99 protein-coding genes, 6 tRNA genes and 1 other RNA gene are annotated in these 100,662 nt (G+C 72.0%); 38 read left to right on the top strand and 68 right to left on the bottom strand.

The annotated features are described in order from the left end of the window. Positions 1-432 precede the first annotated feature (432 nt). The gene (locus tag AB0I91_RS28880; protein ID WP_499639727.1) at positions 433-900 is read right to left on the bottom strand and encodes a GatB/YqeY domain-containing protein; all 468 of its coding nucleotides are present in this window, start codon (positions 898-900) and stop codon (positions 433-435) included. A 64-nt stretch (positions 901-964) separates the two neighbouring features. Here AB0I91_RS28880 and AB0I91_RS28875 point away from each other — a divergent pair, with 64 nt between their 5' ends. Beyond that, a complete protein-coding gene (locus tag AB0I91_RS28875) occupies positions 965-1,924 on the top strand; it encodes a metallophosphoesterase (RefSeq protein WP_230570038.1) in 960 nt (319 codons plus the stop codon). Between the two features lie 24 nt (positions 1,925-1,948). Next, positions 1,949-2,022: transfer RNA gene (locus AB0I91_RS28870), tRNA-Pro, on the top strand. Between the two features lie 322 nt (positions 2,023-2,344). Here AB0I91_RS28870 and AB0I91_RS28865 read toward each other — a convergent pair. From AB0I91_RS28865 to AB0I91_RS28855, 3 genes are all read right to left on the bottom strand, one after another. Continuing rightward, positions 2,345-2,704 carry a helix-turn-helix domain-containing protein gene (locus tag AB0I91_RS28865; RefSeq protein ID WP_230570040.1) on the bottom strand — a complete coding sequence of 120 codons (360 nt, stop codon included), beginning with the start codon at positions 2,702-2,704 and terminating at the stop codon, positions 2,345-2,347. 609 nt (positions 2,705-3,313) lie between these two features. Continuing rightward, positions 3,314-4,075, bottom strand: a complete 762-nt coding sequence (locus AB0I91_RS28860; protein WP_498779200.1) for a class I SAM-dependent methyltransferase — start codon at positions 4,073-4,075, stop codon at positions 3,314-3,316. A 102-nt stretch (positions 4,076-4,177) separates the two neighbouring features. Next, a complete protein-coding gene (locus AB0I91_RS28855; RefSeq protein ID WP_073897285.1) occupies positions 4,178-4,378 on the bottom strand; it encodes a hypothetical protein in 201 nt (66 codons plus the stop codon). 252 nt (positions 4,379-4,630) lie between these two features. Between AB0I91_RS28855 and AB0I91_RS28850 the strand changes: the two genes are divergently transcribed. Then, positions 4,631-4,843 (top strand): hypothetical protein, encoded by a 213-nt coding sequence (locus tag AB0I91_RS28850; RefSeq protein WP_499639725.1) that lies wholly within the window; start codon positions 4,631-4,633, stop codon positions 4,841-4,843. Here the strand turns inward: AB0I91_RS28850 and AB0I91_RS28845 are convergent. Next, a complete protein-coding gene (locus tag AB0I91_RS28845) occupies positions 4,840-5,346 on the bottom strand; it encodes a DUF3291 domain-containing protein (RefSeq protein ID WP_498779196.1) in 507 nt (168 codons plus the stop codon). The two genes, AB0I91_RS28850 and AB0I91_RS28845, sit on opposite strands and share 4 nt — an antisense overlap. Positions 5,347-5,375: 29 nt before the next feature. Here AB0I91_RS28845 and AB0I91_RS28840 point away from each other — a divergent pair, with 29 nt between their 5' ends. Continuing rightward, positions 5,376-6,170 (top strand): class I SAM-dependent methyltransferase, encoded by a 795-nt coding sequence (locus tag AB0I91_RS28840; RefSeq protein WP_499639723.1) that lies wholly within the window; start codon positions 5,376-5,378, stop codon positions 6,168-6,170. After that, on the top strand, positions 6,167-7,975 hold the full coding sequence (locus AB0I91_RS28835; RefSeq protein ID WP_498779192.1) for a prolyl oligopeptidase family serine peptidase: 1,809 nt from the start codon (positions 6,167-6,169) through the stop codon (positions 7,973-7,975). Before AB0I91_RS28840 ends, AB0I91_RS28835 begins: the two co-directional genes overlap by 4 nt. Positions 7,976-8,138: 163 nt before the next feature. On the opposite strand, the gene AB0I91_RS28830 is transcribed toward AB0I91_RS28835, so the two are convergent. From AB0I91_RS28830 to AB0I91_RS28820, 3 genes are all read right to left on the bottom strand, one after another. After that, complete coding sequence (locus tag AB0I91_RS28830; protein ID WP_498779190.1) at positions 8,139-8,624, bottom strand: Dps family protein; 486 nt, start codon at positions 8,622-8,624, stop codon at positions 8,139-8,141. Between the two features lie 15 nt (positions 8,625-8,639). Beyond that, positions 8,640-9,062, bottom strand: coding sequence for an organic hydroperoxide resistance protein (locus AB0I91_RS28825; RefSeq protein ID WP_498779188.1), 423 nt, complete (start codon positions 9,060-9,062; stop codon positions 8,640-8,642). A gap of 113 nt (positions 9,063-9,175) precedes the next feature. After that, the gene (locus tag AB0I91_RS28820; protein WP_498779187.1) at positions 9,176-9,736 is read right to left on the bottom strand and encodes an NADPH-dependent FMN reductase; all 561 of its coding nucleotides are present in this window, start codon (positions 9,734-9,736) and stop codon (positions 9,176-9,178) included. An 80-nt stretch (positions 9,737-9,816) separates the two neighbouring features. Between AB0I91_RS28820 and AB0I91_RS28815 the strand changes: the two genes are divergently transcribed. After that, on the top strand, positions 9,817-10,884 hold the full coding sequence (locus AB0I91_RS28815; protein WP_498779185.1) for an alpha/beta hydrolase: 1,068 nt from the start codon (positions 9,817-9,819) through the stop codon (positions 10,882-10,884). A gap of 43 nt (positions 10,885-10,927) precedes the next feature. On the opposite strand, the gene AB0I91_RS28810 is transcribed toward AB0I91_RS28815, so the two are convergent. From AB0I91_RS28810 to AB0I91_RS28800, 3 genes are read right to left on the bottom strand one after another with little or no spacing between them, the layout of a single operon-like run. Continuing rightward, positions 10,928-11,671: a hypothetical protein gene (locus AB0I91_RS28810; RefSeq protein ID WP_498779184.1), complete on the bottom strand. Its 744-nt coding sequence runs from the start codon at positions 11,669-11,671 to the stop codon at positions 10,928-10,930. After that, positions 11,668-11,988, bottom strand: coding sequence for a DUF2563 family protein (locus AB0I91_RS28805; protein ID WP_498779182.1), 321 nt, complete (start codon positions 11,986-11,988; stop codon positions 11,668-11,670). Before AB0I91_RS28805 ends, AB0I91_RS28810 begins: the two co-directional genes overlap by 4 nt. A gap of 24 nt (positions 11,989-12,012) precedes the next feature. Continuing rightward, entirely contained in the window at positions 12,013-12,315 is a 303-nt protein-coding gene (locus AB0I91_RS28800) for a YbaB/EbfC family nucleoid-associated protein (RefSeq protein ID WP_498779181.1), read from the bottom strand. A gap of 92 nt (positions 12,316-12,407) precedes the next feature. Between AB0I91_RS28800 and AB0I91_RS28795 the strand changes: the two genes are divergently transcribed. Next, entirely contained in the window at positions 12,408-12,650 is a 243-nt protein-coding gene (locus AB0I91_RS28795; protein WP_499639720.1) for a hypothetical protein, read from the top strand. Positions 12,651-12,758: 108 nt separating this feature from the next. Here the strand turns inward: AB0I91_RS28795 and AB0I91_RS28790 are convergent, their stop codons facing one another. Continuing rightward, positions 12,759-14,207, bottom strand: a complete 1,449-nt coding sequence (locus tag AB0I91_RS28790; protein ID WP_498779175.1) for a catalase — start codon at positions 14,205-14,207, stop codon at positions 12,759-12,761. Continuing rightward, on the bottom strand, positions 14,204-14,638 hold the full coding sequence (locus AB0I91_RS28785; protein WP_498779173.1) for a Fur family transcriptional regulator: 435 nt from the start codon (positions 14,636-14,638) through the stop codon (positions 14,204-14,206). Before AB0I91_RS28785 ends, AB0I91_RS28790 begins: the two co-directional genes overlap by 4 nt. Positions 14,639-14,723: 85 nt before the next feature. On the opposite strand from AB0I91_RS28785, the gene AB0I91_RS28780 reads away from it, so the two are divergent. Continuing rightward, positions 14,724-15,896, top strand: coding sequence for an MFS transporter (locus tag AB0I91_RS28780; protein ID WP_499639718.1), 1,173 nt, complete (start codon positions 14,724-14,726; stop codon positions 15,894-15,896). Here the strand turns inward: AB0I91_RS28780 and AB0I91_RS28775 are convergent. Genes AB0I91_RS28775 through AB0I91_RS28765 form a run of 3 tightly spaced genes read right to left on the bottom strand, consistent with a single transcriptional unit; the run spans position 15,879 to position 19,643 of the window. Continuing rightward, positions 15,879-17,306 carry a gluconokinase gene (locus AB0I91_RS28775; RefSeq protein ID WP_499639717.1) on the bottom strand — a complete coding sequence of 476 codons (1,428 nt, stop codon included), beginning with the start codon at positions 17,304-17,306 and terminating at the stop codon, positions 15,879-15,881. The two genes, AB0I91_RS28780 and AB0I91_RS28775, sit on opposite strands and share 18 nt — an antisense overlap. Positions 17,307-17,316: 10 nt before the next feature. Beyond that, positions 17,317-18,381, bottom strand: a complete 1,065-nt coding sequence (locus tag AB0I91_RS28770) for an aspartate-semialdehyde dehydrogenase (RefSeq protein ID WP_498779167.1) — start codon at positions 18,379-18,381, stop codon at positions 17,317-17,319. Next, positions 18,378-19,643 (bottom strand): aspartate kinase, encoded by a 1,266-nt coding sequence (locus tag AB0I91_RS28765; protein ID WP_498779166.1) that lies wholly within the window; start codon positions 19,641-19,643, stop codon positions 18,378-18,380. Before AB0I91_RS28765 ends, AB0I91_RS28770 begins: the two co-directional genes overlap by 4 nt. A 101-nt stretch (positions 19,644-19,744) precedes the next feature. Between AB0I91_RS28765 and AB0I91_RS28760 the strand changes: the two genes are divergently transcribed. From AB0I91_RS28760 to AB0I91_RS28750, 3 genes are all read left to right on the top strand, one after another. After that, the gene (locus AB0I91_RS28760; RefSeq protein WP_499639715.1) at positions 19,745-20,944 is read left to right on the top strand and encodes a hypothetical protein; all 1,200 of its coding nucleotides are present in this window, start codon (positions 19,745-19,747) and stop codon (positions 20,942-20,944) included. A 37-nt stretch (positions 20,945-20,981) separates the two neighbouring features. Continuing rightward, a complete protein-coding gene (locus tag AB0I91_RS28755; protein WP_499639729.1) occupies positions 20,982-21,557 on the top strand; it encodes a nitroreductase family protein in 576 nt (191 codons plus the stop codon). Between the two features lie 137 nt (positions 21,558-21,694). Beyond that, entirely contained in the window at positions 21,695-22,084 is a 390-nt protein-coding gene (locus AB0I91_RS28750) for a hypothetical protein (RefSeq protein ID WP_499639713.1), read from the top strand. A 164-nt stretch (positions 22,085-22,248) separates the two neighbouring features. On the opposite strand, the gene AB0I91_RS28745 is transcribed toward AB0I91_RS28750, so the two are convergent. After that, positions 22,249-22,548 carry a hypothetical protein gene (locus AB0I91_RS28745; RefSeq protein WP_230570061.1) on the bottom strand — a complete coding sequence of 100 codons (300 nt, stop codon included), beginning with the start codon at positions 22,546-22,548 and terminating at the stop codon, positions 22,249-22,251. 228 nt (positions 22,549-22,776) lie between these two features. Here AB0I91_RS28745 and leuA point away from each other — a divergent pair, with 228 nt between their 5' ends. Continuing rightward, positions 22,777-24,567: a 2-isopropylmalate synthase gene (leuA, locus tag AB0I91_RS28740; protein ID WP_498779162.1), complete on the top strand. Its 1,791-nt coding sequence runs from the start codon at positions 22,777-22,779 to the stop codon at positions 24,565-24,567. A 48-nt stretch (positions 24,568-24,615) separates the two neighbouring features. Here the strand turns inward: leuA and AB0I91_RS28735 are convergent, their stop codons facing one another. Beyond that, positions 24,616-25,743: an epoxide hydrolase family protein gene (locus AB0I91_RS28735; protein ID WP_499639711.1), complete on the bottom strand. Its 1,128-nt coding sequence runs from the start codon at positions 25,741-25,743 to the stop codon at positions 24,616-24,618. A 63-nt stretch (positions 25,744-25,806) separates the two neighbouring features. Here AB0I91_RS28735 and AB0I91_RS28730 point away from each other — a divergent pair, with 63 nt between their 5' ends. Next, the gene (locus AB0I91_RS28730; protein ID WP_499639709.1) at positions 25,807-26,766 is read left to right on the top strand and encodes a helix-turn-helix transcriptional regulator; all 960 of its coding nucleotides are present in this window, start codon (positions 25,807-25,809) and stop codon (positions 26,764-26,766) included. Here AB0I91_RS28730 and AB0I91_RS28725 read toward each other — a convergent pair. Both AB0I91_RS28725 and AB0I91_RS28720 read right to left on the bottom strand, forming a co-directional pair. Beyond that, the gene (locus tag AB0I91_RS28725; RefSeq protein ID WP_499639707.1) at positions 26,753-26,926 is read right to left on the bottom strand and encodes a DUF397 domain-containing protein; all 174 of its coding nucleotides are present in this window, start codon (positions 26,924-26,926) and stop codon (positions 26,753-26,755) included. The genes AB0I91_RS28730 and AB0I91_RS28725 overlap by 14 nt on opposite strands. 15 nt (positions 26,927-26,941) lie before the next feature. Next, positions 26,942-27,787: a helix-turn-helix domain-containing protein gene (locus AB0I91_RS28720; RefSeq protein WP_499639705.1), complete on the bottom strand. Its 846-nt coding sequence runs from the start codon at positions 27,785-27,787 to the stop codon at positions 26,942-26,944. Positions 27,788-27,895: 108 nt separating this feature from the next. Here AB0I91_RS28720 and AB0I91_RS28715 point away from each other — a divergent pair, with 108 nt between their 5' ends. The 3 genes from AB0I91_RS28715 (at position 27,896) to AB0I91_RS28705 (ending at position 29,274) form a co-directional block, all read left to right on the top strand. Further along, positions 27,896-28,183: a hypothetical protein gene (locus tag AB0I91_RS28715; protein ID WP_499639703.1), complete on the top strand. Its 288-nt coding sequence runs from the start codon at positions 27,896-27,898 to the stop codon at positions 28,181-28,183. Further along, entirely contained in the window at positions 28,183-28,653 is a 471-nt protein-coding gene (locus tag AB0I91_RS28710; RefSeq protein WP_499639701.1) for a helix-turn-helix domain-containing protein, read from the top strand. The genes AB0I91_RS28715 and AB0I91_RS28710 overlap by 1 nt, the downstream gene beginning before the upstream one ends. A 72-nt stretch (positions 28,654-28,725) precedes the next feature. After that, entirely contained in the window at positions 28,726-29,274 is a 549-nt protein-coding gene (locus AB0I91_RS28705) for a DedA family protein (RefSeq protein ID WP_499608267.1), read from the top strand. On the opposite strand, the gene AB0I91_RS28700 is transcribed toward AB0I91_RS28705, so the two are convergent. Continuing rightward, positions 29,250-29,846, bottom strand: a complete 597-nt coding sequence (locus AB0I91_RS28700) for a TetR/AcrR family transcriptional regulator (RefSeq protein WP_498779146.1) — start codon at positions 29,844-29,846, stop codon at positions 29,250-29,252. The two genes, AB0I91_RS28705 and AB0I91_RS28700, sit on opposite strands and share 25 nt — an antisense overlap. Positions 29,847-29,924: 78 nt before the next feature. Between AB0I91_RS28700 and AB0I91_RS28695 the strand changes: the two genes are divergently transcribed. Next, the gene (locus AB0I91_RS28695; RefSeq protein WP_498779145.1) at positions 29,925-30,488 is read left to right on the top strand and encodes a TIGR03086 family metal-binding protein; all 564 of its coding nucleotides are present in this window, start codon (positions 29,925-29,927) and stop codon (positions 30,486-30,488) included. 125 nt (positions 30,489-30,613) lie between these two features. Further along, complete coding sequence (locus AB0I91_RS28690) at positions 30,614-30,901, top strand: hypothetical protein (protein ID WP_499639699.1); 288 nt, start codon at positions 30,614-30,616, stop codon at positions 30,899-30,901. Here the strand turns inward: AB0I91_RS28690 and AB0I91_RS28685 are convergent. Continuing rightward, positions 30,898-31,326 carry a winged helix-turn-helix transcriptional regulator gene (locus AB0I91_RS28685; RefSeq protein ID WP_499608263.1) on the bottom strand — a complete coding sequence of 143 codons (429 nt, stop codon included), beginning with the start codon at positions 31,324-31,326 and terminating at the stop codon, positions 30,898-30,900. The two genes, AB0I91_RS28690 and AB0I91_RS28685, sit on opposite strands and share 4 nt — an antisense overlap. Before the next feature lie 81 nt (positions 31,327-31,407). Here AB0I91_RS28685 and AB0I91_RS28680 point away from each other — a divergent pair, with 81 nt between their 5' ends. After that, on the top strand, positions 31,408-32,109 hold the full coding sequence (locus AB0I91_RS28680; protein ID WP_498781683.1) for an SDR family oxidoreductase: 702 nt from the start codon (positions 31,408-31,410) through the stop codon (positions 32,107-32,109). Between the two features lie 43 nt (positions 32,110-32,152). Here the strand turns inward: AB0I91_RS28680 and AB0I91_RS28675 are convergent, their stop codons facing one another. The 5 genes from AB0I91_RS28675 to AB0I91_RS28655 form a co-directional block, all read right to left on the bottom strand. Then, positions 32,153-33,295: an ABC transporter ATP-binding protein gene (locus tag AB0I91_RS28675; RefSeq protein ID WP_499639697.1), complete on the bottom strand. Its 1,143-nt coding sequence runs from the start codon at positions 33,293-33,295 to the stop codon at positions 32,153-32,155. Continuing rightward, positions 33,292-34,290, bottom strand: coding sequence for an ABC transporter ATP-binding protein (locus AB0I91_RS28670; RefSeq protein WP_498781680.1), 999 nt, complete (start codon positions 34,288-34,290; stop codon positions 33,292-33,294). The genes AB0I91_RS28675 and AB0I91_RS28670 overlap by 4 nt, the downstream gene beginning before the upstream one ends. 6 nt (positions 34,291-34,296) lie before the next feature. Beyond that, positions 34,297-35,223, bottom strand: a complete 927-nt coding sequence (locus AB0I91_RS28665; protein ID WP_230570077.1) for an ABC transporter permease — start codon at positions 35,221-35,223, stop codon at positions 34,297-34,299. Continuing rightward, entirely contained in the window at positions 35,220-36,224 is a 1,005-nt protein-coding gene (locus AB0I91_RS28660; protein WP_498781675.1) for an ABC transporter permease, read from the bottom strand. Before AB0I91_RS28660 ends, AB0I91_RS28665 begins: the two co-directional genes overlap by 4 nt. Before the next feature lie 72 nt (positions 36,225-36,296). Next, a complete protein-coding gene (locus AB0I91_RS28655; protein WP_498781673.1) occupies positions 36,297-37,976 on the bottom strand; it encodes an ABC transporter substrate-binding protein in 1,680 nt (559 codons plus the stop codon). Between the two features lie 231 nt (positions 37,977-38,207). Here AB0I91_RS28655 and AB0I91_RS28650 point away from each other — a divergent pair, with 231 nt between their 5' ends. Then, on the top strand, positions 38,208-41,468 hold the full coding sequence (locus AB0I91_RS28650) for an AfsR/SARP family transcriptional regulator (protein WP_499639695.1): 3,261 nt from the start codon (positions 38,208-38,210) through the stop codon (positions 41,466-41,468). Between the two features lie 171 nt (positions 41,469-41,639). Here the strand turns inward: AB0I91_RS28650 and AB0I91_RS28645 are convergent, their stop codons facing one another. The 5 genes from AB0I91_RS28645 to ffs form a co-directional block, all read right to left on the bottom strand. After that, the gene (locus AB0I91_RS28645) at positions 41,640-42,110 is read right to left on the bottom strand and encodes a uridine kinase family protein (protein ID WP_498781669.1); all 471 of its coding nucleotides are present in this window, start codon (positions 42,108-42,110) and stop codon (positions 41,640-41,642) included. 11 nt (positions 42,111-42,121) lie between these two features. After that, entirely contained in the window at positions 42,122-42,715 is a 594-nt protein-coding gene (gene recR / locus AB0I91_RS28640) for a recombination mediator RecR (RefSeq protein WP_123744628.1), read from the bottom strand. Further along, complete coding sequence (locus AB0I91_RS28635) at positions 42,715-43,041, bottom strand: YbaB/EbfC family nucleoid-associated protein (RefSeq protein WP_053715665.1); 327 nt, start codon at positions 43,039-43,041, stop codon at positions 42,715-42,717. Before AB0I91_RS28635 ends, recR begins: the two co-directional genes overlap by 1 nt. A gap of 74 nt (positions 43,042-43,115) precedes the next feature. After that, positions 43,116-45,362, bottom strand: coding sequence for a DNA polymerase III subunit gamma and tau (locus tag AB0I91_RS28630; RefSeq protein ID WP_499639693.1), 2,247 nt, complete (start codon positions 45,360-45,362; stop codon positions 43,116-43,118). 31 nt (positions 45,363-45,393) lie between these two features. Then, positions 45,394-45,488, bottom strand: an RNA gene (gene ffs / locus AB0I91_RS28625) — signal recognition particle sRNA small type. 99 nt (positions 45,489-45,587) lie between these two features. Between ffs and AB0I91_RS28620 the strand changes: the two genes are divergently transcribed. Both AB0I91_RS28620 and AB0I91_RS28615 read left to right on the top strand, forming a co-directional pair. After that, a complete protein-coding gene (locus AB0I91_RS28620) occupies positions 45,588-45,884 on the top strand; it encodes a hypothetical protein (RefSeq protein WP_498781666.1) in 297 nt (98 codons plus the stop codon). Beyond that, on the top strand, positions 45,881-46,153 hold the full coding sequence (locus AB0I91_RS28615; RefSeq protein WP_499639690.1) for a hypothetical protein: 273 nt from the start codon (positions 45,881-45,883) through the stop codon (positions 46,151-46,153). Before AB0I91_RS28620 ends, AB0I91_RS28615 begins: the two co-directional genes overlap by 4 nt. Here AB0I91_RS28615 and AB0I91_RS28610 read toward each other — a convergent pair. After that, entirely contained in the window at positions 46,150-47,067 is a 918-nt protein-coding gene (locus AB0I91_RS28610) for an iron-siderophore ABC transporter substrate-binding protein (RefSeq protein ID WP_499639688.1), read from the bottom strand. The genes AB0I91_RS28615 and AB0I91_RS28610 overlap by 4 nt on opposite strands. A gap of 88 nt (positions 47,068-47,155) precedes the next feature. On the opposite strand from AB0I91_RS28610, the gene AB0I91_RS28605 reads away from it, so the two are divergent. Together AB0I91_RS28605 and AB0I91_RS28600 are read left to right on the top strand one after the other, a co-directional pair. Beyond that, a tRNA-Ser gene (locus AB0I91_RS28605) sits at positions 47,156-47,240 on the top strand. Between the two features lie 406 nt (positions 47,241-47,646). Beyond that, positions 47,647-47,793 (top strand): hypothetical protein, encoded by a 147-nt coding sequence (locus tag AB0I91_RS28600; protein WP_499639686.1) that lies wholly within the window; start codon positions 47,647-47,649, stop codon positions 47,791-47,793. A 281-nt stretch (positions 47,794-48,074) separates the two neighbouring features. On the opposite strand, the gene AB0I91_RS28595 is transcribed toward AB0I91_RS28600, so the two are convergent. Beyond that, on the bottom strand, positions 48,075-48,425 hold the full coding sequence (locus AB0I91_RS28595) for a tyrosine-type recombinase/integrase (protein ID WP_499639684.1): 351 nt from the start codon (positions 48,423-48,425) through the stop codon (positions 48,075-48,077). Positions 48,426-48,482: 57 nt separating this feature from the next. On the opposite strand from AB0I91_RS28595, the gene AB0I91_RS28590 reads away from it, so the two are divergent. Next, on the top strand, positions 48,483-49,103 hold the full coding sequence (locus AB0I91_RS28590; RefSeq protein ID WP_499639683.1) for a hypothetical protein: 621 nt from the start codon (positions 48,483-48,485) through the stop codon (positions 49,101-49,103). 67 nt (positions 49,104-49,170) lie between these two features. Here AB0I91_RS28590 and AB0I91_RS28585 read toward each other — a convergent pair whose 3' ends face one another. The 5 genes from AB0I91_RS28585 to AB0I91_RS28565 all read right to left on the bottom strand — a co-directional run bounded on the left by AB0I91_RS28585 (position 49,171) and on the right by AB0I91_RS28565 (position 53,702). Next, on the bottom strand, positions 49,171-51,621 hold the full coding sequence (locus AB0I91_RS28585) for a DUF8508 domain-containing protein (protein WP_499639681.1): 2,451 nt from the start codon (positions 51,619-51,621) through the stop codon (positions 49,171-49,173). A 270-nt stretch (positions 51,622-51,891) separates the two neighbouring features. Then, a complete protein-coding gene (locus tag AB0I91_RS28580) occupies positions 51,892-52,428 on the bottom strand; it encodes a hypothetical protein (protein ID WP_499639679.1) in 537 nt (178 codons plus the stop codon). Positions 52,429-52,580: 152 nt separating this feature from the next. After that, positions 52,581-52,665 (bottom strand) — tRNA-Ser (locus tag AB0I91_RS28575). Between the two features lie 82 nt (positions 52,666-52,747). Further along, complete coding sequence (locus AB0I91_RS28570) at positions 52,748-53,182, bottom strand: nucleoside deaminase (RefSeq protein WP_230570133.1); 435 nt, start codon at positions 53,180-53,182, stop codon at positions 52,748-52,750. 31 nt (positions 53,183-53,213) lie between these two features. Next, positions 53,214-53,702 carry a tRNA adenosine deaminase-associated protein gene (locus AB0I91_RS28565; protein WP_498781644.1) on the bottom strand — a complete coding sequence of 163 codons (489 nt, stop codon included), beginning with the start codon at positions 53,700-53,702 and terminating at the stop codon, positions 53,214-53,216. Between the two features lie 89 nt (positions 53,703-53,791). Between AB0I91_RS28565 and AB0I91_RS28560 the strand changes: the two genes are divergently transcribed. The 5 genes from AB0I91_RS28560 (at position 53,792) to AB0I91_RS28540 (ending at position 61,107) form a co-directional block, all read left to right on the top strand. Beyond that, a complete protein-coding gene (locus tag AB0I91_RS28560; protein WP_498781643.1) occupies positions 53,792-55,027 on the top strand; it encodes a M20 metallopeptidase family protein in 1,236 nt (411 codons plus the stop codon). Between the two features lie 288 nt (positions 55,028-55,315). Next, on the top strand, positions 55,316-56,266 hold the full coding sequence (locus AB0I91_RS28555) for a prephenate dehydrogenase (protein ID WP_499639677.1): 951 nt from the start codon (positions 55,316-55,318) through the stop codon (positions 56,264-56,266). Positions 56,267-56,275: 9 nt separating this feature from the next. Continuing rightward, positions 56,276-58,039 (top strand): fibronectin type III domain-containing protein, encoded by a 1,764-nt coding sequence (locus AB0I91_RS28550; protein WP_499639675.1) that lies wholly within the window; start codon positions 56,276-56,278, stop codon positions 58,037-58,039. Between the two features lie 67 nt (positions 58,040-58,106). Continuing rightward, on the top strand, positions 58,107-59,909 hold the full coding sequence (locus AB0I91_RS28545) for a fibronectin type III domain-containing protein (RefSeq protein ID WP_499639673.1): 1,803 nt from the start codon (positions 58,107-58,109) through the stop codon (positions 59,907-59,909). Between the two features lie 13 nt (positions 59,910-59,922). Next, positions 59,923-61,107, top strand: a complete 1,185-nt coding sequence (locus AB0I91_RS28540) for a thiolase family protein (protein WP_499639671.1) — start codon at positions 59,923-59,925, stop codon at positions 61,105-61,107. A 129-nt stretch (positions 61,108-61,236) separates the two neighbouring features. Here the strand turns inward: AB0I91_RS28540 and AB0I91_RS28535 are convergent, their stop codons facing one another. The 4 genes from AB0I91_RS28535 to AB0I91_RS28520 all read right to left on the bottom strand — a co-directional run bounded on the left by AB0I91_RS28535 (position 61,237) and on the right by AB0I91_RS28520 (position 65,586). Continuing rightward, on the bottom strand, positions 61,237-61,794 hold the full coding sequence (locus tag AB0I91_RS28535; protein WP_499639669.1) for a hypothetical protein: 558 nt from the start codon (positions 61,792-61,794) through the stop codon (positions 61,237-61,239). Between the two features lie 95 nt (positions 61,795-61,889). Beyond that, complete coding sequence (locus tag AB0I91_RS28530; protein WP_498781633.1) at positions 61,890-62,516, bottom strand: putative glycolipid-binding domain-containing protein; 627 nt, start codon at positions 62,514-62,516, stop codon at positions 61,890-61,892. A 211-nt stretch (positions 62,517-62,727) separates the two neighbouring features. Then, the gene (locus tag AB0I91_RS28525) at positions 62,728-63,981 is read right to left on the bottom strand and encodes a thioester domain-containing protein (protein ID WP_498781631.1); all 1,254 of its coding nucleotides are present in this window, start codon (positions 63,979-63,981) and stop codon (positions 62,728-62,730) included. A 393-nt stretch (positions 63,982-64,374) separates the two neighbouring features. After that, positions 64,375-65,586 carry a DNA cytosine methyltransferase gene (locus tag AB0I91_RS28520; RefSeq protein WP_498781629.1) on the bottom strand — a complete coding sequence of 404 codons (1,212 nt, stop codon included), beginning with the start codon at positions 65,584-65,586 and terminating at the stop codon, positions 64,375-64,377. Between the two features lie 83 nt (positions 65,587-65,669). On the opposite strand from AB0I91_RS28520, the gene AB0I91_RS28515 reads away from it, so the two are divergent. Next, on the top strand, positions 65,670-66,488 hold the full coding sequence (locus AB0I91_RS28515) for a hypothetical protein (RefSeq protein WP_499639667.1): 819 nt from the start codon (positions 65,670-65,672) through the stop codon (positions 66,486-66,488). On the opposite strand, the gene AB0I91_RS28510 is transcribed toward AB0I91_RS28515, so the two are convergent. Together AB0I91_RS28510 and AB0I91_RS28505 are read right to left on the bottom strand one after the other, a co-directional pair. Continuing rightward, the gene (locus tag AB0I91_RS28510) at positions 66,478-67,908 is read right to left on the bottom strand and encodes a hypothetical protein (RefSeq protein WP_499608214.1); all 1,431 of its coding nucleotides are present in this window, start codon (positions 67,906-67,908) and stop codon (positions 66,478-66,480) included. The genes AB0I91_RS28515 and AB0I91_RS28510 overlap by 11 nt on opposite strands. Positions 67,909-68,056: 148 nt before the next feature. Further along, the gene (locus AB0I91_RS28505) at positions 68,057-68,269 is read right to left on the bottom strand and encodes a hypothetical protein (protein WP_498781626.1); all 213 of its coding nucleotides are present in this window, start codon (positions 68,267-68,269) and stop codon (positions 68,057-68,059) included. 117 nt (positions 68,270-68,386) lie between these two features. On the opposite strand from AB0I91_RS28505, the gene AB0I91_RS28500 reads away from it, so the two are divergent. Next, entirely contained in the window at positions 68,387-69,271 is an 885-nt protein-coding gene (locus tag AB0I91_RS28500; RefSeq protein WP_499639665.1) for an NAD-dependent epimerase/dehydratase family protein, read from the top strand. A 210-nt stretch (positions 69,272-69,481) separates the two neighbouring features. On the opposite strand, the gene AB0I91_RS28495 is transcribed toward AB0I91_RS28500, so the two are convergent. Continuing rightward, a complete protein-coding gene (locus AB0I91_RS28495) occupies positions 69,482-70,369 on the bottom strand; it encodes a ribonuclease Z (protein WP_499639663.1) in 888 nt (295 codons plus the stop codon). 17 nt (positions 70,370-70,386) lie between these two features. On the opposite strand from AB0I91_RS28495, the gene AB0I91_RS28490 reads away from it, so the two are divergent. Both AB0I91_RS28490 and AB0I91_RS28485 read left to right on the top strand, forming a co-directional pair. Beyond that, positions 70,387-71,208 carry a serine hydrolase domain-containing protein gene (locus AB0I91_RS28490; RefSeq protein ID WP_498781621.1) on the top strand — a complete coding sequence of 274 codons (822 nt, stop codon included), beginning with the start codon at positions 70,387-70,389 and terminating at the stop codon, positions 71,206-71,208. Between the two features lie 123 nt (positions 71,209-71,331). Beyond that, positions 71,332-73,314, top strand: a complete 1,983-nt coding sequence (locus tag AB0I91_RS28485; protein WP_498781619.1) for a glycosyl hydrolase family 28-related protein — start codon at positions 71,332-71,334, stop codon at positions 73,312-73,314. Here AB0I91_RS28485 and AB0I91_RS28480 read toward each other — a convergent pair whose 3' ends face one another. From AB0I91_RS28480 to AB0I91_RS28430, 11 genes are all read right to left on the bottom strand, one after another. Beyond that, on the bottom strand, positions 73,315-74,277 hold the full coding sequence (locus AB0I91_RS28480; RefSeq protein WP_499639660.1) for an NAD(P)-dependent alcohol dehydrogenase: 963 nt from the start codon (positions 74,275-74,277) through the stop codon (positions 73,315-73,317). It lies immediately after the preceding gene. After that, positions 74,274-74,498, bottom strand: coding sequence for a helix-turn-helix transcriptional regulator (locus tag AB0I91_RS28475; protein ID WP_387484386.1), 225 nt, complete (start codon positions 74,496-74,498; stop codon positions 74,274-74,276). The genes AB0I91_RS28480 and AB0I91_RS28475 overlap by 4 nt, the downstream gene beginning before the upstream one ends. Beyond that, the gene (locus tag AB0I91_RS28470; protein WP_498781616.1) at positions 74,499-74,918 is read right to left on the bottom strand and encodes a hypothetical protein; all 420 of its coding nucleotides are present in this window, start codon (positions 74,916-74,918) and stop codon (positions 74,499-74,501) included. It lies immediately after the preceding gene. A gap of 82 nt (positions 74,919-75,000) precedes the next feature. Further along, positions 75,001-75,435, bottom strand: coding sequence for an HIT family protein (locus AB0I91_RS28465; protein WP_499639658.1), 435 nt, complete (start codon positions 75,433-75,435; stop codon positions 75,001-75,003). A 505-nt stretch (positions 75,436-75,940) separates the two neighbouring features. Then, a tRNA-Arg gene (locus AB0I91_RS28460) sits at positions 75,941-76,013 on the bottom strand. Between the two features lie 39 nt (positions 76,014-76,052). Then, positions 76,053-76,142 (bottom strand) — tRNA-Ser (locus tag AB0I91_RS28455). 117 nt (positions 76,143-76,259) lie between these two features. Further along, positions 76,260-78,257, bottom strand: a complete 1,998-nt coding sequence (locus AB0I91_RS28450; protein WP_499639656.1) for an acetoacetate--CoA ligase — start codon at positions 78,255-78,257, stop codon at positions 76,260-76,262. Between the two features lie 59 nt (positions 78,258-78,316). After that, complete coding sequence (locus AB0I91_RS28445) at positions 78,317-79,081, bottom strand: ESX secretion-associated protein EspG (protein ID WP_498781610.1); 765 nt, start codon at positions 79,079-79,081, stop codon at positions 78,317-78,319. Then, entirely contained in the window at positions 79,078-80,415 is a 1,338-nt protein-coding gene (locus AB0I91_RS28440) for a PPE domain-containing protein (RefSeq protein ID WP_499639654.1), read from the bottom strand. The genes AB0I91_RS28445 and AB0I91_RS28440 overlap by 4 nt, the downstream gene beginning before the upstream one ends. Next, complete coding sequence (locus AB0I91_RS28435) at positions 80,415-80,879, bottom strand: hypothetical protein (RefSeq protein ID WP_499608192.1); 465 nt, start codon at positions 80,877-80,879, stop codon at positions 80,415-80,417. The genes AB0I91_RS28440 and AB0I91_RS28435 overlap by 1 nt, the downstream gene beginning before the upstream one ends. 384 nt (positions 80,880-81,263) lie before the next feature. Then, entirely contained in the window at positions 81,264-81,941 is a 678-nt protein-coding gene (locus AB0I91_RS28430; protein WP_498781607.1) for a dienelactone hydrolase family protein, read from the bottom strand. A 121-nt stretch (positions 81,942-82,062) separates the two neighbouring features. On the opposite strand from AB0I91_RS28430, the gene hisC reads away from it, so the two are divergent. After that, complete coding sequence (gene hisC, locus AB0I91_RS28425; RefSeq protein WP_498781606.1) at positions 82,063-83,130, top strand: histidinol-phosphate transaminase; 1,068 nt, start codon at positions 82,063-82,065, stop codon at positions 83,128-83,130. A gap of 5 nt (positions 83,131-83,135) precedes the next feature. Here the strand turns inward: hisC and AB0I91_RS28420 are convergent, their stop codons facing one another. From AB0I91_RS28420 to AB0I91_RS28410, 3 genes are all read right to left on the bottom strand, one after another. After that, positions 83,136-83,885 (bottom strand): sulfite exporter TauE/SafE family protein, encoded by a 750-nt coding sequence (locus AB0I91_RS28420; RefSeq protein ID WP_498781604.1) that lies wholly within the window; start codon positions 83,883-83,885, stop codon positions 83,136-83,138. A 110-nt stretch (positions 83,886-83,995) separates the two neighbouring features. Then, positions 83,996-87,079, bottom strand: coding sequence for a carboxypeptidase-like regulatory domain-containing protein (locus AB0I91_RS28415; protein WP_499639652.1), 3,084 nt, complete (start codon positions 87,077-87,079; stop codon positions 83,996-83,998). Between the two features lie 75 nt (positions 87,080-87,154). Next, positions 87,155-88,144 (bottom strand): hypothetical protein, encoded by a 990-nt coding sequence (locus AB0I91_RS28410; RefSeq protein ID WP_498781600.1) that lies wholly within the window; start codon positions 88,142-88,144, stop codon positions 87,155-87,157. 82 nt (positions 88,145-88,226) lie between these two features. On the opposite strand from AB0I91_RS28410, the gene AB0I91_RS28405 reads away from it, so the two are divergent. Next, on the top strand, positions 88,227-88,661 hold the full coding sequence (locus AB0I91_RS28405) for a MarR family winged helix-turn-helix transcriptional regulator (protein ID WP_230569328.1): 435 nt from the start codon (positions 88,227-88,229) through the stop codon (positions 88,659-88,661). A 142-nt stretch (positions 88,662-88,803) separates the two neighbouring features. Here AB0I91_RS28405 and ypfJ read toward each other — a convergent pair whose 3' ends face one another. After that, positions 88,804-89,706, bottom strand: coding sequence for a KPN_02809 family neutral zinc metallopeptidase (ypfJ, locus tag AB0I91_RS28400; RefSeq protein WP_498781596.1), 903 nt, complete (start codon positions 89,704-89,706; stop codon positions 88,804-88,806). Between the two features lie 545 nt (positions 89,707-90,251). Then, the gene (locus AB0I91_RS28395; protein ID WP_499639650.1) at positions 90,252-91,985 is read right to left on the bottom strand and encodes a bifunctional metallophosphatase/5'-nucleotidase; all 1,734 of its coding nucleotides are present in this window, start codon (positions 91,983-91,985) and stop codon (positions 90,252-90,254) included. A gap of 134 nt (positions 91,986-92,119) precedes the next feature. Between AB0I91_RS28395 and AB0I91_RS28390 the strand changes: the two genes are divergently transcribed. Then, positions 92,120-92,590 (top strand): MarR family winged helix-turn-helix transcriptional regulator, encoded by a 471-nt coding sequence (locus AB0I91_RS28390; protein ID WP_499608184.1) that lies wholly within the window; start codon positions 92,120-92,122, stop codon positions 92,588-92,590. A 60-nt stretch (positions 92,591-92,650) separates the two neighbouring features. Here AB0I91_RS28390 and AB0I91_RS28385 read toward each other — a convergent pair. The 6 genes from AB0I91_RS28385 to AB0I91_RS28360 form a co-directional block, all read right to left on the bottom strand. Then, positions 92,651-92,737 (bottom strand) — tRNA-Ser (locus tag AB0I91_RS28385). 159 nt (positions 92,738-92,896) lie between these two features. Continuing rightward, the gene (locus AB0I91_RS28380; RefSeq protein ID WP_499608182.1) at positions 92,897-94,243 is read right to left on the bottom strand and encodes a hypothetical protein; all 1,347 of its coding nucleotides are present in this window, start codon (positions 94,241-94,243) and stop codon (positions 92,897-92,899) included. A 184-nt stretch (positions 94,244-94,427) separates the two neighbouring features. Further along, positions 94,428-95,027: a class I SAM-dependent methyltransferase gene (locus tag AB0I91_RS28375; RefSeq protein ID WP_499639648.1), complete on the bottom strand. Its 600-nt coding sequence runs from the start codon at positions 95,025-95,027 to the stop codon at positions 94,428-94,430. A gap of 144 nt (positions 95,028-95,171) precedes the next feature. Beyond that, positions 95,172-96,758, bottom strand: coding sequence for a carboxypeptidase regulatory-like domain-containing protein (locus AB0I91_RS28370; RefSeq protein ID WP_499639646.1), 1,587 nt, complete (start codon positions 96,756-96,758; stop codon positions 95,172-95,174). A gap of 155 nt (positions 96,759-96,913) precedes the next feature. Next, positions 96,914-98,443, bottom strand: a complete 1,530-nt coding sequence (locus AB0I91_RS28365) for a M28 family metallopeptidase (protein WP_499639644.1) — start codon at positions 98,441-98,443, stop codon at positions 96,914-96,916. 62 nt (positions 98,444-98,505) lie between these two features. Next, positions 98,506-99,153: a GNAT family N-acetyltransferase gene (locus AB0I91_RS28360; RefSeq protein WP_498781585.1), complete on the bottom strand. Its 648-nt coding sequence runs from the start codon at positions 99,151-99,153 to the stop codon at positions 98,506-98,508. Between the two features lie 55 nt (positions 99,154-99,208). Here AB0I91_RS28360 and AB0I91_RS28355 point away from each other — a divergent pair, with 55 nt between their 5' ends. Next, positions 99,209-100,177, top strand: coding sequence for an NAD(P)H-quinone oxidoreductase (locus AB0I91_RS28355; protein WP_498781584.1), 969 nt, complete (start codon positions 99,209-99,211; stop codon positions 100,175-100,177). Positions 100,178-100,662 lie beyond the last annotated feature (485 nt).

Below are 100,662 nucleotides of genomic sequence, written 5' to 3'. Positions count from 1 at the left end.
CGTGGTGGCGGCGGCCGTGGTGGCGGCGGCCGTGGTGGCGGCGGCCGTGGTGGCGGCGGCCGTGGTGGCGGCGGCCGTGGTGGCGGCGGCCGTGGTGGCGGCGGCCGTGGGGCGGTGGCCGTGGGGGGCCGTCGCGGTGGGCCGTCGCACTGGGCGGCGGTCGGGGCGGTGGGCGGTCGGGGTGCTCTTGGGCGGTCGGGGGTGGTTTCGGCGGTTCCGCTGGTTTTCAACCGAGGTGCGGTAACAGTGTTTCCGTACATTTTCGGGCGATGATCACCCGATTGTGTACGTCCTGACCGTCCCGGCAACCGGGCCCACGCGCCGACCGCGAGCCGCTGGACCGTTCGACCACAGCCGTCCCGGCCTGCCGCACGGGCAGAGGCGAGGCGTCTGCGGACGCTGCCAAGCTACCGCAGCCAGCAGAACCGGGCCTCAGGCGAGCTTGGCCTTGACCGCAGCGGCGACTCGGCCGCCGTCCGCGCGACCCGCGACCTGGGCGTTGACGGCCTTCATGACCTGGCCCATCTGCCGCTGGCCGGGCTGCTCCCCGAGCTGCTCGGCCACCTGGGCGATCGCGGCGTCGACCAGGGTCGCCAGTTCGGCGTCGTCCAACTGCGCCGGCAGGTAGTCCTCCAGCACCTTGGACTCCGCCTGCTCCAGCTCGGCCTGCTCGGTCCGCCCGGCGCCGGCGAACGCCTCCGCCGCCTCCTTGCGCTTCTTCACCTCACGGGTGATGACCTTGAGCACCTCGTCGTCGCTCAGCTCGCGAGCGCTCTTGCCGGAGACCTCTTCGGTGGTCAGGGCGGCCAACGTCATCCGCAGCGCGCCCGCCCGCACCGTCTCCCGGCCCTTGATCGCCGCCGTCAGGTCCGCCTGCAACCGCGCCTTCAACTCCGCCATGAGCCGGAACGGTACCGGGAAGCCCGTCGCACCCCGAATCGGTCAACCCCCTACCCTCGACTACGTGAACACGCTCGTCCGAACGCTGCTCGCCACGACCGCCCTGGGCACCGCCACGCTCGCCTACGCCGCGGGCATCGAGCGCAGGCGGTGGACGTTGCGCGAGGCGACGGTGCCGGTGCTCGCGCCGGGCTCGTCGCCGCTGCGCGTGCTGCACCTCTCGGACCTCCACATGATGCCGGGCCAGAAGTCCAAGCAGCGGTGGGTCGCGGCGTTGGACGAGTTGGAGCCGGACCTCGTCGTGAACACCGGGGACAACCTGGCGCACAAGCAGGCCGTGCCCGCCGTGGTGCGCGCGCTGGGTCCGCTGCTGAACCGTCCCGGCGTGTTCGTGTTCGGCAGCAACGACTACTACGCGCCGCGCCCGAAGAACCCGGCCCGCTACCTGCTGCCGTCGGCGAAGACGCGGCGCGTGCACGGCATCCCGCTGCCGTGGAAGGACCTGCGCGCGGCGATGATCGAACGCGGTTGGCTGGACCTGACCCACGCGCGCCGCCGGTTCGAGGTGAACGGCCTGGAGGTCTTCGCCGCGGGCCTGGACGACCCGCACCTCAAGCGCGACCGGTTCGACGAGATCAGCGGCCCGCTGCCGGACGTGCCGCTGCGGCTCGGCGTGACGCACTCCCCGGAACCGCGCGTGCTGGACCCGTTCGCGGCGGAGGGCTACGACTTGGTGCTGGCGGGCCACACGCACGGCGGCCAGCTGCGCATCCCGGGCTACGGCGCGATCGTGACGAACTGCGAACTGGACCGCTCGCGTGCGCGGGGCGTCTCGCGGTGGGGCGCGCACATGTGGCTGAACGTGTCGGCCGGCCTGGGCACGTCGCCGTACGCGCCGGTGCGCTTCGCGTGCCCGCCGGAGGCGAGCCTGCTGACCTTGGTGCCGCGCCCTGTCGACGCAGGTCAGGACGTGTCCGAAGCGAAAAGGGATACCCGGTTCGGAGTGGGTGGGAACGTCAGGTAGAGTTCTCCTCGTTCGAGAGCAAGCCGGGGTGTGGCGCAGTTTGGTAGCGCGCTTCGTTCGGGACGAAGAGGTCGCAGGTTCAAATCCTGTCACCCCGACGCAGCTCAGGGCCTGTCCGAGAAGTCTTCGGACAGGCCCTGAGTCGTTTTCGGTGCAGCTCGCTTCGCCTGCTGTCGGCGGTTCGAGCGCGCTGGAGGGTTTGTGCCGGCGGAGGCATGATCGCGTTGGCCGCAGCGGGTGGCGCGGCGTTGGTGGAGGACACCAGGACACGCAGGCAAACCGCCGACGCGTGATGTGGCACGGGGCCGGCAAGCGGACGGCGACGGGTTCGCGAGGGCTTGAGTCAGCGGCGGGCGCGGTCACGGGTGGTGAGGCCGTGACGCGCGCTCTCTGCTCGGTCGGGTCGACGGCCCGACCCGGTCACACGCCCCGCAGTGGCGGGTACGGCTGGTCCGGCTCGGGCGGTGCGTTCTGCTTGTTCAGGTTCCTGGCTTCCTGGAGTTGGTCCTCCAGGGTGACGATGCGGCACGCGGCGTCGAGGCTCATGCCCTGGTCGACCAGTTCCCTGACCCGTGCGGCCAACCGGAGTTGGTACCGGGAGTAGCGGCGGTGGCCGCCTGACGAGCGCTCCGGCTCGATCAGCTTCGCCTCGTCGAGGCCCCGCAGGAAACCCGGCGTGGTGCCGAGCATCTCCGCGGCCCTGCCCATCGTGAAGGCGGGGTAGTGGTCGTCGTCCAAGTTGTCCGCCGCGGGTCGCGGCTCGTTCGTTTCTGGGGTCATCGCACCTCCGCGCCACGAGGGGCCCGGTGCCGTCTGTCGGCACCGGGCCCCAGGGTTATGGGTTCCCACCATCCGGCCTCGCGGCCGGTTTACCGTGTCCGCGTCATCCGCCCGTACAGCGGCGGAGACTGCGTGGATCGCGTTTGCGTAACCGGAGACCACCTTCCAATCTTTCTGGACTGCGGTACCCGCCTGGCCCGACTTCAGCCCGAGGCAGGCGATCCGATGGTGTTCAACCCTTCCCTTCTTCTCTGGTTTCCGGACTTTCTCGCTACTCGTTCGACGGCCGACACCGGACTTCTCGCTTGCTCCGGCTCACCTCGCCGACCGCCCGGCCACCGCGCTGGAACCCCTTCCACTGATCGGCTCCAGCTCGCCTGACCGCCTTGCCACTGCACGCGCGGGTCTGTCGGCTCGGAGTGCGACTTGCTGTCCTGCGTAAATCGTTTGCACTCCGGGTACCGCACGCGCCGACCGCCCTCGCGTCACGGGTAGTTCGTCATCTCCCGTGCCGATCCGACGTTCTCTCGTACAGGGAGAACACTACACACGTCGAGGTGCGAATGTCTACTCCGGCGATCATAGATTTACTCGACCGGGCAGCCAGGACTACCTGACCTGGGGAGACGTCAGTCGCGCCTTCCAGATCTCCTCGCTCGGCCACTGGCTCGCCCACGCCGACGACACCTCGTGGAACTCGCGGTTCGCGGGGGTGGGCGCCTGGATCTCGATCAGGTCGTCCACGGTGAAGCCGGACGAGCGCAGCAGCCGCAGCATGTCGCCGTGCGGCAGGGTGAACTCGGTGGAGTCGGCGTAGTCGACCCGGTTGAGGCCGAACTGCGGGCGCATGAGCGACGTGGACGCGGTCGTGCCGTCGCGGGCGCACAGGGCGAACAGCGGTGACCGGTGGAGGAAGACCAGGTGGCCGCCCGGCCGGAGCAGGCGTGCGGCTTCGGGGATCCAGCGGTGCGGGTCGCACCAGAGGGAGGCGCCGTACTCGCTGATCGCGAGGTCGAAGGTGGCGTCGTCGCGGGGCACGCGCTGGGCGTCGCCGAGGAGCAGCGGGAAGTCGAGGCCGAACTCGGCCTGCATCTCGCGGGCGGTGTCGAGCTGGCGGGCCGAGATGTCGATGCCGACGGGACGGGCGCCGAGCCTGGCGAGCCACGCGGACACGTAGGCGGTGCCGCAGCCGAGTTCGATGACGTCCATGCCGGACACGTCGGGCGGCAGCACGGAGACCTCGGACTCGGGGGTGGCCCACAGGCCCCACTGCGGCTCGGTCTTCGCCCAGTGCTCACGGGCCAGTGGTCCGTGCGCCGCGGCGGCGGTGTCTTCCCAGTGACGGCGGTTGAGTTCCGTGTGGTCGATCATCCGCTCATTGGAGTGGCTCGCCCGACCACGGGCGAGCGGTTTTCCCGCGCCGGGGCGTCCGGGAGGGTTCGCCGGCCCTCCCGGACGCGCGCCGGCCGGACGTCACTTGACGTGCGGTCGCAGCTCCGCGAGGCGCCGGAGGAGCTCGCCGACCTCGTTCCAGTCGAGCTTCGCGGACTCGCCGGGCGGGGTGTGGATGCAGACGTTGCCCTCTTCGGTGAGCGACACCTCCAGCGTCCGCCGACGACCCAGGGCGTCGACGCACCCGACGCGACCGCCCTGCCGAACCGTGTTCTCGATCATCGGTCAGACCTCCCTGCGCTACCACCCGTGTAACTCGTGATTCGTTCGGACCAACGAGGACGTTACGAACTACTCCTCGCTGTTGCTTAATTCGTCCACTGCCATCTTCCGTGAACCTTCGTCACGTTGGGCTACACCGTTCGAGTGAACGTTGACGATTCAAGTGACGTTGCGTAACGAGCGGCGGGGTTCGGGCGACGACGAGTCAACGCGTCGCGCCGCCGCCCGCCACCGCCAGCAGGGAGATGCCCGATGACCACCACCACCGCCGTCAACAGCTGGGTCCCCGTCGTCGCCTCGATCCAGGTCGCGCTCGGGTTAGCCGGTCTGGTCGCGGTTCTCGCCTCGCCCACCGCGGCCGTCGTCGTCGCGGCGGCGGTGGCGCTGATCGCCCTCGCGGTCCGCGCCCTGCTCCGCGCGTCACGCCAGGTGGACCGGATCCTGGCCGAGGAACTGGACCGCTAGTCGACCCCGCAGCCCGCCAGGTCACGCTCCACCAGGTCACGCTCCGTCGCGTCCGGCGCCGGGAACGTCTCGCGCAACGTGAACGCGAACGGCGTCGGACCGTCCTCGCGCAGCCGCACCAGCCGCTCCTGCGCCTCCGCCACGGTCGGCCGGTGGCCGGCGGGCACCCACCACAGCGCGGTCATCGCCTCGGCCGGCCGCTCGAAGTACTGCCTGCGCTCCCGCAGCACGGCCACGTGCTCCGGCCCGTACACGTAGTCGACGAGCGCCTGGTGCGACGCCCACGTCGACATGTTCACCAGCAGCCACTCGTCGTCGAAGATCCGCATCGCGGTCGCGTCGCCGTCCTCGGTCTGCAGCCGCCACCGGAACCCCGGCGCGCGGTCGGCGACCGCGTTCACCGGGTCCAGCGCCGCCACGAACCCCGCCATCCGCGGGCTGTCCAGCGGCGCGAGCATCCGGCCGATGTTCACCTGCGCCAAGTCGTACCCGTCCCCGGTCATGTCCGCACGCTAGCCGGGAAGATCGACAGATGGGAGATCTCACCGAGGTTCGGCGCGCGTACGGGACGGGCGACCTGGCGGCGTTGCCGGTGTTCGCGGGCGGCTTCATCAACTTCGGCTACTGGGCGGGCATCCCGCTGGACGGCGAGCTGACCGTCGAGCAGCGGATCGCCTCGCAGGAGGCCCTGTACGACCTGGTCGTGGCCGCGCTCTCGATCGGGCCGGGCGACCGGGTGCTGGAGGTCGGCTCGGGGCACGGCCTGGGCGCGCTTCGCGTCCTGCGGCGCGGGCCGGCGGTGGTCCGGGGCGTGGACCTGGTGCCGGAGCAGGTCGCGCGGGCGACGGAGGCCAACGACGACCCACGGGTGGCGTTCGTCCAGGGCGCGTGCGACGACCTGCCGTTCCCCGCCGGCTCGTTCGACGCGCTGCTGTCCGTGGAGGCGGCGCAGCACTTCGAGGACGTCCCGGGGTTCGCGCGCGAGAGCGCCCGCGTGCTCGCGCCGGGCGGCCGGTTCGCCGTCACCACGTTCTTCACCAGGACGGGTGACGCGGCCGAGCGGCTGGCCGGGTTGCTGAAGACGTTCGCCTCCGGCCTCGACCACGCGCACCGCGTCGACGACGTGGTGCGCGACCTGCATGCGGCGGGGTTCGCCGACGTCACCGCCCGCAGCGTCGGCGAGCACGTGTGGCGCGGCCTGGACCGGTGGCTGGAGCAGGGGCCGCGCCCGGACCACTGGGACCGCAACTGGTTGCGCGCCGTCGAGCAGGGTCTCGTGGACTACTACCTGGTCACCGCGCGGAAGCCGGCAGGATCGGGGCTGTGACGACGCACCCGACCGCCGAAGTGCCCGACCCGCTGTTCGCCGACGCCGAGGCCGAAGCCCGCTGGCGGGCCCGCTTCACGGCCCCGCGCGTGAGCCTGCCGGGGTGGGCCGACGACGCACCCGACCGCAGCCTGTACCTGTCGAACTCCAGCGGTGTGTGGGAGATCTACGCCTGGGACCGCGCGAGCGACACCCACCGCAAGGTGACCGACCGCCCGAACGGCACGTCGCACGGCGCGCTCAGCCCCGACGGCGACACGATCTGGTGGTTCGCCGACACCGACGGTGACGAGTTCGGCACGTGGGTCAGCGAGCCGTTCCAGCCGGGCCGCGACCCGAAGCCCGCGGTGGACGGCGTGCGGGCCGGGTACCCGGCCGGGTTGGAGATCGGGCACGAGGTCGTCGCGGTCGGCACGTCCACCGACGACGGCACCACCGTCTACGTGGCGCGGGGCGGCGGGCCGGCCGAGGTGATCTACGCGCACGAGAACGACGGCGGCGTGTCGGCGCTGTCCAAGGACGAGACGCTGGTCGTGCTGTCGCACTCGGAGCACGGCGACAACCGGCACGCGGCGCTGCGCGTGGTCACCCCGTCGGGTGAAAAAGTCGCCGAGAAGTGGGACGGGCCGGGCAAGGGCCTGGACGCGATCGCGTTCAGCCCGGTGCGCGGCGACAACCGGCTGCTGGTCGGGCACGAGCGGCGCGGCAAGGAGGAGCTGCTGATCTGGGACGTCGCGGCGGACACCGAGACCGAGGTCGTGATCGACCTGCCGGGCGAGATCAGCGCCGACTGGTACCCGGACGCGAAGTCGCTGCTGGTCGTGCACACGTTCCAGGCGCGCAACACCCTGCACCGCTACGACCTGGCCACCGGCGTCCTGCACGCGTTGGACACCCCGCACGGCACGGTCGGCAGCGCGAACGTGCGGCCGGACGGCGCGGTGGAGTACTCGTGGTCGTCGGCCGCCCGGCCGGGCGTGGTGCGGGTGCTGGACGTGGACGGCGACGAGCGCGTGCTCCTGGAGCCGCCCGGGCACAAGGCCCCGCCGTCGGTCGACCTGACCGACGTGTTCGTGGGCGAGGTGCACGCCCTGGTCGCCCGGCCCGCCGGCGCGCCCGACGGTCCGCTGCCGACGGTGTTCCACCTGCACGGCGGGCCGCACTCGGCGGACGAGGACCGGTTCTCCGCGTACCGCGCGGTGTGGTTGGACGCCGGGTTCGCCGTGGTGCACGTGAACTACCGCGGGTCCACCGGGTACGGGTCGAAGTGGCGTGACGCGATCGAGGGCCGGCCGGGGTTGACCGAGCTGGAGGACGTGGCGGCGGTGCACGAGTGGGCCGTCGGGTCCGGGTTCGCCGACCCGGCGAAGTGCGTGGTCAACGGCGCGTCGTGGGGTGGGTACCTGTCGCTGCTGGCGCTGGGCACGCAGCCGGAGCGGTGGGCGGCCGGGGTGGCGGGCGTGCCGGTGGCCGACTACCTGGCCGCGTACGAGGACGAGATGGAGCCGCTGCGCGCGTTCGACCGGGCGTTGTTCGGGGGGTCGCCGGAGGAACTCCCCGACCGGTACCGCGAGTGCTCGCCGTTGACGTACGTGGACGCGGTGCGCGCGCCGGTGCTCGTGCTGGCGGGGGAGAACGACCCGCGCTGCCCGATCCGGCAGATCGACAACTACCTGGAGCGGCTGGCGGCGCGCGGGGCGGCGTACGAGGTGTACCGGTACGACGCCGGGCACGGTTCGCTCGTGGTCGCGGAGACGATCCGGCAGACGGCCGCCGAGGTCGCGTTCGTGCAGCGCGTGCTGTAGCCGCGGGCCTGGCCGAGCCGGCCTGCGGGGCGAAGCTGCGCAGGAGTCCCCGCCCAGGGGATCCCTGTTTTCGATATTACCGAGGGGGTCCGACATTTTCGGGGGCCGCCGGATGTCCGGTGGCCCCCGAAGGTCGGTCGAGGCCGGTGCGCGGGCAGGTGGGTCAGGCTTGCTGCGCCTGCCACATCCAGTGCGCCTGCTCGAAGTTCTTCGTGATCTCGATCAGCAGGTCCTGGGTGACGAGGTCGGACTTGTCGGTCTCGTCGATCCGCTTGCGCAGCCGCCCGATCAGCTCGCCCAGCGCCGTGACGACGGCCGCGACGACCTGGTCCTCCTTCAACCACCCGCCGGGGAACTCCGGCACGCCCGAGCCCTCCGCCACGGTCTTCGCCTTGCCGTCCGGCGAGATGCCGAGCGCGGCGGCCCGTTCGGCCACCTCGTCGGTGTACGTGCGGGCGGTCGTGACGAGCTCGTCCAGTTGGAGGTGGACGCTGCGGAAGTTCTTGCCGACCACGTTCCAGTGCGCCTGCTTGGCCACCAGGGACAGGTCGACCAGGTCGACCAGGGTGGCCTGGAGCACCGCCGCGACCGACGCCTTGTCCGCGTCGGCCAGGGGGCTGGTGATCGGAGACTTCTGCGACTTGCTCATGGGTCTGACGCCTCCTCAGACGGTGGTCGTGAGGGCCACCTCGATGTTGCCTCGCGTGGCGTTGGAGTACGGGCAGATCTGGTGCGCGGCGGCGGACAGCTGCTCGGCCACGGCCTGCTCGACGCCCGGGACGTGCGCGACCAGCTCGACGGCCAGCTGGAAGCCGCCGCTGCCGTTGGCGCCGAGGTCGACCTTCGCGGTCACCGACGTCTCGCCGATCTTGACCTTGGCCTGCCGCGCGGCGACCTTCAGCGCGCTGTGGAAGCACGCCGCGTACCCGGCCGCGAACAGCTGCTCGGGGTTGGTCCGGTCGCCGCCGGGGCCGCCGAGCTCCTTGGGCGTGGAGAGCTGCTCGTCGATCACGCCGTCGGAGGAGCGGACCTCTCCGTTGCGGCCGTCCCCGACTGCGATGGCTTCCGCGGTGTAGAGCACCTGCATCTTCAACGCTCCCCTTCGAGCTGGTGGTCGAGCCCGTCGATCAGCCCAACACCCGGCCGAAGCCGAACCACACCCGGTCGTGTGGCAGCTCACGCCCCCTCACACGTACCCGCTCAGCCCGCCCTCGACACGGCGAACTCGGCCACCTGTCGCCCGATCGTGCGGAGTTGGTCGGCCACGGACGGCACCGTGCAGCCGCCTTCGAGGTCGAACTCGACCTCGCGCGAGTTCACCGCCGCGCCCAACGGCGTGGGCCAGCCGCGCAGCGCGTGCACGATCGAGCGCAACGCGGTCAGCGTGGTCACCGACGCCTGCCAGCCCTGGGCGGTGGCCACGCAGCCGACCGCGCGGCCGTCGAGGTAGGGGCGCGCGTCGCCGCGCAGGTCCTCGATGTAGTCCAGGGCGTTCTTGACCAGGCCGGACACCGTGCCGTGGTAGCCGGGCGAGACGAGCACGACGCCGTCCGCGCCGCGCAGCGCCTCGACCAGCCGGTGGGCGTTCTCGGTGCGGTCCGGGATGGCCGGGTCGTAGAACGGGAGCACCAGGTCGGGCCCGGAGACCTCGACGACCTTCGCGCCCGCGTCCACGGCGCCCTCCAAGGCGATCCTCATCGCGCGCTCGGACTGCGAGTTGGGGCGGAGGGATCCGCCGATGCCCACCACGGTGACCGTCATGGTGTCCGATCCTGCCACCTGGACCTAACTGGAGGTCCAGTCGCTCGCCCGAGCCCCTACCGGCGAGTAACGTACGTCTCATGTCGAAGCTCGCCGAGTCGATCCCTCCCGGTGTCCTGGCCGGTGCCCTGCGCTTCGTGTTCGGCCTGCCCGCGCCGCTGCGCAAGCTGATCGCCGGCCGTCCCGTCACGGTGGACGGCCAGCGGCTGCACCCGGAAGCCCAGCTGCTGCTCAGGCTGCAGCAGCTCAGCGGCGAGGACTGGCAGACGACCACGCCCGCCGCGAACCGCCTGGCGCTGACCCGCAGCAACGCGCTGGTGTGCGGTCCCGTCATCGGTGGCGTGGCGGTGCGCTCGCTGTCGCTGGACGGCGTCGGCGCGCGGTTCTACGAGCCGACCGGGCTGGCCGCCGGCTCGCCGCTGCTGGTCTTCTACCACGGCGGCGGGTGGGTCAGCGGCGACCTGGACAGCCACGACAACCTGTGCCGGTTCCTCGCCGTCGAGGGCGGGGTGCGGGTGCTGTCGGCCGACTACCGGCTCGCGCCGGAGCACCCGTTCCCGGCGGCGGCGGACGACGCGCGGGCGGCGTTCGAGTACGCGGTGGCGCACGCCGAGGAGCTGAAGGTCGACCCGCGGCGGATCGCGTTGGGCGGTGACAGCGCGGGCGGCAACCTGGCGGCGGTGACGGCGTTGCACGCGGGCGAGGTGAAGCCGGTGTTCCTGCTGCTGTTCTACCCGGCGGTGGACGCGTCGGTGCGCCGGCGGTCGCGGGAGCTGTTCGGCAACGGGTTCTTCCTCACCGACCAGAAGATGGACTGGTTCCTGGACCACTACGCGCCCTCACGCGAGACGCACACCGATCCGCGGCTGTCGGTGCTGCTGGCGGAGGACCTGAGCGGGCTGCCGCCGACGTACCTGGCGACGGCCGGGTTCGACCCGCTGCGGGACGAGGGCGAGGCGTTCGCGGAGAAGTTGGCGCGGCAGGGCGTGCCGGTGGTGCTGCGGCGGTACGAGGGGCTGTTCCACGGCTACGCGAACATCCTCGGCGTCGGTGGCGTGTTCCGGGAGGCGGTGGCGGAGGCGGTCGGGTCGCTGCGCACCGGGTTGGCGCTGGCCAACACGCGGCAGGACATCCCCGAGACCGCGTGACGCGCGGCCGGTCGCCCCGGGCGGGGCGACCGGCCCGTTCGGCTCAGCCGCCGCTGCCCGCGGCGCCACCCGACCCGCCTGCTTCCGCCTGCCCGCCCTCCGGCGTGCCGGCCTCACCCCCGCTTTCCGGCGCGCCCACCTCGCCCTCGCCCTGCGGGACGCCGCCTTCACCGGCGCCGCCCGTCGTGCCGCCCGCCGACGCGCCGCTGCTCTCGGCGTCGTCCATCGTGGCGTTGAGCTCCGCGCGGAGCGTGGCGACCTGGTCCTGGACCGACTGGCACACCTTGATGACGTCGGCGACGGCGGTGTGCACGATCTCCTCCGCCTGCGCGCCCTCGCCGGTCGCGTCGTCGAGCCAGCTGCCGTCCAGCACCATCGAGACGGCGGGGTCGGCGTGGGCGGCGATCGCCAGGACCTGGTCGGCCGCGGTGCCGGCGAGCTGGTCCATCCGCGCGGAGATCCGGTCGACCTCCTTGATCAGCTCCTCGAGCCGCTTGCGCTCGTCGACCAGCGCGTCGAGCTCCTTGGCCATCTCCGCGCGGGCGGAGTCGGACGCGGACCCCTCCGAGCCCGCCTCGTGCTCGGCGATCGCGTCCTCCTGCTGCGCGATCGCCTTGTCGAGGTCGCCGGCGGCCGCGCGCAGCTGGTCGACGTAGGCCTGGACGGCCTGCGGGTCGTAGTCGATCTGCCGGATCGCGGCGATCGGGTCCGGTGAGCCGACCGTGCCGGCGGCCTGCGCGAGCCGCGTGCAGCCGTCCATCGCCTTCTGCAGTGCCGGGTGGGTCATCGCAGGCCCTCTCCGGAACGGGTGACGCCCTCGGCGTTGTCCGCGTCCGACCGGTCGTACTCGTCGGCGTCCCGGCGCACCTTGTCGGCGATCTCGGCGAGCCGGTCGCGGCGTCGCGCGATCGCGTCACGCCGGCGCCCGACGATCGCGTCCAGGTCCGCGGCGAGCCCGGCGCCCGGGCCGGAGACGCCGAACGCGCCGCCCGGCACGGTCGCGCCGCCCAACGAGCTCGCCACCGTGCCGGCGTGCTCGCCCGCGCGCCCGAACCCGTCGGCGGACCGGCGCAACCGGTCGCTGTCGACCTTGAAACCTGCCATGACCTCCCCCTTCGCTGTCTTGCCCTACTGCGTGCCCAGGTAGTACGAACGCCGCTCCGCCACCAGCTCGCGCGCCTGGCGCTGCGCCTCGGTCGCGGCCTGGAGGACCGCGTTCGCCAGCACCTTCGGGTCGACCCGGCCGACCAGCGTCGCGTTGAGGGCGACCTCGACGACCTTGGCCGTGTGGTCCACCCCGATCTCGACCAGGCCGCTGTCGTCGCGGCCGAAGACGACCCGTTCGGCGAGGTCGCGCTTGAGCGCGAGCCGCGCCTGGTCGAGTCGTTCGGCGCGGGCCGCCAGCTCGTCCAGTGAAGGCTGATCCGTCATGCGCGCGACCCCCGATCGGCGGCACGGTGTCCCCGTTCGGACGAAGATCAACCGAGCCTGGTTCCGTTATTCACTACGGTAATCTGAAGATCGTGGGCTACTGGGTGCGGGTGAGGGTGGGTGACCCGCCGCCGCCTGCCCTTCCGATCACGGGCAGTGAGCCCCGTTGGGTCCGGGCCACGCGGCGCGCCGCCGTGGCCCCGCCGCCGCGTGCCGCCACCGCCGCCGGTGAGGCCGGGTCGGAGTCGGAGACGCGGAAGACGTGGCTGGTGGACTCGTTCGAGCTGGTCGTGCCGCGTTATCCGTGGCAGAAGGACCGGGAGACCGGGGCGTAGGTCCGGTCTGGAAAGCCCCTCGGGACAGGGGACAGGGCCGCCCGGACGAATCCGGACGGCCCTGCCGGGGTGTGCACTATCAGGGGTGCACAGTTCGGGGTGGCGCGGTCACTTGCCGAACGCGGCGGCGATCTTGTCGCCGGTCTCCTTGTCGATGTTGCGCCAGTACTCGAACACGCGCTCCAGCACGGGCTCGGACACGCCGTTCGAGGCGTGCGCGATCACGGTCTGCACCAGGCGCTCGCGCTGGCCCTCGTCCATCACCTCGCGGATCAGGGTGCCCGCCTGGCCGAAGTCGTCGTCCTCCGCGTGCAGCTTGTATGCCGAACGGGTGACCGCGTCCTCGACGCCGTAGGACGACGCCACCTCGCCGGCCGCCTCGACGGACGCGTGCGGGCCGCCGTAGGAGTTGGGCGCGTACACCGGGTCGACGGCGTTGTTGAAACGCATCGCGCCGTCCTTGGAGTACGAGTTCACCGGCGACTTCGGCCGGTTCACCGGCAGCTCGTTGTAGTTCGCGCCGATGCGGTAGCGGTGGGCGTCCGGGTAGGAGAAGATCCGGCCGATCAGCATCTTGTCCGGCGACGTGCCGATGCCGGGCACCAGGTTCGTCGGCTCGAACGCGGCCTGCTCGATCTCGGCGAAGTAGTCCGCCGGGTTGCGGTCCAGCACGAGCTTGCCCACCTTGATCAGCGGGTAGTCGGCGTGCGGCCACACCTTGGTCAGGTCGAACGGGTTGAAGCGGTAGGTCGCGGCGTCCTCGTAGGGCATCACCTGCACGTGCAGCGTCCACGACGGGAACTCGCCGCGCTCGATGGCGTGCCACAGGTCGGCGCGGTGCGCGTCGGCGTCCTCGCCGGCGATCTTCGCGGCCTGTTCCGACGTCAGGGTCTCGATGCCCTGGTCGGTCTTGAAGTGGTACTTCACCCAGAAGCGCTCGCCGGCGGCGTTCTCCCACAAGTAGGTGTGCGAGCCGTAGCCGTTCTGGTGGCGCCACGTCTTCGGGATGCCGCGGTCGCCCATCAGCCACGTCACCTGGTGCGCGGTCTGCGGCTGCAGCGTCCAGAAGTCCCACTGCATGTTGTGGTCGCGGCGGCCGGTGTCGGCGCGGCGCTTCTGCGAGCGGATGAAGTCCGGGAACTTGATCGGGTCGCGCAGGAAGAACACCGGCGTGTTGTTGCCGACGATGTCGTAGTTGCCCTGCGTCGTGTAGAACTTCAGCGCGAAACCGCGCGGGTCGCGCCAGGTGTCGGGCGAGCCCAGCTCACCGGCGACGGTCGAGAAGCGCAGCAGCGTCTCGGTCTTCACGCCGGGCTGGAACAGGGCCGCCTTGGTGAAGCGGCTGATGTCCTCGGTCGTCTCGAAGTAGCCGAACGCACCGCCACCCTTGGCGTGCACGACCCGCTCGGGCACCCGCTCCCGGTTGAACTGGGCGTTCTTCTCGATCAGGTAGTGGTCCTGCAGCAGGATCGGGCCGTTGGCGCCGAGGGTCAGCGAGTGGTCGTCGCTCGCGACCGGGATGCCTGCGTTGTTGGTGGTGTGACGCGCGTCGGTCACGCTGGTAGCTCCTTCTGAGGGGTTCGGCAGTCGGGGCACAGACCCCAGAAGAGGACCTCCGCCTCGTCCACGGCGAAGCCGACCGTGTCCGAGGGTTCCAGGCAGGGCGCGGCGCCGTGGACGCAGTCGACGTCCTCGGTCCGGCCGCAGTCCCGGCAGACGAGGTGGTGGTGGTTGTCGCCGGTCCGCGTCTCGTACCGCGCCGGGTGCCCGGCGGGTTCGATCCGGCGCAGCAACCCGGTCCGCGCGCACGCGTGCAGCACGTCGTAGACGGCCTGCGTCGACACGGACCCCAACCTGGCCCGCACGCCCTCGGCGACCGCGTCGGCCGTGGCGTGGGGGTGCTCGGCGAGCCATTCGAGCACCGCGATCCGGGGCGCGGTGATGCGCAGCCCGGCGTCCTTGAGCAGCTCGCGTGGTCCTGGGGTCATGGCTCCACCACTCCATCACGCTTTCTGGAACGAGTCAAGAAAACGAACGGTTAAACCTGTTGCCCGGGCGAGTGAAGATGAGCACGTGAACGTCTCTCACTACCTGGCCGTCCTCCGGACCCCGCGCGTGCCCGGCTTCATGCTGTTGATGCTGCTGGCGCGCGTGCCACCGACGGCGGCGGGCATGACGATCACCATGCACGTCCTCCTCGGCCTGGAACGGGGTTACGGCGCCGCGGGCCTGGTCGGGGCGGTCAGCACGGTCGGCATCGCGCTGGGCTCGCCGCTGATGGGCCACCTGGTCGACCGGCGTGGTCTGCGCGCGATGCTGGTCCTGTCGATGGTCACCGAAGGCGCTTTCTGGTTCGTCGCGCCGCTGCTGTCCTACGAGGTGCTGCTCGTCACGTGCTTCATCACCGGCATCACCGTGATGCCCGTCATGTCGCTCGGCCGCCAGATCCTGACCGCGCTCGTGCCGGAGGACCGCAGGCGCACCGCGCTGGCGATGGACTCGATGGCCGTCGAGCTGTCGTTCATGGCCGGGCCGGCGCTCGGGGTGGCGCTCACCACGCAGGCGTCGAGCCGGACGGCGATGTGGGCGATCGGCGCGTCCATGGTCCTGATCGGCGCGATCCTGTACGCGGTGAACCCGCCGGTGCGGCACGAGGGCGAGACCGGGGCGCGGGTGCCGCGGCGGGAGTGGCTGGACGGCCGGCTGCTCGGCGTGCTGATCAGCGCGGGCGGTGCGACGTTCGTGCTCTCGGGCGTCGAGGTGTCGGTGGTGGCGTCGATGCGCGGGCTCGGGCTGACCGGGTGGACCGGCGCGATGATCGTGGTGATGTGCGTGGCGTCGTTGGCGGGCGGTTTCCTCTACGGCGGGCTGACGCGCGTGCCGCCGTTGTGGGTGCTGATGGGCGGCATGGGGGTGCTGGCCGTGCCGATCGGCCTGTTCGGCTGGTCGCCGTGGTGGCTGGCGCTGGCGCTGGTGCCGACGAACTTCCTGTGCGCGCCGACGATCACCGCGACGGGTGAGCTGATCACGAAGTACGCCCCGGTGTCCGCGCGCGGTGTGGCGATGGGCCTGCAGAGCTCGGCGTTCACGCTGGGCGTGGCGTTGGGCGCGCCGGTCACCGGTTTCGTGATCGACCACTCGTCCCCGGCGTGGGGCTTCGCCGTGGCGGGTGCGGGCGCGGTCGTCGTCGCGGCGGGCACGGTGGTGCTCGGCCGCCATGTCCGCGCGTCACACCAGGTCGCGTAGGGCCTGGTAGAGGCGGTCGATGGTGGGGCGCGACCGGGCGTAGTGGCGGACCGCGCCGGGGTCGGGCGGGATCGTCTTCACCGGCTTGATCAGGTCGGCGGCGACGGTCAGGGACGGGATCTCGCCCAGTGCCCGCCAGGCGACCAGGGCCGCGCCGACGCCGGAGCCCTCGCTGTCGTCGGCCAGTTCCAGCTCCAGGCCCAGCGCGGACGCCAGGACGGTGGCCCACAGCTCACTGCGGAACGCGCCACCGGTCACCCGGACCGCGTGCACGTCCGCCACCGAGCGCACCGCGTCCAGCACCAGCGCCAACTGCTGCGCCACGCCCTCGACCAGCGCACGGGTGATCTCGGCCCGCCCGTGCTCGCGCCGCAGCCCGATCAACGCCGACGTGGCGTCCGCGTCCCACCACGGCGCGCGCTCCCCCAACAGGTACGGCAGCGCGATCACGCCGGCCGCGCCCACCGGCGCCCCGGACGCCTCCACCAGCAGGTCGCGCACGTCGACGCCGAACGCCTCGGCGGCCCACTGCGCCACCACGCCGCCGTTGCTCACCGCCCCGCCGAGCACCCACAGCCCTTCGGCGACGGCGTAGCAGAACACCCGCCCCTGCTCGTCCACGACGGGCTCGTCGCGCACCACCCGCAGCGCGCCGCTCGTGCCCAGCGACACCGCCGCCACCCCCGGCACGACCGCGCCGACGCCGAGGTTCGCCATCGGCCCGTCACCGCCGCCCAGCACGACCGGCAGGCCTGCGGGCAGGCCCGGCACGTCCAGCGCCAACGGCAGCGAGTCCACCGGGGCGTGCAGGTCGGGGAGCTGCCCGGGGTCCACGCCCGCGAAGGCCAGCGCGTCCGGGTGCCAGTCCAGCGACCGGAGGTCCATCAACCCGGTCGCGGACGCCGACGAGTGCTCGGTCGCCAGCACCCCGGTCAGCTGAAGCGCGACGAAGTCCTTGAGACCGCACCACCGCGCGGCGGAGAAGCCCTGGTCGCGGAACCACGCGAGCTTCACCAGCGGCGACATGGTGTGGATCGGGGTGCCGGTCGCGCGGTGCAGCGCGATCCCCTCCGCCGTGCCGCGCAGCCGCGCCGTCTGCTCCAGCGCGCGGTTGTCCGCCCACGACAACGACGGCGTGACGGGCGTGCCCGAGGAGTCCAACCCGACCAGGGTGTGCATCGCGCCGGTCAACGACAACGCCCGCACGGCGAGCCCTTGCGCGGCGACCTCGCGCAACGCCTCGAGCGCCGCGCCCCACACCTCGGCCGGGTCGTGGGTCGCCTCACCGGAGGGCGTGGTGCGCATCGGGTAGCCGTGCTCCGCCGATGCGACCACGCCCGCGTCCCGGTCCACCGCGATCACCTTGGTCGACGTCGTCCCGAGGTCGATCGCGAGCACTACGTCCGCCATGGGGGTGAACCTACAGGCGGGTCGCCAGCTCCTCGGCGATCTCGTAGGTGTTCAGCGCCGCGCCCTTGCGCAGGTTGTCCCCGCACACGAAGAAGTCCAGCGTGTTCGGGAAGTCCAACGCCTGCCGCACGCGGCCCACGTAGGTCGGGTCGCCGCCGACCACGTCCGCCGGCGTCGGGAACTCCTTCGCCGCCGGGTCGTCCACCAGCACGATCGACGGCTGCGCGTCGAAGATCTTGTGCGCCTGCTCGACGGTCACCTCGCGGGCGAACGTCGCGTGCACCGCCAGCGAGTGCGTGGTCACCACGGGCACGCGCACGCAGGTCGCGGACACCTTCAGGTCCGGGATGCCCAGGATCTTGCGGGACTCGTTGCGGACCTTCAGCTCCTCGCTGGTCCACCCCTCGTCCTTCAGGGAACCCGCCCACGGCACCACGTTCAACGCCAGCGGCGCGGGGAACGGCGAGTCCGACACCGGCAGGCCGGCGGCCTCCAACGTCTCGCGCACGTCGCCCGCGCGCACGCCGACCTCCTTGCCCGCCAACGCCGAGATCTCCGCGTACAGCCGGTCGATCGCCGCCTGCCCGCCGCCCGACGCGGCCTGGTAGGACGCCACGACCAGCTCGCGCAGCTCGAACTCCCGGTGCAGGGCGCCCAGCGCGGCCATCATCGACAACGTCGTGCAGTTCGGGTTCGCGATGATCCCCTTGGGGCGCTCGCCGATCTTGTCGGCGTTCACCTCGGGCACCACCAGCGGCACCTCGGGGTCCATCCGGAACGCGCCCGAGTTGTCCACCGCGACCGCGCCCCTGGCCGCGGCGACCGGCGCCCACTCGGCCGACACCTCGTCCGGCACGTCGAACATCGCGACGTCCACGCCGTCGAACGCCTCCGGCGACAGCGCGACGACGGTCAGCTCCTCGCCGCGCACGGTGATCTTCTTGCCCGCCGAGCGCGCGGACGCGATCAGCCGGACCTCACCCCACGGCACGGACTCCCGGCCGTTCATGATGTCGATCATGACGGTGCCGACGGCACCGGTGGCCCCCACAAGAGCCAGGACAGGTCCGCTCATCGCCCACTCCCCGCGTACACCACAGCTTCTTCGTCGCCGCCGAGGTCGAACGCGTCGTGCAGGGCCCGCACGGCGTCGTCGAGCTGCGTGTCGCGGCAGATGACCGAGATCCGGATCTCCGAGGTGGAGATGATCTCGATGTTGACGCCCGCCGACGCGAGCGCCTCGCAGAACTGGGCGGTCACGCCGGGGTGCGAGCGCATGCCCGCGCCGACCAGCGACACCTTGCCCACGTGCTCGTCGTAGAGCACCTGGTCGAAGCCGATCTCCGCGCGCGACTTCTCCAACGCGGCGACCGCGCGCGGCCCGTCGTCCTTCGGCAGCGTGAACGTCACGTCGGTGCGGCCGGACACGGCCTGCGAGACGTTCTGCACGACCATGTCGATGTCGAGCTCCGCCTCGGCCACGACGCGGAAGATCCGCGCCGCCATGCCGGGCAGGTCGGGCACCGCGGTCACGGTCACCTTGGCCTCGGACCGGTCGTGCGCGACGCCGGTGATCATCGCCTGTTCCACGGGAAGGTCCTCCACTGACCCGGACACGATGGTCCCGGGCTTGTTGCTGAACGAAGATCGGACGTGCACCGGGACGCCGTAGCGGCGGGCGTACTCGACGCAGCGCAGCATGAGCACCTTGGCCCCGCTCGCCGCCATCTCGAGCATCTCCTCGTAGGAGATGGTCTCCAGCCGCTTGGCGTTCGGCACGATGCGCGGGTCGGCGGTGAACACGCCGTCGACATCGGTGTAGATCTCGCAGACGTCGGCCTTCAGCGCCGCCGCCAGCGCCACCGCGGTGGTGTCGGTGCCGCCGCGGCCGAGCGTGGTGATCTCCTTGCTGTCCTGGCTCACGCCCTGGAAGCCCGCCACGATCGCGATGGCGCCTTCCGCGAGCGCGTCCTGGATGCGGCTCGGCGTCACGTCGATGATGCGCGCCTTGCCGTGCACGGACGTGGTGATCACGCCGGCCTGCGAGCCGGTGTAGGAACGCGCCTCGGCGCCCAGCGAGCTGATCGCCATCGCCAGCAGCGACATGGAGATGCGCTCACCGGACGTGAGCAGCATGTCCATCTCGCGGGCGGGCGGCACCGGGGACACCTGGCGCGCGAGGTCGAGCAGCTCGTCGGTCGTGTCGCCCATCGCGGAGACGGCGACGACGACCTCGTTGCCCGCTTTGCGGGTCGCGACGATGCGCTCGGCCACCCGTTTGATCCGCTCGGCGCTCCCGACCGAGGAACCGCCGTACTTCTGGACGACGAGCGCCACAGACCCACTCCTCCCAGGTGCTTCAAGCCCAGCTCATCGGGGAGACTACCTGGCCCAAGGAGTGGACAGCGGTCGCCGTGACGGCCACTACTCTCGACCCCGTGTCGACCCTGGAGGCCGTTCGCGTGGAGCCGGAGGACGCGCCCAGCGCGCGTGAGCGGTTGGCGCGCGTGGCCAGACACCGGGTCACCGCGGCCCTCGCGCCCGCCCTGCTCTACCTGGCCGTCCGCGAGCTCGGCCTGCTCGCGCTGCAGCTCATGGCGGCGCGGTGGGACAAGGACGTCACGCGGGCGCTCACCTCGTGGGACGGGCAGTGGTTCCTGGGCATCGCCGAGGGCGGCTACGCGAACGTGCCGACGTGGCTGGTGGACGCGTTCGGGCGGCGGACGGCGGAGACGCCGCTGGCGTTCTTCCCCGGCTACCCGACGCTCGTGCGCTGGGTGGACGGGCTGCCCGGCGTGCCGACGGTCGGCGCCGCGTTCGCGGTGAGCCTGGTCAGCGGCGTGCTGTGCGCCTACGGGCTGGCCCGGCTCGGTTCCCGGGTGTCCGGCGGGTCGCAGCGCGCCGGGCTGGTGCTGGTGGTGCTGTTCGCGGCGTCGCCGATGGCCGTGGCGCTGTCGATGACGTACTCGGAGGCGACGTTCTGCGCCCTCGCCGTCTGGTCGCTGGTCGGCGTCGTGGAACGGCGCTGGCTGCTGGCCGGCGCGTGCTGCGCGGCGGCGGGGCTGGTGCGGCCGACGGCGGCGGCGCTGGTCCTGGCGGTGTGCGCGGCGGCGCTGGTGGCGGCGTGGCGGCGGCGGGACGACTGGCGGCCGTGGGTGGGCGCGCTGGTCGCGCCGCTGGGCCTGGTCGGCTACCTCGGGTACGTCGCGGCGCGCACCGGGCGGTGGGACGGCTGGTTCGCCGTGCAGCAGATCGGGTGGGACTCGCGGTTCGACGGCGGCGCGGCCACCTGGAAGTTCGCGCTGCTCATCCTGGGCGAGCCCCGGTCGGTGCTGGAGCTGGCCACGGTGTGGCTGCTGGTGGTGGCGCTGGCGCTGGTGGTGCTCAGCCTGCGGCGCGGGCTGGAGTGGCCGCTGATCGTCTACGGCGCCGGCGTGCTCGCGATGGACCTCGGGTCGAACGGGCTGATGAACTCGAAGGCGCGGCTGCTGCTGCCCGCGTTCACGCTCCTGCTGCCGATCGCGCTGGCGCTGGCGCGGCGGCGCACCGGCACGGTGGTGGCGGTGCTGGTGGGCGTGTCGGTGTTCAGCGCGTGGTTCGGCGCCTACGCCATCACGGCTTGGCCGTACGCGATCTGATCGACAGTATGGGTCGGTGGACGGCAACGACCTGATCATGCGGCGCTGGAGCCCGCGCGCGTTCGACGGGGCGGCCGAGGTGTCGCCGGACGCCGTGCGCGCGCTGGTCGAGGCGGCCCGGTGGGCGGCCTCGCACGGCAACACCCAGCCCGCCCGGTTCCTCGTCGGCTACCGCGGCGACGACACGTTCGGGCGAATCTTCGCGGCGCTGCGGCCGGGCAACCAGGCGTGGGCGGGGCGGGCGTCGGTGCTGCTCGTGGGCGCGGTGGCCGAGTCGGACGAGCGCGGGCCGATGCCGAACACCGAGTTCGGGCTGGGGCTCGCGGTGCAGAACCTGGTGCTGCGGGCCGTCGAGCTGGGCCTGGTCACGCACCAGATGGGCGGGTTCTCGCCGGACGCGGTGCGCGAGGCGTTCGGGCTGCCCGAGCACGTGCGGCCGGTCGTCGTGATCGCGGTCGGACTGCTCGGCGACGACGAGGACCTGCCCGAGGACCTGCGGGCCAGGGAACGGCGGCCACGGGTGCGCAAACCGCTGAGCGAGACCGTCTTCGCAGGCAGGTGGGGTCAACCGGCATTCTCAGACGAGCCTGCGAACGAGCCTGGGCACGAGTGAGCGCACGACCGGCCAGAAGATCGCCGCCATGCGCAGCGCAAAGCCACCGCGCCCGCCGCGCATGCCTCGATCGAGTTCACCCGTCCAAACCGCTGTAGTGCGGCTACTCCGACGTGCCGGAAGGCTAGTTTGCGGTCGTGTCGGTCGAAGCCGTGATCGCCCTCGTGACATTGGCCGTCGGTGTGCCCCAGGGGGTCGTCGCGATCCGCCAACTCAAGTCCGACGCGGCGCAGCGGGCTGGGAAGCCGTCCCGGCGAGGGGTGGCGCTGGCCCTGTCGTCGGCGGCGTTCCTCACGGTGGGAGTGCTCTTCGGGCTCGTGCTGGCAGACGGTCCGGACGCGCCGGAGGGGAGCGCCGCGGCACTGGGCACGACGACCGCCTCGACCTCGCCGTCACCCTCTACCACGACGACGTCCGCACCCGGCTCCTCGACCGCCGCCCTCACGACGACGACCTCCGCCGAGCCGGCACCGGAATTGACCGACCTCCCGATGAGCGCGACGAGGGCAACGTGGTGGCCGCGGTGATCACCGCTCTGGGCGCTCCGTGGGGTGACGGCCCTCTCGACGGCCCGCGGCAACCGACGATCGGCCTCGCCGTGACGCGCTGGTCGTCGTGAACGCGTGACTTCGGAAGAACCCCCGGCCCCCACCGCAGGGGGGAGGACGGCGGGGACCGGGGAGAGTGGGCGCTAGCGCGCGACGACGCGGGCCAGCAGACCTGCGACGACCAGCCAGAACACCGCGGCGAGACCGTAGTTCAGGATCACGTCGAGGTTGGCGTTGCCCGTCTGGAACAGCCCTGGGAAGAACAGCGCCAGCGGCTCGGCGAGCTGCTGGATGAAGCGGAAGAACGCGTTGGCGGTGTTCACCCCGATCAGGAGCATCAGGATGTACAGCACCTCGATGCCGGCGAACACGGCACCGACACCGCGGATCACTCGGGCAGCGGTGTAGTTGCCGCTGCGCGTTGAGGTTCGCCATCTGGACATGTCAAGGAGGTGCCCGCCCCACGATCGAGTGAAACTCGACCGGGTGAAGTTCCACCATCTGGGCGCTCGGTTCCACCTCGGCGCGGAATCCGGTTAACCTGTCCGTCATGGCACGCGCCCTCCTGCTTCGCCGCCGTGACGGGGTCTGATCAAGACCGGCCCCCCGTCGCGGGACGAGCGTTGCCCGCCGGTCGTCTTCCCACCGGCAGCAGCAGGAGCACCCCGAACATGAGCGCCACTCCCGACGCGTACACCTCCGGCACCAGCCGCATCCGACCGCCGGCCCGCCCCGTGGCCGACCAGCCGGTCTGGAACCCGCAGCGCGGCACGTCCATGCCCGTGCACCGCTACCGGCCGTTCCACGAGCAGGTGGAGACGGTCGACGTACCCGACCGCACCTGGCCGACCAAGCGGATCACCAAGGCGCCGCTGTGGTGCGCGGTCGACCTGCGCGACGGCAACCAGGCCCTGATCGACCCCATGTCGCCCGCCCGCAAGCGCAAGATGTTCGACCTGCTCGTGCGGATGGGCTACAAGGAGATCGAGGTCGGCTTCCCGGCCGCCTCGCAGACCGACTTCGACTTCGTCCGCGAGATCATCGAGGACGGCGCGATCCCGCCCGACGTCACCATCCAGGTGCTGACCCAGTGCCGCCCCGAGCTGATCAGCCGCACGTTCGAGTCGCTGCGCGGCGCGGGCAAGGCGATCGTGCACTTCTACAACTCGACGTCCATCCTGCAGCGCCGGGTCGTGTTCAAGTCCGACCGCGAGGGCATCAAGAAGATCGCCACGGACGCCGCCGCGTTCGCCCTGGAGCAGGAGAAGGACTACCCGGAGACCGAGTTCCGCTACGAGTACTCGCCCGAGTCCTACACCGGCACCGAGCTGTCGTACGCGCTGGAGGTCTGCGACGCCGTCTCGGCGATCATCCAGCCGACCCCCGACAAGCCGCTGATCATCAACCTGCCGGCGACGGTGGAGATGGCCACGCCGAACGTCTACGCCGACTCGATCGAGTGGATGTCGCGCAACCTGGCCCGCCGTGAGTCGATCATCCTGTCGCTGCACCCGCACAACGACCGCGGCACCGGCGTGGCCGCCGCCGAGCTGGGCTACCTGGCGGGCGCCGACCGGATCGAGGGCTGCCTGTTCGGCAACGGCGAGCGCACCGGCAACGTGTGCCTGGTGACGCTGGGCATGAACATGTTCAGCCAGGGCGTCGACCCGCAGATCGACTTCTCCGACATCGACGAGATCCGGCGCACGGTCGAGTACTGCAACCAGCTGCCCGTGCCCGAACGGCACCCGTACGGCGGTGACCTGGTGTTCACCGCGTTCTCCGGCTCGCACCAGGACGCGATCAAGAAGGGCTTCGAGGCCCTGGAGGACGCCGCCAAGGCCGCCGGGCAGCACGTGGACGAGTTCCCGTGGGAGGTCCCGTACCTGCCGATCGACCCGAAGGACGTCGGCCGCAACTACGAGGCCGTGATCCGGGTGAACTCGCAGTCCGGCAAGGGCGGCGTGGCGTACCTGATGAAGACCGAGCACCACCTGGACCTGCCGCGGCGGCTGCAGGTGGAGTTCTCCAAGGTCATCCAGGAGGTCACCGACACCCAGGGCGGCGAGATCGGCCCCAAGGACATGTGGGACGCGTTCTCCGAGGAGTACCTGGACGCCGCCGCGCCGCTGAAGCTGCTGCGCCAGAAGGTGTCCGGCGACGGCAGCGGCCACGAGACGATCAAGGCCGTGGTCGTGGTGGACGGCGAGGCGCAGGAGATCACCGGCGGCGGCAACGGCCCGATCGCCGCGTTCGTGGACGCCCTGGCCACCGTGGGCTACGACGTGCGGGTGCTGGACTACTTCGAGCACGCCATGTCGTCGGGTGACGACGCGCGTGCGGCGGCGTACCTGGAGTGCGCCGTGTCCGACCGCGTGCTGTGGGGCGTCGGCATCGACAGCTCCACGGTCGCCGCGTCGCTGCGCGCCCTGGTCTCCGCGATCAACCGCGCCCACCGCTGAGGCCGGTGCCCGCCTCGCCGGTGCCCGGGCACCGGCGAGGCGGACGGCTCAGCGCAGGACGGCGAAGAATCCGCGCACGTCGGTGACCAGCAGGTCCGGCCGTTCCATGGCCAGGAAGTGGCCGCCCTCGTCGAGCTCGGTCCAGCGCACGACGTGGTGCTCGCGTTCGGCCCACCGGCGGATCGACACGTCGTGGGCCGAGACCAGCACCCCCGTCGGCACGGTCCCGGGCGCCTGCTCGCCCCACCCCTTCGCGGAGATCTCCTCGTAGTAGACCTGCGCCGCCGACGCGGCCGTGCCCGTCAGCCAGTACAGCGAGACGTCGGTGAGGATGCGGTCCCGGTCGACGCCGTCCTCGGGCAGGCCGTCCGCCGGGTGGGTGAGCTCCTTGAACTTCTCCACGATCCACGCGAGCTGGCCCACCGGCGAGTCGTGCAGCCCGTAGGCCACCGTCTGCGGCCTCTTCGAGTTGCACTGCAGGTAGCCGTCGTTGAAGTTCTCCATCGCCTCCCACCGCCGCTGCTCGACCTCGGTGAGGCCCTCGACCTCGCCGTCCGGGAACGTCAGCAGGGCGTTCAGGTGGACGCCCACCACCCGGTCGGGCGCCTGCCTGCCCATCTCCGGGCCGACCCACGCGCCGGTGTCGTAGCCCTGCACGCCGTACCGCTCGTACCCGAGCGCGGCCATCAGTTCGACCAGCACGCCGGCCATCCGCGCCGCGCCCATGCCCGGCCCGGCGAGCGGGGTGGAGAAGCCGAAGCCCGGCAGGGACGGGACGACCAGGTGGAACGCGCGGGCCGGGTCGCCGCCGTGCGCGCGGGGGTCGGACAGGGGGCCGATGACGTCGAGGAAGTCGGTGAACCCGCCCGGCCAGCCGTGCAGCAGCACGAGCGGCAGGGCGTCCGGTTCGGGTGAGCGGACGTGCAGGAAGTGCACGACCTGCCCGGCGACGGTGGCGAGGTGCTGCGGGTGGGCGTTGATCGCGGCCTCGTGCGCGCGCCAGTCGTAGGTCGTGCGCCAGTGCTCGGCGAGGTCCTTCAGGTAGCCCACCGGGACGCCCCGGCTCCAGCCGACGCCGGGCAGCTCGTCGGGCCAGCGGGTGTTGGCCAGGCGGGCGTCCAGGTCGTCGAGTTGCGCTTGGGGCACGTCGATGCGGAACGGGTGGATCTCGGTCATGGCGGCGACGGTAGGAGGCCCTTGGGACGGTTCCGGTCCTAACGATCGGGCAGGCTCGACGCCATGGTGGACACGTCCGCGCGGCTGCTCCGGCTGCTGTCGCTGTTGCAGGCCCGGTGCGACCGGTCCGGCGCCGAGCTGGCCGAACGGCTCGGCGTCACCACCCGCACCGTGCGCCGCGACGTCGAACGCCTGCGCGACCTCGGCTACCCCGTGCACGCGACCCGGGGCACCGCCGGCTACCGGCTCGGGGCGGGCGCCTCGCTGCCGCCGTTGCTGCTGGAGGACGACGAGGCGGTGGCCGTGGCGGTGGGCCTGCGCACGGCGGCGGGCGGTTCGGTGGCCGGGATCGAGGAGACGTCGGCGCGGGCGCTGGCCAAGCTGGAGCAGGTGCTGCCCGCGCGCCTGCGGCACCGGGTCGGCACGCTGCACTCGGCGACCGTCCGCGTCGGGGCGGGCGGGCCGCGGGTGGACCCGGACGTGCTCATGGCCATCGCGGACGCCTGCCGCCGGCACGAGTCGCTGCGGTTCGACTACACCAGCCCGCGCGGCGGCGCGACGACCCGGTCCGTGCAGCCGCACAGCCTGGTCAGCTCCACCCGGCACTGGTACCTGGTCGCCTGGGACACCGACCGCGACGACTGGCGCAGCTTCCGCGTGGACCGGCTGGCGCTGCGCACGCCGAACGGCCCGCGCTTCGCGCCGCGGGAGCCGCCCGACGGTGACGTGGGGGCGTACCTGGAGCACCGGCTCTCGGCGCGGGCGTGGCCGGTGCGGGCGACCGTGACGCTGCACGAACCGGCGGTCGCCGTGGCCGACCGGCTGTGGCCGGGCATGGGCGTGGTCGAGCCGGTGGACTCGTGCAGCTGCCTGCTGCACGTCGGCGCGGAGACCGCCCGCGACCTGGTGTGGATGATCACGTCGGTGGACGTCGACTTCACCCTGACCGACGGCCCGCCCGAACTGGTCGACGCGCTGAACGCGCACGCCGACCGTTGCCTGCGGGCGGTCAGGAGGTCTTAGCGAGGAACGCCGCCCAGCGGTCGGTCGGGAAGGTCAGCACCGGGCCGTCGGCGTTCTTCGAGTCGCGGACCCCGGTCACGGCGTCGGTGACCGCCACCTCGACGCAACTGCCGTTCTCCATCGAGTAGCTGGACTTGACCCAGCGGGCCGAGGTGGTCACGGCGGCCTCCTGTTGCTACAGCGCCCGGATCAGCGACGTGATCAGGGCCGCGGACTCGGGTGGGTCCAAGGCGATATCGCGAAGAGTCTTCGCAGTCATGCTATAGGCCCTGACCTTCGCCGAGTCGTTGAGATAGACCGCGTCCTCCTGCAGCTCCACGTACACCGTTTCGTCGAACTCCTCGAACCCGAACAAGGTGAACTCACCGGTGAGGCCGGGGTGCATGCCGACCCGCGCCTCGATCACCTGGATGTCCACAGTGGGCAGTCTGGTCGCCTCCAGCAGGTGTTCCGCTTGCCGGCGCAGGACGTCCTTGCCACCGATGGGGCGGAGAAGCGCCGACTCCTCGATCACGAAGTGCAGCTTCAGCGGGTTCGCGTCGGCGGTGAGCCGCCGTTGGCGCTCCATGCGGAACGCCACCATCCGGTCCATGTCCACCGGTCGCACCCGGCGCGCCGAACTCGCCACGGCCGTGGCGTAGTCCTCGGTTTGCAGCAGGGCGTGCACGAAGAGGGGCGAGTACACGAAAGCCGACTCGGCCATTCCTTCCAGACCGGCGAAGAGGCGGAGCCAGTTGGGGATGACACCGGACCAAGGGGCCCACCAACTGCCGGTGTCGTCCGCCTCGGCCAACGCGACGATCCGCTCGACGCGGCCGGGGTCCGCGCCGTAGAAGGCGAGCAGCTTCGCGACCTCCTCGGGCGGCTGCCCGTAGCGGCCCGACTCCATGTTGCTGATCTTGCTCTCGGAGACGCCGAGGTGCGCGGCGCTGTGCTCCAACGTCTTCCGCGCCGCCTTGCGGTGGTTGCGGAGGGTCGCGCCGAGGAGCCACTTGAGTGCGACGGTGTCGCGTCGGGACATGACGGCCATCCTGCCGTGTCGCGGTGCACCCGATCAGGCGACTATCCCGCTCAAAGTATTTTGCCTTAGCTTTGACTGCCTTGATGATCCCCGCTCTCGGGAGGGCTCGTGTGGCAGGAACTGCATCTCCAGGTCAGGAACCGGCTGGCGGTGGTCGAAGGGGTCGCGACCGGCGGCGACGAGCGGGTGGCGGCGGACTTGGCGCGGTCCGAGGTCCCGCACCTCGTGGCGGCGATCCGCGTGCTGCTCGACGGGCACCGGCCGGACGTCGACGGCCACTGCCGCGCGTGCTGGGGCCGGAGGTGGTGGCAGCGGCCGACCGTGCCGTGTCGGCAGTACGTGCTGGCGCGCACGGCGTTGCTGGACCTGGCCGCGGACGCGCGGGAGGTGGCGTGATGGCGGTGCCGACGTTGCGGGGGCGGCTGCTGGGGCGGGAGGTCCGAGCGCTGCGCGAGACGGCCGGGCTCGGGGTCGAGGAGGTGGCGGCCCGGTCCCGGGGGTCGGTGCGGCAGATCGAGCGGGTCGAGGCCGGTTACGCGCCCGTCCGGTTCCCCGACCTGGTGGCGTGCGCGCCGGTGCTCGGGGACTCCTACCAGCGGCTGCTGAGGGTCTCGCAACAGGCGCACCTGCCCGAACTGCGGTGCGCGTGGGGCGACGAGGCGACCCGCGCGCTCGACCTGCTGCACGCGACGGCCACCGGGGTGCACACGGTCGGGGGCGGGGCGCGGCCGTTCACGTTGTTCCTCATGCCGGAGGGGGCGGACGTCGTGTTCCACGCGCACCTGGCCTCCGCGTTCTTCACCGAAGACCTCGGCGAGATCAGTGCCGCGCATCACATCATCGAGGCCCTGCCAGCGGACATGTGACGGTGAGCTAACGGGTTGCTGAAGACCTCCTCAGGTCGGAGATGATCCGGAACTCCCCCGCGTTCGGAGATCATGACCGCGTTCGTGGTGCTGTTCGTCGTCGCCGTCGTGCCGCTCGCGCCGACCGAGGCCGTGCTGATCGGCTACGGCGTGCTGGCCGCCTCCGGCGAGCTGTCGCTGACGGCCGTGATCGCCGTGGCGGCCCTCGGCTGCACCCTCTCCGACTTCGTCAACTTCGGCGTCGGGCGCGGGGTCGGGTTGCGGGCGCTCGAGCGGGTCGGGAGGCGGCCCGGTCCGCGGGCGGTGATCGCGTGGACGGCGGAGAGGCTGGCCACGCGCGGCGAGTCGATCCTGGTCGCGGTGCGGTTCGTGCCCGGCGGCGGGCTGGTCGGTGCGGTCCTGGCCGGGTCGCTGCGGTGGCGCCTGCGGCGGTTCGCGCCGATCGCGGCGGTCGGCGCCACGCTGTGGAGCGCCTACACGGCCACGCTCGGGTACTTCGGCGGGCAGCTCTTCACCGACCCGGTGGTGGCCACGCTGGTCTCGTTCGCGGTGGCGACGCTGGTCGGCGTGCCGATCGGGATGGCGGTGAGGGCCGCTCAGCGCCGGGCCGTGGCCGCCTGAGCCAAGCGGTTGCGCACCGCGACCCGGGCCCGCTCGTACGCGTGCGGGTCGTCGTGCAGGACCGACTGGGCGTTGGCCATCTCCAGGAACGCGACCAGCTCGAACGCCAACTGGTCCGGGTCGGCGACCTCCGGGATCGCGGCGACGGTCTCGCGGACGTAGGAGTTCCACTCGCGCCCGTACCCGGCGATCGCGTCGCGCACCCGTCCCGGCCGGGCGTCGAACTCGGCCTGCACGGCGTAGAAGAAGCACCCGCCGGGGAACGTGCGGTTCTCCGAGTACGCCAGCCACCGGTCCAGCAGCGCCGCCAGCCGGGCCGGGCCCGGGGGCTCGGTCACCGGCTCCACGACCTCGCGCGCGAAGATCGCCGCCGCCGCGCGAACGGTCGAGAGCTGCAGCTCCTCCTTCGACCCGAAGTGCGCGAACACGCCGCTCTTGCTGACCTCCAGCTCGGTGGCCAACCGCCCGATCGACAGGCCCTCCAGCCCTTCCACCGACGCGATCTCCGCCGCCCGCCGCAGGATCTGCCGCCGCGTCTGCTCGCCGCGCTCCACCCGTCCGTCGACCTTCACGTCCTCCACGCTAGCCCCCTTGACCACTCGCAAACTAATTGTACGATCGTTCGTACAACTTGAGGGGTGGATGGACACATGGATCTCCTGGACCTGAACCGGTCGTCGCTCGACCTCAACCTGAAGCTCATGGCCGAGCTGGACGAGTCGCACCTGGACCTGCCCACGCCGTGCGCCGGCTGGACCGTCTACGAACTGCTGCGCCACCAGGTCGAGTCCACGCTGGCGTTCACCGCGTCCGTCCGCGGCACGGCCGTCGACGCCCCGGCGAGCGACGACCTGACCGTCGCCTACCGGGTCGCGACCGACGCGGTCACCGAGGCGTTCCGCGCGGACGGCGTGCTGGAGCGCGAGGCCGAGTTCCCCAACTACGGCCTGCGCCGCGGCCGCGAGCTGGTGGCCGGGCACTTCATCGACAACCTGGTGCACGCCTGGGACCTGTCCCGCGCGATCGGCGTGGACAGCACGCTGGACACCGAACTCGCCACGGCCGCCTACCGGATGTCGCGGTACTTCCCGACCACGCCGGATGTCCGAGGGCCGGGAGCCGCGTTCGCGATGCCGGTCGCGGTGCCGGAGGACGCGCCGATCACCGACCGCCTCGTCGGCCTGCTCGGCCGTTCGCCGAACTGGCCGGCGTGACGTGACCACCGGGTCGGGGGCGCCACCACAGGGGGAGGCGCCCCCGACCCGCTACCCCGGTATGACGCCGGGGATGGCTCCGCGGTGTGACGACCGGCGCCGCGCCCGGGCCTAGCGTTCGTGCCGTGAAAACCCTCGGCATCCACCCGCGACCCGGGATCCTCCGCGCGCTCGTCGCCGCGATCCCCGTGCTGCTCGCCCTCTACCTGGTGGCACGGGGCTGGTTCTACCCGCTCTGGCCGGACACCGCCGGCGCGATCGGCCACCCGTTCACCGCCGACCCCGGCCTCGGCGGCGCGTGGGGCGGGCCCACCCTCGCCGGCGCGTGGCTCGTGCACGCCCTCATCGCGCTCGCAGTCCAGGCCGGCTGCCTGGTCGTCGTCCGGGTGCTCTACCGGCCCGTGAGCCGCTAACCCTGCTCCGGGTGCACGTCGCCCGCGGGCACCACGGCGCCTTCGCCGTCGACGAACCGCACGTTGACCCGACGCCCGTCGTCGGTCCGGTAGACGACCGTGGACACGGTGTCCGGCAGGTGCTCGTCGCCCCACTCCTGCAAGGCGCACAGCACCAGGTTCACCCGCCGGCCCGCCTCGGTGAGGCAGTAGGCGTCGCGCGGGCGCTGCCCCGGCTCCCGGTAGGACCGCCGGACCAGCAGGCCGCTGTCGACCAGCTTCGCGAGCCTCGCCGTGAGCACGTCGGAGGCGATGCCGAGGCGCGCGCGGAACTCCGAGAAGCGGGTCGCGCCGGCGAGGGCCTCGCGCAGCACGAGGAACGTCCAGCGCTCGCCGACGAGGTCCACCGCCTTGACCAAGGAGCAGTTCTCGTCCGGTGGCGTCACCGCCCCAGTATGGCTCGGTTGTGCATCCCAAGCCAGCCAGGCTAGGTTGGCAATGCCAACTCACCCCTGGGAGAACCCTCCATGAAGATCGCCAACTCGGTCGCCCTGGTCACGGGGGCCAACCGCGGCCTCGGCCTGCACTTCGCGCGGCAGTTGCGGGAGCGGGGCGCGGCGAAGGTCTACGCCACCGCGCGCGACGCCGGCTCGATCGACCTGCCGGGCGTCGAGGTGCTGACCCTGGACATCACCGACCCGGCCGCCGTCGCCGCCGCGGCCTCGGCCGCCGGTGACGTCACCCTGCTGGTCAACAACGCGGGCATCATCACCGGCGAGAACCTGGTCACCGGCGACCCCGCCGCGATCCGGCTGGAGATGGACACGCACTTCTACGGCACGTTGGCGATGATCCGGGCGTTCGCGCCGGTCCTCGCGGCCAACGGCGGCGGCGCGATCGTGAACGTGCTCTCGTCGATGTCGTGGGTGTCCTACGACCGCGCCACCGCGTACAGCGCGGCCAAGGCGGCGCAGTGGAGCCTCACCAACGGCGTGCGGGTGGAGCTCGCGGGCCAGGGCACGCTGGTCACCGGCGTGCACCTGGGCCCGACGGACACCGACATGACCGCGAGCATGGACGTGCCGAAGAACGATCCCGCGGACGTCGTGCGCGCCGCGCTGGACGGCGTCGAGGCCGACCTCGTCGAGGTGCTGGCCGACCAGGGCGTGGTCGACCTGAAGGCCGCGCTGGCCGCCGACCCGCGCACCCTCTACCCGCAGGTGGTCTGAACACCGGTCCGGGGGCGCCGGTCGGCGCCCCCGGACGCGGGACTCACGGGTTCAACGCCTCCGTCATCGAGGCGGGTCCGACGAGGGGGATGTCCGGCGAGATGCCGCCCTCCTCCACCAGCTCGGCCTTGACCTCGTGCGGCCGGATCTTGCCGGCCCGGATGTCCTCCGCCCAGTGGCACGCGACATTGTGCCCCGGCAGCACCTCGCGCAGCGCGGGCCGCTCGGTGTCGCACCGGGTCGCCTGCTTCCACGGGCAGCGCGTGTGGAAGCGGCAGCCCGTCGGCGGGTTGGCGGGCGAGGGCAGGTCGCCGGTGAGCAGGATCCGCTCGCGCTCGTCCTCCACCACCGGGTCCGGCACGGGGATCGCGGACAGCAACGCCCTGGTGTACGGGTGCAGCGGCTCGGCGTAGAGGGCGTCCGAGGTCGCCTCCTCCACCAGCCCGCCCAGGTACATCACGCCGACCCGGTCGGAGATGTGCCGCACCACGGCGAGGTCGTGCGCGATCACCAGGTAGGTGAGCCCGAACTCGTCCTGGAGGTCCTCCAGCAGGTTGACCACCTGCGCCTGCACCGACACGTCCAGCGCGGACACCGGCTCGTCGGCGATGATCAGGTCCGGCTCGACCGCCAGCGCCCGCGCGATGCCGATGCGCTGCCGCTGGCCGCCGGAGAACTCGTGCGGGTACTTGCGCAGCGACGTGGACGGCAGGCCGACCGCCGACAGCAGCTCGCGCAAGCGCTTGCCCGTCGACTCGCGGCCCTTGTCCAGGCCGTGCGCCCGCAGGCCCTCGACCAGCAACGAGTCCACCGACTGCCGCGGGTCCAGGGACGACATGGGGTCCTGGAACACCATCTGCATCCGGCGGCGCATCCGGCGCAGTTCCTCGCCCTTGAGCCCGACCAGGTCCGTGCCGTCGAACAGCACGCGGCCGTCGGTCGGCTCGACCAGCCGCAGCATGCCGCGGCCCAGGGTCGACTTGCCGCAGCCGGACTCGCCGACCAGGCCGTAGGTCTCGCCGCGGTTGATCCGCAGGTCCACGCCGTCGACCGCGTACACGTGGCCGACCGTGCGGTCGACCAGCAGGCCTCGCTTGATCGGGAAGTGGATCTTCAGGCCCTCGACCGACACCAGCGTGTCGCCCGTGGGCGCGTCGGCGGCTGCCGGTTCGACAGCGGCGGTCATGCGGGCACCTCCTGGGCGGCGGGCGTTCCCGGCAGCACCGGGTTGTGGCAGCGCAGCGAGCGCACGTCACCGGCCTCCAGCTCGGGCGTGACCTCGCGGCACACCGCCAGCGCGTTGGGGCAACGGGGGGCGAACGCGCACCCGTGGTCCCACGGGATGTTGTCGGCCACCGAACCCTTGATCGGGACGAGCTTCTCGCCACGCGCGCCGTCGAGCCGCGGGATCGACGCCAGCAGGCCGTGCGTGTACGGGTGCCGCGGCTCGGCGAACAGCGGGTACCGCTCCGCCTTCTCCACCACCCGGCCGCCGTAGAGCACGTTGACCTCGTCGCACAGCCCCGCCACGACGCCCAGGTCGTGCGTGATCATGATCAGCGCCGTGCCCAGGTCCTGCACGAGCTCCTTGAGCAGGGCGAGGATCTGCGCCTGGATCGTCACGTCCAGCGCCGTGGTCGGCTCGTCGGCGATGAGCAGCCGCGGCCGGCACGCCAGCGCGATGGCGATCAGCGCGCGCTGCCGCATGCCGCCGGAGAGCTGGTGCGGGTACTCGCTCAGCCTGCGCCCCGGGTCGGGGATGCCGACCCGGCCGAGCAGGTCGGCCGCCTCCACCATCGCCGCCTTGCGGGACATGCCGCGGTGCCGTTCCAGCACCTCGGTGACCTGCAAGCCGATCGGGATCACCGGGTTGAGCGACGACAGCGGGTCCTGGAACACCATGCCCAGGTCGCGGCCACGCCGGTTGCGCATCTCCTTGTCGCTCAGGGTGAGCAGGTCGGTGCCCTCGAACCGGACGGAGCCGGTGACCTTGTTGCCGCGCGAGGGCAGCAGGCCCATGATCGCCAGCGACGTCACGGACTTGCCGCAGCCGGACTCGCCGACCAGGCCCACCGTCTGCCCGGGGTCGACGTCGAAGGAGACGCCGTCCACGGCGGTGAAGGGCTCGGTGCCCCTGCGCTGGAAGACCACCCGCAGATCACGCACTTCGAGCAACGCCATCGCGGTTCACCTCCGGTTCTTCGGGTCGAGCGCCTCGCGCAGCGCCTCGCCGAGCAGCGTGAAGCCCAGCGCGACGATGATGATGGCGATGGCCGGGTAGAACGCCAGCTCCGGCTTGACGTCGATGTAGCGCTGCGAGTTGCCGAGCATCAGCCCCCACTCGGCCCGGGACGGGTCCGGGTCGCCGAGGCCGAGGAACGACAGCGACGCCGCCTCGATGATCGCGGTCGCCAGGGTCAGCGTCGACTGCACGATGACCGGGCCGAGCGAGTTCGGCAGCATGTGCCGGAACACGACGGTCCGCCGCCGCACGCCCAGCGCCGTCGCCGCGAGCACGTGGTCGCTGTGCCGTTGCGCGAGCATGGCGCCGCGCAGCAGCCGGGCGAAGATCGGCACGGTGGTCACCGCGACCGCGATGATCACCGTGGTCTGGCTGCCCCGGCTCGCCAGCGCCGCGATCGAGATGGCCAGCAGCAGGCTGGGGATCGACAGCATGATGTCGGTGAACCGCATCAGCCAGCTGTCCACCCAGCCGCCGAACGCCCCGGCCGCGCCGCCGATGAGCATGCCGAGCGCCAGGCCGATCAAGGTCGCGCCGACGCCGACGATCAGCGACTGCTGCGCGCCGACGAGCAGCCGGCTGAAGAAGTCGCGGCCCAGCTCGTCGCCGCCCAGCAGGAACCCCGGCATCGGGCCGGGGATGAAGTCCGGCCGCAGGTCCTCCAGCAGTTCCGGGTAGCGCTGGTAGGGGTCCTTCGGCGCGATGAACGGCGCGATGATCGCCAGCACCAGGAACATCAGCACCAGGAACGCGCCGATCAGGGCGACCGGGCTGCGCAGCATCCGCCGCAGCGCGTCGGCGGCCAGGCTCGTGCCCGCCGACTCCGCCAGGGCGTCCACCCGCTGCTGCTTGCGCTTGAGGAGACTGGTCATGATGCCCGCACCCTCGGGTCGATGATCGCGTAGGAGATGTCGACCAGCAGGTTGACGAGCACGTAGACCACCGCCGCGAGCAGCAGCAACGCCTGCAGGCGCGGGTAGTCCCGGCGCTCGATCCCCTGGGCCAGCAACGATCCGAGCCCGCCCCACACGAACACCCGCTCGGTGAGCACGGCGCCGCCCAGCAGCAGACCGGTCTGGAGGCCGATCGTGGTCGACACCGGCAGCATCGCGTTGCGCAGCACGTGCCGGCGGCGGACCAGCGTCGCCTGCAGGCCCTTGGCGTTGGCCGTGCGGACGAAGTCCTCGTTGAGCACGTCGAGCACCGAGGCGCGGGTGATCCGCACGATGACCGCGAGCGGGATGGTGCCCAGCGCGATCGCGGGCAGCACGAGGTGCCACAGCGCGTCGGCCGCGGCGTCCCACTCCTGGGTCAGCAGCCCGTCGAGCACGGCGAAGTTCGTGACGTGCGTCGGGTCGATCGTGACGTCCTGCCTGCCCGACGGCGGGAACAGCGCCAGGTCCTGCGCGAACAGCTGCTTGAGCAGGATGCCCAGGAAGAACACCGGCACGGCGACGCCGACCAGCGTGCCGATGACGGTGGCGTTGTCGAGGAACCGCCCGCGGTAGCTGGCCGCCAGGTAGCCGAGCGGGATGCCCAGCACGATGGCGAACAGCAGCGCGGCCAGCGACAGCTCGATGGTGGCGGGCAGCGCGCGGCCGATCTCGGCCACCACCGGCTCGCCGCTGATCAAGGAGCTGCCGAAGTCACCGCTGAGGATGCGGCCCAGGAACTTGAAGTACTGGATGAAGATCGGTTGGTCGAGGCCGAGGACCTTGTTGAGCGCCTCGATCTTCTCCGGGGTCGCCTTGTCGCCGAGCAGCGCGCCGGCCGGGCCGCCGGGCAGCGACCGCAGCCAGACGAAGACCAGCAGCGACAGGATCAGCAGTGTGGGGATCGCCTGGAGCAGGCGACGGACTATGAATCGCAGCATGATGGAAGCCCTCTGGACAGCACGGGTGGTGACGCCCGGATCACGAGCGCCACCACCCGCCTACCGTTCGGTTCAGCCCTTGCTCACCGTGTCGAAGCGCTCGTCGGTCAGCGGGCTGGGCACGAGGCCCGAGATCTTGCTGCTGACCACGATCGCGGGCGGCGAGTGGGACACCGGGATCGCGGGCAGGTACTTGCTCATGAGGTCGCGGCTCACCTGCTTGTAGGCGTCCGCGTGCTTGTCCTGGTCGACCACGCCGTCGGCCGCGGCGATGGCGTCGAACATCGACTGGTCGCCGAAGCCGAACTCCTTCTTCTCCCGACCGAAGAAGGTGCCGACGAAGTTGCCGGCGTCGTTGTAGTCGCCGGTCCAGCCGAGCAGGTGCAGGTCGTGCTTGCCGAGCTTCTGCACGTCGTCCTTGTAGCCGCCGTTCCACGGGCGGGAGACGATCTCGGCGTTGATGCCCGCGGCCTTCAGGTCGTCGACGATCACCGCCGCGATCTCGGACGGGTTCGGCATGTACGGCCGGCTGACCTCGGTGGGCACGTAGAACTTCAGGCTCAGGTTCGACACGCCGGCCTGCGTGAGCAGGTCCTTGGCCTTGGCCACGTCGTGCGGGTACTGCTGCACGTCCTCGGCGTAGCCCGCGACGGTCTTCGGCATGAACTGCGTCGCCACCTCGGCGCCCAGCGGCAGCTTGGTCTTGACCAGCTGCTCGCGGTTGACGGCGTAGGCGATGGCCTGGCGGACCCGCAGGTCCTTCAGCGCCGGGTTGTTCGCGCCGTTGATGCCCAGGTAGAGGATGTTGAACGCGGGCCGCGGCGTGACGTTGAAGCCGTCGGTCTTCAGCGAGTTGTAGTCCGCCGGGCTCGGGAAGTCGTAGCCGTCGATCGTGCCGGCCTTGAGTTCCTGCTTGCGCGCGTTCTCATCGGGGATGATCTTGAAGATCAGCTTGTCGAGCTTGGCCTTCTCGCCCCAGTAGTCGTCGTTGCGGACCAGGGTGATGGTCTTGTTGGCCTTGTCGAACTTCTCCAGCTTGAACGCGCCGGTACCGGTCGGGTGCTCGGTCGCGTAAGCCGGATAGGTGAACGAGTCACCCGACTGCACGACGTTGTCCGCGTCGTACTTCTTCAGCGCCTCGGGGCTGGAGATGGACAGCGCGGTCAAACCGAAGGCGGCCGGGAAGGCGCCCTTGTACTTGTTGAGGTTCAGCACGGCGGTGTGCTCGTCCTTGGCCTCGCAGGACTTGTAGACCGGCTCGCCCGCCGCGTCGCCCTCGTTCTTGGCGAAGCCCTCGAACACGTCGCCGTAGTAGATCATCTGGCTCTGGGCGGCGGCGCCCTTCATGTTGAACCAGCGGTCCATGTTGAAGCAGACGGCCGCGGCGTCGAACGCCGTGCCGTCGTGGAACTTGACGCCCTTGCGCAGGTCGAACGTCCACGACTTGCCGTCTTCGCTGGGCGTCCACTTCTCCGCGAGACCCGGCGCGAGGTCGGCGGTGCCCCGCTTGTAGGTGACCAGCGTGTCGAACATCTGGCGGATGGGGCGGAAGCTCTCGCCGTCGTCGTTGAAGATCGGGTCGAAGTTCTTGGGCTCGCCCGCGGCGCCGAAGACCATCGTGCCGCCGACCTTGCCGGACCCCGAGTCGTCGCCGCGCTCGGATTGGGCACAGGCCGACAGTGCCAGGGCCGCGACGCCGGTCAGGCCGATCGCGGCCAACCATCGGCGCCGGGCCGTTCGAGATTGAAGCATTTGACACACCCCTAGGGAAATCCGGGATCTCACGGTGTGGTCACGGACCCTAACCGGTCACCACAACCCTTCCGACTCGTCCGAGGTCACGATCCGGCCACGTGAATCAGCATTAACACACGTCCCGCGCACCTTCGCTGACCCAAAGTGACCACGTCGGATCGGGCAAACACCCTCCTACGCTGTACAACGGACAACAGAAACCCGCACACGCGCGGAGGGAGGTCGCTGGTGAGCCCTGTGGTCGAGTTCCGCGTCCTCGGCCCGTTGCAGGTGCTGGTCGACGGCGAGCAGGTCGTGGTGCGGGCGGGCCGGCAGAGGTCCCTGCTTGTGTCTCTTCTCATGCGCGCCGGCGCCGGCGTCTCGGTCGACGAGCTCGCGGAGCACATCTGGGGCGCCGACCCTCCCGCGCGGGCCCGGGGCACGCTGCAGACCTACGTGATGAGACTTCGGCAGGTGCTCGGACCGGCGGTGCCGATCCGGACCGTGCCCGACGGCTACCTGATCGACGTCGACGAGCGCACCATCGACGTGATGCGGTTCGAGCAGCTCGTCGAGGAGGGCGAGCGGGAGCGGGCCGCGGGCAGGCTGGAGTCGGCGTCGGCGATCTTCACCGCGGCGCTGGCGCTGTGGCGCGGGCCCGCGATGGTGGACGTGCCGTCGGAGGTGCTGCACCGCGACGAGGTGCCGCGCCTGGGTGAACGGCGGCTGCACGTCGAGGAACGCCGGGTCGAGGTCGACCTCGAGCTGGGCCGCCACGCCGAGCTGATCCCCGAGCTGTCCCGGCTGACCAGCGAGCACCCGCTGCGGGAGCGGCTGTGGGCGCAGCTGATGGTCGCGCTGTACCGGTCCGGGCGGCAGGCCGACGCGCTCGGCGCGTACCGGCGGGTCAGCGGGCTGCTGGCCGAGCAGCTCGGCATCGACCCCGGCGACGAGCTGCGGCGCGTGCACCAGCAGGTGCTCGGCGGTTCGTCGTCGCTCGACCTGGGGCAGAACGCGCCCGCCGCGCGGCGCGACCGGGTGGTGCCCTCGCAGCTGCCCGCCGACATCGGCGACTTCGTGGGCCGTGAGCAGGCCGTTCAGCTGATCGAGGCGTTGCTGCGGACCGCGCAGGGCGTGCCCGTGGTCACGCTGGCCGGGCCGCCGGGCGTCGGCAAGACGGCGCTGGCCGTGCACACGGCGCACAAGATGCGGCACTGCTTCCCCGACGGGCAGCTGTACGTCAACCTGCGCGGTTACGCCCAGGGCCCGCCGTTGAGCGCGGTGGACGTGCTGCCGCGGTTCCTGCGCGCGCAGGGCGTGCCGCCCGAGTCCGTGCCGCTCGACCAGGACGAGCAGGAGGCGATGTTCCGGTCGCGGCTGACCGACCAGCAGGTGCTGCTGGTGCTGGACAACGCGGCCAACGCCGAGCAGATCCGGCCGCTGCTGCCCGGCTCGCCGGGGTGCGCGGTGCTCGTGACCAGCCGCGACACGCTGCGCGGGCTGGCGGTCAGCCACGCCGCGTCCAACGTGCGGCTCGACGTGCTCGACCGGTCCGAGACGCGGGCGCTGCTGGCCGGGATGCTCGGCGACGACGTGGTGGCGTCGCAGTCCGCGGCGGCCGACGAGCTGGCCGAGCTGTGCGCGCACCTGCCGCTGGCGCTGCGGATCGCGGCGGCGAACCTGCTGTCCCGGCCGGAGATCACCATCGCGTCCTACGTGGAGGAGCTGCGTGCGGGCAACCGGCTCGCGGCGCTGGCCGTGGAGGGTGACGAGCGGGCGGCCGTGCACGCGGCGTTCGACCTGTCGTACACGGCGCTGAAGCCGGAGCTGGCGTCGCTGTTCCGGCTGCTGTCGCTGGCGCCGGGCGACATCACGCCGGACGTGGCGGCGGCGTTGGGCGGGCTGACCACGCAGGACGCGCGGCGGCGGCTCGACCGGCTGGCCACGGCGAACCTCGTGGACAACCACGCGCCCGGCCGCTACCAGTTCCACGACCTGCTGCGGGACTACGCGACCGAGCGGCGCGGGATCGAGGACGACCCGGAGGAGAGCGCGCAGGCGTCGCGGCGGCTGCTGGACTGGTCGATCCGATCGGTGGACAACGCCACGGACGCGTTCAAGAGCACCTTGCTGCGGCTGCCGCGCACCGACGTCGTGCCGGGCGTGACACCGCGCCTGTTCTCCACCTCGGCGGAGGCCCTGGCCTGGCTGGACGCCGAGCGCGGCAACCTGGTCGGGCTCGTCGTGCACGCCGCCGACCGCCAGCCCGACGGCGACGTGTGGCAGCTGGCCGACGCGCTGCGGCGGTACTTCTACACGATCGGGTTGCCGGTGGAGTGGCTGGCGACCGCGAAGGCCGGCCTGTCGGTCGCGCAGTCCTCCCAGGACGCCCTCGGCGAGGTGGCGATGCTGTCGTCGCTCGGCACGCTGTACTGGGCGATCGGGCAGCACCGGGTGGCCGTCGACTACTTCCGGCGCGCGATCCCGATCCAGCAGCGCACCGGCGCCGCGCCCGCCGTCGAGGCCGCCGTGCTGGCGAACCTCGGCGCGGTCTGCATCGACATCGGCGACCTGGAGCAGGCCGCCGAGCACCTGGAGCGCGCGCTCGTGATCACGCGGGCCATCGGCGCGTTGCAGCAGGAGGGCATCGCCCAGCTCAACCTCGGCGGGGTCTACATGCAGCTCGGTCAGCTGGACCGGGCGGTGTCGTCGTTCGAGGGCGCGCTGGACGTCGGCAACCGGCTCGGCGCGTGGATGACGCAGGCCGACAGCCACCGCGCGCTGGCCGAGGTGCACCTGTTCCTGGGTCAGCCGCAACGTGCCGCCGAGCTGTACCAGCGGTGCGGCGAGCTGTACGAACGGGCCGGCGCGCGTGGGTTCGCCCACTTCTCGCACGAGGGCCTGGCGCTGGCGCACGTGATGAGGGGCCAGTGGGCCGACGCCGCGCGCGAGGCCGGGCGGGCGGTGGCCATCGCGGAGGAGCTGGGCAACCTGAAGGGGTTGTGCGACGCGAAGAACGCCCTCGGTGAGGCGTTGTGCGGGTTGGGCAGGCTGGAGGAGGCCGTCGAGCACACGACGGAGGCGCTGCGGATCGCCGAGGAGACGGGCTACCCGCTGGGCATCTGCGCGGCGCGGCGGAGCCTGGCGCTGACCCACCACGCGGCGGGCCGGCTGGACGAGGCGCGCTACTCGGCGAGCCAGGCGCTGGACAGCGCCGTCCGGTACCGACTGCGGATCGCCGAAGTGGACGTGCTGGCCGTGCTCGGGCGGATCAGGCTCGACCAGGGTGACGCGGCGCAGGCGCTGGACCTGGCGCTGCGGTGCCTGGAGCTGAGCGGGACCACGGGGCAGCGGTGCGTGCACGCGCGGGCCGCCCACCTGGCAGGCGACGTCCTGGCCACCACCGGCGCCGACGCCGAGGCGCGCCGGCAGTGGCGAACGGCACTGGAGTGGTTCACCGCGATCGGATCGCCGGACGCGGACGTGGTGCGGGCCTCGCTCGACGGGTGACCCGGCCGACGTGTCGGTGCGGCTTCGGGCTGGGCGCGGCTTCGGACCGGTGCGGCTCGGTCGGGCGCGGCTTCGGTCGGTGCGGGCCTGGTCAGGCGCGGGTCCGGTCGGGCATCGGCACGGTCGGGCGCGGGCTCGGGCAGGCGCGGCTTCACCCGGGCGTGGGGCCGGTCAGTCGGGTGTGACGATCCGGTCGGCGCGGGACTTCGTGGCGTCCACGGCGAACCAGCCGCGTTCGAACGCCTGCCAGCGCCGCAGGTGCGCGCGGCTCGCCTCGCCGTCCCGCTCGACGGCCCGGCGCAGCCGCTCCTCCGGGTCGGGCACCTCGACCCAGATCGCCTCGTCCAGCTCCCGCGCGATCGAACGCCGGGCCGCCGAGACACCCTCGATGACCAGCACCTCCGGCACCGGCACGTGCACCACGTCGCCGAGGCGCGGCACGCCGCCGGTCCACTCCATGCGCCGGTAGCGGGCCTCGCGGCCGTGCCGGAGCGGGTCGAGGACCTCGGTGACCAGGCGCGGCCACCACGACACCGGGTCGGTCCAGGTGGCGAAGTGGTCGGTCGGCACCACGGTCGCGCCCAGCTCCGACGCCAGGCGCGCCGCGAACGTCGACTTGCCCGAGCCCGAGGGCCCGTCCACCGCGACGAGCCTCACATGCTGCGCCGGCCGGACAGGGCCCGGCCGAGGGTGAGCTCGTCGGCGAACTCCAGGTCACCGCCCATCGGCAGGCCCGACGCGAGCCTGGTGACGGTGAGGCCCGGGAAGTCGCGCAGCATCCGCACGAGGTACGTCGCGGTCGCCTCGCCCTCCGTGTTCGGGTCCGTGGCGATGATGATCTCCGACACGTCCGTGCCGATCCGGGTGAGCAGCTGCCTGATCCGCAGCTGGTCCGGCCCGACACCCGACAACGGGTCGAGCGCCCCGCCCAGGACGTGGTAGCGGCCCTTGAACTCGCGGGTCCGCTCGACCGCCAGGACGTCCTTCGGCTCCTCCACCACGCAGATCAGGGTCAGGTCGCGGCGCGGGTCGCGACAGATGCGGCAGGTCGCCTCGGCCGAGACGTTGCCGCACACGTCGCAGAACACCACGCCGTCCTTGACCTTCTGCAACGCGTCCTGGAGCCGGCCGATGTCGGCCGGGTCCGCGGCGAGCAGGTGGAAGGCGATGCGCTGCGCGCTCTTCGGACCGACGCCCGGCAGCCTGCCGAGCTCGTCGATCAAGTCCTGGACGGGCCCCTCGTACATCAGCCGAACAGCTTCCCGAGACCGCCGAGGTCGTCCATCCCGCCCATGCCGCTGGCGAGCGGGCCCATCTTCTGGGCCGCCAGCTCCTGGGCGGCGCGGTTGGCGTCGCGCACGGCGGCGACGACCAGGTCGGACAGCGTCTCGACGTCGTCCGGGTCGACCGCCTTCGGGTCGATGTCCAGGCTCTTGAGCTCGCCGCCGCCGGACACGACGGCGGTGACCAGACCGCCGCCGGCGGTGCCGGTGACCTCGGCCTCGGCCAGCTCCTGCTGGGCTTCAGCGAGCTGCTGCTGCATCTTCTGCGCCTGCTGGAGGATTTGCTGCATGTTGGGCCCACCGGGTTGCACCGCGGGTTCCTCTCTTCGGGGTCTGCCGCCGTTCACCAGCGTAGTCGCGTCGATCAGCCCTTCAACGGCCGAGCGCCAAGCTCGTCGGCGAGGAGCTTGAGCACGACGGCCTCCGGGTCGAGCCGCTGGTCGTCCGCGTCGCCGGGCAGCGCGGCCTCGGCCAGCATCTCCTCCTCGTCCACCGGCTCCGGCGGGAGGGGCTCATCGGGCTCCGGCGGCTCGGGGGGCGGCGGCACGTCGTCGACCGGTGGTCGGCCGGACGGCGCCGGGCGGGACTCCGGCTGACGGGCCTGGCCGGGCTGCTGCGCCTGGCTCGGCCTGGTCACCGCCGGTCGCTGCGGCTTCTGCGCCGCCTGGCGGGCCGGGGCGGCGGCCGCGTCGCCGTGCACGCACCGCACCTGCCACGTGCCGCCGAGGACCTGCGCGAACGCGGCGGCGATGGCGTCGGCGTTGCGCGGCTCGGCGAGCCGGCGGGCCAGCGGCGCGGAGGTGTGGGTGAGCGTGACCGTGGTGCCGTCGACGTCGGCGACGGTGGCGTTGGTGAGCATCGCCTCCGTGCTGCGGCTCGTCCCGCGGACCACGCCCAACAGCTCCGACCAGCGCCGACGCACCTCGACCGCGTCGACACCGCCGGAGGGTGCCGCCGGTGCGGCTGCCTGGGCCGGCTGGGCGGCGGGTGAGTTGTCCGACGCGCCGGGGTGCGCGCTCTGCGGCACGGCGGCGTGCGGTGCGGCGGCCTGGGGTGCGTCGGCGTGCGGTGGCTGCGCGGCAGCCGGCGACGTGCCTCCAGCCGCGGCGGCGTGCGGCGCGGCGGCGTGCGGTGGCTGCGAGGTAGGCGACGTGCCCGGTGCGGCGGCGTGCGGAGCGGGCGCGGTGCTCGGCCGGGCCTGCGGCGCGTCCGGCGGCTGCGCGGCGCGCTGGTCCACCTCCGGCGCGACGGGCGCGCTCTCGGCCGACCTCATCGCCGCCGACCGCAGCACCGGCGGGGTGGGCAGTCCAGGGGGCGCGGCCGGCGGCGCGGCAGCGGCCGGAGGCGCGGTCTCGGCGGGCCTGGCGACGGGCGGCGCGGCGGGCTCGGCCGCGCGCTGCGAGGGGCGCTGGAAGCGGGTCTCCACGGGCCCCGCCGGTGCGCCGCCCGCCGGCGGGCCGTGGCGCTCCAGCTGTTCGACGCGTTGCAGCAGGCCCGACTCGACGTCGCCGACCGATGGCAGGAGCATCCGCGCCGTCACGAGTTCGAGCAGCAGGCGGGGCGCGGTCGAGCCGCGCATCTCGGTCAACCCCTGGTGCAGGATTTCCGCCCAACGGGTGACCGTCGCGGGCCGGGTCGCGTCGCGTTGCGCGATCATCTTGGCCAGCTCGTCGTCCGGCGCGGACACCAGGCCGCGGTCCGCCGCGTCCGGCACGGCGTGCAGCAGCACCAGGTCGCGCAGCCGGTCGAGCAGGTCGGACGCGAACCGGCGCGGGTCGTGCCCGGCCTCGACCAGGCGGTCGACGGTGCCGAACACCGCCGAACCGTCGCCGTTCGCCAGGCCGTCCACCACGTCGTCGATCAACGCCACGTCGGTCACGCCGAGCAGCGCGATCGCCCGGTCGTAGCGCACCCCTTCGGGGCCCGCGCCGGACAGCAGCTGGTCCATCACCGACTGCGTGTCCCGCGCCGACCCACCGCCCGCGCGGATCACCAGCGGGAACACCGACGGGTCGACTGTGACGCCCTCGGCCGCGCAGTTGCGCTCCAGCAGCGCCCGCATCGAGCTCGGCGGGATCAGCCGGAACGGGTAGTGGTGCGTGCGCGAGCGGATGGTGGGCAGCACCTTGTCCGGCTCGGTGGTGGCGAAGATGAAGATCAGGTGCTCGGGCGGCTCCTCCACGATCTTCAGCAGGGCGTTGAAGCCCTGCGTGGTGACCATGTGCGCCTCGTCGATGATGAACACCCGGTACCGCGACTCGGCCGGCGCGTAGAACGCCTTGTCCCGCAGCTCGCGCGCGTCGTCCACGCCGCCGTGGCTCGCCGCGTCCAGCTCGACCACGTCCACGGTGCCCGGACCGTTGGGCGCCAGGCCGACGCACGAGTTGCACTCGCCGCACGGGTCGGGCGTCGGGCCCTGCACGCAGTTCAGCGAGCGCGCCATGATGCGGGCGCTGGACGTCTTGCCGCACCCGCGCGGCCCCGAGAACAGGTACGCGTGGTTGACCCGACCGGCCGCCAGGGCGGTGCGCAGCGGTTCGGTGACGTGCTCCTGGCCGACGACCTCGCCGAAGGTCGCCGGACGGTACTTGCGGTAGAGGGCGAGCGCCACGTCGGGGACCTTACCGGGAGGGTCCGACAAAGAAAGGGGACCCCGTGCACCCACCAGAGCCCGCTTATCCTTGCTGCCTTCCGGCCCTGGGGAGGTTCGCGAGATATGTGCCGCACGAGGTCCGCCACCAGTGTAGCCGGTCGCCCCACTGGCTCTGTCCCCACCCACTCCGGGCACGGGAAGATTTCACCGGTTAGTGGCACTACCCGGTGAAGGAGGAACCAGATGAGGGCTCTCGTCCTCGCGTGCGCCGCCCTGGTGCTCGGCGCCACCACCGCCGCGGCCGACCCCGTGCCGCCGCGGCACGCCATCGTCATCTGCCAGACCGCGAGCTTCTACGGCAACTACGACCACGCGGTCGGCCCGGTCGAGTTCAAGCGGACGCTGACCTACGGCAACAAGATCGGTCACACGCCCGGCGCCCACCCCGTCTACAACGGGTGGGCGGCGAGCATGGACTTCGGCCCCAACGACTGGGGCTACCTCCGGATCGAGTGCATCGGGGGCTACGACTCGTGGTGAGAGCAGCAGCAGTCCTGGCGACCGCCGTCGCGCTCGTCGCCACCGCGTCGCCCGCCCAAGCCGCCAACGGCACGGTCGGCGAGCGCGAGACCGTGTGCGCCAACGACCTCTACGTCCGCACCGCACCCGACGACGGCCCGTGGATGGGCACCCTCTACCGCGGCCAGACCTTCCTGGTGAAGGGCCCGAAGTCCGGCAACTACATCTACGGCTTCGCCTACGGGCACATCAACGCGCACGGCTGGGTGGCCGACGGCTGGTTCTGCTAGCCGAGGGCGGCCGCGAACAGCGGCACGGCGTGCTCCAGCGCGTAGGCCATGCCGAGCGACGAGCCGCTGGAGAAGGCGTTGACCAGGTTCTCGTCCTCCAGGATCAACGCCTTCTCCGGCACCAGCGGGTTGGCCTTGAGGGCGGTCGCGTCGCCGCCGATGGGGAACAGCACGCTCAGGTCGGCGGTCAGCAGGTCCAGCCGCTCGGTGGAGATGTCGACGTAGAACGTGCCGGAGGCGAGGGCCTCGACGTCCTCGCGGAGGGTGAAGCCGAGCGCTTTCATGAAGTCCGCGCGCGGGTCGCCGGAGACGTACGCGCCGAACTTGCCGTCGAAGTACGCGCCGACCACGGCGGTCCGGCCGTCGAACTTCTCGTTCGCGGCGAACTTCGCGTCCAGGTCGGCGATGACCTCCGCGCCCTCGGACACCTTGCCCAGGGCCTTCGCGACCAGCTCGACCTGCTGCCGCCACGACGTGCCGTAGGGGATGACGTCCTTCGGCGCGCCGATGGTGGGCGCGATCTTGGACAGCGTCTCGTGCTTCTTCTCGTCGTTGTCCGACCGGGTGTTGAGGATGAGGTCGGGCTGGAGCGCGGCGACGGCCTCGTAGTCGATCTCGGTGGTGCCCAGCAGCGTCGGCGCCTGCTCGTAGAGCCCTTCGGCCCACGGCCCGACGCCCTTGCCGCCGAACGCCAGCCAGTCGCTCGCCCCGACCGGCCGCACGCCGAGCGCGAGGGCGGTCTCGGCGTCCGACCAGCCCAGCGCGACGACCCGCTTCGGCGGCTCGGCGATCGTCACGGGACCGAACCGGGTGTCGACCGTCACGCCGGACGAGGTGGGCTCGGCGCCACCACCGCCTCCCCCGCAGGCCGCCAGGAGCAGAGCCGACAGCACGACCACCAGACCACGCTTCATTAGGCAAGGCTACCCGAACCTATCAGCGGCCGATGCATCCGACCACCCGTTTTGGGGGACGCCCGGACCCTCCGTTAGACTCCGCCACGGAGGATTCGCATAGTGGCCTAGTGCGCACGACTGGAAATCGTGTTGGGTTAACCCCCTCACGGGTTCAAATCCCGTATCCTCCGCAGGTCAGGGCCCCGGAACCGTCAGGTGACCGGGGCCCTGTCGTTCAAGGGTCTCAGTTCGGGGCTCAGTACCCACATGACCCGACCTCGATGGCCGCACGGGAACCGTGCCCGCGTATCACCCGATACGGGGTCATACAACCCTTCACACGTGAGCTACGACACAAATCGCGTCGAACAGCCGTGTGTTACCTCACAGGCCGAACCCTGTAGATGCAGGTCACAGCCGCGTCACGGTGCGCCACACCGTGACGGCGTGTGTGTCCGACTTGATTGCCCCGATAGAGCCCGTAGTCTCTCCCCATCGCACATCTGATCGACCCCTACCGGAGCTAGCTCGGTAGGGCCCCCTACCGAGTGTCACCACGGGTTCCTAGAACCCACGGACACCCGGAGGACCGCTCAGATGGGCGACGAACAAGCGAAGAGCGAGAAGAAGTGTTCGCACTGCGGGGCCGGGACGCACGAAGAGCGCCTGGACCGCCCGCAGGCGGTGCAGACGCTCCTCTTCGCGCTCGTCAGGATCTTGCTGTGGTTCGGCCTCGACAGCTAGGGCCACAGTAGATCCGCTGGTCAGGCCCAGAGTGACAGCTCTGGGCCTGTCCTTTCTTACACGCGGGACAGTCTCACCAGACAGGTCCAACTAGTCAATATTCATAAGCCATTTCACCCCCCTGGGACGGGGGGTACAGCCGGTTGCCACTGGTCAACCATGTGACCGGCGTCACATGTGAGCGCCGCTACACGCCCTTGCGCAGATCATCAGGCTGTCACCGTTACCCAGCTTAGGTGAAGCTAACTTGCGCCGCCGCTCGGCCAACTCCCGTCCGGAGATCACACCGGAACCAGGACACCGGGAGGGCCGTCGTCATCGTCGTCAGCCAGTCCCTCGGTGAGCCGCTGACGCCAGCTCTCGGGCAGCGCGGCAGCGAGCGTGAGCACTGCGGCCCGTTGCTCGTCGGTCAACTCTTCTGCTCCGCCCTCTGAGCCGTCCACTGCGGTCGGCGCGGCCCACATCAGCTTGCCTACCTGAGCGGCGATGTCGTCGGTGAGTTCGTGCGGAATGTGGAGGTACCGCGTCAACATCGCGTGCTCAGACCAGCCCATCACGCTCATGATTGCCCGTGGTGGCACTTTAAGCACCAACAGCATGGTTGCGGCGGTGTGTCTGGCATCGTGCAACACCGGGCCGACCTGAGGCGTCTTATCCAGTGATCGACTGATTACTGGGAGGACACGGACATGAGGATCGTCAACACGGCCGTCGCCGTGGCACTGGCCGGATCGGGCCTGCTCGCCGGCGGCGCCGTGGCACTGGCCCAGCCCGCGGGCGAGGCCGACGCGAGCGCCGGGCCGAGCTACCGCGCCACGACCTGGCACAACGTCAACGTCCGCATCTGCCCGTCGACGGCGTGCCTGCCGGCGGCGGGCGGGCAGATCCTCGAGGGCAGGACGGTGGGGGTCTACTGCTGGGTGCACGGCCAGTCGGTTACGGATTTCGGCTACACCAACGACGTCTGGCTGAACGTCGGCAGGCAGGACGGCGGCACCCAGTGGTCCAGCGCCATCTACTTCGTCGGGGACGAGTTCGCCAACCTGCCGAAGGAGGCCGAGTGCACCGACGCGCCCAAGCCGCCGACCACCACGCCCGTCCCCACCACCACCACTAGGCCCGCTCCCACCACCACGGGCGTCCCCACCACGTCACCCGGGCCGACGGTGACCACCACGGTCCGGCCGACCGTGACGACCTCGCCCCAGCCGACCGTGACCACGACGGCGCGGCCCACCGTGACCACGTCGCCCCAGCCGACCGTCACCACCACGGCCCGACCCACGATCACCACCACGTCCGGCCGGTAACCCGGTCGGCGACACGAGAACGGGCCCCTCGGACGTGGTGTCCGAGGGGCCCGTCCGCTGCTCCGGGCTAGGACCTGGGCAGGTGCTCGGCGATGTCCTCCAGCAGGAACACCCACTGGTCGACGTGGGCGTTGCCGGTGCTCGGGCGCAGCTTCACGACCTGCGGGTCGTGGTCGCTGGCCTGGTCGGCGAACTCCGCGTTGATGTGCACGACGTCGTAGCGGTAGCGGGTGATGTTCGCGCTGATCAGGATGTGGTCGAGGGTCTGCGAGTTGCCCTCGAACACGTAGCTGTACCGCTCGGCCGCGGGCAGGGTGTCCATCAGGGCCACCACGTCGCCCTTGCCGGTCAGGGTCCCGACCGCCGGGGAGAACTGGTAGTCGTTGATGTCACCCGCGAGGACCACGTTGGCGCCCTTGTCGACCGCCTTGACCTGGTCCACGAAACCGCGCAGCAGCGCAGCCTGCTGAGCGCGCTGCACCTCCGAGCTGCGCACGGGCTCCTGGTAGCGGCCGTGCATGGCCTGGTCGCCGCCCTTGGAGTTGAAGTGGTTCGCGACCACGATCACCGTGCGACCGCGGAACTTGAACTCGCCGGCCAGCGGCTTGCGGCTGCTGTTCCACGCCGGGTCGGCGGGCGCGACGCGGCCCGGCGACACCGACAGCGCGGCGCGGCCGTGCTGCTTGACGACGGACACCGGCGTGGTGGCGTCGCCGCCCGGGCGGTCCACGAAGGACACCCGGGCCGGGTTGAACAGGAACGCCACCCGGATGTTGCCGCCCGGCTCGCCGCCGTCGGCCTTGTTCGCCGGGTCGATCTGGCGCCACTGGTAGCGCGGGCCGCCCGCGGCCACGATGGCGTCGGTGAACTTGGCGAACGTCGCGTCCGCCGCCACCGTGCCGTCGTCGGTCGCGCCGTTGTTGTCCTGGATCTCCTCCAGCACCACGACGTCCGGGTTCTTCAGGTTGCCGACCACGGCCGCGGCGAGGCGGTCGAACTTGGCCTGGTCGTTGGTGGCGGCCAGGTTCTCCACGTTGTACGTGGCCACCGACAGCTCGGCGGCGCGCTGCGCGTCCGTGACCTCCGGCGTGATGCCGCCCGGGACGTGCTCGCCGACCGACTTCGTGGCCAGGGTGTAGCCGCCGAAGTTGGTGTACTCGACGTTGCCGACGGTCGCGCCGCGCCAGACGTCGCCGACGTTGCTCGTCTGCGGCGCCGCCGCGCCCGGCTTGACCTTGATCCGGCCGCTGTTGGGCTGGTCGTAGCCGAGGTAGATCGTGCCGCCGCGGGCGGTCGGGTTCTGGGTCGGGTTGGTGGTGATCCACGTCTCGCCGAAGCTGTTCGTGGGTCCGACCACGCGGGCGTCGTCCACCTTGACGTACATGCCCTCGCGGGACTCGTAGTAGTCCTGGCCGTAGGTCGCCGGGTCGAGCGGGAGGGCCTCGATGCTGCCGCCGTTCGCGGTGGGCAGGTAGCCCGCCGGCGGGTTCAGGGCCTCCGGGGTCGGCAGGGCGTTGCCCTTGGACTTCACCGTGACCGTGGCGCCGGTGATCTCGGTGAGCGTCTGGTTGGAGTTGCTCGCCGCGTCACCGCCCGGCCGGTACTCGGCGACGGTGCCGGAGACCAGCACCTCGTCGCCGGGCTCGACGGTCGGGGCCAGGGCCGCGGTGTAGACGAACACGCCCTCGCTGGTGCGCGGGTCGTTGTCCGGCGCGGTGTCCTGGAGCCAGAAGCCGCGGTCGCCGGTGGCGCGCGTCGCGGTGACGACGCCGGGCACGCCGGCGACCTTCTGCCCGAGCAGCGGTGAGATGCGGGTCGTGCCCTGGATGTCGCGGACGCGCTTGTCGCCCGGCTCGGGCTCCGGGTCGGGGTCGGGGTTGCCGGGGCCCTGGCCCTTGGAGTTGACCGGGGTCGGCGCGCCGATGGTGAAGTCGGCGGAGTTGTTGTCGGTGTCGGTCAACGCGGGGCGGGCGGCCGAGGTGGCGTTGCCCGGGTTCGCGGTCGGGGTGGTCTCGCGGACCACGGTCGACGAGCCGTAGCCGACCAGGTCGCGCACGCGTGCGTCGGCGGCGCAGTCGGCGGCGGTCTTGCAGGTCAACGCGGAGGTCTCGGTGACCAGGGCGATCGTGCCGCCGGAGCCGCCCATCGCGATCGTGCCGGTGACGTCCGGTGCGGGCAGCTCCACCGTGCCGCCCGCGCCCTTGGCCTGCGCGACCAGGAACCGCCCGCCCGCGGCGATCGAGCCGGTCAGCGGGGTGACCTGCCACTGGCTGGACGCGCTCGCGCTCGCCGGGAGGTACTGCACGCTCCAGCCGTCGACGGCGACCGGCGCGGCGCCCGCGTTGGCCAGCTCGACGAAGTCCTGGGTCAGCGTGGCACCGGAGTTGCCGCCGCCGCCGTAGACCTCGGCGATCAGGGCGTCCTGGCTCGGGGCCGCGTGGATCGGCGTGGCGAGGGCGAACGTCACGGCCGAGGCGGCGGTGACCGCCAGTCCGACGCGGAGCGGGATAGGTCTCAACGGGTCCTCCGGTAGTTGGCGGCTGGGCGCATCCTCCCCGTATCGAGTGAACGGCGAAAGACACCGTCACTAACGGTTGACCATTACCCGACCTCGAACGTGTGTTCGAACGTAAGGTAGGGTCATGGCCGTGCCTGCCCGGTGGCCCTCCCAGCGCCGGCGCGGACGCGACACGCACAACAGGGGCGCCGGCCCGGACCTGACGAGGCCCGGATCGGCGCCCGTGCGCGTGGTCGGCCTGCCGGGCGGCCACCCTCGTCGCGGGCGGCACTAGCGGTCGACCGGGCCCGCGTACCGGTAGCGGTTCGGCTCGGTCGGGTGGGCCACCACCCGCACGACGTCCCCGACGCGCGGCACCGCGATCCGCGGCACGACGGCCACCACCTCGAACCCGCCCTCGATCTCGCCACGCACCGCGAGTCGCACGACGGGGTGCAGGCGGATCGCGTGCCCGGTGTCGCTGATCCGGTCGATCCGCACCCGGATGCCGACCGTCGACCGGTAGAGCGGGTGGGTCATCGGGTCGTCGGGGTCGGCCCACGCGTGCCACTGCTCGAACCCCTCGGCCAGGTCCGACCGCCCGACGTGCTCGACCAGCAGCCAACCCCGCTCGACCAGCGACGTGCTGAACCTCGTGATCGGCGACGCGGGTGCGACCAGGCTGATGGCGATGATCACGTACACCATCGCCTCGCCGTACCACCGGTCGTCAGCGCTGCCCGTGATCCCGTTCCACAGGTAGTAGCCGACCGACGCCGACACCAGGACCACCCCACCCCAGGTCGACACGCGCAGGAACCGCCTCATCGCCACTCCCCCTCCGACGTGCCGGAAGGAAACCGCGGGCGCCCGCCCTACCGATCACAGGTCGACCGGACCGGGCGTTCGAAGAGGGCGGCCAGGGGCCGTGAAACGTCAGAGCCCCGGCAACCATGATCGGTTGCCGGGGCTCTGAGCAGCGGTGGCGGTGGGATTTGAACCCACGGAGGCTTTCACCTCACACGCTTTCGAGGCGTGCTCCTTCGGCCGCTCGGACACGCCACCGCCGAGAACAATACAAGACCGCCGCGCTTGCACCCAACAGGGGGTGGTCGATCGGATCTGCGCTGGTCAGAGCGGCAGAGGGTCACAGGTCCGCGAAGAACGACTCCATCAGGGCGGCGCAGCGCTCGGCCAGGACACCGCCGACGACTTCCGGTCGGTGGTTCAGGCGGCGGTCGCGCACCACGTCCCACAGGGAGCCGACAGCGCCGGTCCGGGGTTCCCAGCAGCCGAAGACCACCCGGTCCACGCGGGCCAGGACCAGCGCGCCCGCGCACATCGTGCACGGCTCCACGGTCACCGCCAGGGTGCAGCCGGTGAGGCGCCAGCCGTCGCCGTAGGCCGCGGCGGCGGCGCGGAGGGCCAGGACCTCGGCGTGCGCGGTCGGGTCGCCCAGGGCTTCGCGGGCGTTGCAGGCGCGCGCCAGCTCGGCGCCGTCCGGTCCGTAGACGACCGCGCCGATGGGGATGTCGCCGGTCCCGGGCGCCTCGGCGGCGACCTCCAGGGCGGCTTCGACCATCGCCTCGTCGGACGCCTGGCTGATCACGCGATCACGCCTGGAGGCTGTCCAGCAGCTTGGTGAACTCGTCGCCGAACCCGCAGCGCTGCGCGATCATCTGCAGCTGCTCGTCCGGGTACAGGTCGACCTCGTCCACGATCACCTGCATCTCGTGCTCCGGCATGCCGAGGTCGGCGAGCACGGCGAGGTCGCCCTCGGGCCACAGCTCGTCGTCCTCCTCGTCCGGCGGGTCGACCCGGAGCAGGTCGAGGACGTCGGCGGCGATGTCGTAGTCGAGCGCGGCCGCGGCGTCGGACAGCAGGAGCGACACCCCACCCGGCACCGGGCGCAGGACGATGAAGAACTCGTCGTCCACCGCCAGCAGCCCGAAGACGGCACCCGTCGAGCGCAGTTGGCGCAGTTCCGTGATCGCCGCGTCGAGCTCGGACAGCGCCGAGCTGTCCATCTTGCTGCACCGCCAGCGGCCGTCTTCACGAACGACCGCGACAGCGAAGCCGTTGACCGGCTCCTGGTGTGCCATGTGCACACCGTAGGGCCACACCTCGGCACCCGGTAGCACGGGGGCCTCGGCCACGGGCACGGGGGGCCGACCGATGCCACTATCGAGGGATGAGCACAACTCTGCCGAACGCCAGGACGACCGCCCCCGAGCCCAGGTTCACCGGGCTGGTGGAAGCCGCCCGAGCCCTCCAGCCCAGGACAGTGGCGTTGCGACGGCAGGTGCACCGGCACCCCGAGCAGGGGTTGGACCTGCCCGCGACCCAGGCCGCGATCCAGCACGCGCTGTCCGGCCTGCCGGTCGAGGTGACCACCGGCGGATCCAGCAGCTCGGTCACCGCGGTGCTGCGCGGCGGCAAGCCCGGGCCGACCGTCCTGCTGCGCGGCGACATGGACGCGCTGCCGTTGCAGGAGGAGACGGGCCTGGCGTACGCCTCGGAGATCGACGGCTCCATGCACGCCTGCGGCCACGACACGCACGTCGCCATGCTCGCCTCCGCCGCACGCCTGCTCTCCTCACGTCGCGAGGCGCTGGCCGGTCAGGTCGTGTTCATGTTCCAGCCCGGCGAGGAGGGTCAGCACGGCGCTCGGCACATGCTCGACGAGGGCGTGCTCGACGCCGCGGGCACACCGGTGGAGAAAGCGTTCGCCCTGCACATCACCTCCACGCTCCAGTCGGGCGTCGTCGTCTGCCGCCCCGGGCCGACGATGGCCTCGGCGGACACCTTCCACATCACCGTCAAGGGCCGCGGCGGGCACGGCGGCATGCCGCACGACGCGATCGACCCGGTGCCGCCCGCCGCCGCCATGGTCGGCGCGCTGCAGACGATGGTCGCCAGGCGGGTCAGCGTGCACCACCCGGCCGTGGTCACCATCGGCCACATCACCGCGGGCACGACGACCAACATCATCCCGGAGACCGCGCTGGTCGAGGGCACCATCCGGACGCTCTCGGAGGACACCAGGGCCCTGGTGCACCGCGAGCTCCAGCAGGTCGTCACGCACGTGGCCGCCGCGCACGGCTGCACGGCCGAGGTCGAGATCGTCCCCGGCTACCCGGTCACGGTGAACGACGACGCGGTCGGCCCGCACGTCGTCGACATCACCGCGGCGGCCCTCGGCTCACGGTGGGCCTCCCCCATGGACGACCCGCTGATGGGCGCCGAGGACTTCTCGTACGTGCTGCAACGGGTGCCGGGCGCAATCGCCTTCCTGGGCGCCTGCCCGCGCGGGGTCGAACTGGACCGGGCGGAGCCGAACCACTCGAACCGGGTGCTCTTCGACGAGGCGGCCATGGAGCACGGAGTCGTCGTCTACACCGCGTTCGCGCTGGACGCCCTCCGGTAGGCCGGTCGGCGGCAGGACAAGTCGCGGTAGGACAGGTAGGACAGCCGTCGGCAGGGCGGTCGACGACAGAACAGTCGGCGGCACGGTGGTCGGCGGCGGAACGAACTGCGGCGGAAAGGACTGCGGTAGGCCGAAGGCGGACGTGAGGTGAGGTCGGGGCTGTGGTGGTCATGGCCTCGACTTTGCCGTCCGGCGCGGGGTGGTGCGATCGGTGATCGCCGATCTGTGGACAACTCCTGTCCTGTGGACAAGTAGGGGCTGCCGGTCCGCGCCGGCAGGATGAGCGCCGTGCGAAGCGTCTGCGTGGTCGGGCTCGGGTTGATCGGTGGTTCGGTGTTGCGCGCGGCAGCCGCCGCGGGGTGCGTGACCTGGGGCGCGACCGCTTCGACAGCCGACGCGGAGGCGGCCCGGCAGGACGGCTACGACGTGGTCGACCTCGCCGGGGCACTCGAACGCACGCGCGTACACGACGCGCTCGTCGTCGTGGCCGTTCCGCTGCCGGCTGTGGAAAAAGTGCTCCGCGCCCTCCCCGACGGCGTCCGGCTCACCGACGTGGTCAGCGTCAAGGGCCCGGTCGCCGACCTGGTCCGCCGCGTCGCCCCGCACGCCCGCTACGTCGGCGGCCACCCGATGGCCGGCACCTCCTCCTCGGGCTGGTCCGCGGGCCGCGCCGACCTCTTCCACGACGCCGCCTGGGTCGTCACCGCCGAGGACGACGCCGACCCGGACGTCCTCACCGACGTCATGGAACTGGCCTTCGCCGCAAAAGCGCACGTCGTGCCGACCACCGCCCTGGAGCACGACGCCGCGGTCGCCCGCATCTCCCACCTGCCGCACCTGCTCGCCGCCGTGCTGGCCAGCGTCGGCGCGGACGGCGGACCGCTCGCGCTCTCCCTGGCCGCGGGCTCGTTCGGCGACGGCACGCGCGTCGCGGGCAGCCGTCCCGAACTCGTCCGCGCCATGTGCGAGGGCAACCGCGGCGCGCTGCTCGACGCCGTGGACGACGCCCTGGGCCGGCTCGGCGCGGCCCGCGGCTCGCTCGCCTCGACCGGCGGCCTGGCCAAGACCATCGACGCCGGTCACGCCGCACGCGTGGCGTTGCAGAACCAGACCACGCGCACCGACCTGACCATCGACCTCACCGCGCCCGACGCCCTGCGCGCCCTGCGCGACCTGGGGTCACGCGGAGGCCGGGTCGTTGCGCTGAACGGCACAACCGCGCTCGCACGCACCCCATAAGGTGCATCGGTGGAGCGTCGCAAGCTCATCGCCGTCGTAGGGGGTCTCGCACTCCTCGGCGGCGCGGTGGTGGTCCTGCGCAACGAATCCGCTCCCCCACCCCCGCAGGCCTTCGAACGGTTCCTGGACGAGAAGGTCGAGTACGTCCCCGACACCCAACACCTGGCCACGCCCACCGACCTGCGCCTGACCGCCGTGGACCGCACGAGCCTGCGCGCCACCTGGACGGCCACCGACGGCATCGGCCACGGCGGCTTCGAGGTGCGCTGGAACGGCCGGACCCGCCTGGTCCGCGGCACCGAGACCGAGCTGACCGACCTCGAGGCCAACACCGACGTCACCGTCGAGGTCCGCGCGCTGGACGCGATGGGCAACCGCTCCGACCCCGCCACCGCGAAGGCCGTGCCGAGGCTCGCGTACGACGAGGCGTGGCTCGACGGCCTGATGACGCCCCTGGACCTGTTCGACGGCCCGGAAGCGCTCAACCCGCGGCGGTGGCGGGTCTTCGACCGCGGCAACACCGACTGCCTCTGCCTCCGCCCGCTCAACGGTGAGCGGCTGGAGATCGACTGCGACCGCGTCGACCTCCAGTCCAACGTGCCGCTGCGGTTCGGCGCGCCCGCCCCGGACGGCGCGATCGCCAAGGTCTCCCTCACCACCGACGGCCCGATCGGCTACCGGCCGGACGAGAGCGCGGTGCTGATCGCCCTGCTGCCCGACCCGGTGCACGACCTCGGCCACCTGGAGGAACCGTTCCCGCCGGACGTCCTGGTCCTGCGCATCACGCCGTTCGGCGCGCAGTTCGTCCTGGGTCACGACGCGCCGCTGGGCGAAACCTTCGGCACGTACCCGCCGCCGACACCGGGCGTCCGCCACCGCTGGGAGCTGCGCGTGCTGCCCGGCTCCGTGGTGGCGTTGCGCGACGGGGTCGAGGTGGCGTCCGCGCCGGTCCGGCTGCCGTGGACGTCCGCCCGCGTGCGCCTGGCGTTCCGGCAGGCGCAGGGCACCCACCTGGACACGTTCGGCATCGGCGGCGTGCCGGGCACGCCCGCGCCGGGTTCCGTGGCGCCGCTCGGTCCGGCCGACAAGCGCGACGGCGGGGTGTCGTTGGGCAACGTGGCCAACTCCCAGCTGGCCGGCGCGTCCTCGGTGCGCGTGGTCGCGTCCGTGGTCTCCGAACGCGCCGCGCCGATCACCGTGGAGTTCGGCGCGCGGTCCGCGCCCGCGGTGTTCATGCCGTCGGACCACGGCCTGGACCAGTACCGCCCGTCCGTGGTCTACGCCGACTTCCCGCTGCCGTCGCCGGACTCGAACCCGAAGGTCGGGCTGCGCTCCGACGGCGGCCTCACCTCCTACAACGCGCACCTCGTCATCGCCGACGGTCAGGACGCGCGCCACCCGCTCCCGCGGCTCGTCAAGCGCCCGCTGCCCGACCCGTTGGTGCCCCCACCAGCGGTTTCGGTGGTGCACGAGTCCGTGAGCGACTCGTCGTTCCCCCTCTTCCCGCACGAGGGCGAGGTGCGGCTGACGGTCGAGCTCGCCGACACGCGGGCGCGCGAGGTCGCCGCCGTCAAGGGCGTGGAGGTCGACCTCGACGGCGAGCGGATCGCCGTGCTGCCGACGAACGGCTCGGCCGGCGGGCGGCACGAGTTCCTGATCGACCTCGCCGGGCTGGCCGGCGGTCGGCACGAGCTGGACGTGCGGGTACTCCCGGTGGACGAACGGCGGGGCGTGCAGTCGTACGAGCAGACCTTCGAGATCCGGCCGCTCTAGGCCCTTCTTGGTATCGGGTGCGCAACGACTTGGTGACCGCGGTCACCACGCGACCTAGCTTGACTCAATGGAACGTCGTCGGATCGCCCTCATCGCCGTCGGTGTGGTGCTGTTCGCCGGGGTGATCACCGTGTTGCGCACGGAGGGCGTCGGCGAACCCGTCGCCAGGACGAGCGCGTCCGCGCCGCCGCCCACGTCGCTGGAGGCGTACGCCGCCGAGGGCGTGCTGGTGCCGACGGCCGGTCCGCCGCCGGAGTCGCCGCGCGAGGTGCGCGTGACGTCCGGACCTCGTCGGTTGCAGCTGCGGTGGACCGGTGACGCGCCCGGTTACGAGGTGCGGTGGGGCGAGGTCGGCCGGCTCGACCGCACCAAGCTGATCACGGAGCGCGCGACGCAGCTCGACGGGCTCGAGGACGAGCGGATGTACGAGGTCGCGGTGTACGCCGTGGACGCGTTCGGGCAGCGCTCCTCGCCCGCGAGGTCCACCGGGACGCCGCACGCGAGCCCCGCGGGCGACTACGCCCTGGAGGACCGGTTCGACCAGCCGGACGCGCCCGACCCGACCCGGTGGCGGCTGGCGTCACGGGCCAACTGCGCGCGTGCCGTGCCCGGTCAGGACGACGACGGTCGGCGGCTGGTGCTCACCAACAACTGCGCGGCGGCTCCGGCGACGTTGCGCTCGCGCACGCCGTTCGTGCTGCGGGACGCCGACGAGCTCGGCCGGTTCGTGGTGGAGACCGACGCGCCCGGCGGTGACGGCGAGCTCGTGCTCGACCTCGTGCCGGGGCCGGTGTCGCTGGTCAGCGGTGACGCGTTGCCGCCGGACGCGGTGCGGCTGCGGGTGGCGACGAGTGCGGGCACGACGTCCGTGCAGGTGCTCGTGCCCGCCGGGACGCCGACCACGGCGGTGCGCGCGGTGCCGGCGTTGGAGGCCGGGCTCAGCCACCGGTGGGAGCTGGTGCTCAGGCGTGACGGCGCGCGGGTGCTGCTCGACGGCGAGCTGGTCGCGACCAGTCCGGCGGTGCCCGGGTGGCGCGAGGCGACGGCGCTGGTGTCCGTGGCGGGGCCGACCGGGCAGCGGGTGGCGATCAGCCTGATCGCGTTCGGCGCGGCGGAGGCCACCGCGCCCCCGTGGGTGCCGGGGCCGGACGTCGAGGTGTCGGTGGCGGCCGAGGCGGCGGTGGCGGAGACGCGGGCGTTGCCCGCGGTGACGGGCGGGCAGCTGCGGCTGGCGTTGCTGCACACCGACGCGTCGCCGGAAGCGCCGTCGTTCAGCGTGTCGGTGGGCGGGGTGGTGGTGCCCGCGCGGCCCGGTGCGACCGGTGCGCCGTGGCGGGCCGGTGTGGCGTACCCGCTGGTGGCTGACCTGCCGGCGGAGGCGTTGCGGGTCGGGTCGACGGGCAAGCTGGGTGTCACGCTGCTGACCGGGTTGCGGGTGCAGGCGACGCACGTGGACCTGGAGCTGAGCGGGTCGTCCTCGGGCACGCCGCCGAGCACGGCGAAGCCGCCGGTGATCGCGCGGGTGCCGGAGCTGCCGCGGGTCAACGGCACGGTGCTCGACGCGAGCGGCCAGACCGTGCCGGAGGGCGCGGCGGTGCAGCCCGGGCGGATGGTGTTCGACCTCGCGCTGGAGGGGCGGACCGGCGTGCTGCTGGCGGGGCTGGCCGGGTTCAGCGTGCGGGTGGACGACGACCGCGTGGCCGTCGTGCCGACCGCGTCCGGCGGGCCGGGCATCGCCGGGCGGTACCGGTTCGCGCTGAACACCAGCGGCATGTCGCCGGGGCCGCACCTGATCGAGGTGCGGCTGTTCGGCACGTCCGGTGAGACCCGTCCCACCTCGGCTTACATCCCGTTCTTCGTCGGCCGGTGAGAGGATGGGGCGCATGTCGCGCCCCCTCATCCTCGACGCCGCCCGCACCCCGTTCGGCCGCTACCGCGGTGGGCTGTCCGGGGTGCGCGTGGACGACCTGGCCGCGCTGCCGATCGTGGAGCTGCTGCGGCGGCACGCCTCGCTGGACCCCGCGTCGATCGACGACGTGCTGCTGGGCAACACCAACGGCGCGGGCGAGGAGAACCGGAACATCGGGCGGATGGCGGCGCTGCTGGCCGGGTTGCCGACCTCGGTGCCGGGGGTGGCGATCAACCGGCTGTGCGCGTCGGGCGGTGAGGCGATCGTGCAGGCGGCGCGGGCGTTGGCGCTCGGGGACGCCTCGCTGCTCGTCGCCGGTGGTGTCGAGGGGATGACGCGGGCGCCGTTCGTCGTGCCGCGGCCGGACAAGCCGTTCGCCGACCGGTTGGAGTCGGTGTCGACGGCGCTCGGGTGGCGGCTGGTGAACCCGCGGATGAAGGCCGAGTGGACCGTGCCGCTGGGGCGTGCGGCGGAGGACGTCGCGGTGTCGTTGGGCATCACGCGGGAGCAGATGGACCTGTTCGCGCTGCGGTCGCACCGGCGGGCGTCGGCGGCTTGGGACGCCGGGGTGCACGACGGGTTCGCGTTCCCCGTGCAGCTGCGGGACGGTGCGCCCGTGCGGCGGGACGAGTCCGTGCGGCCGGAGACGTCGGCGGACAAGCTGGGGAAGCTGAAGTCGGCGTTCTCGGAGAGCGGGCCGGTGACGGCGGGCAACTCGTCGCCGTTGAACGACGGCGCGACGGCGGTGCTGATGGGGTCGGAGGAGGTCGCGACCTCGTTGGGGATCACGCCGTTGGGTGAGTTCCTGGGCTCGGCCGTGACCGCGGAGGACCCGCAGCGGTTCACCCTGGCGCCGGTGTCGGCGATCCGGAAGCTTTTGGGCCGGTTGAAGATCGAGTCGTCGCAGGTCGACTTGTGGGAGATCAACGAGGCGTTCGCGGCGATGGCCCTGTCGGTGCTGCACCACCTGCCGGAGGTCGAGCGGGAGAAGGTGAACGTGCACGGCGGTGCGATCGCGTACGGCCACCCGCTGGGCGCCTCGTACCCGCGCGTGATCGTGGACCTGTGCCGGCACCTGCGGGCGCGCGGCGGCGGCTTGGGCGTGGCGGCGGCCTGCGTGGGCGTCGGCCAGGGCATGGCGATCGCGGTCCGGGTGTGAAGATCGCCTGATCGAGCGACAGCGCCGCCGTCGACGGCTTGCTAAGCTTGGCCACAGCCGAGGTCGCTCGACCGAGGAAGTGAGCCCTGGTAGGCCCGTCGGACGGCGGGAGCCAGGGCTTCGCGCTTTTCACCGCACTTGTTCGCGTCGGGTGACGACACCGATGTCGACCACCGCCTCCACGAGCGGCGAGACGCGTTTGCGCCACTCGCCCCCGGCGCCGTGGCACCAGGCGATCGCGTCGGGCACCCACAACGCGGGGTCGCCGTGCGAGCTCAGGTGCTCGTACAGGATCGAGTCGTCCGGCACACCGCACTCCCGTAGTGAACGGGTGATGACGCGGCGGTCGATGCGGTCCTCCACCGGACCACGCCCGTCGAGCACCAGTCGCGTGACGCGTTCTTCGACCAGGTCGACCACCAACCTGGCCAGGCACTTCTGCCGGACGGCCTCCGACGGCCCGCGCCCCAGGTAGATGCGGCTGCGGAAGCCGGCGTCGACCAGCCGCCCGATGACGTCCTTGCGGACGGTGTCGCTCTCGCTCTTGAAGTGCAGCCTGCGCTCGCCGGCCACGCGGAGCCGGCGCATCAGCGTCCGGACCCCCGGGAGCTGACGCGTTTCCACGAACGCGGCCACGAGCAGGTAGCTGGATCGACGGGACTCGTCGACGAAGACGTGGGTGTGCACCCAACAATCGTTGCGCGCTCGCACGAAGGGCAAACGATTGCTCGCCCGATCGGATGACCGGTCGCCCGGCTGGGGCGACGTTGCCCCGGCCCGGCTCAGATCCGGTAGGCGATGCGGGGGTAGTCGACGACCAGGCCGGTCCGGTCGACGGTGATGTCCTGTTCGAACTCGCCGTGGGTGAAGGAGACGACCGCCCGGTCCTCGCCGATCGAGACCGTGCGGTAGCGCTGGCGGACCAGTTGGACCGACAGGTCCGGCAGGGTCACGTAGACGACCGGGATCTCGTGCTCGCCCTCCTCCAGCTGGAGGTTGAGGCGGCGGATCGGGATGGCGTTGAACAGGACCGCGAACTGCACGTCCACGTCCACCGCGCCGTCGAAGTCCGCCCGCTCCGCGCCCTGGCCGGAGTCGACCAGCCAGACGCCCTCCGGCGAGCGGCTCACGGAGATCTGCCGCTCCTCCGACACCGTGGCCGTCCGCAGCAGCAGCCTCTTCACGGCGCCGGTCTCACCGACCGACACCTCGAACGACCCGCTGAACTGCTCGGCCGGACCGGCGGTCACCAACCTGCCCGAGGCGCGGAGCTTGCGCTCCGAGAGCAGGAACCGCACCTGCTCCAGCCTGGGCACGTCGTAGCCCTGCCAGGTCACCATCTGCGCGGCGGCGGAACGGGTGCTCTCCCCGGACGGGGTTGCCCGCTCAGCCGTGTTGAACGAGTTCACTCTCCACCCGGAAGGACGTCCTTGGCCTGCTCGGCCGCCGATGTGACCTGCTCGTCGAAGTTCATCGTGCTCCTTCGCACTCCTGACGCAGGCTACCTGAATCGACGCCGCGCCCCCAGCGGCAAACGCCGCGACCGGGTTCCGCGGGCCGCCCCCGGACGCCGGAACGGCCCCCTGGGAGTCCCAGAGGGCCGTTCCGGACGTATCAGGATCAGGCAGTGCGCTTGCGACGCAGGAACAGCAGCGCCCCGGCGCCCGCGCCCAGCAGGCCGATGCCGATCAGCAGCGGCACGAAGATGGACGCACCGGTGTTGGCCAGGTCGTCGTCACTGCCGCCGCCGGCCGGGACCGTGGTGCTGGTGACCGGCGCCTCGGTCGTGGTGGTGGTCGTCGGCGCCGTGGTGGTGGTCGCCTCGGTCGTCGTGGTCACGACGGTGCCCTCGACCCACTTCGCCTTCGCCTTCGCCTTGACCGGGAAGACCTCGGACTTGGCGATGATCAGCGACTGCGTCTTCTGGTTGCGGTCGCTCGAGACGAACAGCCGGCCGCTGCGCAGCTTGGCGCTGGCCGTGACGGTGAACTCGACCTCGCCGGGCTCGACGCCCGCGTCGACCTTCACCCACACCTCGGCGACGTTCGACGCGGCCGCGACGCCGATGGCGTCCGGGTCGGCGATGGGCAGCGGGTTGCCGTTCGCGTCGACGACGGTGACGCCCTCGGGCAGCTCCGCGGTCAGCACGGCCTCGGTCGCCGTCGTGGAGACGACGAACGGGCCGATCTTCTCGCCCGCCTTGCCGGTCAGCTCGCCCGGCTCGATGGACAGGGTCGGCTTGGGCTCGGCCAGGTCCTCGGCCTTGGTGGTGAGGTACTCGTAGACCTTGTAGACGAGCCCGTCCACGGTGCCGCCGCGGACGTCCTCGTTCTCCGTGGTGGAGTCGTCCTCACGCAGGTCCACGCCGTCGCTGAAGTGCCACACGGCCGCCTGGGTCGCGGCGATCAGGATGCTGCGCTTGTTCTTCGGGTCCAGCCCGTACAGCTCGTAGGCGTCTTCCACGTCCAGCGCCGGGTAGCTGTTCTGCAGCACCCAGTTGACCTTGGCGGCGTTCTCCTTGAACTTGGTGTCCGGGTTGGGGTGCTCGCCCCACGGCACCTCGACCAGCGGCTTGCCGTCCTGCAGCGGGGTCGGGAGCTCGACGCAGTACGCCTTGGCGGTCTGCGAGTCGTTGCCCTCCTGGAGGCGGAGGCCGATGAGGCTCGCGTTGAACGCCTGGATGCCCGGCTTGTCCTTGTCGTTGTCGAGCTCCTGGCCGTCACGCTCCAGGTAGATGCCCATGCCCGACTCGTTCGCACCGTCGTAGGGCTCGACCTTCGGCTTGTCGGCGGCCGCGGGGAGGGCCGACATCAGCACGAGGCCGGCGCCGAGGATCGCAGCGCCGAAGCGCTTCACAGTCGACCGGGATGCCATTTGTCTCCTTGAGGCTCGCGAGGGTAGCCCGTTGGTGTGGTTCAAGGCGGCGGTCCGTGCCGTCCGGGGAGCTACTTGGCAGAGCGCTCCGACACCGAGACGACAGGAATCAACCGAACAGTAGCCGATCGTGTTTGCCCGATCGAGGATGGGTTGACACCGACCGTGAAACCGCCTACCAGCAGCCAAGACCGGCGTCGTCCATCCACAATGGATGATCGAGAATAGTCGACGGACCGTCGGCGACCGATCACCGGGGGTCTGTTTCGACGGAGCGCGAAACGGGCGCGGACCACCGAAGTCGCGCGTTCCCGCAGATCAGACGGTCCACAGTGGATTGCACGTAATAGGTGCCGACCCGGTTTCGACGCCACACCGTTGCCAAACGGTGATCTAGGCGACCAGGGCGGACGGCGTGACCGGGCGGATGTCGCCGACCCGCAACGACGTGCCCGGCAGGCACAGGTCGCGGGCCGTCGGCGGCTGCCCGCTCAGCATCCACTTCACCAGCGACGCCAGCTGGTAGGAGATCAGCGGCGGCACGGCGTCGCCCAGGTGCCGGTAGGCGTTGCCGATCACCGACACGTCGAACCGGAACCGGCGCGGGAAGCCCTGGAGCAGCGCCATCTCCCGCACCGTGCACAGCCGGTGCTGCTCGGGGTGCGCGTACCGCCCGTTGCCGACGTGCCCGCACTCCCGCTTGATCGTGCGCGCCGGCTCGTCCCACCACAGCCGGCCGTAGACGTCCGGGTGCGAGCCCCACTTGCCCTCTTCGATGATCTTGCGCTGGGCCGGGTTCAGCAGCTGCTCCGCGGGCGAGCCGACCAGGTCGCCCCACGACCCGCCGTCGGCCGGGATGGCCCGCATCCGGTCCAGCGACCGGTCGCGGCGGAACGACGGCGACACGTGCATCGCGTCCTCGGGGTGCGCCTCGCCCGCCTCCACCGGCGGCAGCTTGCCGATCGCCCGCCGCACGGTCACCGCGCCGGGCCGGACCTCCCAGCCCTGCCACAGGTCCTCCAGCGTCCGCAGCGGCACGCCGGAGTCCACCGCCACCACCATCGCCCGCTCGCGCAGCTGCGGCAGTCCGAAGCGGGACAGCATGTGCGTGCTCGCGTCCACTTCGTACCCGAGCTCCAGCAGCTGCTCGACCAGCCCGTCCAGGTGGTGCCGCTGCTTGCCCTTCACCAGCTCGCGCGCGTTCTCCAGCACCAGCACCCGCGGCCGGAACTCGGCCACGTACGCCGCGACCCGGCCCACCAGCGAGTTGCGCGGGTCGTCGCGCAGGTGGTTGGCCGGCGCGATCCGGGTGAAGCCCGAGCACGGCGGGCACGCCACCAGCACGTCCAGCTCGCCGCGCGCGAGGTTCCACACCTGCCGCAGCACGGCCGGGTCGAGCCGGCCCAGGTCGACCTGCAGCGGGTCGACGCCGATGTTGTCCCGGTAGATCCCGTTGCAGCGCAACGAGCCCAGCCGGGACGACGGCTTGCCGATCTGCGCGTCGGCCGCGCCGACGATGGTGAAGTCGCGGTGCGCTTGGAAGCCGAGGCTCATGCCACCGGCGCCGGAGAACAGGTCGACGACTTTGAAGGTGGGTCCGCGCACCGCGTGATCGTACGGTGGGGGCACCGCCCACAGGCGAGTGATCCCACCGGTACCGATCCCCACGATCGCGTACGTTGCGCGCCATGGAGCTCCCACCTGCGTGGCAACGGCCGGATCCGTTGCGTGGACTGGAGGACATGCCCTGGTCGGTGCTGGCCCACGGGGCGGGCGTGGACGACCTGATGCGCCGCGTGGTGCACAGCGAGCGCGTGACCCGCGAGGTCGCCTGCCAGGCGCTGGTCGACCGTCTGCTCGTCGACGACACGGTGTCCGAGGCGAGCGTGTGGGCCGTGCCCTTCCTGGTCGAGATGGGCGCGAGCTACCGGGTGCCCGCGGACAGCCGCGATCGGGTGATTTTCCTGCTGGCCGCGATGGCGTTGGCGAGCGCGGGTTTCACCGACGACGGCAAGCGCACCCGCCGCCGCTGGAACGCGCTCGGGCGCGAGCTGCCGCGCCGGCCGCCGGACTGGATCACGCAGACCCGGTACGAGGTGGCCAAGGGCGCGCCGAAGGTGTTCGAGGCGCTGGCGGGCGCGGAGGTGGCCTGCTCCATGGCGCTGGCGATCGCGGTGCCCGAGGTCGTGCCGCGGCACGTCGTGGCGGTGGCCGAGGCCCTGGCCTCCGCCGACCGCTCACCGCGGCTGCTCGCGCTGGCGGCCCGGGTCGCGCTGCACCTCGTGAGCGACACGCCGATCACGCCGACGCTGCTGCGCGCCACCGCGCAGTGCAACCCGGACCTGCTGCGCGCCTACCGGGACAAGGCCTACCCGGCCAACCAGCCGCCGCACGTGACCTTGCAGCTGATGGGCTACCGGTACGCCTTCCTCGCCGCGTACGAGGGGCCGGCCCAGGGCGACCCCCGTCCGGACCACGGCGAGGAAGGCGTGACGATCACGCCGTGACGGCGGTCGGCTCCACGACCGCGGCGGCGGCCTCGACGTCGGCGACCGGCACCGCGGGCTCCAGCGGGCCGAGCGCGGTGCCCCACTCCTGGTCGGCCAGGGCGAACGCGGCCACGGTCAGCGCCACCACCGGACGGGCCGGCGGCAGCTGGTCGGCGTAGAAGTCCAGCTCCAGCCGCGCGCCGAGCGGCGACGGGCGCAGGCGCAGCACGCCGTGCGGCACCTCCTCGGGGTGCGCGAACCGGCACGACCACTCGGTGAACACGATCGAGCGTTCCACCACCTCGGTCGGGTGAACCGCGCGGACGTTCGCGCCGACCGAGCCGTGCCGGTAGTCGTCGGCGGCGGAGACCAGCAGCTCCTCGAACTCGATCGACGACACGCCGAGGTCGTGCCCGGCCACCAGCGCGACCTGCACCAGCGACAGCGGCAGCTGCGGCAGGGCGTCCTCGAAGCACACCATCGCGCCGCCGTAGCGGGTGTTGATCTCGGTGGGCAGGAAGCCGTCCGCGGTGGCGATGCCGTCGAGGGTGAACGTGCCGCGGTAGTCGACCGTCTCGCGCAGCCGCTCGCCGACCCGGCGGGCCAGGTTGCGCATCTCCTCGCGGATCCACGCGGGCGGGTCGTAGTAGGACGCGCAGCCCGCGTACAGGAACCGGGCCTGGCCCGCGCGGCGCGGCACGACCATCTCGATCGGCCGCAGCACGGCGGTGCCGTCCGGGAACACGATCCCGTGCACGCTCACCGGGATGCCCTCCAGGAACGGCATGACCCGGACGAACTCGCACTTGGCCGCGAGCACGTCGAACGCGTCGCGCGCCTCCTGCCGGTCGCGGACGCGGCGGACGAAGTTCGCGCCGCCGTTGATCGCCGGGCCGTCGCCGGACCAGACGACGCCCGCGCCGCGGTCCAGGCGCTGGGTCGCCGCCCACAGGCCGTCGAAGTCGAGGCCGAGCACGACGGCGGGCGCGCGGGGCGCGGACAGCTCGTCCCACAGGCCGTCGATCGTCGTCTTGTTCTCCAGCTCCACCCACTCGGGGCGGCGGGCGTTGAGCACGGGACGGCCCGCGAACTCCGGCGTGTGCGCGTACGGCGTGCTGATCACCAGCGCCTCGCCGCGCGGGTCGAAGTCCTCCAGCACCGCGCGGACCTTGCGGCCGGGCGAGTTCAGGAGCTTGGTGAGCCGGTTCTGCTCGACCGCGACGAAGCCGCCCGCGATGCCGAGCGGCACCCAGCGGGCCACGTCCGAGTCGTGCAGCGGCGCGTGGTCGTCCGTCGACAGCACGAGCGTATGGCGGGCGCCGAGCTGGTGGAGCTCGCCGACGCGACTACTCAACCGAGTGCCGCCCGCGAGCACGACCAACCGGTCGCCGAACAGGGTGCCGAGGCGCGCTTGAAGCGCGGAAAGGACGTCATCCATCGCCGAGAACTCGCTTTATGAGAAGCAGACGAGACAGCCGGCGAGCGCCGGTGCCACGCACTGTAGAGGCAGGCGACGGGATCGGCCCAGCACGGTCCGGCAACGGGCGATGAAACTTGCCGATGGGATCAGGGGCGGTTGCGCGAGATCATCGAGCGGCGTCGCGAAGTACCTGGTCAACCCGGTTCAGGAAGGCACGCGGACCCCGGGCCTTGGGGAACGGGAGCAGCAGGCCCAGCAGCGTGTCGTCCACCGACGGAGGTGCGGCGGCCACGATCGCGGCGGCGGTCTCCAGGAACCGCTGGCGCTTGGCCTCCTGCACGGCGTGCTCGGCGAGAACGCCCTCGATGCTCGTGCGCATGGCTGGATGCGGGTAACTCACTTGGGTTGTATCGGCCCCACCTGTCCCCACCTTTAGGGTGAATTTGCACCGAGTTCGAAGAGGTGGACGACGCGCTGGACGTGCTGGGATGTCGCCATGCGAGTTGGGGTCACCGGGTCGACCGGGTACGTCGGACGGGTGGTGTCGGCGGAGCTGTCCGCCGCGGGCCACACACCCATCCCCTTTTCGGGTGATGTCCGGGTCGGGTCGTTCGACGGGCCGGTGGACGCGGTCGTGCACCTGGCGGGGCTCGGTCGGGTGCGCGAGTCGTTCGACGATCCCGTGCGGTACTACGACGTGAACGTGGGCGGCACGGTGAACCTGCTGCGCTCGCCGCCGCCGCGGTTCGTGCTGGCGTCCACGGCCGGCGTGTACGGGTCGGCCGGCGTCGCGACGATCGGCGAGTCGTGCCCGCGTGCGCCGGGCAGCCCTTATGCGGCTTCCAAGGCCGCTGCCGAGGACGTGCTGGCGTGGGCCGCCGCGGCGGGTCGGGTGAGCGGGGTGGCGCTGCGGCTGTTCAACGTCGCCGGGGAGGGGGACGTGGACGACACGCGCTTGATCACCAAGGCGTGCGGGGTGGCGGCCGGGCGGCTGCCGTCGATGGAGGTGTTCGGCGACGGGTCCGCGGTGCGGGACTTCGTGCACGTGCGGGACGTGGCGCGGGCGTTCGTGACGGCGGTGGAGCGCGGCGGGGACGGGTACGTGGCGCTCAACGTGGGCGCGACACCGGCGAGCGTGGCCGACGTGCTGGCGTCGGTGCGGCGGGTGAGCGGTCGGGAGGTGCCGGTCGTGCGGCGGCCCGCGCACCCCGGCGAGGCGTCCGTGCTGCGCGCGGACACGACCGGGCTGCGCGCGTTGGGCTGGTCGCCGACCTGCTCCGACCTCGACACCGTGGTCCGCGACCAGTGGGCGGCCGAGACCCTCCCGGGCCGGACCGAAGGGCTTCGCAAGCGTCCCCGCCAAGGGGAACCCTTGCAGTGATTCTACCGACGGGGTCCACAATTCCGGAGGTCGCGAGCACGGTAGGCGACAACCTCGGTGGTCGGCAGCGGGCGGTCGACCGCACCGTGGGCAACAGCGAGGCGGGCCAACGGCCGGGTGGTCAACGGCGAGGCGGTCGAAGCGGCGGTCGGATTTCTCGGCGGGCGGCAACCGTGCCGCTCGGGCAACCCGGGCGTGCAAGACCCGGGGTCACGCGCGGCGGCGGGGCAGTGGCACCCGTTCCAGGTCGGCGGCCACCACGATGTCGCCGTCGAAGACCTCCGCCGCCTCGTCGTGGAACAGCCGGGGATCGGTGTAGCGCTGCGAGAAGTGCGTGAGGACGAGCTTGCGCACGCCGCACTCGGCCGCGACCCGCGCCGCCTGGCGGGCGGTCAGGTGGCCGTACTCGACCGCCAGCGCCTCGTCCACGTGCAGGAACGTCGACTCGATGACCAGCATGTCGGCGCCGTCGGCGAGCTCGAACACCCCGTCGCACAGCCGGGTGTCCATCACGAAGGCGAACCGCTGGCCCCGGCGCGGCACGCTCACCTCGTCCAGCAGCGGCGGCCGGAGGTCGCGGATCGCGCGGCCCCGGATGCCGCGGGCGGCCAGCCGTTCGGGGATCATCGTGCGGCCGTCCGGCTCGACCAGGCGGTAGCCGTACGCGGGCAGCGTGTGGTCGAGCCGCCGGGCTTCCAGCCGGCCGAACGGTCCCTCGGCGAGCACGCCCGGCCCGGTGACCGGCTGCGCACGGACGTCCGCCACGTCGTGGAACGAACTGGCGTGCCGAAGCCGTTCGAAGTACTCCGCACCCTCCGCGGGGAAGTGCGCGTGCACGGTGTGCGCCACCCGGTCGAGCGACATGCGCTGCACCACGCCCGGCACGCCGAGGCAGTGGTCGCCGTGGAAGTGGGTGATGAAGAGCCTGGTCACGTCGGTGGCCGCGACGCCCGCCCGCGTCATCTGCCGCTGCGTGCCGTCGCCCGGGTCGAACAGGAAGCCCTCGGCGTCCCAGCGCAGCAGGTAGCCGTTGTGGTTGCGGGTGCGGGTCGGCACCTGGCTCGCGGTCCCGAGCACGACCAGCTCTCGTGGTGACACGTGGCAGAGTCTGCGGCATGGAGAGCTTGCAGGCGGTGTCGTCGTGGCCGGTGGACACCGCGGCGACGGCCGTGGTCGACGTGCGCGGCGAGGTGCTCGGCACGCACGGGCCGGTCGACCGCCGGTTCCCGTTGGCGTCGGTGACCAAGCTGCTGACGTCGTACGCGGTGCTGGTGGCGGTGGAGGAGGGCGCGGTCGAGTGGGACCAGCCGGCCGGGCCCGAGGGGTCGACGGTGCGGCACCTGATCGCGCACACGTCCGGGTTGGCCTTCGACTCGGCCGACGTCCAGGCCGCGCCGGGGACCAGGCGGATCTACTCCAACACGGGATTCCAGGTGCTCGCGGACTTCGTGGCGGAGGCGACCGGGATCCCGTTCGCGCGGTACCTGGCGGAGGCGGTGTTCGAGCCGCTCGGCATGGCGTCGTCCGCGCTGGACGGCTCGGCGGGCGCGGGCGGCACGTCCACGGTGTCGGACCTGGTCCGGTTCGCGGCGGAGGTGCAGGCCCCGAAGCTGGTGTCGGCCGAGCAGGTGGCGGAGGCGACGACGGTGGCGTTCCCGGGGCTGCGCGGTGTGCTGCCGGGCTTCGGGTCGCAGAAGGAGAACGACTGGGGCCTCGGGTTCGAGATCCGCGCCGGGAAGTCGCCGCACTGGACCGGCAGCGCCAGCTCGCCGCGGACGTTCGGGCACTTCGGGCAGAGCGGCACGTTCCTGTGGGTCGACCCGGACGCCGGGGTCGCGTGCGTGGCGCTGACCGACCGGCCGTTCGGCGAGTGGGCCGCGGCGGCTTGGCCCGCGTTCACCGACGGGGTGTTGGCGGAGCTGGGCGGTTCCCGGTAAGCCGACGCAAGTCCACGCAACTGGCTGACGAAATAACGCAATTACTTGACAACATCTGGTGATGCAGCGCACAACCCGCCTAGGGTCACGTCGCCCTGCCGACGCGAGAGAAACGAGTGCTCGATGCCGCGGATGTCTGCCAGGTTCGGCTTGGTCGTGGCGGTGGTGGCGGCGGGGCTCGCCGTGCCCGTCGCCGCCGGCGCCGCGCCCGCGCCCGTCGTCACCCGGGCCGCCCTCGACCCCGAGCTCGTCGCGGGGCGGGGCGCGGACGTCGCGTTCGTCGAGCAGGAAGCGGAGAACGCCACCACGACCGGCACGGTGATCGGGCCCGACCGGACGGCGTACACGTTGCCGTCCGAGGCCTCCGGTCGGCGGGCGGTCCGGCTCGCGCCCGGCGAGCACGTCGAGTTCACGTTGCCGGAAGCCGCCAACGCGATCACCGTCCGCTACAGCATCCCGGACGCGCCGACCGGCGGCGGCATCACCGCGCCGCTGGACGTGACGGTGAACGGCAAGCACCGCAAGACGATGACGCTCACCTCGCAGTACGCGTGGCTCTACAACCAGTACCCGTTCACCAACGACCCGGACGCCGACCTGCTGCACCCGGACTGGTGGATCGCCGAGTGCGCGTGCGTGCCGTCCCAGACCACGCCCGCCCCCGTCATCCGGAAGCCGTTCCGCCCCAGCCACTTCTACGACGAGCAGCGCCTCAAGCTCGGCCGGACGCACCGCGCCGGCGACCGCGTCCGCCTCACCGCGCCCATCGGCACGAACGCCGCGTGGACCGTGATCGACCTGCTGGACACCGAGCTGGTCGCACCGCCGCGCGTCAACCCGGTCGCGGCGAACGTGCTGCTGTTCGGCGCGGACCCGACCGGCAGGCGTGACTCGGCCGACGCCTTCGACCGCGCCATCGCCTTCGCCAAGCGCCACCGGCTGCCGGTCCACCTCCCGCCGGGCACGTTCCAGGTCAACCGGCACATCGTCGTCGACGACGTGACCATCGAAGGCGCGGGCAACTGGCACACCGTGATCAAGGGCCGTGAAGTCGCCCTGCCGACCCCCGCGCCGGACGGCTCCGTCCACACGGGAGTCGGCTTCTACGGCAAGCCGGCCGCGGCGGGCGGCAGCCGCAACGTGCACCTGCGCGGGTTCGCCATCGAGGGCGACGTGCGCGAGCGCGTCGACACCGACCAGGTCAACGGCATCGGCGGCGCGCTGAGCGACTCCACCGTCCACGGCCTGTACCTCCACCACACCAAGGTCGGCCTGTGGTTCGACGGTCCGATGTCGAACGTCTCGGTCACCGACAACATCGTGGTCGACCAGGTCGCGGACGCGCTGAACTTCCACACCGGTGTCACGGACTCGGTGGTGCGCAACAACTTCATCCGCAACACCGGTGACGACGGCCTGGCCATGTGGTCGGAGCACCGGCAGGACGCGCGCAACCGGTTCGAGCGCAACACCGTGCAGTCGCCCGTGCTGGCCAACGGCATCGCGCTGTACGGCGGCGCGGACAACGCCGTGGTGGGCAACCTGATCGCCGACCCGGTGCGGGAGGGCAGCGGCATCCAGCTCGGGTCGCGGTTCGGCGCGCAGCCGTTCGCCGGGCAGGTCCTGATCACCGACAACACCACCGTCCGGGCCGGCACGCACGAGCTGAACTGGAACATCGGGCTCGGCGCGATCTGGTTCTACGCGTTGGAGCGGGACATCGACGCGGACGTGCGCGTGGTGGGCAACCACTTCCTGGACAACACCTACAACGCGATCATGTTCGTGAGCGAGTGGTCGGTGAAGGACCTCCACTCGATCACCGGCGTGCACTTCGAGGACGTCCGCGTCGACGGCACGGGCACTTCGGTGGTCAGCGCGCGGGCGGCCGGTTCGGCGACGTTCGCGAACGTGGACGCCCGCAACGTCGGCGCGGTGCCGGTGAACAACTGCGGTTCGTTCAACTTCCCGGCCACCGGCTCGGAGTTCGCGCTGACCGACCTCGGCGGCAACGACGGCTGGCTCGCGCCCTGGCTGCTGCCGAACACGATCACGTGCGACGACCGCCCGCAGGTCGTGCCGCCACCCGCGCCCTCGCGGTGGTGACTAGGGCGTGATGACGGCGTGGCCGCGCACCCGGCCACGCCGCACGTCCTCGATCGCGGCGGCGGCCTCCGCCAACGGGTACGTGCGGCCCAGCGCGGGCGTGACGGCGCCGGCTTCGACGAGCTCGCGGAGCAGCACCAGGTCGTCGAGGCGGTCCTTGTGCACCAGCGGACGGGCCTTGAACCCGAGGAACAGCCCCGCGAGCGGCACGCGCAGCCACCGGTCGACGCCCATGAACCACCGACCGCCCGTGCCGCCGACGAGCGCGACCGTCCCACCGGGCTTCAGCAGCCGTTTCAGGGTCCGCGGCGACGGGTTGCCGTAGAGGTCGATCACCACGTCGAAGCCGCTCGCGGTCAACGGCCCGGCGGCGTAGTCGAGCACGTGGTCCGCGCCGAGCCCCTTGACCAGGTCCGCCTTGGCCGCGCTGCACACGGCGGTCACCTCGGCGCCGTAGTGCTTGGCGAGCTGCACGGCGTACACGCCGACGCAGCCCGAAGCGCCCAGCACCAGCACCTTCTGCCCGGCGCCGACGCGTCCCGCGTCCCGGACCGCCTGCAACGCGGTGAACCCGGCGATCGGCACGGCGCCCGCCTGCTCCGGCGTGAGGTTGGCGGGCTTGGCCGTCACCTGGCCCTCGGGCACGGCGGCGTACTCGCCGAACGCGCCGGAGCACCACCCGAACACCTCGTCGCCGATCTTCGTGCCGGTCACGCCCCGGCCGACCGCTTCGACCGTGCCGGCCAGCTCCAGGCCGGGCACGCGGTTGCGCGGTCGCCGCACCCCGACCACCGGCCGTGCCGCGTAGGGCAGGCCGCGCAGGAGGTGCCAGTCGGAGCCGGAGACCGCGGCGGCCCGCACGCGGACCAGCACCTCGCCGTCACCGACCTCCGGTTTGGCGATGTCGTCGAGCCGCAGCACTTCTTCGGGGACGCCGTACGCGTCCTGGGTGATCGCTCTCATGAGTCGTCCTCCGGGTACTGGAACACGTCGCCGAGCGGGACCCTGAAGACCCGGGCGATCTGGAAGGCCATCTCCAGCGAGGGCGAGTAGCGGCCCTGCTCGATGGCGATGACGGTCTGGCGCGTGACGTCGAGTCGGCGGGCCAGCTCGGCCTGCGTCATCTCGCCGTGCGCGAAGCGGAGGGCGCGGATCGAGTTGGTGATCCTGGTCGGCTTGCCCACTCAGAACCCCCGGCGGTACGCGACGAGCTTGACCGCGGCCCCGAACACGGCCCACGCGTTGAACACCAGGAAGATCGCGTTGGCGATCCAGAAGTGCGGCGCCCCGGCCAACGTCAACGCGAAGGGCAGCACCATGCCGACGCCGAGCACGACCCCGGCGGTGTGCTCGCCGAACCGGTTGATGTCGCGGTCGCGGGCGTCGGCCCGGTGGCTCTCGCTCGGCTTGGCCATCTCCAGCACCACCCGGCCGACCACCGCCAGCCCCACGGCGATCCCGACGGCCCACAACATGGGTGCCACGTACGGCACCTCGGCCACCGGCCCGTCACCGGCGCGGCCCAGGACGACCACGACGTACCCAAGGTAGGTCAGCGCGCTGACCACCAGGTACACCAAGATCCCCTTCTCCTCGTACGACATCGCCCACCCTCCGATGTAAAGGAAACTTGACATCAGGAGTGTCGGCTCTGCTTGACGTGATGTCAAGCATCTTTGACATCGGTCAGGCGAAGTGCGATCGCAGCCGGGCGCAGAGGTCGAGAAGGCCGTCCGCCGCCACGCGCGGCGCGCCCGACCACTCGTCAGTCCAGCCGACGTCCTCGGGCGTGCCCGCGTGGCGGACGAAGACGTGCTGGTGGAAGTGCGCCACGGCCCGACCGACCACGGCGGAGAACACGAAGTCGGGAGCGAGCTCGGCACGCAGCGCCCGAGCCGCCGACCACACCGCTCGCGCCACCGCGCCCACCTCGTCCGGCTCCAACCCGTCGAGCCACGGCACGTGCCTGCGGGTCTCGACGAACAGGTACCCGGGCACGCCCACGCCGTCCGCGGCGACCGGGCGGTGGGACACCACGACCAAGTCGTCCTGCCACACCACCGGCCCGACGAGGGGCCCGTCACGCCGGTGCTTCGCGCAGATCAGGCATCCGCCGTCCACACGTCAACGGTAACGATCGCCTCGCCGGCCCGCGAGCACGATGGCGCGACCACTTACCCGGCCTAACGGAACACGAGTGCGTGGCGATGACCTTCGCGGGAACGGTTGGATCGTGGTGGGGGGATCATGCGGACGGACGCACAACGGGGCGCGTGGCTGATGCTCGCGGTCGGGGACGACCGGCCGCGTCGGAGCAACGACGGTTACGACGACGCGCCGGCGGCCCACTACAGCTGGGACAGCTCGGTCCCGAACCACCAGCTACCGCAGGCCGGTGACTGGCATGTTCGAGGTGGCGGAGGTTGTCACCATCCGAAAGACGTCACCTCTTACCGGTCGCACCCAACTTGTGCGCCCGCCTCACGTACTAGACCTGACTCGACGTGAGTGACGAGGATCTCCACCCGGGCATTGAGGCGCTCGACGAGCTCAATGCCCGAGCAGCAGTGCACAACAAATCAGGGCCCTGTTCCGTTACCCGGAACGAGGCCCTGACCTGCACTTGCGCGCTCGGCAGGATTCGAACCTGCAACCTTCTGATCCGTAGTCAGATGCTCTATCCGTTGAGCTACGAGCGCATCGTTCTTCAGTTGTCACCCGGCCGAAGCCGGGTGTTGCGGAGGCTCCGGGATTTGAACCCGGGATGGGCGATAAACCCAAACCGCATTAGCAGTGCGGCGCCATAGACCAGACTAGGCGAAGCCTCCCGGAGCCCTCGGCTACGACGCATAGATTACACATGCCCCCGCCGCTCTAGCAAAACGCCCCCCTCTTTACCGCATCCGACCTGGTCAGAGGGGGTGGAGGGGGGCGCTGGAGCGGCCTCAGGCGGTGGGGACGTGAGGTAGGTCTCGGGCCAGGGCGAGGAATGGGTCCAGTGAGGCCGGGTTGCGCAGGGCGTCCCGGCTGACGGCCCGCTCGGGTGGGGTGCCGGCCAGGATCTTCTTCACCGGGACCTCGCACTTCTTGCCGTTGAGGGTCCTCGGGATCTCGGCCACGGCGACGAAGCGGTTCGGGACGTGGCGCGGGGACAGGTTGGTGCGCAGCTCCGAGCGGAGGCGGGGCTCCAGGTCGGCGAGGTGGACCCCCTCGTCCAGGACGAGGAAGCACAGTAGTTCGCCGTCGGTCTGGCCGGCGCCCGAGGTGTCGATCACGAGCGAGTCCGCGACGCCCGGCATGCCTTCGACCACCCGGTAGAACTCGCTGGTGCCCATGCGGACGCCGCCGCGGTTCAGGGTGGAGTCGCTGCGGCCGTAGATGACGGCCGAGCCGCGCGGGGTGATCCTGATCCAGTCGCCGTGCCGCCAGACGCCCTCGAAGGTGTCGAAGTACGCCTCACGCAGCTTCGTGCCGTCCTCGTCGCCCCAGAACCACACCGGCATGGACGGCATCGGCTTGGTGATCACCAGTTCGCCGACCTCGTCGACGACGGGCTCGCCGGCCTCCGAGAAGGACTCCACGGCGGCACCCAGGGCGCGGCACGAGAGCTCGCCGAGCCACACGGGCCGGTCGGGTGCGGCGGCGACGAAGGCGGTGCACAGGTCGGTGCCGCCGGAGACCGAGGCGATCTGCACGTCCGGGCTCACGGCCGACGCGATCCAGCGGAAGCCCTCGGGGGTCAGCGGCGCGCCGGTGGAGCCGACGACGCGCAGCCCGGTCAGGTCGTAGCGCTCCGCCGGGCGCACGCCCTCCTTCAGGCACGACTGGATGTACGGCGCCGACGTGCCGAAGTACGTGACGCGGTGCTGCTCGGCCAGGTGCCAGAGGACGTCGAGGTCGGGGTGCGCGGGACTGCCGTCGAACAGCACGACCGTCGACCCGACCAGCAGGCCGGAGACGAGGAAGTTCCACATCATCCAGCCGGTGGTGGTGAACCAGAAGAACCGGTCGCCCCGGCCGAGGTCGCTGTGCAGCGCCAGCATCTTCAGGTGCTCGACCACGATCCCGCCGTGGCCCTGGACGATGCCCTTCGGCAGGCCCGTGGTGCCCGACGAGTACAGCACCCACAGCGGGTGGTCGAACGGCACCGGCTCGAAGGCCAACTCGGCGTCGGCGTGCGCGGACAGCAGGGAGTCCCAGGTCACCGCGCCGGGCAACGGGGTGCCGCCCACGTAGTCGATCATCACGGTGGCGCGCAGCGACCCGATCTCCGACCTGAGCCGCTCCACGGTCGGCCGCACGTCGAACGCCCGCCCGTTGTACCGGTACCCGTCGACGGCCACGAGCACGGTCGGCGAGATCTGGGCGAACCGGTCGGTGATCGCCCGCGCGCCGAAGTCCGGCGAGCACGACGACCAGGTCGCGCCGAGCGACGCCGCCGCCAGGAACGCGATCAGCGCCTCCGGCGAGTTCGGCACGAGCGCCACCACGCGGTCGCCGGGCCGCACGCCCAGCTCCACGAACCCGGCGCGCACGGCGGCCACCCGGCGGCGCAGCTCGCCGTACGTGAGTTGCGACGACAGCCCGTCCTCGCGGTGGAACACGACCGCCAGGTCGCCGTCCGGGCCCCTCAGGGCGTGCTCCGCGTAGTTGAGCGTGGCACCGGGGAACCAGACCGCCCCGGGCATCACGGGCGCCTCCAGCACGCGCGTGGGCGGGCTGTGGAACACCACCTCGAAGAACTCCGCGATCGCGCCCCAGAACCCCTCCAGGTCGGAGGTGGACCACTCCCACAGCGACTCGTAGTCGGGGAGGTCCAGGCCCTTGGTCGAGGCGAGCCAGGAGCGGAACGCGGCCATCCTGGTGTCGCCGACCCGATCGGGGTCGGGGCGCCACAGGACTTCCGCCTCGCCGGCGGCGGCGCCGGCACGCATCTCGGTCATACCTGAAGTTCCTAGCCGATCGGACGGCCCGGAACCACAGCAGGCACCCACACACCGGATCAGTTCCGGCCGGCGCTCGCCACCAGTCCCTCGACCGCGGAGATCAGCCTCGGCGCGTCCGCCGGCGCGACGACCAGCCACCCGTCGTCCCGCCGCACGAGGTACCGGCCCTCGGCGGTGTCCAGCCACGACACGACCGCGCCGGTCGGGTGCAGGTAGCCGGCCCGGTTGCGGGCGATCACGCCGACCTGGCCGCCGCCGCTGCGCGTGGTCACGGCGCGCATCAGGGTGTTGGCCTCCGGTTCGCGCAGGCCGACGGCGCGCAGCGCGTCGAGGAACCCCTCGCTGCCGTCGTGCTCGCCCGCCCGGCCCGCGGCCAGGTAGTCGTCCCAGCGCACGTTCACCGACCGGCCGCTGCCGGGTGGCGCGGCGGGCAGCGTGTTGACCGTGGTGGCGGCCAGCGCGGTCGGCCGGAACCCGGCCACCTGCACCTGGTTGCCGAGCCTGCCCGCGAACGCGCCGTGCCACGCCGCGGTGGCCAGGCCGCGCGCCTGCGCGCCGCGCACGGTGAAGAACACCTCCAGGCCGATCTCGAACTCGGCCAGGCCGCGCAGCAGCCCGTACAGCTCCTCGTCCGGCCGCCGCACGGTGCCGAGACCGCGGGCGGCCAGGTCGCGGGACGCGCTCTCGATCAACGCGTCCCGCTCCCGCTGGGTGTGCCCGAAGTGCCGGACGCCGAGCGGGACCGGGTGGGCGTCGCGGTGGACCGCCTGCCAGAGCAGGAAGAACTCCAGTTCGCTGAGCCGGAAGACGCGCTCGGTCACAGGCCGATCACCGGTGGTGCGGCCTTGCGGTCGACGCCGAAGACGTTGTCGTCGTCCTCCAGGTACCCGGGCCGGTTGCGGTCCTTCTCACCGCCGCCGGCGACGGGCGGCGGCGCGGCCATCGGCGCGGCGCCGATCATGCCGGACTGCGGCGTCACCGACTTGGGCGCCTGGAACTGGCTGGTCACGCTGCCGGGGTTGGCGGAACCGCGGTCGGCGGCGATCGCGCCCGTCGCGCCGCCGGGACCGGCCACCGGACCGCCGCCACCACCGCCACCGCCCATGCCGACGGGCGTGGGCATGGCGCCGCGACCGCCGTAGCCGCCGCGGCCACCGGCGAAGCCGCCGCGGCCGAACTGGGGCGACGTGCCGCCGGGACGCTGGTTCGACGCGCCGCCGGGGGTGCCCACCACCGGCTGGCTGCCGCCGCCACCGCCGGTGCCGCCACCGTCGGGGACGGTCGGGTTCGGCGTGACGACCACCGGCGGCGGAGGAGGCGGCGCGACCGGGTTGGTCGGCGGGCTGAACGACGGCACGGTGCGGTCGACCTCGTAGGAGTTCTGCTGGAACATCGCCATGACCTCGGCGGCCTGGCGGTGCGTCGCGTCCGCGGTGACGACCGAGTCGATCGCGGGCCCGGCGATGGTGTCGATGCCGGTGAACGCGCCGGGCGTGCGGACGGGCGAGGTCGAGCCCGCGGTCAGCCCGTCGTGCGACGAGAGGGTCGGCGACCGGAAGCCGGCGTCCTCCGTCAGCCGGTTGTCGACCAGCGGCGACCGCGGCGTGGCGATCGGGGTCGGGGTGGCGGTCGGGGTCGAGGACACGCCGGCGACCGGGGTGACGACCGGCGGCGCGGGCGCGGGCGGCGGCATCATCTCGCGCGCCGTCTGCACGTGGTCGATCTCGGTGGCGATGCACTTGGCCACGTTGTCGGCGTGCTCGCTGGTGTTCAGCGCCCACTTCTCCACCGACTCCAGCGCCTCGCGGGCGCGTTCGGCCGACTCGCCCGTCCACGCCTGGCTGGACTGGCCGATCGCCTTGGCCAGGAACCCCTGCACCTCGCCGAGGGCCTTGCTCACGGCCGCCCAGTCGGCCTGGGCGCTGCTCGCGGCCTTCAGGTCGACGCCGGTGTTGATCATCTCCCACAGCTCCTGGTGGCTGTAGGTCATCCAGTCGACCTTCTGGCCGAGGTCGGTGGGCTTGTCGTGGCCGTGGCCGTGACCACCGCCGTGCCCCTGGCCGCCACCGTGGTTGCCGCCGTGGCCGCCGCCGTTGTGGCCACCGCCCTGGCCGTGGCCCTGGCCCTGACCGCCGCCGTGCTTGTTGTCGCCCATCAGCCCTTGGCCTCCCCGGCGGAACCGAACGCGTCCGCCGCTTCGTCGTCGGCCCGTTCCAGGTTCCGCGCCGCTTCGCGGATGGTCTCCTCGACCTCGAAGAGCACCTGCATGAAGTCCCCGATCACGTTGACCGCCGACTCCTCGTTGCCCACGGCGACCTCGCGCAGCCGCCTGCTGATCGCGTCGCTCACCCAGTTGTTGCCGAACTTGAGCTCGACGTCGAGGTTGTCGACCGCGCGGCCGTGCACGGTGTCGACCAGGTTGCGCGCCTGCGTGACCAGCTTGAGCAGGTCGTCGACGCCCTGCTTGTCCAGGTCGAGCTGGACGGACCCCTTGTCCACCGCGTCCAGCGCGGTGGTGGCCTTGTCCAGGTCGGTCTGCGCGGCCTTCGCGAAGCTCTCCGCCACGGGTTTGACCGCGTCGGACTCGGCCGGGGCCGAGGCCGAGGCGGGCAGGGTCACGGTGGCGTCGGTGGCCGGCGCGGCAGTCGGCGGAGCGGCGGTCGGTGGCGCGGAAGTCGGTGGAGCGGCGGTCGGTGGCGCGGAAGTCGGTGGAGCGGACACCGGTGGAGCGGCCGACGTGGGAACCGGTGGCACGACGGCCACCGGCGCGTCCGCCACGACCGCGGGCTGGACCGCCGCGGACGGCGTGAAGCCGGGCGGGATCTGCACCGTCTGTGCACCCGCGAGTGGGACCGTGTTCCCGTCGCTCATCACTACCCCCTGCACTGCGATTCGCCGCGGGCCCGCCGCGCGTTAGCCCACGACGACCGAAATCAGGCGTTCCGGACGCCTTCCTTAGATGTACCGGGAAGCCCGTTCGGTTCCAAGCCGCCGACCAGAGGCTTAGCGAAGATGTGAGTCGAACCAGTTCAACGCGCGCTGCCACGCCTCGGCGCTGACCTCCGGCGTGGTGTCGAACCGGTGGCTGGTGTGGGCGAACCGGACCACGTCGGTCGCCACCGGCGCGGCCGCCGCCGCGTCGCGCAACTTCTCCACGTCGCTGAACGGGATCTCGTCGTCGTCATCGCCGTACAGGCCGAGCCACGGGCAGGTCAGCTCCTCCGCGACCTCCACCAGCGACGGCAGCCCCGCGGCCAGCGGTTCCAGGATCCCGCCACCGCCGACGGTCACCGCCGCGCCGACGGTTCGGCTTCCCGCAACCACCATCGCGACCGATCCGCCCAGGTCGAAGCCCATCACGCCCATCCGGTCCTGGCTGACGCCCCGCTGGGCCAACCAGACGAACGCGACGTCGGTGTCGGCCAGCACGGCGTCGCCGGACAACCCGCTCACCATCGCCGGCGCCTCGTCGCCGGACACCTCGTCGTAGAGGTGGGGCGCGACCGCCAACCACCCCTCGGCGGCGAGTCCGCTCACCAACCCGCGGACGGTGTCGGTCACGCCGCGCGCCTCGTGCAGCACGACCAGGCCGCCGCGGACGGCGTTCTCCGGCTCGGCGACGGTCAGCCGCAGCTCGCGGCCGTCGGTGAGGGAGAGCGTCTCGGTGCGGGTAGGAGTCATGGCCCAACCCTTCCACGAGGGGGTGAACGGCAGTCAACGTGAGCATCCGTACGGCAGGTATGCCCCATCCGGGTCTTTCACCGGATAACGTCCGGCTCAGAACCCCGAAGGGAGTCCTTGGATGACCGTGCGAACCCGTGCCGACCTCGTTGCGCTGCCCGGATACGTGCCCGGCAAGACGATCCCCGGCGCGATCAAGCTGGCCAGCAACGAGGTCTCGGCCGGACCGCTGCCCAGCGTGGTGCGGGCGATCGCGGACGCCGCCACCGCCGTGAACCGCTACCCGGACACCGCCGCGACCGAGCTCGTGGCGCGCTTGGCGGACAAGCTCGGCGTGCCCGCGGAGCAGGTGGCCGTCGGCTGCGGCTCGGTGACGTTGTGCCAGCAACTGGTGCAGGCGACGTGCACCGAGGCCGACGAGGCGCTGTTCCCGTGGCGCTCGTTCGAGGCGTACCCGATCATCACCGCGGTCGTCGGCGCGCGGCAGACCCGGGTGCCGCTGACGCCGGGCCACGGGCTCGACCTCGACGCGATGGCCGACGCGATCACCCCGGCGACCCGCCTGGTGTTCGTGTGCAACCCCAACAACCCGACCGGGACGGCGTTGCGCAGGGCGGAGATCGAGCGGTTCATCGAGCGGGTGCCGTCCGACGTGCTGGTGGTGGTCGACGAGGCGTACAAGGAGTTCGTCGACGACCCCGACGTGCCCGACGGCGTGGAGCTGGCCAAGGCGCAGTGGGCCGCGGGCCGGGACAACGTGGCGGTGCTGCGCACGTTCTCCAAGGCGTACGGGCTGGCCGGGCTGCGCGTCGGGTACGCGGTGGCGTCGCCCGCGGTGGCCGAGACGCTGCGCAAGGTCTACGTGCCGTTCAGCGTGAACGCCCTGGCCCAGGTCGCGGCGCTGGCGTCGCTGGACGCCGAGGCTGAGCTGATGGCGCGGTGCCGGGCGATCGTGGCCGAGCGGGCCAGGGTGCGCGGCGAGCTGCTGGCCGCCGGGTTCGAGGTGCCCGAGTCGCAGGCGAACTTCGTGTGGCTGCCGCTGGGCGAGCGGACCGCGGCGTTCAACGAGCACTGCCTGGCGCACAAGGTGGTCGTGCGGGCGTTCGTCGGTGACGGCGCGCGCGTCACGATCGGCGAGCCCGAGGAGAACGACGCGTTCCTGAAGGCTGCCCGGTCCTTCGCCGGCTGAGCCGCTCAGCGGGTGAGGATCTGAGCGATGGCCACGACTCCCACCACCACGATCACCGCGCGCAGCGCGGTCGGTGGGAGTCGGCGGCCGACCTTCGCGCCGAGCTGCCCGCCGACGACCGAGCCGACCGCCAGCAGCAGCACGGCGAGCCACGCCACGTCGGCGATGAAGATGAACAGCACGCCCGCGACCAGGTTCACGAACGCGGTCAGCACGTTCTTCAGCGCGTTCATCCGCTGGATGTGCTCGCTCATCAGCACGCCCATCAGGCCCATCACCAGCACGCCCTGCGCCGCGCCGAAGTAGCCGCCGTAGATGCCCGCGAAGAACACGCCGATCCACAGCGCCACGCCGCCGTGCTCGTGCCGCTCCCGCTCGGCGAGCTTGCGGTTGAGCCACGGCTGGGCGACCACCAGCACCAGCGCGATGGCGATCAGCACCGGGACGATCGCGGAGAACGCGTCCTCCGGCAGCACCACGAGCAGGATCGCGCCGACCACGGCGCCCAGCACCGAGGCGGGCAGCAGCCGCTTCACCCGGCCCGCCTGCCCGGTCAGCTCGCGCCGGTAGCCCCACGCGCCGCTGAGCGAGCCGGGCACCAGGCCGAGGCTGTTGGACACGTTGGCCACCACCGGCGGGTAGCCGACGGCCAGCAGCACGGGGAACGTCACCAGGGTGCCGGAGCCCACCACCGTGTTGATCCCACCGGCGAACACGCCGGCCAGGACGACGACGATCGCCTCCACCGTCGTCACGGCCACTCTCCCTGGTTCTCGCGGTTCGCCAGCGACGCTAACACCGCGTCCGGCGGGGCGCGGTGTGGTGATCGCGACACGGCGCCCCGCCCGCCAGGGGTTTGGGAGGGCTACGTCGTGCGCCGCCCCAGCGCCCGGGCGCCGATGCCGAACGCCAGCAGCACCAAGCCGACCACCCCGAGCCCGAGCACGCTCGCGCCGGTGGTCGCCAGGGCGTCCCGGGGCGGACCGCCGCCACCGGCCGGGGTGTCACCCGGTGCGGTGGCGTCCGGGTCGACGACGACCGGTCCCGGCTTGACCGCGATCAGCTGGGGTTCCGTCGCACCGCGGACCGCCGCGAACAGCGGGCCCTCGTGGAACGGGACCACCTGCCACGGACCGAGGACCACCGGCGTGTAGTGGCCGACGGCCAGGTCGGGGAACGTGAGCATGCCGTGGGCGTCGGCCGTGGCGCGGGCCGCGGTCTCGTTCGTGTCGGGGTCGAGCAGGACCACGGTCACGTCCGGCACGCCGACCCACTGCCTCCCGCAGCACTCGACCACCCGGCCGGTCGTGGTCCACACCGCGCCCGGCACCCTGGCCTTCGCCCTGGCGATCGGCGCCAGCTCGCGGAACCGGCCGTCGGCGTCACGCGTGCCGAAGGCGCACGTGGCCGTGATCAGCCCGTGGTCGGGCGACCCGACGGGCATGGTCTCCTCCACCGTGGTCGACCACGACCTGCGGGCGGCGACCGGGACGCCGTAACCGAGCTCGCTCAGCGGACCCCACTCCTCGCCGTTCTCGATCTGGTACGGCGTGCCGGTGCCGCCGCACACCGCGTGCACGGTGAGGTCGGCCAGGCCGTTGTTGGTGATCGTGACGTTCAGCCTGGGCCGCTCGTCGGGCCGGTACTCGGCCTTGTCCCAGGCGATCACGGCGGTCAGCGTGTTCGCGGGCCGGACCAGGCCGACCTCGAACGTCGTGTCGCCGCCGCCGGTGACGGTGAACCGGTCGTAGAAGTCGATCGGCGGCGCCCAGCGGGAGGAGTGCCAGACGCGGACCCGGTAGTTGCCGGCCGGGGCGCCCTCGATCCGGTAGCGGCCGGCGGCGTCGGTGATGCCTTCGTGGAACGTCGTGGGGATGCCGCCCTCGACGGTCACGGTCTGGTTCGGCAGCGCCTCGCCCTGGTCGAACGCGCCGTTGGCGTTGGCGTCGCCGTAGACCAGGACGGTGGCGCCGCCCGCGGCGTGGCTCACCGGAGCGGACAGGTCGAGCGGCACGGACGCGCCGCGCGTGCCGAAGGTGATCCGGCCCTTGAGCGAGACCAGGTCGCCGATCCACGGCCGCGGCTCGCCGACCACCGTGACCTCGTAGGACTCGCCCGGCCACAGGTACAGGCCCTTGGTCGGGTTCGCGTACGGGTACAGCGGGCCCCACTGGTCGAAGTCGTGGGTCATCGTGGACGGCACCCACTCCGGCACGTACCGGACCGGGATGCTCGCCCCGACGCCCGTGTTGGTGACCTTGATCCGGGCCGTCACGGGCTCGGCGATGTCGTAGGCCGCCTTGTCGAACGACGCCGTCACCTCGAGCCGGTCCACCTCGACCGGTTCGACGACCTCGGGCCCGGCCACCACCACGAACTCCACCCGCGTGGTCGTGTCGGCGACCACGTCGACGGTGAACCAGCCCTCGCCGGTGGCCTCGTCCCGGTACTCGCCGAGCACCAGGACCTCCGTGCGGCCCGCCGGCAGCTTGGCGAAGGAGAACGCGCCGCCGTCGTGCGACCGGGCCTCGGCGACCGGCAGGCCGCCGCGCTGCAGCGCCACGAGCCGCACGCCGTCCAGCGGTCGCCCGTCGCCGTGCCTCAGCGTGCCCTCGACCGCGCCGAACGAGCCGACCTCGGCGAAGTCGGACGAGCCGATGTAACCCGCGGTGCTGCGACCGCTGTTGCCGAAGTTGCAGGCGACGCCGATCCGGCCGACGGCCGCCGCGTCCGCGGGCACGGTGTCGGTGACCCTGAGCACCTTCGTCTCGCCGGCGGCGAGCGTGACGCCGGGTCCGTCCGGGCTCAGCGCGGCCCACCCGGGGCCGTTGCCGGTCAGCCGACCCTCGTCCGGCTCCTCATCGCACACCGCGACGACCCCGGTCAACGCGGTCGCGCCGGTGTTGGTGAGGGTCACGTCGATGCCGACCGGGTCGGTGGGCCGGTAGGACTCGCGGTCGAACTCCAGCTTCGGCCGGAGCACTTCCAGGACCGGTGGGGTCATCGGCAGCGCGAGTTCGGTGGTGACGCCCTGCTCGACGGTGAACTCGGCGTGGCCCGGCGCGATGACGAACGGGTTGCCGTGCTCGATCAGGGAGGCGCGGTAGCGGCCGGTGGGCACCTCGCCGCCGAAGGTGAACCGGCCGGTGGCGTCCGTGCGGCCGCTCAGCCACGTCGTGGGCAGGCCGCCGTCGGCGTAGACCGGCGCGTCCGCCACGCCCTCGCCCTCGTCGAACGCGCCGTCGCCGTCGGCGTCGCGGTAGAGCACGCCGCGGGCCGAACCCCAGGTCAGCGGCACGCGGGTGGCGGCCCGGCCGGTGTTGTCCTCCGGCGTCGGGTCCATGTCCGGCAGCGTCTGCGGGCCCGTGTACGCGGTCACCGAGTACTCGACGCGGTCGTAGAGCGGGATCTGCTGGCGGCCGACGAGCCGGTAGGTCTTCGCCTCGCCTGGCGCGATGGTCGCGCCGGGGACGCGGCGCAGCTCCGTCGCGCCCGTCGTGATCCGCAGGTCGCCCCCGTGGGTGAACCGGACGTCGACCGCGGGCGCGGCCCCGGCGTTGCGGACCGTGACGGTGAGGCCGATGTCGGAGTCCGGCGGGTACTCGGCGCGGTCGAAGGCCAGCGAGACCTTCAGGTCGGCCCGCGGCACGGGCGCCGCTTCGGCCCGCGGCACGGCCGGTGGCGCCGGCTCGGGTTCGGCCGGCGCGGTGGTGGGATCGGGCTCGGCGGGCGGCGACGAGGTCTCCACCGGCGGCTCGGTGGTGGTCGTCGTGGTCGTCGGCGGCTCGACGGGTGTTTCCGTCGGCGGCTCGGACGGCGCGGTGGTGGTGGGTGCCGTGGTCGTGGTTTCCTGCGCTGACGCGACCGGTCCGCCGAGCGCCACGGCGAGCGCCAGCGCGCCCGCCGTGACCGCCCGCACGATTCGCCCCGTGCTGGTGGTGCCGGACATCGGGTGTCCCCCGTAAGTAGGTCCTTGCCCACCGCGGGTTGCCGACGTCCCCCGAGCCGCCGCCGGGCAGGGCCCTTACACGATCAGGCCGGAAGCTACCGCTTCGCCGCCGTGCCGTGCCCGGCTTTCGCGGAACTTCCGCAAGGTGTGCGCGTCCGACAGCCCCGTGCCGCCGACCAGCACGCCGAGGTCGCCGTCGACCACGTAGCTGCCGTGCGGCGAACGGGCGATCGTGGTCGGCTCGTCGTCGCCCCACGGCGCGACCCGGTGGGCGGTGCGGGCGGCGCCCCAGTCGTCGGCCGACCGCAGCACGCTGACGGCCGCTTCGCCCGGCGCGCCGAGGGAGTTGGTGACCACGGCGAGCGTGCCGTCCGGGCGCAGGTCCATGCCGTCGCCGCCGACCAGCGGCCGGTCGAGGGCGACCTCCGAGACCCGACCCGATCGGGTGATCTTGAACAACGCGCCCGTGTCGTAGCGGACGGCGAGCGCGAAACCCCTGGGGTGCCAGACGATCCCGTTCAGGCCGATGGTGTCGCTGCCGAACCGCGGGTCCCGGGCGAACACCGCGGCGCGGCCGTCGCGGTCGACCCGGTACAGCGCGTCGGAGGCGGGGTCGGTGACGTAGGCGTTGCCCGCGTGGTCGACGGCGACGTCGTTGGCGCTGTGCCGGCCAGGGCCGATGGCCAGGTCGACCACGTGCACCGGCCGTCCCGTGGCGAGGTCGAACACGCCGAGCCCGGAGGCCCGGTAGGTGGTGTCCGGGGTGGACCGGGCGCCGAGGCCCATGTCGCCGTACGCGACGTAGACGCGGTCGCCGACCACGTGCACGCCGAACGTCGACACCATCCGGGGGTCGCTGATCAGGGTCTTCGTGGTGCCGTCGCGGACGACCTCGACGGTGCCGCGCCGGATCGAGCCGAGCAGGAACGTGTGCCGCAGCGGGTCCCAGGCGATGCCCTCGGGGTGCAGCGCGGCGGACCGGCCGGTGATCACGCCCGGCGCGGCCGTGGCGGCGGCCGGGGTGGCGGTGAGGACGACCAGCACGAGAACCATCAGGAAACGCATAATGCTCCGTCCACTTGTGTGAGTACGTGCACGAAGTTAGATCAGAGCTCTGATATCCGTCAACGCACTTTACGATCGGGGCATGGGCATGCCGGTCGAGGAGCGCCTTGGCGGCGACATCAAGCGGGTCGAGCACGAGCTGATGCTGGTGAAGCAGCAGGCCGTGCGGCCGGCCGGGCTGACCGTGGCCCAGTACGCGGCGCTGCTGGTGCTCAACGACCACCCCGGCGTGTCGGCCGCCGAGCTGGCCCGGCGCTGCCGCGTGACGCCGCAGACGATGACCACGATCCTGCGCAACCTGGAGGCGGCCGAGCTGATCGCCCGGGTGCCGCACGAGGTTCACCGCAACGTGCTGGAGACGCGGCTGACCGAGGCGGGGCGCGCGGCGTTCGAGGTGGCCGACGAGCGGGCGTCCGCCGTCGAGCGGCGGCTGGCCGACGAGTTCAGCGCGGCGGAGCGGGAAACCCTCCGCGCCCTGCTGGCCCGGTGCTCGAAAGCCCTAGCCGGTCAACCCTGACACCCTCCGCGAGGTCGCGTCGGTCGTTCGCGACTCATTTCCCGGCGATCACGCTTTTCGATCGTCGGGAAATCAGGCGCGAGCGGCCGACTTCCCGGCGACCGAGCCGCCATCTGCGGAGCAGGGGCAATCCAACACAGCTTCAGCCCAGGTTGTCGGTGTCGAAGGTGTTGCAGCGGGCCGGGTCGCCGGTCTCGTAGCCGGTCGTGTACCACTTCTGGCGCTGCGCCGACGTGCCGTGGGTGAACTTGGTCGTGTCGACCTTGCCGCCGCCCAGCTCGCCCTGGATGAAGTCGTCGCCGATGCGGGCCGCGGCGTCCAGCGCGGCGTTCACGTCGTCCTGCGTGACGCCGGTGATCAGCGGTTGACCGGAGGCCGTCGGCACGGTCTCCGCGTGGTTGGCCCAGGCGCCCGCGTAGCAGTCGGCCTGCAGCTCCAGCCGCACCGAGCCGGACGTCGGCCCGGACCCCGAGCCGACCCGGTCGGACGTGCCGAGCAGGTGCTGGACGTGGTGGCCGTACTCGTGGGCCAGGATGTACGCCTCGACGAACGGACCGCCCGTGGCGCCGAACTTCTGCTGCATCTCCTGGAAGAACCCGAGGTCGATGTACACCTGCGCGTCCGCCGGGCAGTAGAACGGCCCCACCGCGGACGTGGCGTTGCCGCACCGGGTCGACACCCCGCCGGAGAAGAAGTTCGTCTGCGCGGGCTGGTAGGTGCGACCCGATCGGGCGAACTGGTCGCCCCAGTAGGCCTGGATCGAGTTGATGAACGCCACCGCGCGGCAGTCGGACTCGCGGTTCGCGTCCGCGCCGGTCCGGCACTTCTCCTTGATGGCCTCGGAGCCCACCTGCTGCCCCTGGCCCACGTCGGAGAACCCCGATCCGGACGGCAGCTGCACGCCGCCGCCGATCTGGGACAGCACGAAGTACAGGATCAAGCCGACGATCCCCAGCCCGCCGCCACCGAGGGCGACCCGGCCGCCGACACCGCGTTGGTCGGAGACCTGTGACGTGTCCAGCTCGGCGTTCTCGTTGAACTGCACCGCGCGTCCTCCCAGACAAACCCGAAGCCGACCCGGACAAGACAAGCCCCGGGTGCGGAGCCCGACGTCGGGGCACCGCACCCGGGTTTTCCCATGTGGAAGTGACGAAACCTGCGTGACGGGGTCGGCGTGGACCGCGGTCGGCGCCGACGGTGGAGACGGCGCCCTGATGACCTACCGGGTCAACATCGTCAAGCGCGGCGATGGCGCCGGTGGCGCCGTGCGCTCGAAACCCCGTCGGAGCCGCTCACGTTCGCGATCGGGCCGGTCTCATGACCGCTCCGCCCGCGGGGTTGCGGCTCGAACGCGGCTCGTCACCGCGAGGACTTACCTGCACCGCACCACCTACCCCTTCCGGGCGTGCCGCCGGCGGGTCAGCTCGGGTTCCGCCGGTGGCAGGTCCTGTGTCGAGCATGCGCCTCTTCGGCCCGATGCACAACTCGAGGAGAAGCCCCTGAACTGGTGAAATGAGATTCATCCGGCTCAGCGGGACAGTGGTTGCGCGCTGTGAGCGGGCGCCGGGGTGCCCGCTCACAGCGCGTGCATCACGGGGTGGTGGTGATGCGGCCGAGGGCCGGCGGAACGGTGTTCGGGTTGGCGGTCAGGTAGGCCGTGAAGCCGTCCAGGTCGATGCCGCCACCGGTGATCTCCGTGCCCGCGGTGAACGCGCTGAAGCCGTCACCGCCGCCCTGCAGGAAGCTGTTGATCGTGACCCGGTAGCTCGCGGCCGGGTCCAACGGCGTCCCGTTGAGGACGATGTCCGACACCTTGGACCCGATCGGCGCGGACGCCGACCACGTGTAGGTCAGGCCCTTGGACGGCTGCAGCACGATCTGCCGCTGCTGGCCGTTGACGACCTGCCACTGCTGCTCCAGCGCCGCCTTGAGCTGCGCGCCGGTCAACGTGACCGTCTGCAGGATGTTGCCGAACGGCTGCACGGTGAACGCCTCGCCGTAGGTCACCACGCCGTTGCCCTCGCCCGCGGGCGACGAGGCGTGGGTGAGGTCGGCGCGCACGCCGCCCGGGTTCATCAGCGCGAGCACCGCGCCGTTGCCCGCGGTGGCGGCCAGCTGGGAGTCGGCGATCAGGTTGCCGAGCGCGGACTCGCCCGCCGGGTTCTGCGCGCGCAGGATGTCCTGGGCGATGGTGCCGATCGGGCGGTTGGCGATCGGGCCGGACTTCGACTTGGCCAGGTCGATGATCGCCTGCACCTCGGGGTCCGGGGTGACGTTCCTGGTCACCACGTGGTTGCGGGCGACGGTGGCCGAGCGGACGACCTCGCGGGTCCGCTTGTCGATCTTGAGGTCGACCACGGACAGCTCGCGGCCGAACGCCAGGCCCTCGATGAACGGGCGCGGGTTGCCCGCCGGGTCGGTGACCGTGCAGTTGTAGTGCTGGTGGCTGTGGCCGGAGAACACCGCGTCGATCTTCGGGCTGACCTGCTCGGCGATCTTGCGGCCGGGGCCGCCCGCGACCGTGCGGCACTCGTCCGGGCCGCCGCCCGAGGTGTTGTCGCCCTGGTGGATCAGCAGCACGATCGACTTCACGCCGAGCCAGTTGAGCAGGTCGGCGTACCGGTTGGCGGCGGCGACCTCGTCGCCGAACTCCAGCTCCTTGATCCCGTTCGGGTCGACCAGGATCGGCACGTCCTTCAGCGGCATGCCGATGAACCCGATCGGGACGCCGTCGCGGAACTCCACCCAGAACGGCGGCAGCGCGGGCCGGTCGTTCTTCGCCAGCGTCACGTTCGCGCCGAGGATCGGGAAGTCCGCGCCCTCGTAGGTCTCGCGGAACTGGCAGCCGTCGACCGGGTGGCACCCGCCGCGCTGCATGCGCAGCAGCTCCTGGTAGCCCTCGTCGAACTCGTGGTTGCCCGCCGCGGTCGTGTCCATGCCGACCCGGTTGAGGACCTCGATCGTCGGCTCGTCGTGGAACAGCGCCGACACGATCGGGGACGCGCCGATCAGGTCGCCCTGGCCGACGATCACCGAGTTGCGCACCTCGGCCTGGAGGTTGCGGATGTGGGTCGCGTTGAACGCGGCGCCACCCGCTTCGACCTGCGTGCCGTCCGACAGCGTGACGCGGCCCGAGGAGCCCGAGGGCGGCTCGATGTTGCCGTGCAGGTCGTTGATGCCGATCAGGCGGACGTCGACGGTGCGCGCCGGGCGGTCGTCCTTGTCGGCCGTCGCGGGGCTCTGCGCCAGCGTGACCGCCAGCGCTGCCGCCGCGGTGACCGCGAGCGCGGCGGATCGCCGCGCGGTGCGTCTGAACGAGGTCATGGGGTGGGTTCCTCCCTGCGGCGCCCCGGTAGGAGGGCGCGGTACGGCGCAGGAGTTTGCCTGGCGGAGCTGACCTGCACCAGACATGTCGGTGGATCGTCCGTTAACGGATATGTGCGGCCTAACCTTGTGGGGTGACTGAGCAGGAGCCGCGTTGGCTCGACGATGGGGAGATGCGCGCCTGGCGCAACTACGTGGTCGGGGCCTCGATGCTCGCCGACCGCCTGCACCGGGAGCTGCAGGACGGGCACGGCGTGTCGTTGGCCGACTACGAGGTGCTCGTGCGCCTGTCGGAGCGGCCGGGGCGGCGGATGCGGATGTCGCAGCTCGCGGACGAGGTGGCGTCGTCCAAGAGCCGGGTGTCGCACCAGGTGGCGCGGATGGAGCGGGAAGGGCTGCTGAGCAGGCGGGAGTGCCCCGAGGACGGTCGCGGCGTGTTCGCCGAGCTGACCGACGAGGGCATGGCGCTGCTGGAGACGTCCGCGCCGACCCACGTCGAGGGCGTGCGCGAGCACATGATCGACCTGCTGTCGCGCGACGAGCAGGCGGTGGTGGCCAAGGTGTTCGACCGGATCATCACCCACCTGCGGGACGTGGACGGGTGACCGGCGCGTGACGCGGCAGCGCCCCCACGCCCGGTGAGGGGCGTGAGGGCGCGTGGAGCGCGGTAGCGGTGGGATTTGAACCCACGGAGGGGATCAACCCTCGCACGTTTTCAAGACGTGTCCCTTAGGCCGCTCGGGCACGCTACCTCGGTGCAGGAGCCTAGCCGACGGGCGTCGGCGGCGGGCGGTCGCTCGCCGCGGCACGGCCGCCGGAAGGCCCCTGGAAGACGGACGTGCGAGGCCCCGGTGGTCGGGACCCCGCACGTCCTGCCGCCGTGCCGGGTGCTCACCCGGCGGGCGCCGTGATCAGGCGAAGATGCCGAACACGTCGATGACCAGGTGCGTGTAGCCGGAGTTGTTGTAGTACTGGTGCGCGGGGTAGACGCTGCCGCCCGTCTCGAAGCTGCCGAGGCGGACCGTGGCCATGTTCGGCGCGGTCTGGCCGGGCGCCAGGTTCAGCGCCGAGGTGCCGGGCCGGCTCTGGCCCGCCGGGAACGGCGTGATGTAGGTGTTGTCGGTCGGCTCGGTGCCGGTCAGGTTCAGCAGCAGGCTGTTGCCCGGGAACAGGTTCGGGTCGTCGAAGTACAGCGTGATCGCCTGGCTCGGCCAGATCGGCCCGGGCTCGCCCTCCCACCGGGTGTCGTACGCGCGACCGGGGGTGACGGGGTAGAAGTCCGCGCCGCCGTTGTCGGTGGGCAGGTAGTACCCGGTGATGTCCACGATCAGGTGAACGGAGCCGGCGTTGTTGTACAGGTTGACCTTGCGGTCCGCGCCGAGCGCGACGGTCACGCCGTTGGGGGTGGCACCGCCGGGCACGACGTTGAGGCTGGACGCGGTCGGCCTGGACGAACCGGACGGCCACGCGGTCACGTAGGTGCTCGCGGTCGCGTCGACACCGGTGACGTTCAGCGCCACCGCGGTCGAGCCGGCCGGCACGCCGTAGGAGCTGAAGTCGACCGAGCGGGACTCGCCGCCGTAGAACGCGCCGCCGGTGTTGCGCGAGTCGTACACGCGGGTCGGGCCGGTGGCGAAGTACCGAGCGGGGGTGATCGCGACGCCCGGGTTGTCGTGGACGTAGTAGCCCGCGATGTCGGCGATCAGGTGCGTGCTGCCCGCGTTGTTGTAGATGCTGATCGTGTTGTCGATCGACACCCAGGTGGTGACCGAGTTGGCGCGGGTCTCACCGGGCACCAGGTTCAGGGTCGACACCTCCGGCCGGGGGATGTCGGCGCCACCCTCCCACACGGTCACGTACGTGTTCCCGGTCGGTGACGTGCCGGTCACGTTCAGCACGACCGCCAGGGTGTACACCGGGGCGTCGGTGACGGGCACCACGATGCTGCCGCCCGGGCCGACTGGCGCGGTGCTGCCGCCGCGGCCGAGGCCGCTGCGGGTGTCCAGGATCCGTCTGGGCGCGGACGGGATGAACCGCGTGCCCAGGTACTCCTCGGCGCCGGCCTCCTGACCGTTGGCCTCGGTCGCCTTCGTGCCGTACGGGCGGGCGGAACGGCCGGCGCGGTCGAGCGACAGCTCGGCCCGGGCGACCTGGTCTCCATTGTGGACGGACGCGGGCTCGGCGGTGGCCGGAGCCGCGACCGCCACCACGGCGGCGGTCGCCGCGGTGGCGACCAGCAGCGCTGCGGAACGACGCATGATCCTCTTTCCTGACTGCAAGACGAATGGAAGGCGTCGGTCTACCAGCCAGTCCGTGACAGAGACACGCGGACGTCGGCAGCGCACAGCGCGACCCCCCTGTGGGACGAGCCCCCGACTCGACCGAACGGGCCGGACACTACCTCAGGGGTACGACAGCCGAAAGTGAAATGCGGTCGGCTTCTCAGTTCTCCGGCTTCACCGCGACGTGCACGAATTCGTTGTAGGTGAACACTTTCCCGGCCGCCCTGGGGAACGGGAAGGACATGCGGTCGCGCTCGACCAGCCCGAGCTGGGAGGTCACGTCCGCGAGGCCGTCGAGGTCGGTGAACGCCACGTGGGTGGGGTCCGACGCGTAACCGCGCTCCTGGGGGCAGATGAGCACCAGCAGGCCGCCCGGCGCGAGGAAGTCGACGTAGCCGCGCAGGATCTTCACGGCTTCCGGGCGCGGCATGTGCTCGACCAGGTGCGCGGCCAGGATGCCGCCGAAGCGGCCGGGCTTGGCGTACTCGGTCTCGAAGAACTCGTCCGTGGTGAACGCGGTCAGCCCCATGTCCCGGCAGGTCTGCACGGAGTGGGGGTTGTGGTCGACGCCGACGCCGTTGGGTTCCAGGTGCTTGAGGTTGCGCCCGATGCCGCAGCCGACGTCGAGCACCTCCCGCTCGCCGAAGATGCGGCGCACGTTCCACCGGTACGGGGCCTGGACGTTCAGGACACGCTTCCAGGGCAGGTTCTGCAGGCGCGCGAGCCGGTCGGTGTAGTCCTGACCGTCAGTCTTGTCCACGGTCGTACGGTAGCCGACGCTGAGACCCCTGACACCACCACCGTGGGGTTGACCCCCGTCGACCCGGTCACCGCGCGTGCTGCCCGACCCCTGTCCCGCCGGGCGGGACAAGGGTCGGATCACCAGGTCAGGCGGTGCGCCGGGTCACCCGCCGGTACGACGCGTGTTCGTCACGTCCGGGGCGGGCACGGCACCCGTCCACAGCTCTTCCTGGCAGCTCCGGCACGTGCCCGCGAACACGACAGCGTCGTAGCCGCCTTGCTTCCAGGCGCCGTAGACGCGCACCTTGTACGGCCCGGAGGGCAGGTTCTCGAAGCGCACGCGCCCCTGCGCGTCGGTCCGGGCCTGGGCCGCGACCTCGCCCGTGACCGCGTCCCTCAGGATGATCGCCGCGCCGGTGAGCATGCGGCCCGTCTCGCCGATCCCGTCGCCGTCGCGGTCCTCGAAGAAGGCCATGCGCAGCGTCACGGCCGGGCCGGGCACCTTGGCCACGGCGTAGGCCCGCGGGAGACCCTCGCGGCGGCCGTCGCCGGGGCCGAACTCGCACAGGTGGTCCGCCGCGCCGTACTCGGCCGCCACCTCGGAGACGGTGCCGCTGATGGTGAAGGCCCGGGACTGGCCCACGGGCACCGTCACGCCCGGCCCACCCAGAGCCAGGTCGCCGAAGGTGAGGTCGCGCAGCTCAGGCCCTCCGTCGTTGGCCCGCTGGCAGTCGGCCTTGATCCCGGTCAGGTCCGCGGTGCCGATGTTGGTCAGCGTCACCGCGACCTCGGCCCGGTCACCGACCCGGTAGACGTCCTGCGTGAACCGCATGGCCGCGGACAGGTAGTCGGTCAGCGGGCGCTGACCGCGCAGCAGCAGGTTCGCGGCCGAACCGCTCCCGTCCACCGCGACGGAGGAGTTCGGCTGCTCGATGACCCAGCCGTCCGGCGCGTTGTCCGTGTACAGCCCGTAGACCTGCACCGGGAGGTCCGCGAACCGGAACCGGCCGTCGGCGCCGGTGGTCGCTTCCAGCCTCGTCCACGGCGGGCCGTTCGTGGTGGCGGTCACCCGGACGCCCTGGAGGGCCTCGCCGGCGTCCGGCGCGCCGTTGTCGTTGCGGTCGCCGTAGACGAGGCCGGCCAGGGTGTCCGCGGCGGAGGACGGGTCGCGGACCGGGAGCGGCAGCTCGACCTCGGTGACCGAGGCGTTGCCCTGCCAGATGGAGAACTTCGCCACCGGCGCGCCGCTCCAGCCCTGGACCTCGCCGCGGACGGTGAGGACGCGCTGCCGCCCGGCGGGCAGGATGACGCCGGGGCCGGAAAGGGCCAGGTCGCCCCACTCGGAGGACTGGATGAAGAAGGTGGACCCGGAGCTCGAGTACCCGTCGGCCTTCACGCCGGTGGCGTCGGCGTCACCGGTGTTGGAGAGCGTCACCTCGACCGGGATCTGCTCGCCGACGAGGAACGGGCCCGCGCCGACGGTGGCCGAGATGGCGAGCTTCGCGGCGGCGGCCGTCGGAGAGGAGGCCGCGGGCGCGGCTGCTTGCTGCGCTCCGGTCGGCTGGGCGGTGGCCGGCTGGGCCTGGACCGGTGGCGCTTCGGGGCTGGAGGTCGTGAGGACCGGCTCGGCCGCGGCCGGCGACGTCCCGGGGTCCTGGGCCCGGGCGGCGGCGGACAGGGTCGCGGTGACCGCGAGCGCCGCGACGAAGGCAAGGGATCTTCGCGCGACCACGCGCTTCGAGAGAGTCAAGACCAGCCCCCTGAGTGGTGGATTCGGGTGGCCGCAACCTAACCGACGTCGATCACCGACGCACCCGTTCGTCGTTTGTGGACACTCCCGGGTGGACGAGAAGAGACCGGCCTCCCGTGGGGGAGACCGGTCTCCGTTACCCGCTCGGCTGTGACCTACGCCACGTCGGCGTGCGAGTGGTGGTGCTCCTCCACGTGCAGCGAACGCGTGGACGCCGCACGCGCCGCAGCGCGCTCCGACCGCGCCGGCACGCCGTTCACGCTCTCCGTGCTGATCGCGTACGAGGCCGTCACCCACGCCAACGCGTCGGAGTTGCGGTCGAGGGCGACGCGGTCCACGTTGCCCAGGGTGTCACCGGAGCCGTGGTAGTTCGGGTCGTAGGCGACACCGGCCGTGCCACCCCACTTCGTCGCCTGCGCCTCGGTCTTGACGCCCTCGGCGCCGGTGAACAGACCACCGGCCGGGATGCCCTGGAGGATGAACTCGCCGTAGTCCGAGCGGCCGGTGAAGTCGGTGCCCTCGGTCTGCACGCCCTTCGCCACCGTCAGGTACTCCACGAACGCCTGCTCGATCTGCGCGGAGCCGTACGGGCCCGCGCCCGCGCCGACGCCGTCGGAGTCGTCGCCGTCGTAGACGAAGTACGCCGCGTTGGGCGAGCCGATCATGTCGAAGTTCAGGTACAGCGCGATGTCGAGCTGCTGCTCGAACGTCAGCGACTGCACGTACTTCGTCGAGCCGACCAGGCCGAGCTCCTCCGCGCCCCACCAGCCGAACCGGACCGCGTTGTTGACCTTCGGCGAGCCGCCGAGCTTCAGCGCGGTCTCCAGCAGGCCCGCGGAACCGGTGCCGTTGTCGTTGATGCCGGCGCCGTTCTCGACGCTGTCGAGGTGGGCGCCCGCCATCACGACGTTGTCCGTGCGGCCGGTCTTCGTCTGCGCGATCACGTTGCGCGAGACGCGGTCCTCCTCGTGGTAGCGCAGGTCGACGGTCACGGCCTGGCCGCCGAGCTGGGCCAGCGCGTTGCCGTCGGCCTGGGTGACGCCACCGGTGGGCACGACACCCGGCGCGCCGAGCGTGACACCCGCCAGCGTGCCCTCGCGGTTGTTGGAGATGATCACCGCGATGGCGCCCGCGGCGGCCGCGTTGCGGTGCTTGACGTCGAACGTGCACGAGCCGCGGCGGATCAGGGCGATGCCGCCGGTGAAGTCCTGCCCGGCGAAGTCGCTCGCCTCGCAGCCCGGGGTCGCGTCCTCGGGCACGACCCGCAGCGGGCCGGTGACGCCGCCGACGGGCGTCTGCGGCGAGAACTCGAGCGGGATGTTCTCGTAGGTGGTCGAGCCGACCTTCGCGATCGCGGCGTCGGTGATCTGCACCGGGTAGGTGAACTCCGGCGTGGTCACGTGGAAGCCCGCGCCGCGCAGCTTGCCCGCGACGTAGTCGACGCTGGCGTCGTAGCCGGACGTGCCCGCGGCGCGGTTGCCGCCGTTGCGGTCGGCGATGCGCTGGAAGGCGATCAGGTGGCGGTTGACCCCTTCCGCGGTGACGTTCCTGGTCAGGTTCTCGGCCAACCTCGGCCCGTCGAGCGTCGAAGCCGACGCGGCGTTGACGGCCGGAACGGCGACCAGTGCGAGGGAGGCGGACGCCGCGAGGATCGCCGCGCGTCGGATCCCGGTTCTTGCTGACATGATCGAGTTCCCCTTCACTCGGATGCCGAACCCTCACAAGCCGCCGCGACGAGCGCAATCCGTCACTCGGTGGGTTCGCAGCCCGTGAGCAGGGGCAAGCACGGCGTGACGCCGGTCACCGCGAGGGCCCAGTCGGGTCGCCGGAACGTGCCCGGGGTGACCAGCAGGCGGGTCTGCCGCGCCGGTTCGCCGCGCCTGACCTGGGCGAACGTGCCGTCCGGCCGGTAGCCGAGCCGGCGGCTCACACCGTGCGAGGCGAGGTTGTCGTCGAACGCGCTCGACCGCGCCGCCACCGCGCCGAGGTGGTCGAACGCGAACGCCAGCACGGCGGCGCGCATCTCCGTGCCGATGCCGCGCCCTTGGTGCCGCAGCCCGACCCACGAGCCGCTGGTGACCTCGCGCAGGACCGGGAAGTCGTCGGCGCCGAGCGACTGCTGGCCGACCACGCGGCCGTCCAGGCGCACGATGAAGTTCACCGTCCACCGCTGCGGCGAGAGCGTGGAGCGCACGTGCCAGTAGTGCTGGAGGGTGTTGATGCCGAGCCGCTCGCGCGGGGCGTCGGTCCACGCCACGCCGAACGGCATCCGGTCGGGCGGGTGGACGCCGTCGAGGGCCAGGTCGACGAGCTCGGTCAGGCTCTCGTCGTCGTCAGGGCGCAGTTCGAGGCGCGGGGTGCGCAGCACCAGGTCGTGCAACGGCCAGTGGTCCATGCCGGTCGATGGTGGCGACCGCGCGTGCGGCGTGCGACCGGATTACCGTCGGGCCATGCGCGCGATCACCATTCGTGAACCAGGCGGTCCGGACGTGCTGGATTGGGCGGAGGTTCGTGATCCCGCACCGGGGCCCGGCGAGGTGCTGCTGGACGTGGCCGCGACCGCGGTGAACCGGGCCGACCTGCTGCAACGCCAGGGCCACTACCCGCCGCCGGAGGGCACGTCGGACGTGCTGGGGCTGGAGTGCTCGGGCACGGTCGCGGCGCTCGGCGACGGCGTCACGGGCTGGCGGGTCGGTGACGAGGTGTGCGCGCTGCTGGCCGGTGGTGGCTACGCGGAGCGGGTCGTCGTCCCGGCCGCCCAGCTCCTGCCGCTGCCGGAGGGCGTCGACCTGGTGACGGCGGCGTCGCTGCCGGAGGTGGCGTGCACGGTGTGGTCGAACGTGGTGATGGTCGCCGGTCTGCGCGGCGGTGAGACGTTCCTCGTGCACGGTGGCGCGGGTGGCATCGGCACGCACGCCATCCAGGTCGCCAAGGCGCTCGGCGCGCGCGTGGCCGTCACGGCGGGGTCGGCGGAGCGGTTGCGGCGGTGCGCCGAGCTGGGCGCGGACGTCCTGGTGGACTACCGCGAGCAGGACTTCGTGGCCGAGGTCGGTCGGGCGGACGTGGTGCTGGACAACATGGGCGCGGCCTACCTGGGCCGCAACGTGGACGTCCTCGCGCCGGACGGCCGGCTGGTGATCATCGGGATGCAGGGCGGGGTGAAGGGCGAGCTGAACATCGGCAAGCTGCTGTCCAAGCGCGGCAGCGTGACCGCGACGGGCCTGCGGTTCCGGCCCGTGGACGGACCGAGCGGGAAGGGTCGCGTGGTGGCCGAGGTGCGGGAGCACTTGTGGCCGCTGATCGCGTCCGGCCAGGTCAAGCCCGTCGTGCACGACGTGCTGCCGATCGCCCGTGCCGCCGACGCCCACCGGGCTTTGGAGGGCGGTGCGGTATTCGGCAAGCTGGTGCTGACCGTCTGATTCACCAGATCGTCCGATCCGTCCTACCCGTCTGATCCGTCTGAGCGCGAATGCTCCAAAAGATTAAAAGCGTCCTCGCCGGACGGGCAGATCAGCAGGATGACCCCTGGTTTGGCGGTCCTGTTCCGGGTCCGTCGTTGGTCCGGGCTCCGTGTCATCCCACCGACCTCCCTCCGGGCTACCACACGTATCAAGGGGGCAGCCATCAGCGCACCACCGGGCAAAGGACGCACAGCCCCCTTGACACGCGCGGTAGGGCAAAGCCAGGTCGGCGGGATGACACGAACCCCTCGTTTGGGAAAGCGAAAGCCGACACCCAACCCATAGTCACACGGCCCACGCCGCCCGCGCCGGGTCCGCCGCTCCCGTCCGCTGACCGGTTCTTCTCTCAAAGGAGGGCTTCGTGTCATCCCGCCGACCTGGCAGAGCCCTACCGCACGGGTCAAGGGGGCACATCCCCACCCAACAGGAACAATGGGCCGGAA

Source organism: Actinosynnema sp. NPDC049800 (genome assembly GCF_040656635.1).
In the GTDB taxonomy this organism is placed as follows: Bacteria; Actinomycetota; Actinomycetes; order Mycobacteriales; family Pseudonocardiaceae; genus Actinosynnema.
This window is presented reverse-complemented; position numbering and strand designations above follow the sequence as displayed.

Coding starts and splice junctions, on each gene's coding strand:
- AB0I91_RS28880 (WP_499639727.1), bottom strand. CDS start 900: ATGGCGGAGTTGAAGGCGCGGTTGCAGGCGGACCTGACGGCGGCGATC.
- AB0I91_RS28865 (WP_230570040.1), bottom strand. CDS start 2,704: ATGACCCCAGAAACGAACGAGCCGCGACCCGCGGCGGACAACTTGGAC.
- AB0I91_RS28860 (WP_498779200.1), bottom strand. CDS start 4,075: ATGATCGACCACACGGAACTCAACCGCCGTCACTGGGAAGACACCGCC.
- AB0I91_RS28855 (WP_073897285.1), bottom strand. CDS start 4,378: ATGATCGAGAACACGGTTCGGCAGGGCGGTCGCGTCGGGTGCGTCGAC.
- AB0I91_RS28850 (WP_499639725.1), top strand. CDS start 4,631: ATGACCACCACCACCGCCGTCAACAGCTGGGTCCCCGTCGTCGCCTCG.
- AB0I91_RS28845 (WP_498779196.1), bottom strand. CDS start 5,346: ATGACCGGGGACGGGTACGACTTGGCGCAGGTGAACATCGGCCGGATG.
- AB0I91_RS28840 (WP_499639723.1), top strand. CDS start 5,376: ATGGGAGATCTCACCGAGGTTCGGCGCGCGTACGGGACGGGCGACCTG.
- AB0I91_RS28830 (WP_498779190.1), bottom strand. CDS start 8,624: ATGAGCAAGTCGCAGAAGTCTCCGATCACCAGCCCCCTGGCCGACGCG.
- AB0I91_RS28825 (WP_498779188.1), bottom strand. CDS start 9,062: ATGCAGGTGCTCTACACCGCGGAAGCCATCGCAGTCGGGGACGGCCGC.
- AB0I91_RS28820 (WP_498779187.1), bottom strand. CDS start 9,736: ATGACGGTCACCGTGGTGGGCATCGGCGGATCCCTCCGCCCCAACTCG.
- AB0I91_RS28815 (WP_498779185.1), top strand. CDS start 9,817: ATGTCGAAGCTCGCCGAGTCGATCCCTCCCGGTGTCCTGGCCGGTGCC.
- AB0I91_RS28810 (WP_498779184.1), bottom strand. CDS start 11,671: ATGACCCACCCGGCACTGCAGAAGGCGATGGACGGCTGCACGCGGCTC.
- AB0I91_RS28805 (WP_498779182.1), bottom strand. CDS start 11,988: ATGGCAGGTTTCAAGGTCGACAGCGACCGGTTGCGCCGGTCCGCCGAC.
- AB0I91_RS28800 (WP_498779181.1), bottom strand. CDS start 12,315: ATGACGGATCAGCCTTCACTGGACGAGCTGGCGGCCCGCGCCGAACGA.
- AB0I91_RS28785 (WP_498779173.1), bottom strand. CDS start 14,638: ATGACCCCAGGACCACGCGAGCTGCTCAAGGACGCCGGGCTGCGCATC.
- AB0I91_RS28775 (WP_499639717.1), bottom strand. CDS start 17,306: ATGGCGGACGTAGTGCTCGCGATCGACCTCGGGACGACGTCGACCAAG.
- AB0I91_RS28770 (WP_498779167.1), bottom strand. CDS start 18,381: ATGAGCGGACCTGTCCTGGCTCTTGTGGGGGCCACCGGTGCCGTCGGC.
- AB0I91_RS28755 (WP_499639729.1), top strand. CDS start 20,982: ATGCGGCGCTGGAGCCCGCGCGCGTTCGACGGGGCGGCCGAGGTGTCG.
- AB0I91_RS28745 (WP_230570061.1), bottom strand. CDS start 22,548: ATGTCCAGATGGCGAACCTCAACGCGCAGCGGCAACTACACCGCTGCC.
- leuA (WP_498779162.1), top strand. CDS start 22,777: ATGAGCGCCACTCCCGACGCGTACACCTCCGGCACCAGCCGCATCCGA.
- AB0I91_RS28735 (WP_499639711.1), bottom strand. CDS start 25,743: ATGACCGAGATCCACCCGTTCCGCATCGACGTGCCCCAAGCGCAACTC.
- AB0I91_RS28730 (WP_499639709.1), top strand. CDS start 25,807: ATGGTGGACACGTCCGCGCGGCTGCTCCGGCTGCTGTCGCTGTTGCAG.
- AB0I91_RS28720 (WP_499639705.1), bottom strand. CDS start 27,787: ATGTCCCGACGCGACACCGTCGCACTCAAGTGGCTCCTCGGCGCGACC.
- AB0I91_RS28710 (WP_499639701.1), top strand. CDS start 28,183: ATGGCGGTGCCGACGTTGCGGGGGCGGCTGCTGGGGCGGGAGGTCCGA.
- AB0I91_RS28705 (WP_499608267.1), top strand. CDS start 28,726: ATGACCGCGTTCGTGGTGCTGTTCGTCGTCGCCGTCGTGCCGCTCGCG.
- AB0I91_RS28695 (WP_498779145.1), top strand. CDS start 29,925: ATGGATCTCCTGGACCTGAACCGGTCGTCGCTCGACCTCAACCTGAAG.
- AB0I91_RS28680 (WP_498781683.1), top strand. CDS start 31,408: ATGAAGATCGCCAACTCGGTCGCCCTGGTCACGGGGGCCAACCGCGGC.
- AB0I91_RS28675 (WP_499639697.1), bottom strand. CDS start 33,295: ATGACCGCCGCTGTCGAACCGGCAGCCGCCGACGCGCCCACGGGCGAC.
- AB0I91_RS28670 (WP_498781680.1), bottom strand. CDS start 34,290: ATGGCGTTGCTCGAAGTGCGTGATCTGCGGGTGGTCTTCCAGCGCAGG.
- AB0I91_RS28665 (WP_230570077.1), bottom strand. CDS start 35,223: ATGACCAGTCTCCTCAAGCGCAAGCAGCAGCGGGTGGACGCCCTGGCG.
- AB0I91_RS28660 (WP_498781675.1), bottom strand. CDS start 36,224: ATGCTGCGATTCATAGTCCGTCGCCTGCTCCAGGCGATCCCCACACTG.
- AB0I91_RS28655 (WP_498781673.1), bottom strand. CDS start 37,976: ATGCTTCAATCTCGAACGGCCCGGCGCCGATGGTTGGCCGCGATCGGC.
- recR (WP_123744628.1), bottom strand. CDS start 42,715: ATGTACGAGGGGCCCGTCCAGGACTTGATCGACGAGCTCGGCAGGCTG.
- AB0I91_RS28635 (WP_053715665.1), bottom strand. CDS start 43,041: ATGCAGCAAATCCTCCAGCAGGCGCAGAAGATGCAGCAGCAGCTCGCT.
- AB0I91_RS28620 (WP_498781666.1), top strand. CDS start 45,588: ATGAGGGCTCTCGTCCTCGCGTGCGCCGCCCTGGTGCTCGGCGCCACC.
- AB0I91_RS28610 (WP_499639688.1), bottom strand. CDS start 47,067: ATGAAGCGTGGTCTGGTGGTCGTGCTGTCGGCTCTGCTCCTGGCGGCC.
- AB0I91_RS28600 (WP_499639686.1), top strand. CDS start 47,647: ATGGGCGACGAACAAGCGAAGAGCGAGAAGAAGTGTTCGCACTGCGGG.
- AB0I91_RS28590 (WP_499639683.1), top strand. CDS start 48,483: ATGAGGATCGTCAACACGGCCGTCGCCGTGGCACTGGCCGGATCGGGC.
- AB0I91_RS28580 (WP_499639679.1), bottom strand. CDS start 52,428: ATGAGGCGGTTCCTGCGCGTGTCGACCTGGGGTGGGGTGGTCCTGGTG.
- AB0I91_RS28570 (WP_230570133.1), bottom strand. CDS start 53,182: ATGGTCGAAGCCGCCCTGGAGGTCGCCGCCGAGGCGCCCGGGACCGGC.
- AB0I91_RS28565 (WP_498781644.1), bottom strand. CDS start 53,702: ATGGCACACCAGGAGCCGGTCAACGGCTTCGCTGTCGCGGTCGTTCGT.
- AB0I91_RS28560 (WP_498781643.1), top strand. CDS start 53,792: ATGAGCACAACTCTGCCGAACGCCAGGACGACCGCCCCCGAGCCCAGG.
- AB0I91_RS28545 (WP_499639673.1), top strand. CDS start 58,107: ATGGAACGTCGTCGGATCGCCCTCATCGCCGTCGGTGTGGTGCTGTTC.
- AB0I91_RS28540 (WP_499639671.1), top strand. CDS start 59,923: ATGTCGCGCCCCCTCATCCTCGACGCCGCCCGCACCCCGTTCGGCCGC.
- AB0I91_RS28525 (WP_498781631.1), bottom strand. CDS start 63,981: ATGGCATCCCGGTCGACTGTGAAGCGCTTCGGCGCTGCGATCCTCGGC.
- AB0I91_RS28515 (WP_499639667.1), top strand. CDS start 65,670: ATGGAGCTCCCACCTGCGTGGCAACGGCCGGATCCGTTGCGTGGACTG.
- AB0I91_RS28510 (WP_499608214.1), bottom strand. CDS start 67,908: ATGGATGACGTCCTTTCCGCGCTTCAAGCGCGCCTCGGCACCCTGTTC.
- AB0I91_RS28505 (WP_498781626.1), bottom strand. CDS start 68,269: ATGCGCACGAGCATCGAGGGCGTTCTCGCCGAGCACGCCGTGCAGGAG.
- AB0I91_RS28500 (WP_499639665.1), top strand. CDS start 68,387: ATGCGAGTTGGGGTCACCGGGTCGACCGGGTACGTCGGACGGGTGGTG.
- AB0I91_RS28490 (WP_498781621.1), top strand. CDS start 70,387: ATGGAGAGCTTGCAGGCGGTGTCGTCGTGGCCGGTGGACACCGCGGCG.
- AB0I91_RS28485 (WP_498781619.1), top strand. CDS start 71,332: ATGCCGCGGATGTCTGCCAGGTTCGGCTTGGTCGTGGCGGTGGTGGCG.
- AB0I91_RS28480 (WP_499639660.1), bottom strand. CDS start 74,277: ATGAGAGCGATCACCCAGGACGCGTACGGCGTCCCCGAAGAAGTGCTG.
- AB0I91_RS28470 (WP_498781616.1), bottom strand. CDS start 74,918: ATGTCGTACGAGGAGAAGGGGATCTTGGTGTACCTGGTGGTCAGCGCG.
- AB0I91_RS28450 (WP_499639656.1), bottom strand. CDS start 78,257: ATGACCGAGATGCGTGCCGGCGCCGCCGCCGGCGAGGCGGAAGTCCTG.
- AB0I91_RS28440 (WP_499639654.1), bottom strand. CDS start 80,415: ATGGGCGACAACAAGCACGGCGGCGGTCAGGGCCAGGGCCACGGCCAG.
- AB0I91_RS28430 (WP_498781607.1), bottom strand. CDS start 81,941: ATGACTCCTACCCGCACCGAGACGCTCTCCCTCACCGACGGCCGCGAG.
- hisC (WP_498781606.1), top strand. CDS start 82,063: ATGACCGTGCGAACCCGTGCCGACCTCGTTGCGCTGCCCGGATACGTG.
- AB0I91_RS28415 (WP_499639652.1), bottom strand. CDS start 87,079: ATGTCCGGCACCACCAGCACGGGGCGAATCGTGCGGGCGGTCACGGCG.
- AB0I91_RS28410 (WP_498781600.1), bottom strand. CDS start 88,144: ATGCGTTTCCTGATGGTTCTCGTGCTGGTCGTCCTCACCGCCACCCCG.
- AB0I91_RS28405 (WP_230569328.1), top strand. CDS start 88,227: ATGGGCATGCCGGTCGAGGAGCGCCTTGGCGGCGACATCAAGCGGGTC.
- AB0I91_RS28395 (WP_499639650.1), bottom strand. CDS start 91,985: ATGACCTCGTTCAGACGCACCGCGCGGCGATCCGCCGCGCTCGCGGTC.
- AB0I91_RS28380 (WP_499608182.1), bottom strand. CDS start 94,243: ATGCGTCGTTCCGCAGCGCTGCTGGTCGCCACCGCGGCGACCGCCGCC.
- AB0I91_RS28365 (WP_499639644.1), bottom strand. CDS start 98,443: ATGTCAGCAAGAACCGGGATCCGACGCGCGGCGATCCTCGCGGCGTCC.
- AB0I91_RS28360 (WP_498781585.1), bottom strand. CDS start 99,153: ATGGACCACTGGCCGTTGCACGACCTGGTGCTGCGCACCCCGCGCCTC.
- AB0I91_RS28355 (WP_498781584.1), top strand. CDS start 99,209: ATGCGCGCGATCACCATTCGTGAACCAGGCGGTCCGGACGTGCTGGAT.